The organism is Pyxidicoccus trucidator (assembly GCF_010894435.1).
Taxonomy (GTDB): Bacteria; Myxococcota; Myxococcia; order Myxococcales; family Myxococcaceae; genus Myxococcus; species Myxococcus trucidator.
In genome coordinates this window covers 173,015-286,097 of sequence record NZ_JAAIXZ010000002.1, presented here as the reverse complement: position 1 = coordinate 286,097, position 113,083 = coordinate 173,015, and the positions used below count along the sequence as shown (strand labels likewise).

The window sequence follows — 113,083 nt, the reverse complement described above, 5'->3', positions numbered from 1 at the left end:
GCGCGTCCCGGTGCCAGTGGCCCTCCCCACTTCTCCGCTCCGTCCGCCCGGTCGCTGGGCAGGCCCACCCGCGCCTACCGCTACGCGGTCCGCGCCCGCCACCAGCCCCAGGCCGCGGCGCCCACGTCGGACACCAGCACGCCCAGGAGGATGAGGCCGCCCCCCATCCACTCCCGCGCGCCCAGCACCTCGTAGCCCAGCGCCACCGAGTAGGCCGCGGCGAACACCGGCTCCATGGAGTAGATGACCGCCGCCCGCACCGCCGTCGTGCGCGCCTGCCCCCACGTCTGCACGCTGATGGCCACCGCGCTGGCGAGCACGCCACAGACGAGCACCGCTCCCAGGAGGGACGGATTCCACTCCACCCGCCGCGTCACGAAGGGCAGACACACCGCCGACATCAGCGCCACGCCCCAGAGCTGCACGGCCACCAGCCCCATCACTCCCTCCTTCGGCGCGTACCGCTCCGTGAAGGTGATGTGGAACGCATAGGCCACCGCGCAGCCCAGCGTCAGCACGTCCCCCTGCGCCAGCCCTCCGCCCTCCCCGCCCGCGTCCGGCCGAGTGAGGAAGTAGAGCCCCACCGCCGCCAGCACCACGCCCAGCAGCGACGTGGGCCTGGGCACCCGCTTGAAGAGCACCAGCGACAGCAACGGGACGAACACCACGCTCATCCCGGTGATGAACGCCGAGCGCGAGGGCGTGGTGTCCGTGAGCCCCACCGTCTGCAGTGCGAAGCCCACGAAGAGGAAGCAGGCCAGCACCCCGCCACGCCGCAGATTCACGGGGCTCAGCACCTGCCGCCCCGCCAGCACGCTCAGCACCACCGCGCCCAAGGTGAAGCGCAGCGTGAGGAACGAGAACGGGTCCGCGTGCCCCAGCGCGCCCTTCACCACCACGAAGGTGACGCCCCAGAAGAGGGTGATGAGCGCCAGCGCACCATCCGCCTGGAGCCGCTGCACGCGCTCCGCACGGGGCGGGCCACCACTGAGGATGTCGGGGGTCGAGGTGCTCACGAGGCCCGTGCTTCTGTCTCAGGTCGGCGCGCAACGCAACCGCACCCCGGGTCAGGGCTCCAGGTCGCGCTCCAGGACGACCAGCGCCTTGGTCCGGCCCGCCGCGTCCCACGCCTCGTTGGTGCGCCGGGTCAGCTCCGGAGCAGCGCGCCGGAAGCCCGCCCCGCCGAAGGTGCGCAGCGAGGCGGCGTTGTCGTCGTCGATGTCGGCGTAGACGCGCGCCTCGCCCTGGCTCCGCGCCTCGTCCACCAGGCAGCCCAGCAGCCGGGTGGCCACCTTCATCCGCCGGGCCTGCGGCGCCACCACCAGCGAGCGCACCCAGACGCCGTCCAGCGGGAGCGCCTCCTGCCGGTACGAGTCCACCCAGGCGAAGCCCTGCAGACGGCCCTGCCCGTCGAAGGCGCCCGCGGCGGCACCTCGGCGGGAGGATGCGTCCAGGCCCCACCGCTCCCGGAGCTGGCGGCGCAGGAAGCCGGGGGACACCACCAGCCGCTCCCCCGCGAAGACGAGCAGCGCGTCCAGGTCATCGGCCCGCAGCAGCCGCACCTCCAGCGGCCCCACGAGCCGCTGCCGCAAGGGTCTGGACCAGCCGGAGAAGAAGAAGTCCCGCACGCCCCGGTAGACTAACCGGCTCTCGGGCCGGGCCCACGCCGCCGCCATCGCCTGGCGCGCCACCCACAGCGCCGGCCGGAAGGGCCGGGGCAGCGGAATCACCCACGGCCCCCGCCGCACCGCCACCACCCGCCCCAGCGTCACTCCGCCCGGCGGGTCCGTGCCCCCCAGCAGCGAGGCCGTCAACCACGGCCGCGTGGACACCACCACGTGCGCCACCAGCTTGCGGCCCTGCCGCATCAGCGCCACGTCCCCCCGTCCCAGCGCTCCGGGCCCGCAGCGCAGCACCTGCACCGCGTCGCCGCGCCCCAGCAGGGGGTAGAGGCCGTGCCCCGCGCCATGGACCCACAGCCGCTGCCCGGGAGGCAGCGCGTCCAGCACGTCCAGCAGTACCTGGGTGGAGGGAGTCTTCCGCGGCGGCATGGCACCTGCCCACGACATACCAAACCCCGCCCCGCCCGCCGAAAGTCACCGGGACGCCACTCTGTCCGCCAGCCCGTCCGGGTTCTATCGCGCCCCGCTGGGTCCCGGTATGAGTGGGCCGTGCCCGCCTGCCACGGGGGCGCGGAGGAAGGACACATCCATGGACACGGTGCCCGAGGGTAACCTGGTGCCTCAGCGGGGCTGGTGGAGTCGGAACTGGAAGTGGTTCGTGCCGGTGGGAGGCTGCCTGGGCCTCGTGGCCTCGTGTGGCTGCCTGGGCGCAATCCTCGTGGGCGTGGGCTTCTCCTCCCTCAGCAAGCTGGGCGCCTATACGGAGGCGGTGGCCATCGCCACGTCGGACGCGGAGGTGCGACGTGCGCTGGGCACCCCCATCGACACCGGCCTGCCCAAGCAGTCCTCGGTGAGCTCGAACAACGGCCGCACCGACGCCCGCTTCACCATTCCGCTCGACGGGCCCGAGGCGGACGCACTCCTGCGCGTGGACGCGTCACAGCAGGAGGACGGCGCCGAGTGGAAGTACCGCACCCTCACCGTGGAGCTGGAGGACGGCTCCCTCATCGACCTGCGGGAGGACGCCCCCGAGCCGGAGCTGGAGGAGCCCGACGACGAGGACCGGGCGCCGCTACCCTCGCCCAAGCCCCCCGTCCCTCCGGAGCCGCCCTTCGGGGCCGAGCCCCCCGGCCGCGACACGGCGGAGCCCGCCGACGGGGACGAGCGCGAGGGCGAGAGCGACATCGAGCTGTAGTCCACCTCGCACCGGCCCCTGGAACGGCGAAGGGGCGGCGCGGGGAGTGTCCCCACGTCGCCCCTCGGGCCTGCAACGGAATCCCGGGTGCTACTTCAGCTTGCCCAGCTCCGCGCGCAGCTCGGGCAGCACCTTGAAGAGGTCCGCCACGATTCCGTAGTCCGCCACCTGGAAGATGGGGGCCTCGGGGTCCTTGTTGATGGCGACGATGGTCTTCGAGCTCTTCATGCCCGCCAGGTGCTGGATGGCGCCGCTGATGCCGGCCGCGATGTAGAGCGCCGGAGCCACGACCTTGCCCGTCTGGCCGACCTGCAAGTCATTGGGCACCCAGCCCGCGTCGCACACCGCGCGGGACGCGCCCACCGCGGCGCCCAGCTCGTCCGCCAGCGCCTCGATCTCCTTGAAGTCGCCCTTGGTGCCGCGGCCACCGGAGACCACCACGCGAGCCTCGGTCAGCTCGGGGCGGGCGCTCTTCACTTCCTTGAAGTCGATGAACTTCGTCTTGGAGGCCTCCACCTTCGGGGTGAAGGTCTTCACCTCGGCGGCGCCCTGGCCACCCTGGGCGGCGGGGAACTCCGTGGCGCGCAGGGTGAACGCCTTCACCGGCGTGGTGAGCTTCACCTCGGCGAAGACGTTGCCGGCCCACATGGGGCGGCTGAAGGTGACGTCGGCCCCGCTGCCGTTGAAGCCCATGACGTCCGTGGCCATGGCGGCGCGCAGACGCGCGGCCAGGCGCGGCATCAGGTCCTTGCTCTGCGCCGTGGCGGCCATGCCCACGTAGTCCGCCTTCAGCTCCTGCACGAGGGTGGCGAGCGCCGGGGCGTACGTCTCGGCGAGGTAGTGCTCCAGCTCAGGGGCGGCGCCCACGTGTACGGCCTTGGCGCCATAGCCCTTGAGCTCGTCCGCGGCCTTCGCGGGGTCCTTGCCCACCAGGGCGATGTGCAGCTCGCCGCCGGCCTTCTCGGCCAGCTGCTTGCCCGCGCCAATGGCGTTGTACGTGGCCTTGCGGAGGTTCCCGTCCGGCTGCTGCTCGGCGATGATGAGAACGATTGGCATCTGAGTGACTCCGTGTCTCTAAAAGGTTCGTTCCGAAGGGAGGGAGCGGACGGGCCGCTCAGACGACCTTGGCCTCGTTGTGGAGCTTCTCCACCAGGGCCGGCACGTCGGCGACCTTGATGCCCGCCTTGCGCGCGGGGGGCGACGACATCTTCAGCACCTGGATGGCCGGGGTGACATTCACGCCCAGCTTGTCCGGGGTCAGCTCCTCGATGGGCTTGCTCTTGGCCTTCATGATGCCGGGGAGGCTGGCGTAGCGCGGCTGGTTGAGGCGCAGGTCCGTGGTGACGATGGCGGGCAGCTGGCACTCCAGCGTGGCCAGCCCGTTGTCGACCTCGCGAATCACGCGCACCGTCTTGCCGTCGGCGCCGATGACGAGCGCGGGCACCTTGTTCTTCTCCTGCTCGCTCTCCAGCGACTCCACCTTGGAGGCGAAGGTCGCCTGGCCCCAGCCGAGGAACTCGGCGAGGTACTGGCCCACCTGGTTCTGGTCGTCGTCGATGGACTGCTTGCCGAGGATGACCATGTCCGGCTTCTCCTTCTCCGCGACCTTCTGGAGCAGGCCGGCGATGCCGAGCTGGTCCAGCGGGCCGGTGTGGTTCACCCACACCGCGCGGTGGGCGCCCATGGCCAGGGCGTGCCGGAGCTGCTCCTGCACCTCCTTGCCGCCGATGGACACCACCACGACTTCGCCCTGGTGCTTCGCGACGAGGCGCAGGCCCTCTTCGACGCCGATCTCGTCAAAGGGGTTGATCTTGTACTTGAGCCCCTCCTGAACGATGCCCGAGCCATCCGGCTTGACCTTGATCTTGGACTCGGGGTCTTCCACGCGCTTGGCGGTGACGAGGATCTTCACGGCGTTGCTTCTCCTTACGGGGAGACGACTGAGGTCTGGAAAACAGTCCGTGCGGGCCCGGTTGACGCGGCGCGCGAACGGTCTGGGTTAATAGGCATCCGGGTGTCGCGGCGGCAATGGGAAACGGCCGCCGGACACAGTTCTGCTTTTCTACTTGAACAGTTCGCGAGCGATGACGAGCCGCTGGACCTGGCTGGTGCCCTCGTAGACCTGGATGAGCTTGGCGTCGCGCATCAGCTTCTCCACGGGGTAGTCCTTGATGTAGCCGTAGCCGCCGTAGACCTGCACGGCGTCGGTGGCGACCTTCATGGCCATGTCGGCGGCGAAGCACTTGGCGTAGCTCGACTGGAGGGTGTTGCGCTTGCCCTCGTCCAGCAGCCACGCGCTCTCGTAGGTGAGCATGCGCGCCGCGTGGGTGTTCATGCCCATCTCGGCGATCATGAACTGGATGGCCTGGTGCTCGATGATGGGCTTGCCGAACGTCCGGCGCTGGCTGGCGTACTCCATGGAGTACTCGAGCGCGGCGCGGGCGATGCCCACGGAGAACATGGCGGTGAGCGGACGGCTGTTGTCCAGCGTGGCCATGGCGACGGCGAAGCCCTGGCCCTCCTCGCCGATGCGGTTGGCCACCGGGACGCGCACGTCCTCGAAGGTCAGCGACACGGTGTCGCTGGCGCGCTGGCCCATCTTGTTCTCGTGCTTGCTGACGGACAGGCCCTGGGGACGGCCCTCCACCACGAAGCAGGTGATGCCCTTGTGCTTCTTCGCCTTGTCCAGCGTGGCGAACACCGTGTACTGCTCGGCGTGGCCGCCGTTGGTGATGAAGCACTTGGCGCCGTTGAGGACGTAGAAGTCCCCGTCCCGGCGCGCGGTGGTCTGCATGTTGGCCACGTCGCTGCCGGCCTCGGGCTCCGTGAGGCAGAAGGACGCGAACTTCACCCGCTCCGCGAAGTGCGAGAGCAGGCGCTTCTTCTGGTCGTCCGTGCCGTGGAGGATGATGGGCAGGTTGGCCAGGTCGTTGGCGATGATGGACGTCGCCACGCCGGCGCAGCCCCAGCTCAGCTCCTCGCCGACGATGACCTGCTCCAGGTGGGACAGGCCCACGCCGCCGTACTCGGAGGGGATGGCCATGTTCAGCAGGCCCAGCTCCCAGGCGGTGGTCAGCAAATCCCGGGGGAAGGTGGCCGTCTCGTCGTAGTGCGCGGCCTTGGGGCGCACCACCTCGCGGGCGTACTTGCGTGCCGCTTCCTGGAGGGCGCGCTGGGCGTCGGTGAGCTGGAATTCCATGTGATTCCTCGTGACTCGGACTGCTTGTTGACTCGGGAGTCAACGCATACATGACGCGTCGCGGAATCGCCAGTCCTACGCGCTTGCCCGGGCAGGGAGGAGTCGCTCCCACAGCCCCGTCGGCCGGGGGCCCGCTCCAGCCCCCTTCCTACCGGGGGCCGGGGGCCTGGGGCCAGGGGGGAGACACGGCTCCCGGCGAGACGGCCTCCGGACGGGAAGGCCGGAGGCGGGCCGGGAGCCGGGCGGGCTACTTCGCCGCCGGGGGCCTGGCCGCCTTGGGGACCTTCTCCCAGTCGGCCAGGAACTTCTTGATGCCGGCATCGGTCAGCGGGTGGTTGGCCAACTGGGCGATGACGCTGTAGGGCAGCGTGGCCACATCCGCGCCCATGCGCGCGGCCTGGAGGACGTGCACCGGGTTGCGGACGCTGGCGACCAGCACCTGCGTGTTGAAGTCGTAGTTCTGGTAGATCTCGATGATGGTGGAGATGAGCTCCATGCCATCCTGCGAGATGTCATCCAGGCGACCGACGAAGGGCGACACGTAGGTGGCCCCCGCCTTGGCGCACAGCAGGGCCTGGTTGGCGGAGAAGCAGAGGGTGACGTTGGTGCGGATGCCCTCGGCGGTGAGCGCCTTGACGGCCTTCATGCCCTCCACGCCCATGGGAATCTTCACGACGACGTTGTCGTGAATCTTGGCCAGGGTGCGGCCCTCCTTCACCAGCTCGTCCGCCTCCAGCGAGACGCACTCGGCGCTGATGGGGCCGTCGACGATGGTGCAGATCTCCCGGATGGTCTCCTCCAGGGGCCGCCCCACCTTGGCCAGGAGCGACGGGTTGGTAGTCACGCCGTCCACGCAGCCCATCGCGTGGGCCTTGCGGATCTCCTCGACGTCAGCGGTGTCGATGAAGAACTTCATCTCGTCCCCTCTCCTGGGAAAGAACCTGCGATTGAATGAAGGTGGATGTACCCGGGGCTCGAAGAGCCCAGGCGAGCAGGCGCGTAACCGATGGCCCCCCACGCGTCAAGGGTGGCCACCGTGGGGGGGTGGAGGGTAGAAGCTCTGGCCAACACCATGGCCCGCGCCCCTCGCTCCGCCGCCAAGAAGCCCCGCCTGCGCGCCCTCCCCGGCCGCCCTGCCCAGCCCCCCGCGTCCGCTCCCGACGCCGAGGCCACGCTTGCCTACGCGCGAGGCGTGCTGGAGGCCGAGGCCCGCGCCATCCTCAACGTCACGGAGCGCCTGGGGGAGTCCTTCCTGAGCGCCGTGCGCCTGGTGCGCGAGTGCACCGGGCAGGTGGTCGTCACCGGCATGGGCAAGGCGGGCCACATCGGCCAGAAGCTGTCCGCCACGCTGGCCTCCACGGGCATCCGCTCCGTGTACCTGCACCCGGCCGAGGCCGTGCACGGGGATTTGGGCCGCGTGGCGCGCGGGGACGTCATCCTCGCGCTGTCGAACAGCGGCTCCACCGAGGAGCTGGTGCGCCTGCTGCCCGCGTTCAAGCGCATGGCCACGCCCGTCATCGCCCTCACGGGTGACACGGAGAGCCCGCTGGCGCGGGGCGCGGAGCTGGTGCTGGACATCGGCCCGATTGAAGAGGCGTGCCCCATGGGGCTGGTGCCCACCGCCTCCACCGCGGCGCTCCATGCGCTGGGGGACGCGCTGGCCATGGCGGTGCTGCGCTCGCGGCCCTTCGGCACGGAGGACTACGCGCTCCTGCACCCGGGCGGGAAGCTGGGGCGCTCCGTGCAGCGCGTCTTCGAGCTGATGCGCAGCGGCCCCGCCAACCCGCTGGTGCTGGACACCGCGCCCCTGTCCCAGGTGGTGCGGGTGATGACGAAGACGCCGGGCCGGCCGGGCGCCGCGTGCGTGGTGGACAAGGCCGGACTGCTGGTGGGCATCTTCACCGACGGCGATTTGCGCCGCCGCGTGGAGGACGGCCTCACCGACTTCACGGTGCCGGTGCGCGACGTCATGGGGAAGCACCCGCGCTGCGTGACGCCGGAGACGCTGGTGCTCACCGCCACCGCGCAGATGCGCGAGCTGCGGGTGGACCAGCTCCCCGTGGTGGACGCCGAGGGCCACGCCGTGGGCCTGCTCGACGTGCAGGACCTGCTGGCCGCGAAGTTCGTCTGACGGCAGCGCGGAGGGGCCGACGGCCAGCGCCGCCCCTCTCGCTCAGGAGCCTACTGCCCCAGCTTGGCCTGCAGGGCCGCCTTGTTGGGGTACTCCGGAGCGTCCGCGGCGAGCCTCTCCCAGAGCGCCTTGGCGCCCTTCGCGTCGCCCTTGGTCTTCAGGGTGTCGCCCAGCTTCTCCACCGCCGCCGGGTCGGACTGCACGGCCACGCTCCACACGCGCGCGGCCATGGGACGGCCCAGGCCCACCAGCGCCCACGCCATGCCCGCCTTCGCGCGGCCATTCTCCGGCTGGAAGGGCACCACGCGCGTGTAGTTGGCCAGCGCCTCCTGGTAGCGGCCCTTCGCCAGGTGCTCCTCGCCCTCGTCCACCAGCTTCGCCAGGCCCTGCTCCAGCTCCGGCGTGCGCTCGGTGTTCTGCACGGCGTCGATGGCCTCCTGCGACAGCGGGCGCGGCGCGTCGGCCGGCGCCTTGGCGGCCTGGGACAGCCGGATGCGCCGGTCCTCCGCGCGCGAGGCGAGCAGCTTCTTCCGGCCGCCCGCCTTCACCGTCTCCTCCGCCAGGGTGCTCAGCCGCTTCGCCATCTGCGCCCGCGCCGTGTCCGGATGCGCGGCCACCAGCGCGTCGAAGCCCGCGCGCGCCTGCTTCAGCGCCGCGACGTCCTCGCCCTTCGTCTCGAACAGCAGCGCCGAGCGCGAGTACAGGGCCTCCTCGTGCGTGGGCTCCACCTCCAGCACGCCGGCGTACGCGGCCAGCGCGCCCTCCGCGTCGCCCGAGAGGAAGAGCGCGTGGGCCCGCATCATCTCCACGTCCAGCACTGGCGTCAGCGCCACGCGCGCGCAGGCCGCCGCGCCCGCGGTGTCGCCCTTCTTCGCGCGCTCCTGCGCCGCCGTGGCCATGTCCTCCACCGCCATGCCCGGCTTGAAGCCACAGCCCGCGGCCTCCGGCGAGGGCACCGGCGTCTTGCCCAGCTTCTTTCGCTGCGCCAGGAACAGCTCGCGCGCCGGCTTCGCCCGCGCCTCCGCCTGCAGCAGGTAGATGACGGCGTCCGCGTTGCGGCCGTTCACGTAGTAGAGCCGCCCCAGCGACGAGGCGATTTCGAAGGTCTTCTCCTTGCCCCGCAGCCCCTCCGTGGAGTCGAGCTGCTTCAGCAGCTCATCCGCGGAAGGAGGCGCCCGGCCCGTGCCGGACATGGGCGGGTGCCCCGCGGGCAGCTCACCCGTGGGAGCGGCCCCGGTCGGCGCGGCCTCCATGGGGGGATGCCCCTCGGGCAGCTGGCCGGCCCCCTGTCCGGCGGGCGGGCGGGCGGGCGAGGCCGTGGTCCCCGGAGGAACCGTCGGGTGGCCGGGCGGGAGGTTGGAGGGCTCGGCGGCCAGCAGCGCCGCGGTGGCCAGGGCAAGGGACAGGTTCATGTGTCGGTGCTCGAGTAGCTCGCTTCGGGCCACCAGGTGGCCTCGCTCCTGCGGACATCCTGCGGGGCGAGTTTCCCGAGGAGCTCCTTCACGGTGACGCCAAGAACGGGGTGCTTCAGGTCCGGAGCCAGCTCGGCCAGCGGCTCGAGCACGAAGCGGCGCTTGTGCATCTCCAGATGCGGCACCTGGAGGTGCGGGTCGGCCACCAACTGGCCCTCCCAGAAGAGGATGTCCAGGTCGATGGTGCGCGGGCCCCAGCGCTCCTCGCGGCGGCGCCCCAGGTCCTTCTCTATCTGCTGGATGATGCACAGCAACCGCTGGGGCGGCAGGCCGCACTCCAGCGCCACCACGGCGTTGAGGAAGCGCGGCTGCGGCGGGCCCACGGGGGCGCTGTCGAAGAGGGAGGAACAGCTCAGCACCGCCACCGCATCGATGCGGGACAGCGCGGTCAGGGCCGCGACGAGATGGGCCTCGCGGTCTCCCTCATTGGAACCCAAACCCACGTAGACGGTGTCGCTCACGGCTCCATCTCAACCGGGTTGACCAGGGTCCCGATTCCCTCGAGCTCCACCTCCACCGTATCCCCGGCCTCCAGCTTCCCCACCCCGGACGGCGTCCCCGTGCTCACCATGTCGCCGGGCAGCAGCGTCATTCCCTGGGAGATGAAGGACACCAGGCGGGCGGGGCTGAACACCATGTCGGACGTCCTGCTGTCCTGGCGCACCTGCCCGTTCACCCGGCAGACAATCCGCAGGTCCGCCGCGGACAGGCCCGTCACCGCCCAGGGCCCCGCACAGGCGAAGGTGTCGTAGCCCTTGGCGCGGGTGTGCTGAATCTCGCGCTTCTGGATGTCACGCGCCGTCACGTCGTTGAAGCAGGTGAGGCCCCAGATGGCACGCGCGGCCGTCGCCTCGTCGGCGTTGCGCACGCGCTCGCCAATCACGAGCGCCAGCTCCGCCTCGTAGTGCACCTCCTGGCTCGCCTTCGGAATCCGGATGGGCGAGCCCATGCCGTTGAGGGCGGTGGAGGGCTTGATGAAGATGAGCGGCTCGGCCGGGACGGGCTTGCCCATCTCCTCCGCGTGCTTGCGGTAGTTCTGGCCGATGCAGACCACCTTGGACGCGTCCGAGGGCACCAGCAGCGTGAGGGACGACAGCGAGCGGCGCAGGCCCGTGTCCTTCCCGCCGGCCCAGGGCGCCGCGGACAGCACCACCACCTCGGTGCCCTCCACGCGGCCATGGTGCGCACGGCCCTCGTGCAGGAAGCGGCAGTAGCGCGCGGTCGTCATGTGTTCCTCTGGAAGCCGAGCACGTCGGCCATGTCGTAGAGCCCTGGCGCCCGTCCCACCACCCAGCGCGCGGCCCGCAGCGCGCCCAGGCCGAACTGATCCCGACTGGTGGCCCGGTGGGTGAGCTCGACGCGCTCGCCCTCGCCGAAGAAGTACACCGTGTGCTCGCCCACCACGTCCCCGCCCCGCAGCGTCTGCACGCCAATCTCGCCGGCCGGACGGGCGCCCACCATGCCCTCGCGGGCGAAGGTGAGGTCCTCCTTCGAGCGCCCCAGCGCCCCGGCCACCACCTCCGCCAGCCGCAGCGCGGTGCCGCTGGGCGCGTCCTTCTTCATGCGGTGGTGCGCCTCCAGCACCTCCACGTCGAAGGACGGCCCCAGCACCCGCGCCAGCTCCGCCGCCATGCGGAACACCACGTTGACGCCCACGGACATGTTGGGCGCGGCCACCACGGGGATGACCTTCGCGCACTCCGCCAGCGCCGCGGTGGACTCAGGCGTGAAGCCGGTGGAGCCCACCACCATCGCCACGCCGCGCGCCGCGCACGCCTTCGCGTGGGCCACGCTCACCTCGGCGCTGGTGAAGTCGACGACGACGTCCGCCTTCGCCGCGTCCAGCGCCCGGCCCAGGTCGTCCACCACCTGGACCTCCAGCGCGCCCAGCCGCGCGGCGAGCCCCGCGTCCAGCCCCACGGCGGCGCTGCCCGGCCGCTCCGTGGCGCCCACCACCTTCAAATCTTCCGCGTCGCGCGCCAGGCGCAGCAGCGTGCTGCCCATGCGACCTGTGACGCCGGTGATGACGGTGCGAATCATGTGTACCGCGCTCCAGTCTAACCCTTGAGCAGCCCCAGCGTGCGCAGCTCGTCGCGCAGCTTGGAAGCGCCGGGCTCGCTCATCGGCACCAGCGGCAGGCGCAGCTCCGGGCCGAACAGGCCCATGACGTGGAGCGCCCACTTCACCGGAATGGGGTTGGCCTCCACGAAGAGCAGCCGGTGCAGGTCGTTCATCCGCACCTGGACGTCACGCGCCTTCGCGAACTCCCCCGCGCGAGCCAGGGCGACGATGTCCGCCATCATCCGCGGCGCCACGTTGGAGGACACGGAGATGACGCCCTTGCCGCCGCAGGCCATGAAGGGCAGCACGGTGAAGTCGTCGCCGGACAAGAGCGTCATCCGCTCGCCGCACTTCTCCAGGATTTCGAGCGCCCGGAACATGTTCCCGGTGGCCTCCTTGATGGCCACCACCTCCGGGATGTCACACAGGCGCTGCACCGTCTCCGGCAGCATGTCCACGCCGGTGCGGCCCGGGACGTTGTAGGCGACAATCGGGAAGCCCGGGTGCGCGCGGGCAATGGCGCGGAAGTGCTCCACCAGCCCCGCCTGCGTGGGCTTGTTGTAGTACGGCGTGACGATGAGCGTGCCGTCCGCGCCCGCCTCGCGCACGCGCTTCACGTTGTCGATGGACTCCGCGGTGCTGTTGGAGCCGCCACCGCCCACCACCGCGACGCGACCTTTCGCCTCCTCCACCGCGACCTTCACCGCGCGGGCGCGCTCGTCGGACGTCATGGTCACCGACTCACCGGTGGTGCCCATGGGAATCAGGACGCTGGTGCCACCCTCAATCTGGTAGCGCACCAGGGCCCGGTAGGCCTGCTCGTCGAACGCCCCGTCGCGAAACGGGGTGGCGAGCGCCGTCATGGAGCCTTCGAAGGTCTTCATGTCGGCGCTTATATGTTCAGGCCCGCTCGCCGCGCCAGAGATCCTCAATCCGCTCCCGTTCGCGGACAACCCTCCACGCATCCCCGTCCACCATGACTTCCGCCGGGCGGGGCCGGGAGTTGTAGTTCGAGGCCATGCTCATCCCGTAGGCCCCGGCGCTCATGAAGGCGTACAGCTCGCCCGCCTGGGGGAGGACCAGGGGGCGGGCCTTCGCCAGCACGTCCGTGGACTCACACACCGGCCCCACGACATCCACCTCCACCGCCTTCCCCCGGCGCTTCACCAGGGGCTGGAGGCCGTGGTGCGCCTCGTAGAGGGCGGGGCGGAGGAGGTCGTTCATCCCCGCGTCCACCACGACGAAGTGCTTCGCGGGCGTCTTCTTCCGGTACAGCACCCGGGTGAGCAGCACGCCGGCGTTGCCCACCAGCGCCCGGCCCGGCTCCAGCAGCAGGTGCGCGCCGGTGCCCTTCGTCGCGGCCAGCACCGTGCGGGCGTACTCCTCGGGGGACGGCGGCGTCTCGTCCGTATAGGTGATGCCCAGGCCGCCGCCCACGTCCAGGTACTCCAGCGGGTGCCCCTTCGCCTTGAGCTCCGAGTACAGGCCCGCCACCTTGGTGAGGGCGGCGCGCATGGGCGAGGCCTGGGTGAGCTGCGAGCCGATGTGGCAGTCCAGCCCGGCCGCCCGCACGCCCTTCAGCTTCTTCGCGCGCGTGTAGAGGGCCACCGCCTCCTCGAAGGGCACGCCGAACTTCGACGTCTTGAGCCCGGTGGAGATGTAGCGGTGCGTGCGCGCGTCCACGTCCGGATTCACGCGCAGCGCGAAGGGCGCGCGCTTTCCGAGGCGACGGCCCACTGCGTCCAGCGCGTCCAGCTCCTCCGCGCTCTCCACGTTGAAGAGGAGGATGCCCGCGGCCAGGGCCGCCTCCATCTCCTCCTGCGTCTTGCCCACGCCGGCGAACACCGTCTTGCTCACGTCGCCGCCGGCCTGCTTCACCCGGGCCAGCTCGCCGCCGGAGACGATGTCGAAGCCGCCACCCAGCCCGGAGAAGAGCCGGAGGATGGACAGGTTCGAGTTCGCCTTCACCGAGTAGCAGATGAGGTGCGGCGTGGCGCCGAAGGCCTCCGACACCACCCGGAAGTGCCGGGTGAGTGTGGCGGAGGAGTACACGTAGGTGGGCGTCCCCGCCGCGTCGGCGATGGCCGTCAGCGGCACGCCCTCCGCGTGCAGCACGCCCTTCCGCCAGGTGAAGTGGTTCACGGTGTCTCGGTGTCTGGGGGGACGACGGTGTCCGGAACGACGGTGTCCGGGACGCCGGTCCCCGCGTCCTGGCCAGGGGAGATGATGGGCCCCGAGGGCTCGATGGGAGCGCGCTCCTCCGAGGGAGACTGCGTCTCCGTGGACGGAGTGGGCGCCGGCAAAGGCGGCTTGGGCGAGCCCTTGATGCCACACGCCGCCACCACCAGCACGAGGCCGGCGGCGACGCCCAGGGACTTGAGCACGTGGCGCATGGCTAGAAGTTGATGCCCAGCCAGCCGCGGATGGTCTGCGGCGTCTCGAACTCCGCGCGCAGCAGCGGGTCGAACTCCTGCAGGCCGCTCATGGGGAACAGGATGCCGTAGGCGGCGCCCGCCACGAACCCGTCCTCCGTCTTGTAGTCCACGCCCACGTTGGCCTCCACGCCCAGCGAGCTGCTCGTGAAGGACGGCGTCGACTCCGCGTAGAGCGTCTGCGAGTAGATGAGCCGGCCGTACAGGTCGAACCCGTCCGTGAGGGTGTACTTCACCGACGGCCGCACATAGAACGCGTCGGTGATGCCGCCGATGATCTCCCGCCACAGGATGAGGTCCACGCGGTAGTCGCGGTTGAAGCGGAAGTTGCGGATGGCGTTGTCGCCGCAGCCGCCCGCGTCACAGCGGTACTGGGGGCCCTCGGAGTCGCCCGGCAGCGTCTCGCCGCGCGTGCCGGAGCCGGGGCGCCCGGGCTGGTTGCCGAAGCCGGGCGCCTTGTCGCCCGAGGCGAAGCCCAGCTCCAGGCCGAGCGACAGCTTGTTGTTCAGCAGCTTCAGCTCGCCCTGGGCCACGCCGCCGAACTGGGCCACGCGCAGGCTCTGGTTGAGCGTGGGGTCGTTCGCGCCGCCCGCGTCCACCGCGCGGTTGCCGATGTCGCCGAACATGCCGGCCAGCTCGAACTCCAGCCGCCAGGTCTTCTCCTCGTACTTCAGCCAGAGGTCCGGGATGTAGAGCTTGGCGGAGCGGGGGATGAAGCCGGTGGCCGTGCCGTTCGTGGTGCTGGCGTCGTACTCCCAGTTCTGCGTGCGGTAGGTGAAGTGCAGGCCGTACTGGAGCACGCCCTGGTTGTTGTCCAGCTTGGAGCGGATGACCGGGTCGGTGTCCCGGCGGGCAATCACGATGACCCAGCCGTGGCTGTCGTCCGACTGGGACAGGTCCACCGGCTCGCCCGCCGAGCCGCGCCCGTCGACGACGCCCTCGCCGTTGAAGTCGAGCATCGGCGTCACGTACCAGCCCTCGAAGGGGTTGGTGACGAACTGCACGCGGTCCACGGTGTCGCCGTAGTCGCAGTCGAAGCAGGTGCCGTCGTTGCGCAGCATGCCCAGGCCCCACTGGCTGCCCATGCGGCCGAAGCGCAGGATGCCCACCGGCGTCTTCACCTCGCCGTAGGCGCGGCGCAGCTTGAGGGAGTCCTCCAGCATGTCGACGGCGGAGTCCTGGCTCTCCGAGAAGATGCCGAAGAGGTTGCGCTGGTCACCCGGGTAGAGGATGTCCGGCTGCGAGCCCAGCACCACGTTGTCCAGGCCGAGCAGCTCCAGCTTCAGGCTCACCTGCTCGGAGACGTTGAAGGTGGGCTCCATCCGCAGCCGCATGGTGGCGAAGGACTGGGTGTTCTCCGCGGCGCTGCGCGGCGAGCGCGGGAAGAGCTCCTGGCCGGGCTGCTTGCCCAGGTCGAACTTGTAGAAGAGCGTGGGGCGCAGGCGGAAGTAGCCGTCGAGCGTGAAGACCTCCAGCTTGCGCTTCTCCTCGGGGAACTCCTCGTTCCACTCGCCGGAGTCGACCGACTGCTTCGCGGCCTCGGCGCGGATCTCCTCGCGCAGCTCCTGCTTGGCGGCGTCCAGGTCCTCGCGGCTGACGGAGTCGCCCTGAGCGGAGCCAGCGGAGGAAGGAGTGGCGGGCGCGGCGGGCGCGGCCTCGGTGGCGGCGGGCGCGGGCGCGGACGTGCCACCTTCGGGCACCGGCGTCTGGGCGGTGGCCGTGGATGAAGCGACGAGCAGCGCCGCCAGCAGGGCGTGAGACATGGGCAACATTCTCCAGGGCCGCGCGGGGCGGCCGGGTCTGAAAGGCGGGCGATTCAAGCCACGGGACATGGGGGTGTCAACGCTTACCGGCCCGAGGCTTCGACGCGTGAACGCCTGAGCGGGGCTGGCATTTCGGGCAGAAGTGGGTGGTTCGGCCGCCCTGGGGGAAGGACTCCACGGGGCTCCCGCACCGGGAGCATGGGCCTCCGGCACGGCCATAGACGAGGAACGGGTTCTCCGTGAGGCCCTCCTCCAGGTACACGGGTTCCTCGCCCTCCTGCTCCTTCAGGCCGAAGTCGATGGTGGCCCGGATGGCCCCCACCAGGCGCTTCCACTCGTCCGGGGTGAGGGAGGCGGGCTCCCGGGAGGGGTGGATTCCGGCACGGAAGAGGGCCTCGGCGGCGTGGATGTTGCCCAGGCCGGTGATCCGCCCCTGGTCCATCAGCGCCACCTTGAGGGCCTGCCGGGAGGAGGCCACGGCCTTCTCCAGCTGGCCCGCGGTGAGGCCGTCCGCCAGAGGGTCTCGTCCCAGGGCCTTCACCACGTCCAGCTCGCGCAGGAGCGGGGCGGGCGCGGGCTCCAGGCGGCCGAACATCCTCGCGTCGGCGAAGTGGAGGACATGCCCGTCGTCCAGGTGGAAGCGGGCGCGGCTGTAGGGCTCCACCAGCCCCTCGGTGCGGCGGACGAACTTGCCCGTCATCCCCAGGTGGCCCAGCAGGCCCCGTCCCCCCTCGAAGGCGAAGAGGAGGTACTTGCCCCGGCGGACCAGGGACTCCAGCCGGCCGGACAGCTCGGAGAACTGATGGAGCTCCGCGCCCCGGAAGATGCGGGTGTCGTCGGCCTCGGCGCGCACGAGGCGCCTGCCGCCGAACCAGCGCACGAGGTTGCGCCGGGCGATCTCCACTTCCGGAAGCTCAGGCATCCGCCAGGGCACATAGCACCCTGTACGGGCCCCACGCATTTCTTACTTGTCGTGCCGCGCACACCGGCGTGAAGTTCTCCACGCCGTGAGGCTCCGCCTCCGTTATGAGGCGGCTTCCGACCCATCAGCAACATCCATTCTCTGGAGGCAGCATGGCGGATATGCCGCAGAAGAAGTACGCGCCGATGACGTTCCCGCAGCTCAAGGGCCTCAAGGGCCTCAGCGACGCGGTGCTGGAGACCCACTTCAAGCTGTACGAGGGCTATGTCAACCGCACCAACAAGCTGACCGAGTCCCTCTCGGGCCTGCAGCTCAAGGGCGAGGCCGCTGGCACCAACCCGGCGTACGCGGAGATGACCCGCCGGCTGGGCTTCGAGTACAACGGCATGGTCCTCCACGAGTACTACTTCGGCAACATGAAGCCGGGTGGCTCGGGCGCCACGCCGCCGGCGAAGCTGAAGAAGGCCATGGAGGAGAGCTTCGGCTCCTTCGAGAACTGGTTCGCGGACTTCAAGGCCGTGGCCACCATGCCGGGCATCGGCTGGGCCGTGACGTTCCAGGACCCGCGCACCGGGTGGCTGTCCAACCACTGGATCACCCTGCACGAGACCAACAACATCGCCGGCTTCAGGCCCATCATCATCATGGACGCGTGGGAGCACGCCTTCACGCCGGACTACAAGGCGAACGAGCGCGGCAAGTACGTGGACGCGTACTTCTCCAACATCGACTACGACGCCTGCGAAGGCCGGCTGAAGTAGTCACGCCTTGCCCGCTCCCGGCGGGAGGACTCAGGCCGAGGGCTCTCCGCCCTCGTCCTTCTTCCGCCGGGTGACCGGGGTGCTGGAACCGGAGCTCTCGCCTCCGCCGCTCCGCTCCCGGACCTCGCGCGCCGAGGCCTGCGGGCGCAGTCGCAGCGCCCCCTGAGCGGGCGGCGGTAGCGGCTGGCCGGCCCGGAGCGCGGCCACGCTCTGCTCCAGTGCCGTCAGCAGGTCGCCGGCCTCGGCGGGCCCCGCGGTGGCCCCGGCATGCGCGGGCCGCTTCTCCGCCTTCGGGCGCGTCTTCGCGGCGCGGCGCTCGATGAAGGCCAGCAGCCGCTCGCGGTGGACGTCGTGGTAGCGCCGGGGCTCGAAGCGCGTGGCGCGGGCCTCGACGAGGCTCATCGCCGCCGCCAGCTCCCGCTCCCGGGGACGCTGGCCCGCGAGCGCCAGCTCGGAGAAGCTCTCCTGGGACACCACCTCTTCCGCGTAGTGGAGCGTGGACAGGAGCAACCCCCGTCCATGGGGCCGAACCGCGCACAGGTGCCCCTTGTGGTACAGGACGAAGCGGCCGATGCCCACCCGGCCCGCCTCGCGCAGCGTGGCCACCAGCAGCGAGTACGCGTGCTCCGCTCCCTCCGCGGGGACCAGGTGGTAGGGCGAGTCGTAGTAGAGCGGGTCTATCTCCCCGGCCTCGACGAAGTCCTCCAGCTCGATGACGCGGCTGGCACCCGGGTCGAAGGCCTCCAGCTCCCCGCGCGTCACCTCCACGTAGCCGCCGTCGCCCAGCTCGTACCCCTTCACCACGTGCTCGTAGGCCACCTCCTCACCGTCCGCCGAGCACACCCGCTTGTTCTGGATGCGGGCGCCGTCGGCGTCATGCAGGAGGTGGAATTGGACCTGCCGGGGGCTGACTGCGCTGTAGAGCCTCACCGGGACACTCACCAGCCCGAAGCTCAGCGAGCCTACCCATACGGGACGTGACATCGGGGCCTCCCACGGTGCCCGGGCCCCGGGCACCGGCCATCCTGAAAGGTCCGTATCCCCTTCCCGTCTCGCAAGGCTCGCCGGGCCCCCTGGCCGGTGCGCGGGCGGGGAGCAGGAAAGGTGAAGGCCCTTTGGATTGACGCCTTCGAAGCAGCACACGGCGCTTGCCGCGAGGGCAGGGCTGACGAAGAGTCGGCCGGCTCCGTTCAACCCCTGGAAAGGAAGGCACTCCTGGTCATGCAGCGAATCCTCTCGATGTTACTGGGCCTCACCCTGGCGATGGGCCTGACGGCAGGCTGTACCAAGCAGCGCATCCAGGCGGAGAAGGCCATCGCGGCCACCCTCATCTCCGACGAGCAGGAGGAGGACCTGGGCAAGCAGGTGAAGCAGGAGCTGGAGACGAAGGAGAAGGTCAAGTACGTCCAGGACGCCGCCGTCGTCGACTACGTGCGCAGCCTCTCTTCGCCCATCCTCCGGCAGGCCACCAAGGACCGGCCTGGCGTGAAGTGGAAGATCAACGTCATCGACGACCCGAAGACGGTGAACGCGTTCGCCACGCCGGGCGGCTACCTCTACGTGTACACGGGCCTCATCCTGGCCTCGGACACGGAGGCGGAGCTGGCCGGCGTCATGGCGCACGAGGCGGGCCATGTGGTGGGCCGTCACTCGGCGCGCGCCATGGTGAACACGCTCGGCCTTCAGGCAGTCACCCAGGCGGCGCTCGGGAAGAACCCCAGCGCGGTGGGGACCATCGCCGCGCAGCTGGTGGGTGGCGGGACGATGCTGGCCCACGGCCGCGGCGAGGAAATCGAGGCGGACGAGTACGGCGCCCGCTACGCGTCCGGCGCCGGGTATGACCCGCGCGGGCTCATCACCTTCTTCCAGAAGCTCCAGGCGCAGCAGGGCGGCGAAGGGCCGGGCTTCATGAAGTGGCTGAGCACGCACCCGCCCAACAAGGACCGCATCGCGAACATCCAGAAGATCATCTCGCAGAACAACCTGCGCGGCAGCAACAACAGCCCGGGCGGGCTGCCGGCCATCAAGCAGAAGCTGGGCGCGAAGTAGGCGACTCGCCGCTCAGTGCAGGTGGGACGGGGGCTCGCGCTCCAGCTCCGCCGCGGTGGGCTCGGGGGACTGCCCCCGGGCCACGCGCCGCCTCCACCGGAAGCGCGCCAGCCGCGACTTCTTCGCGCTGCTGGCGCTCTTCGCGGCGCCGGGCGTCTTGATGGGTGGCTCCAGCGGTGCGGCCTCGTTGAAGTCGCGGGCGCCCTTCTCCTTCCCCTCCGCGGAGGCATGCTCGAGGATGGCGTTGATTTCGCCGCCGAGGATGAAGACGAGCCCGGAGATGTAGAGCCACAGCATCAGCACCACGACACCGCCGATGGAGCCGTAGGTGACGTTGTACTTGCCGAAGTGCTCCACATACTGCGTGAAGCCCCACGTGCTCAGCAGCCAGATGCCCGTGCCCAGCATGGAGCCGGGGGTGATGTACTTGAACTTCTGCTTCACGTCGGGGAGCAGGTAGTAGCAGAGCGCGAGCGCCAGCATCACCAGCCCCGCGGTGAAGGGCCAGCGCAGCCAGGACCAGAGGACGTAGAACTGGTCGACGAGTTGGAGCTTGTCCGCGAGCCACGCACCCAGCCGCCCGCCGAGCAGGAACACGGTGAAGGACAGCGGGATGAGCAGCGTGCCGATGAGCGTCACCAGCATGGCCAGCCCCTGCGTCTTCCAGATGGGGCGGGACTCCGGCACGTCGTAGGCCAGGTTGAGCGCCTTGCGCAGGGCGTCCACGCCACGCGAGGCCGTCCACAGGGCGATGACGAGACCCAACGTCAGGAGCTTCGGCCTCGGCTGGTTGACCAACGACTGCAGGTGGCCCGTCACCAGGTCCAGCGCGTCTCCGGGCACCAGCGGGCGGATGCGGTCCAGCATCGCGTCCACCGCGCCCGGAGCGAAGGGCATGTAGGCGACGAGCGTGAAGAGGGTGAAGAGGAACGGGAAGAGCGAGAAGAGGAGGTAGTAGGAGAGCTGGGCGGCGATGTCCGTGACGGTGTCTTCCTGGAACTCCTTCACGAAGCGCCGGCCGAACTCACGCCACGTCAGGTATTTGAGCCTGGGCAACCGCATGCACCCCTCCTCGCTCGAAGTCCCCCCGGGGGAAGCAAGGTGGGTACGGCGCTGGCGGATGGCAGCAGGCGGGCAGGCAGGCGCCCGCCGGGTGACTAGGCGACGTTGGGCGGAAGGTATCTGCCCAGCAGTGGACGAAGCCGGGAGCGGACCTCGTTGGGAATGCGGGCCCTATCCGTGGCGATGGCCATGGCCAGTGCGGTGTCACAGCGGCAGCCCTGGCCGTGGGCCTCCGCGATGCGAGGCACCGCACAGCGGATGAGGGCGGCGGCGCTGCTCGTGACGACCTGGACGTTGTGGGAGACCTGCGTGAGCAATTCCTCGGGCTCCTGGCCCGGGGGTGGAGTCCGCCACGAGTCGTAATCGGTGGTCAGGGCCACCATCGCGTAGTGCATCTCCGCCTCCCGCGCGAGGCGGGCCTCGGGCATGACCGTCATGCCGACGAGGTCCGCACCCCACGTCCGGTAGAGAAGACTCTCCGCACGAGTGCTGAGCGCGGGGCCCTCGACGCAGACATAGGTGGCCGCGGGGTGGACGGTGGTTCCCTGGGGGTTCGCGGCTTCGATGAGAACCTGCCGGAGCGAGGCACAGAACGGATTGCCCAGCTCCACGTGGACGGCGACGTCGTCGTAGAAGGTGCAGGGCCGGCGGTAGGTGCGGTCGATGACCTGGTCCGGCAGGACGAGCTGGAGCGGGTGGAGGTGCTCGCGAAGGCTGCCCACGATGCCGGTGGCGAGCACGTGGGTGACGCCGAGCAGCTTCAGGGCGAAGAGGTTGGCGCGGTACGGGGCGCGGGTGGCGTTGTAGAGGTGACCGGGGCCATGGCGGGACACGTAGGCCACGGGCACGCCGTCCAGCTCGGTGGTGACGATGGGGCCGGCGTGGGGGCCGAAGGGGGTCTCCAGGATGTGGGATTCTCCCCGACCCACGACTCCGAGCTGCTGCCCGAGTCCGTGGCTCCCGATGATGCCCACCCTGACGACAGCCAATGTGCCTCCTCTGGGCGTGATTGTTCCCAAGGGGCGAACCATAGCGCGGGCCCCTGGAGCCGGAAGGCGAGAAGACTGGTAGTTTTCGCATTCGTCATGCGTGCCCACCTGCTCCTCGTCCTGTTCCTCTCCGCCGGCTCCGCCGCCGCCGCGATTCCCTCCGGCTGCCAGGAGGACTACTCCACGTGCAAGGAGGACTGCTCCATCGAGTTCGGAGGCAGCGGGCGCGCCATCAAGCAGCTCACCCAGTGCCTCGCCGACTGCCAGGAGAACGTGGACCTGTGCGCCAACCGCCACTCGTCGCTGAAGGACCTGCCGCCCGGCGTGGTCGCCGACGAGGTGCGCCCGACGCGCAGCAGGTCGGAGCCGTCACGGAAGAAGGCGAAGAAGAAGGACCGCGAAGAGGACCCGTTCGGGGACGACGACGAGCCGGCACCGCGCAAGCCTCGCGGGGGCGACCCGTACGCTGACCTGCCGCCTGACGACGCGAAGGGCGGGACGAACCGGAAGGAGTCGTACCAGTCGAGCCGTGAGGAGGTGCCGCCGGCACCGTCCGAGCCGCCTGTGAACATCCCTCGACGAGGGACTTCGAGCCGGGCGAACGCGGAGGAGGCCGTGCTGGGGAGCTCGGCGGAGGGTCCGAAGCGCAGCGGGTACCGGGCCTCGGACGTGGCGCCGGAGCCGGAGGCGAAGTCCGGGGGGGACGACCTGGAGCCGATGGACGCGAAGCCCGAGCCGGCGCCCGCGCCCGTGGCGAAGTCGGGGACGAAGGCCGCGCCGGTGAAGCCGGCCGCGGCGCCCGTGAAGCCCGAGCCGGTGAAGCCCCCGCCCACCGTGGCCGCGAGCAGCGAGGAGAAGGACCCGCTGCTGGATGACGAACCGGCCGTGCTGCCGGCGCCGCCGCCCACGCGGCAGCCCGCGACGACGACCACGAAGGCCGCGCCCCGCCCGACGCCGCCCCCGGAGCCCAAGAAGGACATCTCCGAGTGGGACCCGAACGGGGACTGATTCACGGCGGAGCGCTACGTGCCCGCTCGACGTCCAGGATGTTCTGCCAGAGCGCGAAGGGAGAGGCGCCCGCGTAGCCACTCTCCTGACCGTCATTGCACTCGATGACAATCCACCGGCCGGAGACCTCCTGCGCCACGTCCACCACGAGGAAGGGCACGTCCAGCCGGCGCGCCACCTCGCGGCCCAGCCCGAGCGCCTCGCGTTGCTCGTCCGCCGTCATCGTGTATGGCGAGCCCTGCCACCAGTAGGGCCCCCACCCCACCAGCTCGCCCCGCCACCAGAAGGTGCGGAACTCGAAGGAGCTGGGGATGCGGTCCGGCGCGCCCTCCTCCACCCGGCGCAGGGGCCGCAGCTCGCGGCACACCACGCGCTGCCAGTGCAGGATGGAGTCCTTCGCATACGCGTCCATCGCCTGGCGCCACTGCTCCGGCCCTTCGATGATGGACAAGGACTTGCGATGACGGCTCGTCTGCCGCTCGCCCTTCACGAAGACGGGCCACCCGAGCAGCCGCTCCACGGTCTCCGCATCCGGCCGCTCGTCGAACCAGACACTGCGCGGCGTCAGGTCCGTGAGCCGCGGGTACCAGTGCGGTAGCTCCGTGGCCAGCAGGTGCTGCTCGGGAGAGTGCACCAGCCGCACACCCTCCCCTTCCAGCTCGCGATACCGCTCCGCGTAGTCATTCCACACGCCCACGCGGGCAAGGACCTCCATGGACTCCGGCAGGGCGTACGGACGGCGGCAGGCGAAGAACCTGTCAAAGGCGAAGTCGTAGATGCCCTTGCCCGTCGGCGCCGTCAGCACCCACAGCCGCTCTTCCACATGCAGCAGGTCTTCGCCGGAACGGAGCATCCGGCGAGTCTACGCCGCCTGCCGCTCCGTCTCCGGACGAAGCGGCGTCTCGGGCGGAGGCCGCACGTGCGCCGTCTGCGTCAACCGCACGCCCAGCAGCACCAGCACCCCGCCCACCGCAATCTCCCAGTGCAGCGCCTCGTCCAGCAGCGCCCACGCGGCCAGCGCGGTCGCCGCGGGCTGCAGGTTGGAGAAGATGGCCACCTTCGACGCCGGCACCTTCGACAGCGCGTAGTACCAGATGAGGTATGCCACCACCGAGGTGAGCAGCCCCAGGTACACGATGGAGCCCTTCGCCGCGTCGCTCGCCGCCATCACCGCGTCGGGCTTCGCCACGAAGGGCGCCAGGACCAGCATCATCAGCGTGGACGCCACCATGCTCCACGCCGTGGCCCGCACCGGACCGTGCACCGCGACGAAGGGCTTGCCCTCCGTCGTGTACACCACCCACGCCGCCACCGCGCCGAGGATGAGCACGTCCCCCAGCAGCGAGCCGCTCGCGTCCGCCAGCCCCCGCCCCAGCAGCAACACCACCACCCCCGTGAAGGCCGTGGCGATGCCGCCCACCGCGCGCAGCGACGCCCGCTCGTGGCCACGCGCCAGGCTCAACAGGTACACGCCCAGGGGCGTCAGCGCGTACAGCAGCGCCGCGTGCGCCGCCGTGGACTGCGACAGGCCATAGAAGAAGAACACCTGGTTCACCGGCCCCGCCAGCAGCCCCAGCACCAGCACCCGCTTCCACTCACTGCGCGGCGGCAGCTTCGGCCCCGGCGTCAGCGCCAGCAGCAGCACGAACACCGAGCCGCTCAGGATGAAGCGCCACAGCACCACCGTGAGCGGCGGCAGCTCCGCCATCGCCCGCTTGCCGGCGAGGTACGTCCCGGCGCTGATGAGGACCTGCACGCCCATCGCGGCGTACACCAGGCCCAGGGAAGACGCGGAGGTGGGATTCAGGAGTCGAGCTGGCTGAGCGCCCATTGCGCCGCGGTACGTACCAATTCACTCGTGTCGCCGCAGAGCTTTTCGAGCAACCGCCGCGCATCCGCCTGCTTCGCGACGCCCAGCGCGTACACGGCGTTGCGGCGCAGCCCGTCATAGCGTGCGCGTGCCAACGCTGTACCGGGTACGAGGTGCTCATACTGTTCCGGTGTCAGCCCCGCCAGCTCCAGCGTCCCCAGCTCCGCCACCGCACGCGGTGCGAAGCGCGGATTCTCCGCGAACACCGGACGGCGGTTCAGCGGACACACCTGCTGGCAGATGTCGCACCCGAAGATGAGGTTGTCGAACTTGAGCCGGAACGCCTCGGGCACCTCGCGCTCGCGGTTCTCAATCGTCTGGTAGGACAGGCACGCCCGCGCATCCACACGGCCATTCCCCACCAGCGCGCCCGTGGGGCAGGACATGAGACAGCGGCGACACGAGCCACACCGGTCCGCCGCCGGCCCCTCCCCGTACGCGTCCACCTCCGCGTCCAGGATGAGCGTGGCCAGCAGCACCCACGAGCCATAGGGCTCGGTGATGAAGCAGCCGTTCTTCCCCACGTAGCCCAGCCCCGCGCGCGCCGCCCACACCTTCTCCATCAGCGGGCCGCTGTCCACGCTCCCGTAGGTGCCCAGGCCCGGGAACCTGGCGACCACCGTCTTGCGGAAGGCCTTCATCCTGTCCCGCAGCGTGGAGTGGTAGTCGCGACCCCGCGCATAGCGGGCAATGGGCGAGCCCACCGACTCCGTGTCGTCCCGCCAGTAGTTGTTCGCGAACGAGATGACCGTCTTCGCGCCCGGGAGCAGCTTCTGCACATCCAGTCGCTCGGCGGCCCGCTCTCCCATCCAGTCCATGTCCGCCGCGTAGCCGGACTCCAGCCACTCCATCAGGAAGGCGGGCGGAATCGGCTCCGCGCGAGAGAAGCCCACCAGGTCGAAGCCGACCAGGCTGGCGAGCTCACGGAGCTGGGAGGTGGGCAGCACGCTCATGACACGTCTACGTCGACTTCGTGGGCTTCGCCGGTATCCACTTCACGTCCGGCACGCCCGCACGATGGTTGGCCAGCCGCGCCATGACGAAGAGCAAATCGGAGAGCCGGTTCAGGTAGACCACCACCGACTGCGGAATCTTCCCCTCGCGCAGCAGCGGCACGGTGCGGCGCTCCGCGCGGCGGCACACGGTGCGCGCCAAGTGCAGCGCGGCGGCGGCCTGGGTGCCTCCGGGCAGGACGAAGTGGGTCATCTTCGGCAGCTCACTCTCGAAGCTGTCGATGGCGCGCTCCATGTCCTCCGCCCACTCCGCCCTCAGCTCCGGAATGTACGAAGACGCCTTGGTGTCCGCGGGCGTGGCCAGCACCGCGCCCAGCGTGAAGAGCTGGTCCTGCAGGCGCAGCAGGAGCGCGTCCATGTCCGTGGGCATCGTGAAGCCGCGCGCGAGGCCGAGCGTCGCGTTCAGCTCGTCCACCTCGCCGTACGCGTCCACCCGCTCGTCGTCCTTCGGGACGCGTCCGCCACCGAACAGACCCGTCTCTCCAGCATCACCGCTCTTCGTGTAGATCTTCATGGTTGCCGCGCTTCTAACGGCACCCCGTGCATTGCGTCTACGGGAAGGCGAGCTAGTAGTACAGGCCTGTACGGGGATGTGCCAAGTTCACCAAAGTTGAACGTACGCACCCAGAACTTGTGTAGCCGGGTGGGGCGATCGTACATGGGCGCAATGCAGGCCTATTTGTCCCTCCTCGAGCACGTCCTCACCCACGGCACGAAGAAGGGCGACCGGACCGGCACGGGCACGCTCAGCGTCTTCGGCCACCAGCTCCGGTTCGACCTCACGCAGGGCTTCCCGCTCGTCACCACGAAGAAGCTGCACGTGAAGTCCATCCTCCACGAGTTGCTGTGGATGCTCGCGGGGGACACCAACGTGCGCTCGCTCCAGGCCAACAACGTCACCATCTGGGACGAGTGGGCCAACGCGGACGGCGGCCTGGGCCCCGTCTACGGCCACCAGTGGCGCTCATGGACGGCGCCCAACGGTGAACACATCGATCAGATGAAGGGGCTGGTGGAGGGGCTGAAGAAGAACCCCGACTCGCGCCGGCACATCGTCAGCGCGTGGAACGTGGCGGACCTGCCCTCCATGAAGCTGCCGCCCTGCCACGCGCTCTTCCAGTTCTATGTGGCCGACGGGCGCCTGTCCTGCCAGCTCTACCAGCGCAGCGCGGACCTCTTCCTCGGGCTGCCATTCAACATCGCCTCGTACTCACTGCTGACGATGATGGTGGCGCAGGTGACGGGCCTGAAAGCACACGAGTTCATCCACACCATCGGCGACGCGCACCTGTACATCAACCACGTGGAGCAGGCGAAGGAGCAGCTCACGCGCGCGCCCAGGCCCCTGCCCCGGATGCGCATCAACCCGGACGTGAAGGACCTCTTCGCCTTCAAGTACGAGGACTTCACGCTCGAGGCCTACGACCCGCACCCCGCCATCAAGGCCGCGGTGGCGGTATGAAGAGGCTATCCGCGATTGTGGCCATGGCGTCGAACCGAGTCATCGGCGCCAACAATCAGCTTCCATGGCGTTTGCCTGCGGACCTCGCCCGGTTCAAGAAGCTCACGATGGGGCACACGCTCATCATGGGGCGCAAGACGTATGAATCCATCGGCCGCCCTCTTCCAGGCCGCACCATCGTCGTGCTGACACGTCGACAGGACTACGCGCCAGAGGGCGTCAAGGTGGCTCACTCATTGGACGAAGCGCTTGCGCTCGCCAATGGCGGAGAAGTTTTCATCGCTGGTGGGACAGACATCTATACGCAACTGATGGAACGTGTAGACCGGCTCTATCTCACGCGCATCTCACGAGAGTTTCCCGGCGACGCGTACTTTCCCGAGATGGACTGCGCGCGCTGGCGACTTGTCGAGCAGGAGCACCATCCTGAGGGCGAGTTGCCATTCGCATTCTTGACCTATGAACGCGTAGGTCACCGGTAGAGGCTGAAGAAGCGGAACGCCTTCGGCCACTCGCGCCGGGGCTTGAAGGCGATGGACACCTCCTGCCCGCCCAGCGAGGACTCGGTGAGCACCACGTGGTCCTCGCACTCGCGACCCTGCTCGAACTGCGCGTCCGTCACCCGGCACACGGCCTTGTAGAACGGACCGGAGAGCCACTCGGCCACCTCGGGCGTGTCCTTGAACTTCAGGTACGCCGCGAGCGACGCGTGCGCCGCTGCCAGCACCGCGTGCCCGGTGGGCACCGACTCGCGGATGAGGATGTACATCTTCAGCGGCGCGGCGGGCTTCGGCGCGGGGACATCCCTGTCCATGGGCAACCCTCCCAGAGCCAACATGGACGCCCCGGGCCCGGAGCCACTGACACGCACACCCCCGCCCCTGGGAGCGCACATGCGAGCGGGGGCCACCCGTGTCGCCTGCTGGCGCACCGCGTGTGCGTGTCCACCTCCACGGGATGCATACCGCCATCACCACCCGTCCCGCCGACCTCCCCTGGCGCACCGCGGCCCTGGCCAGTGCCGCCGCGCTCACCGTCGCCAACACCGCGGCGCTCAGCGTCTCCCTGCGGCTGGCCTCTTCGCTCCGGCCCCGACGCCGGGCGTTCCGTCCCCGCGCCTTCGCCGCGCTCGCCACGGGGGCCACCGCCCTGGGTGCCCTCACCGTGGGGGCGCTCAGCATCGGCGCGCTCGCCATTGGCGCCCTGGCCATCGGCCGGCTCCAAGGTGGGGACTGGAGGGTGGACAGCCTGCGCATCCGTTCCCTCCAGGTGGGGCACTGGACCGGCCCGGGGACCCCTACCCTGACAGCCGTCTGACGGAATTTTGATATTGAGTCTCAAGATTGAAATACAGTCCCTCGGCTGGTAGACCGGGGGCCATGAATCGCGCTGCCCTGCCCTTGGTGTGCCTGCTGCTCGCGCTGCCCCTGTCCGCCCGCGCGGAGGGAGCATCCGAGGAGCGCACCTGGCACCGGCTCATCGGCATCCTCCAGTACCTGGAGGCGGACTACCCCCTCGCCATCGAGTCGCAGTCAGAGTTCGAGCTGGCGGAGCAGAAGAGCTTCGCGGCCGAGGCGGTGGATGCAGCGAGTGGACTGGGCCCCTCCGCCGCGGCCTTCCTTCCGCGCGTGAAGGCCATCCAGGCCCGCGTGGACCAGGCGCAGGACGCGCCGGGCGTCAGCCGGGACTGCGGCACGCTGGTGGAGGACCTGGTGGTCGCGGGCGGCCTCGCACGCAGCCCGCGTCGGCCGCCGGACCTGAAGCTCGGCGAGGCGCTCTTCCGCACCAACTGCGCGGCCTGCCACGGCGCCGACGGCCGCGCGGACGTGCCCATCGCCGCCAACATGGAGCCCGCCCCCGCCAACTTCCAGGACGCGGAGCTGATGGGCGGCCTCACCCCCTACAAGGCCTTCAACACCACCAGCTTCGGCGTGCCGGGCACGGCGATGCCGGCCTACCCCACCCTCTCCGAGGAGGAGCGCTGGTCGCTCGCCTTCTTCGTCTTCACCATGCGCCTGCCCCCGTGCGAGGGCACCCCGCCGAGCGCCTCGCTGGAGCGGCTGGCCAACACCACCGATGACGCGCTGGTGAAGGAGTACGGCCAGGAGCACCTCGCGTGTCTGCGCCGCAAGCTCCCGGACGCGGACGAGGAGCGCTCGCTGCTGGTGGCCCGCGAGGGAATCGAAGACGCCATGCGCAAGGGCGCCGCGGGCGACATCGCGGGCGCGAAGGCGGCCGTGCTGGACGCGTACCTCAACGGACTGGAGCCGGTGGAGCCCAAGCTGAGCTCCAGGGACCCGGCGCTGGTGCGCAAGCTGGAGGAGGGCTTCCTCCGGGCGCGGCTCGCGGCGGAGAGCGGCAGCCCCCACCTGCGGGACGAGGGGCGGGAGCTGGTGACGCTGCTGGACCAGGCGCGCCGGAGCACCGGCAGCGCGGCGGACCTGGTGTCCACGATGTGGCTGACGCTGCTCATCATGCTGCGCGAGGGCTTCGAGGCCACCATCATCGTCGCGGCGCTGCTGGCGGCGCTGAAGAAGATGAAGGCCACCGAGCACGTGCGCGTGGTGCACGCCGGCTGGATATCCGCGCTGGTGGTGGGCGCCATCGCCTACGTGCTGGGCCGGCACCTGCTGGCCGGGGCCCAGCGCGAGTGGATGGAGGCCGTGGCCGCGCTGCTGGCGGTGGGCATGCTGCTGTACGCGGCGCTGTGGCTCAACGCGCGCTCCAACATGAGCCAGTTCATGGGCGAGCTGCGCCAGAAGATGCAGGGCGCGCTGGGACGCGGCAGCCTCGCGGGCCTGTTCTTCATCTCCTTCACCGCCGTGCTGCGCGAGAGCTTCGAGACGGCCATCTTCCTCCAGGGGCTCGCGCTGGACTCGCCCGCGGGCGTGGCCTGGGGCGCACTGCTCGGCGTGGTGGCCATCCTGGTCCTGGTCCTCTTCATCAACCGCGTGGGCTACCGCCTGCCCATGAAGACGCTCTTCAACGCGTCCACCGTCATCCTCGTCGTCACCGCCGTCATGCTGCTGGGCAAGGGGCTGCACTCGCTCCAGGAGGTCGGCGCGCTGCCGCTGATGCCGCTGCGCTTCATCACCGTGGACCTGCTGGGCATCTACCCGGACGTGGTGTCGCTCGCACCGCAAGTCCTGCTGGCCGTGGCGCCCCTGGCCCTGCTGCTGCTGCGCCGCCGGGGCCGTGCGCAGCGCGTGTCCGAAGTGTCCGCCGGCTGACGCGACGGCGGCCGCGCCTTGCGGTAGCGTGGCGATGGTGAAGCTTCCTCGCGCGCTCTCCCCATGGCTGGCCGTCCTGGTCCTCTCGGGCCCCGGAGCCTCCTGGGGACAGCAGGCCCCCCAGGAAGAGCCCGGCCAGGCCCCGGCTTCCGAGCTGACGCCCCCGCCGCTCGTCCCCATCCCCCCTCCGGGCACGGCGGACGCGAAGCCCGCGCCGGAGGGCGCGGAGTCGGGTGGCGAGGACGCGCCCACCCCGTCCGTGAGCGAGCAGGCCCTGCCGGGCCGCGCCGCCGTGCCTCCGAAGGACCCGGTGCCCCGGGTGGCCATGGAGGTGGTGGGTGGCACCGCGGGCGGGCTCATCGCGGGCACGGTGGGGCTGGCGGCGGGCTACGTCCTCGCGCTGCCCACGGTGGGCTGCGACGAGTGCCGTGTCGTCGCCCTCGTGGGTGGCTTCACGGGGGTGCTGATGGGCATCCCCGCGGGCACGTGGCTGGGCGGTCGGCTCATGGGCGGCAAGGGCCAGTTCCTCGCCACCGCGGGCGGTAGCCTGGTGGGCTGGGGCGGCGCGCTGCTGGGCTCGCTGCTGCTGTCAGACGCGGCGGACAGTGATGCCCTCGCGCTCGCCCTGCTGGTGATGCCCATTGCCGGCGCCACGGCGGGCTATGAGCTGTCCAACCCGTCCGAACGTCCCCCTGCCGTGCCCCGGGCCTCGGAGCGCGTCCGGGTGCTGCCCGTGGCGGGGATGACCGAGCGCGGCCCCCGCCTGGGGCTGATGGGCCGCTTCTGAAGGGCCGCGACTACACGCGGAAGTACTGCAGCGACTCCTCGCGCACGCGCCCTTCCTCCATCAGCTTCTCCAGCGTGGCCAGCGCGCTGCGCTCGGCCACCGGGTGCAGCAGCGGCGGCGTGTCCGCGTAGGCCGTGGCCACCACCTGCGCCAGCGTGACGCCCTCCGGCGGCACCGCCTGGAGGATGAGCGACTCGCGCAGGGCGCGGTGGTTCAGGTACTCCTGCAGCTTCGCGGGCCCCTCCGGCAGCGGCGGGCCGTGCGCCGGGTACAACGTGGTGACGGGCCAGTCCCGCAGCCGCGCCAACTGCGCGAGGTAGTCGCGCATGTTGCCCTCGGGCGGGTCGATGACGATGGAGCCCACGCCCGCCACCATGTCGCCCACCACCGCCGCGCGGCTCTTCTCGTCCACCAGACACACGTGGCCCTGCGCATGTCCCGGCGTGTGCAACACGCGCCAGCGCTGCGGCACGTCGCCGGCCAATTCCAGCACCTCACCGTCCTCCAGCAGCCGCTCCACCGGGAAGTCCAGCCGGTCCGCGGTGCGCGCATGGCACCACAGCGGCACGCCCAGCCGCTCCTTCACCGCGCGCGCCCCGCCGACGTGGTCCCCATGGTGGTGGGTGAGCACCACCGCCACCGGCCGGAGGCCCTCCGACTTCAGCCCCGCCAGCAGCGACAGGAGCTTCGCGTACTGCTTCACGTCCGAGGAGCCCGGGTCCACCACCAGCAGCTCGCCATTGCCCAGCACGTACGCATTCGTGTGCGTGGCCGGCGGCAGCGTGGGGGTCTCCAGCGCGATGACGCGCACGCCCTGCTGGAACTCGATGCGCTGGGCCACGTAGCCCGGGCAGTACGGCGGCGTCGTCATCCGCGCCCGCGCGTCCGCCTCGTCCGTGAAGGCGCCCAGCACCTGGAAGGCATGCAGCGCGGGCGGGTGCAGCAGCGCCGTGCCGTCTCCCCACCGCGCTAGCGCGTCGGCCGGCGTCACCCAGGAGCCCTCCGCCAGCTCCCCGGGCCACCACTCGGCCCGCGCGTGCGCCGGCATCTCCACCAGGTAGAAGCGCGTGTCGAAGCGCACCGGCAAGGACGGCGGCGTCACCCAGCGGCCCGCCGCCCGGAAGTCGTCGGCCCGCAGCGCGAGCCCCTCCGCCTTCAGGAGGTCTCCCCAGCCCCGCTCCCCCGCCAGCAGCGCCTTGCGCAGCTCCGTCACCCGCCCGGGCGCGAGCGCCTCCGCGCCCTCCGCCACCAGAACTCCGGCCTCCTCGAACAGCTCGCGCGCGGCCGCCGAGCGCAGCGCCGCCTCCTCCCCCGTCGCTCCCCGCATCGGGACGTCGGCGTCCGCCGCGTCCAGCTTCCCCCCGGGGAAGGCGTAGAAGCCGCCCGCGAAGGCGAGCGCCTTGCCACGCTTCACCCAGTACACCTCCACGCCCGTGGCCGCGCGCCGGTACAGGACGGCCACCGAGGACGCTCGGGGCTCGGGGGGGATGTGACTTGAGTCCAGGCCGAGGCCCAGACCGGGGAGACGCTCACTCATGGTTGCACCGTCTGGCCAAGGAGCTGGCCCATCAGCTCGTGTGCCTTCTCTGCCTGGTCCGGCCGTACGTACAGCCGGCTGAGACGCACCGCGCCACTGTAGCGCTGGTACAGGGGGGTGTAGCGCGCCACTTCCGTCAGCCGCCCGGTGGAAGCGTCGATGATGAACAGGCTCGGCCCCTTGCCCCCCGGACCGGAGGCGTACTTGCTGAGGACGTTCATGGACTCGACGACGTAGTGCTCGAAGTTGTGAGAAACCAGTGCGCTTCTCAGCACGTCCAGGTCGTACCCCGTGTCGCGCTCGGTGAACTGGGCCAGCAGCTTGAAGCCCTGCCGCCGGCTGATGCGCTCGGCCCACCGGTTCTTCGAGCGGCGCAGCGTGTACCAGAGCGCCGCGTCGTCACAGAGGAGGAAGTCCTCCGGGTCCGACGGAATCTCGAACTCGCCGGGCGACTCCTCGTAGTAGCGCCGCAGCATGTAGTCGAAGTTCACCGACGTGTGGTGCAGGTACACCGACACGAACATGTGGTACCGGCTGAGGAGGAAGTCCTCGAAGGCGAAGGCCGCCGCCCGGCTCAGCGCGAGGTACGCCCGCCCGTCCTTCATCGCCGGGTTGAGGTTGCTGATGATCCAGTCCATGTCGTACCGGCCGTAGTTCACCCCCGTGTAGAACGAGTCCCGCAGCAGGTAGTCCATCCGGTCCGCGTCCAACTCGCCGGAGACAATCGCGCGCAACAGCGGCGCCCAGTCCACGCCCTGGTGGGTGAAGCCCGGGTCCTTGGGCGGCTTCGCGCCGGTAATCAGCGCCACGGACGCCATGGGGGTGATGCCCAGCGAGCCGAAGTGCCGCTCGATGATGGGCGTCAGCGAGCTGTCGAGGAGGATTTTCGCGGTGTAGTCCTCGTGGGTGGCCAGCTCGCCCTCCGCCGTGGAGTCCAGCCAGGAGGGCAGGCGCAGCAGCGAGCGCTTCGGGGCAATCCGCTCGGAGGCGTGGGACAGCGGCATGTGCCCCAGGTCGTGGCAGAGCACCGCCAGCCGCACCGCGGCGCAGAAGCGCTCCCGAACGTCGTCGGGCAGCGAGGAGCGGGCGGCCACCGCGCCGAAGACGCGCGAGGCGACATGCATGGCGCCCAGGGAGTGGACGTGGCGGGTGTGCGTCGCCCCCGGGAAGGCGAGGTCCCCGAAGCCCAGCTGGCGCACGTAGCGAAGCCGCTGGTAGTGGCGGCTGTCGATGACGGCCTTCTCCGGGTCGCTGACCGGAATGGTGCCGTGGATGGGGTCACGGATGCGCATGGTTCTCTTTCCATACTCCTGGATACCTCTCCGGGAGGTAGCCAACCGTACTTCATACCCTTCCGGGAGGTAGCCCAGGAGGTAGCCGACCGTCGGCTGCGGACTGGGATCAATCCGGGGGACGTGCTAACCCTTCGGGCACTTCCGAATGCACATCATCCTGTTGCACAACCGCGACCACGACCTCCTCGAGGACGACCCCGGACGGGAGGCCCGCGAGGATGTCGTGCGCGTCGCTTCGGCGCTGGCCGAGGCCCTTACCCGGGGTGACACCCTGGCCGAGCCGCTCGCCATCGAAGGCGACCGGCTGGACTTCGTGGACACGCTGCGTCGGCGCCAGCCGGACCTCGTCGTCAACCTCTGCGAGTCCCTCGCCGCCGACAGCCGCGGGGAGATGGCCGTCCCCTGCCTCCTGGACGCGCTCGGGCTGGCCTACACCGGCTCGTCCGCCCTCTCGCTCGGGCTGGCCCTGCACAAGCCGAAGGCAAAAGAGGTGATGAGCGCGCGCGGCGTGCCCACCCCCGCCTTCCGGGTGGTGCAGCGCCTGGAGGACGCGCTCGCCGTGGACCTGCCCTGGCCCCTCATCGTCAAGCCCGCGCGCGAGGACGCCAGCGTGGGCGTGACGGGCGACTCCGTCGTGCACGAGCGCTCGGCGCTGGTGCGCGCCTGTGACGCGGTGCTCCGCAACTTCCACCAGCCGGCCCTCGTGGAGCAGTTCATTCCCGGGCGGGAAATCTATGTCCCGCTGCTGGGCAACCAGCCGCGCCAGCCGCTGCCGCTGACGGAGATTCACTTCGGCCGTACCTTCGAGGAGCGGCCCAACATCGTCTCCTACACGGCGAAGTGGGAGCCGGAGTCGGCCGAGTACCAGGATACGACCAGCGGCCCGTGCCAGGTGGATGCAACACTGGAAGCCCGCTGCGTGCAGGTTGCGCTAGAAGCCTTTGCAGCACTGGACTGTCAGGACTATGGACGGGTCGATCTCCGGGTGTCCCCGGAGGGCGTGCCGTACGTCATCGACATCAACCCCAACTGTGACCTCCATCCGAGCGCAGGGTTCGCCAAGGCCGCCAAGGCCGCGGGCATGGACTACCCGACCCTGGCCGCCCGTATCGTGGAGGTCGCTCTCGAGAGAGCACATGGATATCCGGCCACTCGTCGCAAAGGACAAGGAGCCCCTCGCCGCTCTGATTCGAAAGATCGAAACCTTCTCGCCGCAGGAGGTTGAGGTCGCCATCGAGCTGGTCGGCATCGCGCTCACGCCGGGCAACACGGACTACTCCGTCATGGTCGCGGACCGGGGCGGGCAGCTCGTGGGCTACGTCTGCTACGGCCCCACGCCGATGACGGAGGACACGTACGATTTGTACTGGATTGCCTCCGCGCCGGAGGTGCGGGGCCAGGGAGTGGGCGCCGCGCTGGTGTCCGCCATGGAGGGGGACATCCGCCGCCGCAACGGGCGCCTCATCCGCGTGGAGACGAGCGCCACGGAGGCCTACGGCCCCACCCGCGGCTTCTACGCCTCCATGAAGTACGGCGAGGAAGCGCGCATCCGCGACTTCTACAAGGTGGGGGACGACCTCATCATCCTCACCAAGCGGATGTAGCCGGACGGACGCGTTGAGGGGCGGTTGAAGACAACGGCCCCTTCCCTCGTTAGAAGGGGCGTGATGACCCGTCCGCCCCGACTGATGTCCCTGGCCCTCGTGTCCCTGTGCGCCCTGCTGGCGGGCGCTGCTCCCGCGTCCAAGGCAACCCCGGCGAAGGCCGAGGTGTCGGACGCGGTGAAGGCCCCCCGTCCCAAGGGGGGCGAGTACTTCGGCCTCTACCTCATGGACAAGAAGGTGGGCTGGCTCTTCACGGACCTGGAGCTGCTCCCCGGCGAGCCCGCGCGGGTGAAGGTCACCAACCAGCTCGTCTTCAAGGCCATGGTGGCCACGCGCGTGTCCGAGCGCATGCACCGCGAGGAGCGCTTCTACGAGGCGAAGCCCGGCGGACGCCTGCTGTCCTTCACGGTGACGCAGAAGGGCGACGGTGGAGACCAGACGCTGGAGGGCACCGCCACGCCCGAGGGCGTGCGCGTGGTGCGCAAGCGCCCGGGCCGCCCGGACGAGCTGCTGAAGCAGCTTCCCCCCGCTCAGGAGCGCGTGGAGGACGCGGACTCGGTGCGCGTGGCCCTGCAGCGCAAGGCCAACGTGAAGGGCTTCTCGCTGGACGGGATGGATTTGGAGACCTACGGCATGGCCACCACCCTGGAGCCCTCGGAGCAGCGGGTGCTGAACGGGGTGAAGGTGAAGCTGAGCCGGGCGAGCACGCTGTCGGAGAAGGAGAAGGTGCCGGTGACGTCCTACGTCACCGGGCGCGGGGAGATGGTGCTGGTGGAGTTCGGCCAGACGATGCAGGCGCGCAAGGAGACGGAGGCCGTCGCGAAGCGGCTGGACCTGGTGGAGGTCTTCGGCCTCACCCGCGTGGTGCTTCCCAGGCCGCTGCCCGAGTCCGCGCGCGCGGTGCCCGGCAGCGTCACCCTGGTGGTGCAGGGGCTGCCGGAGAAGTTCCGCGAGGAGACGTACCGGCAGAAGTACAAGCCGCTCCCCGACGGGCGGGTGGAGGTGACGCTGTCAGCGGCGGCGCCCGCGCAGAAGGCCCGCAAGCCCCGGCCGCTGGCGGACCCGGACGGGGGGGAGAACCTCAAGGCCACCCTCATCGTGGAGAGCGATGCCCCGGCCATCCGCGAGCTGGCGAAGAAGATTGTCGGTGAAGAGAAGGACGCCTACGTCGCGGCGCAGAAGGTGAACACCTGGGTGGCCACGAATCTGGAGAAGGACTACGGCGCCAGCGCGGACCGGGCCACGGACGTGCTGAGCCAGCGGCGCGGGGACTGCACGGAGCACTCGCTGCTGTCGGTGGCGCTGCTGCGCGCGGCGGGCATTCCCGCGCGGCGCGTGGACGGCGTCATCTACATGGTGAACCAGGACGGAGTGCCCGCCCTCTACTGGCACGAGTGGGTGGAGGCCTTCGTGGGCGAGTGGACCCAGCTGGACCCCACCTTCAACCAGCCGGTGGCGGACGCCACGCACTTCGCCTTCGGCGAGGAGGGGAACGCGGAAATCACCCCCCTCATCGGCACCCTGAAGGTGACGGACGTGAAGTGAGCGCCGGCACGCGCTGAGCGCCTTGGTGGGTGGCAACGGCCCTGGGGTGCTCGCGCCCCGTCCGACAGCCCACTGTTCAGCCACCGCGACTTCGACTATTCAGCGGCCCGCCTCAACCAACCTGAGGGGGGTCAAATCCATGCAGAAGCTGAAGACGGCGTTCGCGGTGCTTTCGCTCGCGGCAATCACGGGATGCAGCAACAGCGGTGAGGGTCGCATTGTCGGGTTCGTGGTGGACGGCCAGAGCGGCCAGCGCCTGAACTTCTTCAAGGCCGACGACGCCAAGAACAACATCGACGACGACGACGAGTCGAAGTCCCAGGTGTACGCCGTCATCCAGGGCGAGTTCCGCCGGGCGAAGCCCTGTGGCGAGGGCGACCTGTCGCAGGAGAACAGCATCGAGGCGGACGGTTGCTACCAGATTGAAGGAATTCCCCTGGGTGAGGAGTTCCCCATCTTCGTGCAGACGCCGGGCTACGAGCGGTTCATGGGCCGGTACACCATGCAGACCTGGCACGAGGAAATCGAGCAGGAGAGCGCGCAGGAGGTGGTCAACCTCCGCGTGTTCCCCACGGGCTTCGCGGTGGACTACCGCTTCCTGGTGAACCTGAACGGCCGCGCGGTGCCGGACGTGAAGGTGAACTGCCAGTACCGGCTGGAGCAGGGCAACGCGCTGCAGACGGCGGGCAACTTCCTGCCGCCGGAGGCCACGGGCAGCACCACGGTGAGCGCGACCACGGACGCCAACGGCGTCGCGGTCATCCCGGGCGCGCAGCTCGTCAACGGCGCCTCGTACCACTGCGAGGCGGTGCTCAACGGCGCGGTCGACGGCCGCGTGCTGTCGGGCCAGTCGGACATCGTCGCGGGCATGAGCCAGTCGGAGCAGGCCATGTCCGTCACCAGCCCTGGCACGACGGACCAGAACTTCTACGCCGTGTTCTCCAACGTGGACGACCCGGACGCGCTGCTGGGGCGTGACGGCAAGCTGGTGGTCACCTTCAACCGGCCGGTGGAGCTCGCGCCGGGGACGGCGGACTGCCAGGTGGCCACGCTGCTCACCGCGGACCGTGACGCCGACGGCAACATGGGCCGCTTCGTGCCGAACCAGGCGAACAACAACGCCTCCGAGACGGCCACCGCCGAGGTGTCCGCGGACGGCCTGACGCTGACGGTGGGCTTCAAGCAGCCGGAGACGCCGTTCGACGCCGATGACCGCAACACGCTGGTGAGCTTCAGCGGCATCATCGTGCGCCCGCGCGGCGCGGCGGACACCATCCAGGCGCGCTACATCGGCGCGCTGGGGGCCTGCACCGAGGCCAACGTGTACGGCAACGCCCAGCCGCTGCGCAACGTGCGCGCGGGTGGCCAGGAAGACACCATCCGGCTGTTCTAGTCCTCACCCCTCCACGTGAGTGACACCGCGGGGCGCGGGGCCTGAACGGGCCTTCCGCGCCCCGCGTGCGTTTGCGCCCTTCCTGCCGCGCAGGGTGCGCGGCCCTTCTGGCGTGGGGGCCTGCCCCGCTCTGCCTCCTCCCCGTCACGGGCCCCCCTCGTGCCCAGCTTTGTCCTGTGGCCCCCGCGCGGGTGGCCCGTGCCTCCGGCGCGGTGGGCTGTCGTGACATCCGCCATCCAGAGGGGGGCACCATGGGAACCACAACTCTCGGCAAGGCGCTCGCGCCAGGCCAGGTCATCGTCTCGCTGAACTTCGATGACTGTCTTTCCAGTCAACTCCAGGCCGCGTCCATGCTCGAAGCACGAGGCATGCGCGGCACCTTCTTCATCAACAGCGCCAGGCTGGGCATGTCCGGCCGCCTCACGCTCGACCAGGTGCGCGCCCTCCGGGACGCCGGGCATGAGATTGGCGGCCACACGCTGACCCACCCGCGCCTCACCACGCTCTCCGCGGACGACCAGCGGAAGGAGATCTGCAATGACCGGGTGGCCCTGCTCAACGCCGGCTTCCGGGTGACGTCCTTCGCCTACCCGTTTGGCGACAAGGACTCCTTCACGCGGCAGGTCGTCATCGACTGCAACTACAACTCGGCCCGGGAGAGCGGCGGCCTGCGCTCGCCTGGTGGCAGCAGCAGCAACCCGTATGGCGAGCCCGTGCCTCCCGCGGACGCCTACGCGATTCGCACCCACGGCTCCGTGCAGAACACCACCACGCTCGACACCCTCAAGGCCTGGGTGCTCAACGCGGAGAACTCCAGCGGAGGATGGGTGCCCATCGTGTTCCACCACATCTGCGCCCCGTGCGACCCGCCCCAGCAGTACTCCATCTCCCCGGCCAACCTCACCGCGTTCCTGGACTGGCTGGCCCCCCGCGTCTCCCGAGGCACCACCGTCGCCCTGATGGACACGGTCATCGGAGGAACGCTGAAGCCTCCCGTCAGCTGGCCGCCGGTCGTGGCCCCGTCGCAGCTCTTCCAGAACCCATCGCTGGAGACGGACAGCAACGGCGACGGGACACCGGACTGCTGGCAGCGCGGCGGCTTCGGCACCAACACCTTCACGTGGACGCGGACCTCGGACGCCCACAACGGGAGCTGGGCGCAGCAGGTGCGCATCACCAGCTACTCCAGCGGCGACCGCAAGCTCATCAGCCTGCAGGACAGCGGCACGTGCTCCCCCGCGGCGACCACCGGCCACCGCTACCGCATCTCCGCCTGGTACAAGTCCACCACGCAGGTGCGGTTCAAGGCGTACTACCGCGACAGCGCGGGCGTCTGGGACTACTGGACCCAGGGCCCCCTGCTGCCGGCCGCCAGCAGCTACACCCGGGCCGAGTGGACGACGCCCGGAGCCCCCAGCGCGGCCCGCCGGCTCAGCCTGGGCATGGCGCTGGACCGGGTGGGCACCCTCACCGTGGACGAGTTCATGCTCACCGACGTCGACGCGCCGACCATGCTCCGAGAGGACTACCGGCGCACCGAGGAGGCGGAAGCCGAGGCCTCCGTCTCACCTTGAGCGCGTGGCCCCGTACTCAAGCTCCGCCCGGCGCCGCCACCAACCGCCGGGCCAGGGCCTCCGCGTCGGTGAGGGGCCGCTCGCAGACGAAGCCGCGGCACAGGTAAGCCGCGGCCCTGCCACCCACCGGCTCGCGGCCCTCGAAGACTTCCTTCAGCAGCGGCGGCACCGCTGTCCCCGGCTCCCTCCAACCAAAGGCGAAGGTGGGCGAGTACACGCGGTTCGCGGCGGCCAGCAGCGGCGCCACCGCCTCACGCGTGCCGGAGAAGGTGACGCCGGCCGCACCGTCCAGCAATGAGTCCGCCGCGAGCCCCAGGTAGCCGTAGCCCATGGCGTTCTTCACCAGCCCCTCGCGCATCCGCCCCACGTACTTCTCCGGCAGCTCCAGGTGTCGCTTCTCTCCGGTGAGAGCAGCCAGCTCCACCTGGGCCTCCGTCAGCGTGGAGGCGCCCGAGGGGAAGGCGTTGTCGAAGAGGCCATACGTCGCCACCACCAGGTCCTTCTGCCCCCGAGGCGCGGTGAGATACGCCGCCTTCTCCGCGTCCCAGAACAGCTCCACCGCGCGCCGGGCCAGGGCCTCCGCCGCCTCCAGGTATTTCACCTCGAAGGTGGCCTGGTAGAGCGCCGTCAGCCCCGAGGCCAGATTCCCATAGTCCTCCAGGAAGCCGTCGATGCGCGCCTGCCCCTCCTGGTACGAGCGCGCCAGCCGCGCCCCGTCCCACATCCTCCCGAGCACGAAGTCCGCCGCGGCGGCCGCCTGCCTCGCCCACTCCGGACGCTCGAAGACGCGCGCGGCGAGCGCCAGCCCTCGAATCATCAGCCCGTTCCACCCCGAGAGGAGCTTGTCGTCCCGCCCCGGCTTCACCCGCTGCTCGCGCACCGTGAAGAGGGCCTGCCGGGCGGCGGCCAGCTCCCGCGCCACCTCCTCCACCGGAAGCCCGCGCTCGCGCGCCAGCTCCGCCGCCGGCACCGCCACCTCCAGCACCGTCGTGCCGTGCTCGAAGTTGCCGGGCGGCGTGACGCGGAAGTGACGCAGCACCAGCTCCGCGCGCGCCGGGGGAAGCGCCGCCTGGATTTCCTCGGGGCGCCAGACGAAGAACTTCCCCTCCTCGCCCTCGCTGTCCGCGTCCTGTGCCGCGTAGAAGGCGCCGCCCGCGTCGGTCATCTCGCGCCGGACGTACTCCACCGTCTCTTCCACCACCTTGCGCCACAGCGGCCGGGGCTCCACCTGCTGCGCCTCCGCGTACAGGTGCAGGAGCTGCGCGTTGTCGTAGAGCATCTTCTCGAAGTGCGGCACCAACCACCGCTCATCCACGGAGTACCGGTGGAAGCCTCCGCCGAGCTGGTCGTAGATACCGCCCAGCGCCATGCGCTCCAGCGTGCGGAACACCCCGTCCTTCAAGGGCGCCCCGCCGCCGCGACGCCACGCGCGCAGCATCAGCGAGAGGTTCATCGGGTTGGGGAACTTGGGCGCGCCGCCGAAGCCACCGTGCACCGGGTCCACCTGCTGCGCCATGCCCCGGCCCAGGGCCACCACGTCCTCGGCGGACAGGGCTCCGGGCGCGGCATCCAGGCCGTATGCGGCCAGCTCGCCCAGGCCTTCCTCGAAGAGCCTGGACTGGTGCTGGACCTCCGACTGCTTGTTCACCCACGCGTCGTGCAGCGAGGCCAGCAGCCGGGGGAAGCCGGGCCGTCCGTACCTGTCCTCCGGCGGGAAGTAGGTGCCTCCATAGAAGGGCTTCAGGTCCGGCGTGAGGAACACCGTGAGCGGCCAGCCTCCACCCTGCCCCATGAGCTGCACCACGCCCTGGTAGAGCTGGTCCAGGTCCGGGCGCTCCTCGCGGTCCACCTTGATGTTGATGAACCCGTCGTTCATCAGCCGGGCCGTCTCGGGCGACTCGAACGACTCGTGCGCCATGACGTGACACCAGTGACACGCGGAGTAGCCCACCGACAGCAGGATGGGCTTGCCCTCGGCCTTCGCCCGCGCGAGCGCCTCCTCGCCCCAGGGGAACCAGTCCACGGGGTTGTGGGCGTGCTGCCGCAGGTACGGCGAGGGCTCCTGGCCCAGGCGGTTGGTGGGGCCGGAAGGCGGAGGGTGGGCGGCCATGGAAACTCCGGGGAAGGGGGCCTCCCTCGGAGATAGGAGGCACTCGGAGGGCGAGCAAGCTCAAAGGACGTAACACTCCGCTGGCCAACGGGCGCCCGGTGCGCTTTGTCCAAAGGCGTGAGCACGCCGTCCCCCTCCCCTGCGCCCTCCCTCGCTGCTGGCCCTGGCATGAAGGCATGCCTCGCCCTGCTTGGCGTGGCGATGGTGGCCAGGCTCGCCCTGTCCCTGGGCACGGACGTCTACTTCGACACGGCGTACTACTGGCAATGGGCCCGGCACCTCGCGTGGGGCTACTACGACCATCCCCCCATGGTGGCGTGGCTCATCGCCGCGCTGGGCCTTCGGGGCACGGCCCTGCTGTGTGGCGCGGGCACGGTGGCCGCGGTGTGGGGCCTGGCGCGCGACGTGTATGGCAACCGCGAGGTGGCCTGGCGCGCGGCGGCGCTGTGGAGCGTGGTGCCGGCCGGCGTGGTGGCCGGGGTGTGGGCCACGCCCGACTCGCCGCTGCTGCTCTTCTGGACGCTGGCGCTGTGGGCGCTGTGGCGCGAGCGCTGGGTCTGGGCGGGGCTGGCCTGCGGGCTGGCGCTGCTGTCGAAGTATCCGGCGGTGCTGCTGGGGCTGGTCTTCCTCGCTACGGCGGCGCGGGCGCGGAGGCTGCCCTGGGGGGCCTGGCTCACCGGAGCGCTGGCCCTGCTGTGCTTCGTCCCGGTGGTGCTGTGGAACGCACGGCACGAGTGGGTGGGCTTCCTCTTCCAGCTCCGCCACGGCTTCGGCGGGCGCGGCGGCTGGGCCAGCTTCGGCCAGTACCTCGCGGGGCAGCTCGCGCTCGGCGGGCCGGTGCTGTTCCCCGTCGCCCTGGTGTACGCGGTGCGAGGGCCCCGCGAGCAGTTCCTGCTGCGCATGGCGGCGGCGGTGCCGCTGCTCTTCTTCGGTTACGCGGCGGCGCGCACGCCGGGCGAGGCCAACTGGCCGGCGGCGGCCTACGTGGCCGCGTGCGTGGGCGTGGCCGGCATGCGCCCGGTGTGGCAGCGGGCCGTCGCGGTCTCGGGACTGGCGGTGGTGCTGGCGGTGGGCTCGCATGTGTTCTTCCCGGTGCTGCGCGTCGAGCAGCGCGACACGGTGCTCTGGCGCACGCATGGCTGGAGCGTGCTGCGCGAGCTGGCCACGCCTGAGCGACTGTTCCCCGGCCTGGAAGCACGCAACGTGGCCGCCATCTACGCGCCCGACTACCAGCTCGCCTCGCAGGTGGCCTACTACGCGGGCGCCGTCACGCACACGGGCCCGCCGGCGAGGTTCAGCCAGTACGACCTGTGGCCGCCGCCCGCGCTCACGCCCGGGCAGGAGGTGCTGTGGGTGATGGAGGAGGGAGGCCCGGGACCGCCCGACGAGCTGACGGACCGCTTCACCGCCATGAGCGACGCGGTGGAGCTGGTCAGCGGCTACCAGGGGCGCCCGCTGCATCGGTTCTGGGTGTGGCGGTTGTGGGGCCTGAAGCATTGACGCTGCCCCTCAGGAGGCAGAACCTTCGACGTCGGGGAGAGAGCGGACACATGCGCGTCGAGTCAATGGGCCCAGGTGAGCGGTGGTGGTACGCCCTCAAGCCCGCGAGCTGGCCGAAAGTGTTCGTCCCCGCACTCCTCGGGCAGGCCGTAGGTGCCGCCCACGCGGGTGGCATCTCCGTGGGAGCGCTCACCTTCGGCGTGCTGTGGATGCTGGCGGACGTCGCCTTCATCGTCCTGCTCAATGACTGGGGCGACCGCCCGGTGGACACGCTCAAGCGCCGCATGTTCCCCCAGGCCGGCTCGCCCAAGACGATTCCGGACGGCATCCTCCCCGCGGGCGCCCTGCTCGCCGCCGGACTTGGCGCCGGAGTCGTGGCGCTGCTGGTGGCCGCCGTGGCGGGCCCCGCGCTGGAACGGCCGTTGCTGCTGCCCCTCGCCGCGCTGGCCCTGTTCGTCTTCATCGCCTACACGCTGCCGCCGCTGCGCCTCAACTACCGGGGCGGCGGCGAGCTGCTGGAGATGGTGGGCGTCGGAGGTGTGCTCCCCGCGCTCCATGCCTATGCGCAGTGCGGGCAGTGGGCTCCCGCCGGGCTCGTGGCGCTGTGGCCGGGGCTGCTCGCGATGTCTCTGTCGAGCGCCCTGGCCAGCGGCCTGTCCGACGAGGAGAGCGACCGCGCCGGAGGCAAGCGCACCTGGGCTTCGCTCCGGGGCAACGCGGCGGCGCGTCGGGGCGCGGAGGCCCTGCTGGTGCTGGGCGCGCTCCTCTGGCTCGCGGCGCCCTGGATGGCTCGCGAGGCACCGCGCTTCGTCACCGTCGTCCCCGCTGCCGCGGTGGTGCTGTGCTTCGCCGCCCGTGCCTGGAAGCGCAGCCCGGGCGCGGTGACGAATGCCTTTGGCGCGCAGTCCGCATACAAGCTGGAGCTGCACCGGGCCATCTGGTGGGGGACGCTCGCCCTGTGCGGCCTGCTCCTGCTCGGCGGCCTGGGCCCGCTCGGAGCGTCGGCATGAGGCGGCTCGAGAACGAGCTGGTCGCCCGGCTGGAGCGACTGGAGCCGCTGCTCGGTGCCCGGGCCTCGCTCGCGCCGGACCGGGCTCGCGCGCCCACGCCTCGCGAGCTGGCCGAGCGGGTGACGGAAGGTCAGGGTGACGAGGCACGGCTGCGGGCCTTCACGGAAGGCCTCTGCGACATCGTCGAGGCGCTCGCGGCGGACTTCCCGGAGAACATCTTCTGGGACCTGGAGTACCCGGCCCGCTGCCTGTGGGATGCCGGGGAGCCCACCGACATGGAGGCCTTCACGCACCGGGTGGTGCGGCTGTGCCACGGCTTCGGCGCCCGCTCCACGCTGCGCTTCCGCTACGCGCATGACTTCCTCTTCGGCTACGACTGGGCCCGCTGGGTGACGCGCGAGCCCGCCCAACGCGCCACCATTCGCCCCTTCGATGCGTCCTTCCTCGAATACCTCGAAGGCCGTCGGGGGGAGCTGCTCGCCCTCGTCGCCAGCAACGATGAGAAGTACTCGCGGCTGCGGGGCACGGAGTTCCGCAATCCCTTCGGCTTCTCACGGGAGCCCGACGAGGAAGCGCGACTCCACGAGGCACTTGCCCGGGAGGACCTCATCCCGGTGAAGGCGTGGCGCCAGGACGGAGAACCCCGGTGGGACCGGCCCTTCGCCGACCTGCGCACGGAGGCCGCGCGTCGGCTGGGGCTGTCACGCGGGAGCCCGACATGACGGCCCTCAGGGCCTGGCTCCAGGCCTCGCGGCTGCCCTCGCAGTCCTACATCGCGCTCCCGCTGCTACTCGGACAGTTCGTCGCGAGCCGGTTGATGGGGCGCCCGCTGGACCTGGGGACGCTGCTCTGCGTCCAGCTCTTCGGGCTGCTCGACCAGCTCTTCATCGTCTACGCCAACGACTGGGCGGACCAGGAGACGGACCGCCGCAACCAGACGGCCACCCTGTTCTCCGGCGGCTCTCGCGTGCTGGTGGAAGGGCGGCTCTCGCCCCGAGCGATTGGCACCGCCGCCCTCGTCTGCGCCGGAGGACTGCTGGCGGTGTCCACGGGGCTCGCGGTGACGCGGGGAGTGCCACTGCTCGTGCCTCTGGCGATGGGAGCGCTCGCGCTGCTGTGGGCCTACAGCTATCCGCCGCTGCGGCTGTCCTACCGGGGCGGCGGTGAGTTCCTGCAGATGGTGGGCGTGAGCGGCATCCTCCCGCTCTACGGCTATCTGGCGCAGGGAGGAGACCTCGGCCGCTTCCCGTGGTGGCTCATCGCGTGCCTGCTGCCGACGCACCTGGCCTGCGCCATCGCCACCGCGCTGCCCGACGAGCCGTCCGACCGTGAGAGCCGGAAGCTCACGCTCCCCGCGCGGGTGGGCGGTGAGCGCGCCGCGTGGTGCATCGTGGCGCTGAATGCGCTCACGCTGGCGATGGCCCCGCTCGGACTGGAGGCGGTGGGCCTGCGCGTGGACCCGTGGCTGTTGCTGCCCGCGCTGGCGGCCCTGGGCGTGGTGCTGACACGGCCCGCGCCGCCCGGCTCGCGGCGCATGGTGGTCCGCGTGGCTGCCGCCATCACCGCCACCGTGGCCATGGTGTCCCTCCCACTCGTCGGACTGGCGTTCCGCTGAGGCCACCGTGCCCTACGAGTTCCTCGTCCTGTCGGTGCTGTTCCTGGTGCCGGGGAGCTGCTTCTGGTTCCTACGCCCGGACCTGCGCCCGCTGATGAAGCAGACCGTGGGCGTGTCCCTGCCCTTCGCCGCGACGGAGAGGCTCTTCTATCCGGAGTACTGGACGCCCCGCTTCCTGTTCGGGCTGGCGGACCGCATCGGCTTTGGCATCGAGGACGTGCTGTTCGTCGCGGGCCTGGGCGCCTTCTCCTCCACGGCCTACGCCGTCGCGTTCCGCCGCACGCTGGCGCCTCACGGTGCGTCCACGAAGCCGTGGCGGCGGGCCGTGGGGGCCTTCGCGCTGGCCTTGTCAGTGACAGGGGTGCTCCTCGTGGCGGGCGTGTCCATCCTCTACGCCGCGGTAGCCACCATGGTGTCCATCTCCACGGCCCTGCTGCTGACGCGCCGGGACCTGGGGGTGCCGGGCCTGCTCGGAGCGCTGGTGTCGGCCGCCATCTACCTGGGGCTGTGCCTCGTCTTCGCGGCGCTCGTGCCCGGTGTCTTCGAGCGCACCTGGAAGCCCAGCCTGCTGCTGCCGGGCCGGCTCCTGGGTGTCCCGCTCGACGAGGTGCTGTACGGGCTGGGCGCGGGCTTCGGTGCCACGGTCGTCCCGGCGTGGGCCTTCGGCTGGCGCTTCGTCCCCTCGCAAACCAGGACCACGTAGCGCCGACGCTCCGCCTACTCGTCCTTCGCCGCCTTGTCCTCGCGCCACCACTGCGTCATGCGCTCGTGGACCTCCGCCTCGTAGCCTTCCTTGCTCGGGCGGTAGAAGACGGAGCGCTCCAGCGGCGCGGGCAGGTACGTCTGCCCCGGCGCGTAGTGGTCCTTGAAGTTCCACGGAGGCTGGTAGCCCTTCCCGTGGCCCAGCTCCTTCATCAGCTCCGTGGGCGCGTTGCGGAGGTGGAGCGGAGGCGCGGCGTTGGGGTTCTGCTCCAGCGCCTCCATCGCCGCATTCATCGCCTGGTAGGCGCGGTTGCTCTTCTTCGCCGTGGCCAGCGTGACAACCGCGTGCGCGACGAAGAGTCGCCCCTCCGGCATCCCGATGGAGTGGAAGCTCTCCTCGCAGGCCCGGACGATGGTGATGGCCTCGGGCATCGCCAGGCCCACGTCCTCCACGGCAATCACCTTGAGGCGGCGCCACAGCGACACGACATCGCCCGTCTGGAGCAGCTTCGCCGCCCAGAAGATGGCGCCCTGTGCGTTGGACCCGCGACACGACTTCTGGAGCGCGCTCAGCAGGTCGAAGTGCTCGTCCCCGTCCTTGTCATGGCGGGACAGGCTGGTGCCCACCGCCTCGCGCGCCGTCTCCAGCGTGACTTCCGCGCCATCGGCGGTGAGGCTGGCCGCCAGCTCCAGCGCGCCCAGCGCCTTGCGGACATCCCCCGCGCCCCCCTTCGCCAGCAGGGTCAGCGCGTCCTCTCCCACCGTCAGCTTGCGGGCCCCGAGCCCCTTCTTCCCGTCCGCGAGCGCGCGGGTGAGCGCGCCCTGGATGTCCGCCAGGGTGAGCTCCTTGAGCTGGAAGACGCGGCACCGGCTGATGAGCGCGGGGCGCACCTCGAAGCTCACGTTCTCCGTCGTGGCCCCCAGCAGGACGAGCAGCCCGCTCTCCACGTGGGGCAGCGCCTGCTCCTGCACGTTCTTCGCCCAGCGGTGGATTTCGTCGACGAAGAGGACGGTCCGCCGCGAGTACTGGTTGCGCTGACGCTCGGCCTCCGCCACCACCTCGCGGATGCGGGGGATGCCGTCAGAGACGGCGGAGAGGATGACGAACTCCGCGTCCACGCTCGACGCCAGCATGCGCGCGAGCGTCGTCTTGCCCACGCCCGGTGGCCCCCAGAACAGGGACGACACAATCGCCTTCCGCTCCATGAGCTGCCGCAGCGGCGCACCGGGTCCGAGCAGGTGGGTCTGCCCGATGAACTCGTCAGGCGTGCGCGGGCGCATCCGCTCCGCCAGCGGCGCGAAGCGGTTCACATCGACGGAAGCGGAGAAGAGGTCGGGGCCTGCGCTCATCGGTCCGGAGGCTCTCCCCTGCGGGCCCCACGGTCAACCTTCGGGCTCCACCACCTCGATGAGCACCTGTCCCAGGGTCAGGTCGGTCAGCGCGGTCCGGAACGCGTCCACCCGCGTGACGGGGAGCTCGAAGCGGTAGCCCACCGTGGCGGCGTACTCCTCGGACACCACCTGGACCTCGTACTCGGGCAGCAGCCGGCGCACACCGTCGATGCTCGCGTACTCCAGCTCGACGGCGAGTCGGACCTTGCGCACACGCTCGGTGGTGGGCAGGTCCTCCAGCGCCTGCTGGACGGAGGCGGTGTAGGCCCGCACCAGCCCGCCCTTCCCGAGCAGCGTCCCTCCGAAGTAGCGGGTGACGACCACGGCGACGTCCCCCACCCCGCCGTGCAGCAACGCGGTGAGCATTGGCCGGCCCGCAGTGCCGTGAGGCTCACCGTCGTCGCTCATGCCCACCTGGGCCGTCGAGCCGGGCGGGCCCACGACGTAGGCCCAGCAGTTGTGGTTCGCGTCCGGGAACTCCTCGCGGATGCGGGCGATGAAGGCCTTCGCCTCCTCCACCGTGGGCGCGTGGGCGGCCGTGGTGATGAAGCGGCTCCGCTGGATGTCCTGCTCCACCCGGTGGAGCCCCGCCGGAATGGGGTAGCGCTTCTCGTCCATGGCGGCGTCAGTCGCGGCGCCCACGCGCGCGGTAGAGGTCTTCGTAGAGACGCAGGAAGAGGTGTCCTCCCAGGACGAGGCCCTGCTCGATTTCCTCCTCGGTGCGAGGGTCCTCTCCATACGGCCCGTCGAGCTGGCGGTAGAAGCCTTCCGCGTGCTCCTCGTCGAGCGTGGCGTGCGTGGGGTAGTGCGTCACCTCCTCGGCCTCCAGCCAACCGCGAGCGACGATGCCGCGTCCCAGCTCCAGCGAGATGCCGCTGAACAGGTCCTCGATGATGCCGAACACCGCGAGCCCCGTGAGCGGCGTGTCGAACGCGGCAAGGCCCGTCAGCGCGGCGTTGAAGGCGCGCACCTCCGGCCAGGGTGTGCGACTGGCCCGGCCCACCACCACGCCGAGCCGTTCGAGGAGCACCAGGAAGGTGCGCTCATGGCCGTGGCCCAGATTCCCCCGCCCGTGCTCGTCGAACATGTTCTCCACCAGCGGCAGGCGCTGGTCGGGCCGGGGCAGGCGGCTGGCGAGGATGGCCATCGGCCGCGAGAAGTGCGCCACCGCGGCGAAGAAGTGGACCTGGGTCTCGAGGAAGTCCTCGCGCTCGAACGAGCCGTCCCTCAGCGAACGCAGGTAGGGCATATCCAGCGCATTCCACTCCGCCTTGAGCCCGGCGATGTAGCGGCGCAGCTTCAGATTTCGGACGAGGGAAGGTGCACCCATGCTGGCGCTTCTACCGGGAAGGTGAGGTCGAGAGAATAGACGGTACACACCGAGTCGGGGGCCACGCCCGCGCCCCGCAGCCAGCCGACATGGTCCTCCAGCCGCTCGTCGATGCTGAAGCAGGCCAGCGCGTCCCCGCTCCGCTCCGCCAGCTCCGCGCCACATGCGCGAAGGTACGCCGCCCAGCCGTGCGGCCAGGCCTCGGGGGACGCCGCCAGGTGGACGAGCGGCCAGGCACTTCGCGTCGAGAGCCGCTGCAGGTCCTTGCTCCCCGCCGTGGTGCACCAGCCCGAACCTTGGAGCCTTCGCCCGGGGGCGGGTCCCAGGCGAAGCCCATCGCCGAGGGGACGCTCGGGCCCACCTCGCGGGTCCAGCTCCGCGAGCTTCGAGGGAGGCACGAAGTAGAGCGCAAGCCGACTCGCCGGCCTGCCCAGCCGCAGTGGATTCCACCCCCGCGCAGTGCGCATCACGTCTCCCCGTGCCCCTCGCATGGCGGCGCCATACAGGAACCGGGTACGGCGCAGCTCGGGGATGCGGAACAGGTGTGTGAGCCCCTGGAAGATGAGCCTCCGCGAGAGCCCCGTGCCGCGTGCGGCCTGCGCCACCTTGAGGTCGCAGATGTAGAGCGCGTCCAGCGAGCGCGTGCCGTGGAAGACCTGACGGGCCACCCCGGTCACCGAGCCCAGCAGCTCGTCACCGCGCAGGGCGAGCAGGAAGTACGCGTCCCCCATGGACGAGAAGAACGGGTGGTACTCCGGCCCGTGGTCGATGAAGAAGTGGTCGGCCCCATCCGCGAGCGGATAGAGGATGCCCTGCTCCAGCCGCCGGAGCCGCTCGACATAGGGCCCGAGCGTGTCGGGACGGAGAACCACGTACCGCACGCCGCTCATGTGCGCGCAGCCCGCCGGAAGCCGACCTCGATGCGCTCGTAGAAGAGGCTGCGGTCCTTCGCCAGCAGCTCCGCCCCCAGCGCGTCGTCGAACTCGAAGGCCGGCTCGAAGAAGCGCCGGAGGTTGCGCTGATTGTTGAGCTGCCGGAGCAGCACCGCGCAGCCCGGCCGGGCCTCGCGGGAGAGCAGCGCGACCCAGCTCGCCACGAGCGAGTCGTCCGACCAGTCGAAGATATTGGAGAGCGAGACGACGTCGAAGCGCCCCAGCCCAGGGACATCGGGCAGCGAGCCTTCCACCAGCGTGAGCACCACGGGCTGCTGAGCGCGCAGGTACTCCGGCGCGTCCTCGGGACGGTACGCGCCGAGCAGCACGTGCTGGAGGAACGGATTGCGCGGCGCGTCCGCCCGCTGGAGTCCCCGCTCGAACACGGCCTGGAAGTAGCCGGGGTACGAGCCGGGCGCCGCGTGCTGCGTCGCCGCCGGACCGAACATGGCGTGAAGGAATGGGGACGCGAGGGCCAGCTCGAACGCCACCGGCCAGTATGGCGAGGCGAACCAGCGGGCGCGCAGCGTGCTCCGCTCCGTGTCGGGTGTGGATGGCTCGAAGAACGTGGCCAGCTCCCGTGCCGGGGCGACGAACTCCTCGAGGAAGTGGCGGAGCGTGCGGAAGAGTCCCTCGAACTCGCCGCGCTGGTTCAGGCCCGTGGGGTCCGCGTCTCCGACGTTGAACCGGGCCAAGGGCACAGCGCCGAGGCCACCGGCCTTCTCCCGCACGTGAGCGAGCTGGCGCGGGTTGAAGTCGAAGCCGACCAGCTCCAGCTCGGGGTGACGCCGCGCGAGCGTGAGGAGGGTGCACCCGCCGGAAGCCACCGTGAGGACGGCCCGGGCCTTCGTGCGTGCGACAAGCGCCAGCTCCAGCTCCGGGTCTTCACGAACGACAGCGAACTTCAGTCGGTACGGCGTTGAGGTCACGGGCAGGCGGGGCGGCGGTGGCGTCGACGGAAGCGCCGACGGTATGGCATGGTCCCTCTATCCGAACAGCCATGCCGCTTGCGACAGAATCCCTCACCCCCGCCCGGTTGCGCACGCTGGAGCAGGTCGACGCCCGGCACGTTCCCCGGCTCTTCCTGTTCGTCGCGCTCTACGGAGTCGCGGCCGCGCTGTCAGTCAGGCTGGCGGCGGACAGCTCGCTCTCCGTGTGGCTCGCGCGCGCTGGGCTGTACCTCATCGCCGCGGCGGCGCTGCACGGCATCAGCCTGTTCACCCACGAGGCCGTGCACGGGAGCCTCTCGCGCCGGCGGTGGCTCAACCGGCTCGGGGGCATCGCGTGCGCGCTGCCCGTGCTCCAGAACTTCGCGGCCTACAAGGTGCTCCACCTGCGGCACCACGTCGACCTGGGCGGCGGGAAGGACCCGGACCACTACGGCAACTACACCGGGCGCCGCTGGCTGGAGATGCTGATGCATGTGGGGCGGCTGCTGCTCGGCTACCCCGCGTACATCACCATGATTCCCATCCTCGGCTGGCGGCATGGGACGTCGTCCGAGCGGCGGTGGATCGAGCTGGAAGTGGCCCTGCTCGCGGTGGGCGCCGCGCTCGCGGTGGTCTTCGTCCCCGGGGCGGTGCTGGTCCACGCGTGGGTGATTCCCATGCTCGTCATCAACACGCTCGTGAACATCCGGGGGATGAGCCAGCACACGTTCCTCCCGGAGAGCAACCACCCCGTCCGGGGCTCGCGCACCATCCTGTCCAACCCGGTGACGCGCTTCTTCATGTGCAACGAGAACTACCACCTGGAGCACCACCTCTACCCGCGCGTGCCCTGGTACAACCTGCCCGAGCTGCACCGCACCCTGCGCGCCGAGCTCATCGCCCAGGGCGCCCCCTTCATCCCGTCCTACTTCTCGTTCGTGCGCGGCGTCGTCTCCGGCTCGCTTCAGCGCACGGCGAGGTCCGCCACCCCGGATGCCTGAGCGGCTGTACCTGCACGAGGTGCTGCTGGCCTCCTTCGGCGCGGCACTCTCCGTGGCGCTCCTGCTTGTCGCGGGCGCCGGTGCTCCCATCACGTCGCAGGCGCTCGGCGCGACGGTCCTGTTCGTGGTCGGCGTGGCATTGCTCGCGCGTGGAGAGAGCTTCGCGCATGCGTTCCGCGTGCGGCTGCTGCTCGCCTATGCCGTGACCTTCTTCTTCTACGCGTCGGTGAAGCACACGATTCCCGCGCTCGGGCTGCCAGCGCGCGACGGGTGGCTGTTGGCGGCCGACGTGTTCGTGTTCGGCGTCACGCCTTCAGCCTGGCTCCAGCGGTGGAGCACGCCGTGGGTGAACGACGTCTTCAGCGCGAGCTACCTCGCGTTCCACGCGTACCTGCACCTGGCGATGGCGTGGGCCGTCCTCGGCCCTCGCGCGCGGGCGGAGCGCTTCTTCACCCAGGTGTTCTCCGCGTATGTGCCGGGCATCGCCGGCTACTACCTCCTGCCCGGGCTCGGACCCGCGGTGGCCTTCCCCGCGCTCTTCACCGTGCCCATCGAAGGTGGGTGGCTCACCGGACTGAATGCGGCCGTCGTAGCGGGTGGCTCGTCGGCCTACGACATCTTCCCCAGCCTGCACACGTACATCACCCTCGTGCTGCTGGAGCATGACCGGCTCGAACATCCCCGGCGCTTCAAGGTGCTGCTGCCTGTCGCCGTGGCCATCGTGCTGTCCACGCTGGTGCTGCGGTACCACTACGCCGTCGACCTCGTCGCGGGCGCGCTGTGGTTCGCCGTCTTCCGCGCCGTGTACCCACGCCTCCAGGCGCGCCGGAGCGCGTGGCGGGCTTCGCCACCCCACGCGGCCGGAGCGCAGCCACCTTCTCTTTCGTAGAGAGTCCTTTCGTTGGAAGCTGCGGGCTCCTCGCGGAGGTGCACCGAAATGAAGACACAGGATCTCCAGTACACGCTGGATTGGATTGCCATCCAGGAGCTGGTGGCCGAGTACGGGCAGGCCATCGACTTCGGCAAGGACACGGGAGACTGGAGCCGCTGGGTGAATGTCTTCACGCCGCAGGTCACCGCGGACTACAGCCGGCTCTTCGAGGGCGAGCCCATCACCATTGCGCGGGAGGAGATGGGCAAGCTGGGCGGCAACGCCCTCTCTGCCTTCACGCGGGTCCAGCACGCCACGGCCAACACCGTGAGGACCCACTTCAAGAATGGCACCGAGGCCCAGGTGATGGCCTACGCGGATGTCGCCCACTTCTTCATGGCGGGGGGCACCCAGCAGGAGTGGACCATCGTCATCCGCTACACGCACGACCTGGAGAAGACGGCCGAGGGCTGGCGAATCCGCAAGGTGATGCTGGACCCCATCCACTTCCGTGGCAACCCGCTGGGCCTCGACTTCGTCAAGGGGAAGCGCATCGTCTGAGCCGAGCGCGCCCCGGACACCTACGTCGAAGCGCTGTCGGACCGCGGAGCGTCTCGCGCAGCGAGGCTCTTCCGCAGCGCCCCCGGCAGCGTCAGTGCCACTCCCAGCGTGGCCAACGTGCCCCCGGCTCCGGCGACCAGCAGCGTCATCGGCGCCGAGGTGGCATCCAGCAACAGGCCTCCCCCCACGTAGGACAGCGCCGCCGCCACGCCAATGGCACCGTAGAGATTGCCGAAAACGCGGCCGAGCATCCCCGGCGGGACGACCCGCTGGAGCAGCGTGTTCGTGGCCACGTCCATCGCCGCGATGCCGAGCCCTCGCACGGTCTGCATCGCGAGCGCCGCGGAGACGGCCCATGCCAGCCCGGTGAGCAGATTTCCCACGCTGCTGACGGCGAACCCCAGCACCAGCAGCACCGGCATCGACGCGCGCACGCCATAGCGGGCCAGCAGCCCATAGCCGCAGACCAGCCCGACTCCGACGGCCCCCAGCAGGAGCCCCACCGCCGAGTCGCCCGCGCGGAAGGTCTCCTTCGCCAGCACCATCAGCGCCACGTCATCCACGCCGTTGAACGCGACGACAGCGCAGAAGCCCAGCGCGATGACTCGCACGGCGGGAGCCGACACGATGTAGCCCAGCCCCAGCCTCGCCTGCTGGAGGAGGGAGACGGGCACGCCCCCCTCTTCCGTGGCCACCGGTGGCAGCTTCGGCACGAAGGCCAGCAGCACGGCGGAGACGAGGAACGACGCGGCGTCGATGAGGAGCACGCCACGAATGCCCACGAAGGGGAACAGCGCCGCGGCCAGCAGCGGGCCGAGCGCCTCCGCTGCATTGGTACCGAAGCCCAGGGTGGAGTTCGCGGTCTCCAGGTCCTGCCCCCGCACCAGCGCCGGCACCGCCGTGCGGGAGGCGGGCTGGAACACCTGTCCGGCGACCGCCCGCGCGCCCACCAGGGCCAGCAATACCGGCAGGGGCGGCAGGGTCAGCGCGATGAGGAGCAGGAGCGCGCCCTGCACGAGCTCGCAGAGGACCATCACCCGCTTGAGGTCGAACCTGTCGCTGATGGCCCCGGTGATGGGGCCGAGCAACGCGGGAGCGAAGTCGCCCACCAGCAACAGCAACGACACCGCCAGCGCCTGCCCCGTGGAGCCAGCGACATGGAGCATCAGCGCGACGAGGCTGAGCGAGTCCCCCGTGAAGGAGATGACCCGCGCGGCCCACAGGGAGCGGAACGCCGTGTTGTGCCGCAAGAGCCGCAAGGCGCTCATGCGGACTGGCCCGGCTCCGTCTTCGGCTGCCTGGACCGGCATGCGCGTCTCCTCGGCTTCACGCGCGTCCAGTCCGGACTGTCACGGCGTGCGGCTGTCCCGTAGCGCACTCGGGCCTTGCGCGTCCACGACCGGGCCGTGTTCCGTTTGCGCCCAGGTGGGCTGGCCCCGGCGAAGCCTCAGCGTGAGGCCGATGGCGAGGCCCACGGTGAGAAACCGCGCGAGGTTGGCCTGGAGCCCGCCCAGCGCGGTGGAGTCCACCGCGAACAGGTGCCACCACAGGTTCATCAGCGCGTGCATTCCGATGGGCACCCACAGGTCACCCCAGCGCTCCAGCAGCCAGGCGAAGAAGAGGTGCCCTGCCCCGGTGATGGCCAGCACGCCCACGACGCCCCACAGGTCATGGCCTGCCTGGTAGAGGTGACCGAGCGCGAAGGGCACCAGCCCCACCAGGGCCGCGCCCCAGAACGACCAGCGCGCGCGCCGCCGCAGCTGGCCGAAGAGGAAGCCGCGAAAGAGCACCTCCTCGGCGAGGGGCGCCATCATCGCCACCATGATGGCGAACCCCCAGTCGAGCTTCGTGGGTGTGAAGCCCGCCGCCCGCGCATAGGTGACGAGCATGGGCAGGGTGGCGACGAGTGAGAAGCCAGCAGCCCGGAGCGGGGAGCGCCCGAGGCCGACCTCGCGGAAGGCGGCGCCGGGACGCAGCCGGTGCACGAGGGCCACCGCGACGACACAGAGCACCACCTGCGCGACCTGCCACGCCACGGTCCGCCACGGGCCCGACAGGGAGCGCCACAGCGGCAGCCGCCGGGTGATTTCGTTGATGAGGAAGAACCCGCCGACGGCGAACAACGTCATGCCCCAGCGGGGCCGCATCCACCCTTGCCTCACGCCACCCACTCCTCCCCGCTCCGCCCCTGGCAGAGACGCGTTCCATTCCCAGGCCCATCGAGCCGGTGGCCCCACCGGGTGAGCAGGGAGGGGTCGTCACGCATTCGGCGACTCTACGCCGGTGGCCCGACGGCGCAATGCGTCAGTCAAATGCGCGGGAATCTCGGGGTCCCGGGTTGCCGGGAGCGCGGAACCCGGCGGCATAATGGAACCTCGTGGGTACGCTCACCCTCAGCGCCTCACCGCTCCTCTGGGAGCAGTTCCTCGTCGGCGCGCTCGACAGGGAGGTCGCGCTCCATCCGGAGCTGCACCCCATCCTGACGCGCTGGCAGCGCTCCCGCACGCTCGGGGCGCCGAGCACGGGCATGCCACACGAGGGGCCCAGTGTCGGGCACCTGGCCCTCGCCGAGCGGCGCTCGCGGCTGGAGCCGGTGTGGCACGAGCTCGGGAGCATCATGGAGGTGCTCGCCGCGGCGCCCCTGCCCTCGGGACGCGTGGCGCTGCTCGCGGACCGGGATGGCGTCATCCTCGCCACCCGCACCTCGGGCGGCGACTTCACGGACCACGCGGACGAGGTCCGCCTCATCGAAGGCGCCTGCTGGGACGAGGCCTCGCGGGGCACCAACGCCATCGGCACCGCGCTCGCGGAGTCCTCGGCGGTGGCCGTGGTGGGCCCGGCGCACTACGCGCAGCGCCACCATGGCCTCGTCTGCTACGCGGCTCCGGTGCACGACCCTTTCGGTGAGCTGGTGTGCGTCCTGGACGTCACGGGACCCGCCGGCGCGGCGGACCCGCTCGTGCTGGTGGCCGTGGCGAGCATGGCCTACGCCGCCGAGGCCCGACTGCGCGAGGTGGCCTGGGCGCGCGTGGCGGCAGCGGCCCGTGGCGGGCTGGAGGCCCGGCTGGCGCGTGAGGACGGCCCCGTCCTCATCGTCGAGCCACCGGGCCGCGTGCGCCATGCCAACGGCGCGGCGCGCGCACTGCTGGGCGAAGAGGCCGCCACGGGGCCGGGCCGCTGGACGGCGGACGTGCTCGGGTTGTCGTGGCAGGACTTGAAGGCGGCGGCGCTGCGCGGAGAGGCGCTCGCCGTGCAGCTCTCGGAGAGTGGCACGTCCTGGCGCGTCCATGCGGAGGCGGTGGGTGTGAGCGGTGGTGGCGCGACGCTCGCGGTGCTGGTGAGGCTGGAGCCGCTCGTGTCGCGCGCGCGTCCCGCGGACGTGCCGCGGACGACCTCGCCGGGGAGTGGGCCCTGGGCCGCGCTCAAGGGCAGCGACCCGCACCTGTGCGCCACGCTCCGGGAGGCGGCGCGCTTCGCACCCACGGCGCTCCCCGTGCTCCTGCTGTCGGAGACGGGCACGGGGAAGGAGTTGCTCGCGCGGGCCCTGCACTCCGCGAGCGCCGTGGCCTCCGGTCCCTTCGTGGCCGTCAACTGCGGGGCGCTCTCGCCCTCGCTGCTGGAGAGCGAGCTGTTCGGGCACGCTCCGGGCGCCTTCACCGGCGCGCGCTCGGGTGGCGCGGACGGCAAGCTCGCGGCGGCGGACGGGGGCACCCTCTTCCTCGACGAGCTCGCCGAGATGCCCCCGGCGCTCCAGGTGCTGCTGCTCCGCGTACTGGAAGACGGGAACTACTCGCGGGTGGGCGAGTCGCGGGTGCGCAACTCGCGCTTCCGCCTCATCGGAGCCACCTGTCGGGACCTCGAGGCCGCCGTGCGCGCGGGCACGTTCCGCTCCGACCTCTATTACCGGCTCCAGGGCGCCATGCTGCGGCTTCCGCCGCTGCGGGAGCGCTCGGACCTCGTCGAGCTGGCCCAGGCGCTGCTCACGGGGCTGGCGGAGTCCTCGGGCCAGGCGCCCCCCACCCTGTCACCCGCCGCGCTCACCCGCCTCGCTGCCCACCCCTGGCCCGGCAACGTGCGCGAGCTGAAGACGGCGCTGCGGCTGGCGCTGGTGCGGGCCGCCGGGGCCTCGGTGCTGGACGTGGACGCGCTGCCTCCCGAGTTGGGAAGCGGCCCGATACCCACCTTGTCCGGGGCAATGCCCACGTCGCGACCGGCCGAGCCCACGTCCCGGCCGGCACCGCCTGCAGAGGAAGAGGCTCCGCGCGCGCTGAGGGAGCTGGAGGCACACGCCATCCAGGAAGCGCTCGCGCGCAGTGGCGGCAACGTGGCGCAGGCCGCGCGACGTCTGGGTATCGCCCGCAGCACGCTTTATCGGATGGTGGAGCGCTTCGGGCTCTCGCTGCCGCCCCGCTCCTGAGGAGCCCGCCAGGCGCTATCCGCGCCGCCGCGCCGCGTCGTGTCGCACGCCTGTCCCGTCGCTTGCAACGCAGGTGTTGCGTCCCGCGCCACCTCCTGTCCGCGACAGTGTCGCAGAGCGGGACACGACGCGCCGCGACGTCGGCGGAAAGGACGCTGGCATGCGCGCTGCTCTGGGACAGCCGCGTCCCAACCCGCAGCCCTTGAAGGAGAGCGCCATGGTCTACGCCGCCCCCAATCAGCCCGGCTCGAAGGTGAAGTTCAAGTCCCGCTATCAGAACTTCATCGGCGGTCGCTGGGTCGAGCCCGTGCGCGGGCAATACTTCCAGAACATCAGCCCCGTGACGGGCCAGCCCTTCTGTGAGGTGCCGCGCTCCACCTCCGAGGACATCGACAAGGCGTTGGATGCCGCCCACGCCGCGCGCGTGGCCTGGGGGAAGACCTCGGTCACCACCCGCGCCAACATCCTCAACAAGATTGCCGACCGGCTCGAGCAGAACCTGGAGATGCTCGCCGTCGCCGAGAGCTGGGACAACGGCAAGCCTGTACGCGAGACGCTCGCCGCCGACCTGCCGCTCGCCATCGACCACTTCCGCTACTTCGCCGGCTGCATCCGCGCGCAGGAGGGCTCGGCGGGCGAGCTGGACGCGGACACCGTCGCCTACCACTTCCACGAGCCGCTCGGCGTCGTGGCGCAGATCATCCCCTGGAACTTCCCCATCCTGATGGCGGCGTGGAAGCTCGCCCCGGCGCTCGCCGCGGGCAACTGCGTGGTGCTCAAGCCCGCGGAGCAGACGCCCGTCGGCATCCTGCTCGTCACCGAGCTCATCCAGGACCTCCTCCCGGACGGCGTGCTCAACGTCGTCAACGGCTTCGGTGTCGAGGCCGGCAAGCCCCTGGCCAGCAGCAACCGCGTGGCCAAGGTGGCCTTCACCGGCGAGACGACCACCGGCCGCCTCATCCTCCAGTACGCCAGTGAGAACCTCATCCCGGTGACGCTGGAGCTGGGCGGCAAGAGCCCGAACATCTTCTTCGATGACGTGATGGCCCAGGACGACGACTTCCTGGACAAGGCCATGGAGGGCTTCGCCATGTTCGCCCTCAACCAGGGCGAGGTGTGCACCTGCCCCTCGCGCGCCCTGGTGGGTGAGCGCATCTACGGCCAGTTCATCGAGCGCGCCCTCGAGCGCGTCAAGAAGGTGAAGCCGGGCAACCCGCTGGACCCGACGACCACGCTGGGCGCCCAGGCGTCGAACGACCAACTGGAGAAGATTCTCGGCTACATCGACATCGGCAAGAAGGAGGGCGCCAAGGTCCTCATGGGTGGCGAGCGCGTGCACCTGCCCGGCGACCTGAAGGACGGCTACTACGTGGCGCCCACCGTGTTCCAGGGCACCAACCGGATGCGCGTCTTCCAGGAGGAGATCTTCGGGCCCGTGGTGGCCGTCACGACGTTCAAGGACTTCGACGACGCCATGCGCATCGCCAACGACACCCTCTACGGCCTGGGCGCTGGCGTGTGGACGCGCGACATCAACACCGCCTACCGCGCCGGCCGCACCATCGAGGCGGGGCGCGTGTGGACCAACTGCTACCACCTCTACCCGGCGCACGCGGCGTTCGGCGGCTACAAGCAGTCCGGCATCGGCCGGGAGAACCACCGCAAGATGCTGGACCACTACCAGCAGACCAAGAACCTGCTGGTGAGCTACAGCCCCAAGGCCCTGGGCTTCTTCTGATGACGGTGGCACGCGTGGAGGTGACGCCCGAGGCCGCCGCCGTCATCCGCCAGCTGCGCGACGCGCACGGGCCGCTGATGTTCCACCAGTCGGGCGGCTGCTGCGACGGCAGCGCCCCCATGTGCTACCCGCTGCGCGAGTTCCGCGTCGGCCAGCGAGACGTCTTCCTGGGCGAGGTGGAGGGCTGTCCCGTCTACATCGGCGGCGCTCAGTTCGAGTACTGGCAGCACACCCACCTCACCCTGGACGTGGTGCCAGGGCGGGGCGCGGGCTTCAGCCTCGAAGCCCCACTGGGCGTGCGCTTCCTCACCCGGAGCCGGGTCTTCACCGATGAGGAATACGAGCGCATGAAGCACGCCCCGCCCCCGAGGCGCGGCCCACCGGAGTAACGGGCCCGCGAACACCGGGGTGCCAGCGAGTCGGACTCTCCTCCCCGATATACGCTGGCGCCCCGGACGTTCGCGTCCACGCGCGCCCGGGCCAGAAGCGCTCACGCAGCCACGGACCTCGTGAGACACCGGGCGCCCAGGAGCGTTCACTGGTCATGAGCCCGAATCCACAGACGCGCTTCCACGGGAGGGGCCGGCGCGCTCCCACCCTGAGTTGGCTGCTGCTGGCGGCCTGCATCCTCCAGACGGCCTGCTCGGACGAGAAGCCCCCCGGACCTCCGCCCGTCGAAGTCCCCGCGCCGCAGGCCATCGACTGGTGCCCGTACGTGGCGGCCGGCCCTCCAGGCACCGCGCCCGGCGCGCTGGCGATGTCCTCGGCCCACGCCCTGGTGCGCTTCTTCAGCCCGGGCAGCCACTACGTGGCGCTGGATGCCGCCCTGGTCCGCGCGCTGGAAGGGCCGACCGTGGACTGGGATGCCGCGGCGCGCGTCTATGCGGAGGCCCTCGAAAGCGTGTGCGCGCTGGAAACCGTGGCCGAGGCGCCGCTGCCCGCCGTGAGCGTGGAAGACCTGGGCGGCATCGCCGTCATCCACCCGGGCACCGGTGACGTGACACTGCCGGCGGGCGCCCGGGCCGTGGCCATCGACCTGAGAGTGCTTCCCGCCGCCCCCGGGCTGGAGGAGGCCCTGGGGCGTGCCATCTCCGCCGCGAGCACCGGGGCCGTGGCGCGGGTGAACTACCGCGTCCGCGTCCACAAGGGGCTGATGGACGAGGTCCGCGAGGAGAGCGCCTATTCGAACACCACCACGAGCCAGTCCTCCCCGCCGTACACGGCGTCGGGAGCGGCGGAGCTGCCCGTCGCGCTGCTGACCAGCCCCACCCTGGCACCGGCGGCGGCGCGCTTCGCGGTGGACCTGCGCGCGGCGGGTCGCGCCTGGCTGTTCGGCGAGCCCGTGGCCACCGCGGTGGCGGAGTCCCGCTGGGTGCCCATCGGCGCGAGGGGGCTCGCCATCCGCGTCTTGCAGCTCGAGGACTCCGCAGGCCCACTCCCGGACCTGCTGCCCGCGGACCGGGCGCTGCAAGGGGCGCTGGCCGACAGCCTGCGCGAGCTTCCGACGCTGGGAGCGCCGACCTCGCTGGACCGGAGCGTGCCCGCCGCCCGCGCGAAGATGGAGCGGCGGAGGCCCCAGGAGGAGTCCCGTCCCACGGTGGGAGAGTCGCCCGGCATCGCCCGCGCGAGCCTCGTCATCGCCCACGGCGCCATGCGGCGGTTCTTCCCGTACTTCCCCGTCGTTGGCGACGGCATCGACGCGAGGTTGGAGGAGACTCTCGCCGCCGTGGACGCAGCGCCCGTGAGCCGGGAGCGCCTCATCCAGCACATGCGGCGCTTCGGCGCAGTCCTCCAGGACGGGCACAACTTCGTCTTCGCAGCGAACCCGCCCACCATCGGCTACCTCCCCGCGCTCTTCACGGAGGTCCAGGGTGAGGCGGTGGTCCGCCGCTCAATGGAGCCGGGGATGCGACCGGGCGACACCCTCGTGCGCATCGGCCCCCGTTCCGCGGCCGACTGGTATGCCGAGGAGCTGGCCCGCACCTCCGCCGCCACCCCGGGCTACCGCTTCGACCTGGCCACGCGGCGGCTGCGCGAGATGACCGGTCCGCTCGCGCTCGGGCTCCGGGCGCTGGATGGCAGCGAGCGCACGGTGGAGGTGCAGCCCCAGCCCTCCAGTTCGCTGACAGGGCTCGGCTCCCTGGGCCCGGAGCGCCCGGCGGGGTGGCTCGACGACCTGGGGGCGCCGTCCCTCTACTACCTCAACCTGGACACCGCGGTGCTCGACCGCATGGAGGACTTCCGCCAGAGCATGACGGAGGCCACGAAGGCCCGGGGCCTGGTGGTGGACATGCGCGGCTACCCTGGCGGCATCAACCACTACCTCGTCGCCGCGCACCTCATCCAGCAGCCGTTCGTCTCTCCCCTCTTCCGCTACACGCGGTGGACGGGCCCGGACCAGCGGAGCACCGAGGACGAGAACCTCAACTTCGAGCCCGTGACGGCGTCGGCCTTCACCGGCCCCATCGTCCTGTTGGTGGGGCCTCACTCGGTGTCGGCGGCGGAGAACTTCGCCATCATGCTGGTCGCCACGAAGCGGGTCCGCGTGGTGGGCCAGCGCAGCGCTGGCACCAACGGAAACATCACCACCCTGCTCCTTCCCGGCTTCATCCAGTTCCTGTTCACCGGCATGGAGGTCCTCCATCCGGACGGCTCCACCTTCCACGGCGTGGGCATCGTCCCGGATGTGGAGGCGGCGCCCACGGCGGAGGACATCGCCACGGGCAGGGACCCGGAGCTGCTCAAGGCTATTGAATTGCTGCTGCAATAGGATGGGCTGACGGAACCGCCCGGGCGGCCGGGCCCCAGGCAGGCTCTCCCTGGACACCCCGGGGCGAGCGGGCAGGATGTGCTCCCGGCCGGCTCCCCGAGGCGGCCGGGTCCACCCCTGACGAAAGGAACCGACATGGTCTCCCGCTCCCTTCCGCTGTTCCTCCTTGGTGCCGCCGTCCTCGCCGGCTGTGGAGGCCCGGAGGCTCCCGTCACCGAGACGGGCGAGGGCGCCCTCGTCCCCGCCGTCGAGACGTCCGAGGCGTCCAACGCGGTCTCCGCCTTCGCGTACTGCGACGACGTGGCGACGTGGACCCCGGCCTGGGCCAACCTGGAGGCCCAGGTGCTCACGCTGGTCAACCAGCGCCGGGCCGCGGGAGCCACCTGTGGCGGCGTGGCGAAGCCGGCGGCGCCCGCGCTCACGCTCGACACGCGGCTGCGCTGCGCTGCGCGCAAGCACTCGCGCGACATGGGGACGAACAACTTCATGAGCCACACCGGCTCGGACGGCACCACGCCGTGGCAGCGGATGACGTCGGCTGGCTACACGTACCGCAACGCCGCGGAGAACGTCGCCGCCGGGTACTCCACCGCCGCCGCCGTGGTGAACGGGTGGATGGCCAGCACCGGACACTGCAACAACATCATGAACCCCGTCCTGGTCCACCTCGGCGTCGGCTACTTCAACGCACCTGGCAGCACCTACAAGCACTACTGGACGCAGGACTTCGGCAGGCCCTGAGAGATATAGAGGACGCGGTCATGGACCTCGTCCTCCTCCTCGTCGGCCTCATGAAGGTGCTGTTCGGCGGCCTCGTCGCCGCGCTCGGAATCTGGCTGGGGCTGCGCGGCCTCAGCCGCATCCTGGGCACCAACCCGGTGGAGGAGCTGCGCCAGGGCAACACGGCGGCGGGCATCGTCCATGCCGCCAGCCTCCTGGCGCTCGGGCTGCTGGTGCAGCACGCGGTGCAGGCCACGTCGGACGCGGTGGACCTCACCGTGCGCACCCCGCCCTTCCAGCCGCTGATGGTGGGCAAGCTGCTCGCCGTCGCGGTGCTGCACGTGGGGCTGTCGCTGGGAGTGGGCGTGGCGGTGCTGGCGCTCGGCGTCCTGCTGTTCGACCGCATGACGCCCGGCATCGACGAGCTGGCCGAGGTGCGCAAGGGCAACCTCGCCGCGGCGCTCATCCTCTCCGCAATCCTCCTGGTGCTCGCGCTGCTGACGGCGCCGGGGCTCCAGGCGGCGCTCAACGGCCTCATCCCCTTCCCGCAGCTTCCCGAGGGGATACTGCGGGAGCCCGCGTGACGTGACGGAGGGCGCGCCCATGGCCTCCGGCTCCAGTCCCTGGAAGACGCTCTTCAAGCTGCTGCTCGTGGGCATCGGCGTCGCGAGCTGCTTCTGCTGCTGCGGGCTGGGCATGGTGGGGCGGCTGGCGGAGCTGGACGTGAGCGCGCCGCTGCCGGGCTTCCCGAGCAGCGTGCGAATCGTGGACATGGGCGCCGTGCTGCTCCCGCCCGGCACGTCGCCGCAGGGCGCGCGCAACTATGAGTGGAAGGCGGAGGGCCTCAGCCCCCCGCAGCACTACATCTCCTATGGGCTGGGCGCGGAGCTGACCGAGGAGCTGGAGGAGGAGCACACCGCCTTCGGCCGGCGGCTGCGCTACCGCTCGCTGGGCAACGAGCGCTTCACCTACAACGCGCCGGCCGGGTGCACGGCGGACATGCGCTGTATCTACGAGGAGCTGATGCGCACCAACGCGGAGCCCGTCCACGAGCTGGGGGAGCGCTTCGTCGCGTCCATCCGCGAGCGCGGGCTGGACGCCTCGCAGGCCGCGCAGCTCATCGTCGGCTTCGTGCAGCGCATCCGCTACGAGCTGCCCCGGGACGCGCCCTTCGGCATCATCCCCCCGGCGCTGGTGCCCGCGCAGGACCGCGGCGACTGCGACTCCAAGGCGGTGCTGGCGGTGATGCTGCTGCGGCAGGCAGGCATCGACGCGGTGCTGCTCTACTCGGACCCGCTGGCGCACGCGGCGGTGGGCGTGGGGCTCCCGGGAGGCACCGGCACCCGCCTGCGGCACGGCGGGCGCAGCTACCAGTACGCGGAAGTCACCGCCGAGGGCTGGCCGCTGGGGATGATTCCTCCCCAGTACGACAAGCCCCGGCTGTGGAAGGTGCTGACGCTGGCCGGCCGGGTTGACACGGCCGGCTGAGGCCGGCGCCCACTACGCCGCGGGCGGCGGCTCGGACGTGGCGAGCACGCCGCGCAGGAAGTCCTCGTACGCCTCCTTCATCGGAAGCTCCGAGTCCACCTTGAGCCGCCGACGCGAGGCCTGGGTGCGCTGGCCGTTGCGCGGGTCCACGCCCTCCTTCTGGTAGTGCTCCCAGAAGATGGCGGAGCCCCGGCGCTGCCAGAGCGGCACCTCGTTGAAGTTGACGCCGCGCTGGAAGAGCAGCTCGTTCTTGAAGCCCACGTTGCGGCCGTCCAGCTCGCGCGTGGCCTGAGAGGCGCTCCGGCCCTCCTTGCGCAGCGTCCAATAGCACCAGCCATGCAGTGCGCACCGGCTGCCGTCCGACTGGCGCCACTGGAAGTAGTCCAGCACCGCGCGCTCGTTGGTGCCCAGCCACGCCCGGCCGTCGAACGTGGCCGGCACGCCCGCCGCGTGCGTGAAGGTGGCGCTCGCGAGGCCCGCGGCCAGGGACACCACCTTCTCCATGGAGCGGTCGAACAGCGACCAGTCCGGCCGGAAGAGGACGGAGATTTCGTCGCTCTGCGTGTACGCGTACACGCCCTGGAGGTCCTCCAGCAGCGCGCTGGCGGTGCGCACCATGAGCTGGTGGAAGGCGGGGTCGAAGGGCTTCTCGAAGCGCGCCTCGGTGAAGCGCGAGAAGCCCCGGCCGTCCACGCGCAGCACCGTCCACGCCCCCGGCAGCAGGCGCAAGCCGTGGAACACCTCACCCTGTCTCATGCGGGTGGCCAGCTCATCCGGTTCCATCGGACTCCTCCTTCCATTCCTCGACGCGGAAGCCGCCTTCCGCGTTCAACGTCACGTGGTACAGCGAATCGAAGCCCTCGGCGCGACCCGGCCGCCGGAGCTGCTTCACGGTGGCGAACAGCGCCACCTCCGGAACCCGGGCCCGCCCCTGCCGCTGAGCGTTGCGCTCCAGGCACTGCTTCAGGTCCGACGCGAAGTAGAAGCCGACGACACGCGCGCCGTGCTCGTGGCCCAGGGCGACGAGCGGTGCGCGCACCTCGGGCGACGGGTTGGTGTTGTCCACCACCACCGAGCGTCCCGCAGCGAGCGCCTCGGAGATGTACCGCCGCTGGCGCACGTCCTTCCGGCGCGCGTGGGGCCACAGGTCCTTGCTCACCAGCGCGTGCGTCTCCGCGAAGCGCAGCCGATAGAAGCTGCTCTTCCCGGAGCCCTGCAGGCCGATGAACAGGACCAGTTCCATGGCGGAGCTTCTCCGGACGCCAGGCCGTTCCGGCGTCTGACGCACTCCCCTTCAGTGACACCGGCCATGGAGGATGTCACCTGGGCGTGGGCCCCGGACTCCAGACGCCACGAAGAGGAGGCGGGCAACCTGGCGCGTCACCTCCCCGAAACGGCGAAGGCCACTCGACGACAGTCTCGCCGCGCGGGGCCACACCCTACGTCCCAGGCGAATTGACTCTCCGCGACTAGCTGGTTTATCAAGTTCATCTCGTTTTCCTTGTTTGTAGAGCTGTCGTGAACCCGCCTGCTGCACAGGAGATACCGAGATGAAACTTCCCTTCTCGTCGTATGCAGACCGCTGGCGCCCGCTCTCCGTCCTGGCCCTGGGCTGGGGCCTGGTCGTCCCGCTGCCGGTGCTCGCGGCGCAGCAACCGGATGCGCGTCCGGGCGTGACGCGCGCTCCGGCGGCGCTCGCGCCGGCCCGCCTCGTCGAGGGTGACGAGGCGGCGAAGGCCCGTCTCATCCCGGGCTTCGAGGGAGAGCGCGGAGGCCGCTTCGCGCTGGCCACCGGGGCCGGGCTCGTGTTCCACCGCACGGACGCGGCCGTGCGTGCGCTGCGCACGCTCGACGTGCCCGACACGGCGGTGCAGCTCCACACGTGGGAGGAGGAGGGCGCGGACGGCGTGCGCCAGGACTTCTTCGCCTACAGCCGGGGCGGCGCGGAGCTGCTGGGCCGCGTGCAGGCCACCAGCTACGTCATCCGCCTGGAGCAGTCCCAGTTCGACCCCGTCCGTGGCGCCAGGCCGCTGGTGACGGGCCTGCTCTCCGCGGACCCGGACAACACGCTGCAGCTGGTGCAGTTCCAGGGGACGCCGCTGCCGGAGTTCCGCTCGGCCATCGAGGCCGCTGGCGGCAAGGTGCTGCGCTTCCTGTCGGACCACGCGTTCCTGGTGGAGATGGACCCGAGCGTCCAGAAGCGCGTGGCGGAGCTGCCCTACGTGCGCTGGGTAGGCCCCTACCACCCGGAGTATCGCGTGGAGGCGCCGCTGCGTGAGGCGATGCTGGGCCGCACCGCGCGCCTGGTGCCGCAGCGCTACTCCATCATGGTCGGCGAGCACGGAGCCGCGCGGCAGGGCGAGGTGGCAGAGTTGGTGCGCAAGCTGGGCGGCACGGTGGACCTGGTGGAGCCGGGTGGCTGGCGCGTGGAGGCCACGCTCACCCAGCCCCAGTTGGAGCGGCTGGTGCGCTCCAACGCGGTGCAGTTCGTCGACCGCTGGGGTGGCCCCGGCGAGGTGGACATGAACAACGTGCGCGCCGTCGGCGGCGCCGCCGCGCTCGAGACGCTGCGCGGCTGGACGGGCCAGGGCGTGCGCGGCGAAATCTTCGACACCGAGCTGCGCACCACGCACCAGGAGTGGGCCAACGCGCCCATCATCCACAGCACGTCCAGCGCGGGCAGCGCCCACGGCACCTCGTGCTACAGCATCAACTTCGCACGGGGCGTGGACGCCAATGCAAGGGGCCTGCTGCCCTCCGGGCAGGGCATCTTCTTCCTCTACAGCCAGTCCACGCAGTTCGGCGGCACCAAGTCCCGCTACGACATCAACAAGGAGCTCATCGACCCGGCCGGCCCCTACCGCGCCGTGTTCCAGACGTCGAGCGTGGGCAGCACGCTGGGCACCACGTACACCACCATCTCCGCCGAGGTGGACGACTACCTGCTGAAGCACCCCATCCTCAGCACGCAGTCGCAGAGCAACAACGGCACCCGGAACTCGCGCCCGCAGGCGTGGGCGAAGAACATCGTCTCCGTGGGCGGGCTGTACCACTACGACAACACCAGCCGCACGGATGACAAGTGGGGCGGCGGCGCCAGCATCGGCCCGGCGGCGGACGGCCGCATCAAGCCGGACCTCGCGTACTTCTATGACGCGGTCCGCTCGGCGAACAACACGAGCAACACGTCGTACTACAACTTCAGCGGCACCAGCGCGGCCACGCCCCAGACGGCGGGCCACTTCGGGCTGCTGTTCCAGATGTGGCACAACGGCGTGTGGACCGGCTTCGGCGGCAAGGCGGACGTCTTCACCAGCCGCCCGCAGATGGCCACGGCGAAGGCGCTGATGATCAACATGGCGTACCGCTACAACTGGCCGGCAGGCGGCGCCAACGGCGACCTGGACCGCAACAAGCAGGGCTGGGGCACGGCGGACGTGAAGCGCCTCTATGACCGCGCCGCGGTGACGAGCATCGTCGACGAGACGGACGTCCTCCTCCCGCTGGCGAAGAAGCTCTACAACGTCAGCGTGGCCACCGGGCAGACGGAGCTGAACGTCACCATGGTCTACAACGACCCCGCCGGCACGGTGGGCGCGGCCCGCGCGCGCATCAATGACTTGTCGCTGCGCGTGACGTCGCCCACGGGCGTCATCTACTGGGGCAACAACGGCCTGACGGCGGGCAACACGTCCACGTCGGGTGGCGTCTCCAACAAGCTGGACACGGTGGAGAACGTCTTCCTCGCGAACCCGGCGGCCGGCACGTGGAAGGTGGAGGTGCTCGCCGATGAGCTCGTCCAGGACGCGCGCCTGGAGACGCCCGCCATCGACGCCGACTACGGCCTGGTGGTGAGCGGCGGTAGGTTCCTCTAACCGTCGAGCCGTATACGGCACGGGCCGGTGCTCCTCCTGGGAGCACCGGCGCGGCCATGCGCAGGGGCCTTCGGGACGCTCCGCCGCACGCTCGGCGACACGGCGCGCGGGAGACGCTGGCCGTCTTCCGGCCCCGGTGGCATGACGTGCCCATGGCCCGTGACGTCTCCTTCTTCGACCAGCTCGGCTCGCTCCTCGCCCGGGAGCGCGAGGCCGAGAAAGCCCGCCTGGCCGCCCTCGCCGAGAGCCTCTCGCTGCAGGAGCGCGAGGAGCATGGCCTCTCCGTCCTGGACCTCGAGTCCATCGAGGAGGAGGTGGGCCTCGGGGGCCGCTTCCTGCTCACCCTGGCCCGCGCCGACCGCCGGCCCCTGCCCACGCGCCTGCACAACGGGGACCTCGTCGCCGTCCTCCCCCGCCGCTCCGAGGTGAAGGAGCCCGCCCGCGCCCTCATCTCCCGCGCCACCTCCACCCGCATCCAGCTCGCGTTCGACCGCTCGCCCCCGCCCTACGTCCATGAGGGACTCCTGCGCCTGGACGTCGTCCCCAACGACGTCACCTACGACAGGCTCCGCGCCGGCCTCCAGCGCATCAAGGCGATGGACAAGGGCGTCGAGCGCCGCAAGCGCGAGGTGGTGCTGGGCAACGAGCCCCCGCGCTTCGACAAGCCCCGCGAGTTCGAGCCCACCCGCCCCCTCAACCCCGAGCAGCAGGACGCCACCGCCCGCGCGCTGGCCGCCGAGGACTTCTTCCTCGTCCACGGCCCGCCGGGCACCGGCAAGTCCACCGTGCTCGCCGAAGTGGCCGCCCAGGCCGTCGCGAGCGGACAGCGCCTGCTGTGCACCGCCGCCAGCAACGCCGCCGTGGACCACCTGCTGGACCTCTGCCTGGAGAAGGGCCTGCGCGCCATCCGCGTGGGCCACCCCGCCCGCGTCGCCGCGCGCCTCCAGGAGCACACGCTGGACATCGTCGTCGAGGACCACCCGGACCGCGTCGTCTCGAGAGACCTCTTCGAGGAGGCCTACTCCCTGCTCGGCTACGCGCGCCGCCAGCGCACGCAGGGGCGCAGCCGCGAGCGCTTCGCCAACGCCCGCGCCTCCTCCTCCGAGGCCAAGGGCATGCTGGACGAGGCCCGCGCCCTGGAGAAGAAGGCCGTGCGCGCCGTGCTGGCCCGCGCCGACGTCGTCTGCGTCACGCTCGCCAGCCTGGGCTCCAGCGTGCTCGCCAACGAGGAGTTCGACCTGGCCCTGCTGGACGAAGCCACCCAGGCCACCGAGCCGCTCGCCCTGCTCGGCTTCCTGCGCGCGCCGAAGGTCATCCTCGCGGGAGACCCGCAGCAGCTTCCCCCCACCGTCCTCTCGCAGGAGGCCGCGAAGGCCGGCCTCGGGGTGAGCCTCTTCGAGCGCCTGCTCAAGGACCATGGCGAGGGCGTCAAGCGCATGCTGCGCGAGCAGTACCGGATGAACGCGCGCATCATGGACTTCCCCTCGCGCGAGATGTACGCGGGCGAATTGCGCGCCCACCCCTCCGTGGCGGACCGCACGCTGGCGGACGTCCTCACCCCGGCCGCCGAGGTGGATGCCCCGCCCGTCCTCTACCTCGACACCGCCGGCAAGGGCTTCGACGAGGAGGTGGAGCCCACCACCCGCAGCCTCTTCAACGACGGCGAGGCCGGCCTCATCGTCGCCCGCGTGAAGGCCCTGCTCGCCCTGGGCCTGTCACCACGAGAGCTGGCTGTGATTACGCCCTACAGCGCCCAGGCCCACCGGCTCCGCGAGCGCGTGGAGGCGCTCCACCCCGACGTGGAGGTGGACACCGTGGACGCCTTCCAGGGCCGGGAGAAGGACGCCATCCTCGTCTCCCTCACCCGCTCCAACGGCGAGGGGCAGCTCGGCTTCCTCACCGACCTGCGCCGCATGAACGTGGCCCTCACCCGCGCCCGACGCCACCTCTTCGTGGTGGGCGACTCCGCCACCTTGAGCGGCCACCCCTTCTACGCGCGCTTCATCGAGGGCACCCAGGCCACCGGGGACTACCGCTCCGCCTGGGAGTGGCCCGACGCGATGGAGGAGTGAAAAGGCGTCCCCGATAAGGGTCTACTCAGACCCTCCCTGGGGTACTACGCAAGGAGTGCGAGCCCCGCGTGCCAATTTTGTCGCAAGGCTGCACAAATTTTGTCACCCCACCCGTCTGGAGTTGGGGTGCTGTCCTGGAATTCCGGGCACATGGCGAAAAAGCATTGTCCGGCACGGAACATGCTTTCTCCCTCGGGTGGGGAGGAACCGCCAAATGTCTCAAAAGCCCACGGTGACGCAGGAGAACGATGTCTGGGTTCTCCGTATCGAGAAGGACAACGGGAAGCTGCAGGAGTACCGCTGCGCGACGGAGAGCCAGGCGCGGCAGCTCGCGATGGTGCTCGCCAGGCCGGACACGGGTGCACCGCCACGCGCGCCCGCCGAGTCTCGCTGAAGACCCCGCCTCGTCTCCACCGGCCACGCCTGCCGGTGGAGGTTCTCTCGCGGGCCCGTAACGGATAAGGCACGGGGTAGGAGGCTCCCGTGCCCGCATCCTTTGAATCCCTCACCCTCGACGCCCAGGGCCTGCCCCTGCGCGTGCGCCAGCGACATGCGTCGGGCGCGCCGGCCGTCCTGTTCCTCCACGGCTGGCTGGACCACTCCCACAGCTTCGACGCCCTCACCGCGCACCTGCCGGACGACTGGCGCCTGGTGCTGATGGACTTCCGGGGCATGGGCCACAGCGGCCACGTGGGCGGCGGAGGCACCTACCACTTCAGCGACTACGTGCTGGACGTGGAGGCCGTGCGCGCCGGCCTGGGGCTGGACGCGGTGCACCTCGTCGGACACTCGCTGGGCGGCATCGTCTCGCTGGCCTACGCCGCCGCGCGCCCCGCACACGTCAAGAGCGCCTTCCTCATCGAGAGCCTGGGCCCCACCGCCGGAGCGCCCGCCGCGGCGTTGGACCGGCTGCGCGGCTTCCTGGACGACTCGCACCGTCCGCCGAATCGCAAGCCCTACCCCAGCGTGGAGGCCGCCGCCGCGCGTCTGCGGGAGAACAATCCCTCCCTGCCCGAGTCCGCCGCGCTCCACCTGGCCCGCCACGGCACCGAGCCCTTCGAGGGAGGCGTGGCCTTCACCTTCGACCCACGCCACCGCCGCCGCTTCGGCCAGTCCTATGACGAGGCGCAGTGGCTGGCCCTGCAAGGCGGCGTCACCTGCCCCGTGCGGCTGCTGCGCGCCACCGAGGGCCTGGCGCCGGACGAGGCCCTGCTGCGCCGCCGCCTGGACGCGCTGCCCACGCTCGCCGGCCCGCCGCTCATGCTTTCCGGGGGACACCACGTCCACATGGAGCAGCCCGAAGCCGTGGCCCGCGCGGTGATCGACTTCGTCCGCGGACCCTGAACTCCCTCCAAAAAGGTCGGGAAAACTCTTTCACCCTCCAGGGCAAGAGAGTTCCTTCTTGCCACCCTCCGGAGACCTGCCTCCCACAACCTGCTGATTTCACTTGGGCCTCCCCACGTCCGCGCGTTGGTACGCGAATTGATTAGGGAGGGGCGCGGTGGATCAGCGGGCTGGGTCGGGCGTGGGGAGAAGGGTGGGGAGCGGAAGATGAGGATGGGGCTGAGGGGGCGTTTGCTCGCGCTGGCGTTTCTCACCACCACCGGGGTGGCCTGCCACGAGGGGAATGAGACCCGCGCGGTGCAGGCAACGGCGGTGTTGGACGTGGACGTGCTCGACTTCGGCGAGGTGCCGGTGGGCGAGTGGCGGGAGAAGCAGGTACGCATCCGGAACGTTGGCTATGTGCCCTTCTTCGCGCTCGACGCGCTGGGCCTCGTCGGGCACCCCTCCTATGAGGTGGAGCTCGGGGAGGGTGACGGAAGGGTGCTGCCGGGCGAGTCGCACCTGGTGCACGTGCGCTTCCACCCTCTAAAGGAGGGGGTCGCCGAGGAGACGGTGCAGGTGGCGACGGACGCCAACCAGGGCGCGCAGTCGCAGGTGCGCGTCATGGGCCTGGGCACGCCCACGCCCATCAGCGTGTTCCCTCCGCTGCTGGACTACGAGACGCTGGAGGTGGAGAGCGAGCGCACGCTGGAGGTCACCGTCACCAACCCGGTGGACCTGCCGCTGACGCTGGTGGTGCAGGGTGACAGTCCGGACCCCTTCACTCCGGACACCATCACCATTCCGCCCTTCGCCTCGCAGAAGGTGAGCACCCGGTACCTGCCCCGCGCCCTGGGCGCCATGGGCGCGCGCCTCGAGGTCCGCTCGTGCGAGGACTGCACGCCCTCCGTGGTGGACCTGAAGGGCAACTCGGTGGCCAACGCCTTCGCGTTCGACCCGGCGCCGGTGCCGTTCGACCAGATTCCGGTGCACGAGCGCACCGAGTCCTTCACCCGCGCCCGCAACATCACCTGGCGCCCCGTCACCATCTCCAAGCTCGCCACCAGCGACCGCGCCTTCCAGCCGCTGTCCAAGCCGGAGGGCTCCACGGTGCAGCCGGGCGAGACGGTAGAGGTGAAGATGGAGTTCGCCGCCCGCTTCTCCGGCCCCAACGTGGGCGACCTCACCGTGCACTACGCGTCCGACAAGGAGCGGCAGTCGCAGGTGATTCTGGACGCGCGCGGCGGCCGGCCCACGCTGGCGGTGACGCCGGTGTCGCTGGACTTCGGCGAGCTGCCGGTGGGCGGCAAGGTGGAGAAGGTCATCCGCATCACCAACGCGGGCAGCAACGGCGACCTGCGCTTCACGGGCGTGCGCTCCGACGGCGCCAGCGCCCAGTTCAGCGTGGACGTGCCCACGCGCGGCACCCAGCGCTACGCGTGGACTGGCGGCACCTGGCCCACGCTGGACTCGGCCGCCCTGACGATTTCTCCCGGCAACGACGCGCTGGAGCTGAAGGTCTACTTCGAGCCCAAGGCAGAGGGCGTCTGGCAGGCCACGCTCTACGTCCGCTCGGACGACATGTTCAACCCGGAGCGAGCGATTGTCCTCACCGGCCGGGCGCGCGCGAGCGGCCCGTGCGTGTACGAGCTGCTCCCGCAGCCGGCCATGGACTTCGGCAACGTGGTGCCCGGCCGCGGCGCGGTGCTGGGCTTCTACTTCCGCAACCCGGGCCGCGCGGAGTGCGCGGTGAAGGACATCCACATCTCCAATGACGGGGGCGGCGCCTTCTTCATGCCGGGCGGCCGGCTCACCGGCGGCGTCGTGGTCTACGACACGGCCTTCAGCGCCATGGTGGCCTTCCGGCCTCCGGCCGAGGGCACCTTCACGGGCGAGCTGAAGATGACGGTCAACAACCCGGCCTACCCCACGGTGACGCTGCCCCTGAGGGGCGTGTCGCGGGCGAGCTGCCTGGTGGCCACGCCGGCCTACGTGGACTTCGGCCCCATCCGCTATGACTGTGCCGCGGCGCCCCGCAAGACGTACGTGGCCAACCGGTGCAGCGAGCCGATTACCGTGTCCGGCGCGGAGATTGGCAACGGCACCAGCCGCCAGTTCAGCCTGCTGACGCCCATGAATGCGCCGCGCGAGCTGGGGCCGGGCGAGGGCTTCGAGCTGGAGGTGGGCTACGCCCGCAACGTGCACGGCCAGCACTTCAGCCCGCTGTACCTGCGCACCGACACGGAGGCGGACCCCTTCCTCGTCCCGCTGATTGCGGAGACGAACCACGAGGGCATCCAGGTGGACCGCTACACGCAGGGCACCGACAGCCAGCTGGACGTGCTCTTCGTCATCTCCAACACCACCACCATGGCGCAGTACCAGAGCCGCCTGAAGGCGGCGATTCCGGGCTGGCTCCAGACGGCGAAGCAGGCGGGCGTGGACGTGCGCGTGGGCGTCACCAGCACGGGCCTGGTGGCTCGGGGCCCGCAGTGCGGCGGCGGGGCCAACGGCGGTGAGGCCGGTCGCCTCTTCCCGGTGAATGGCGGCAACCCGCGCGTGGTGTCCGGCAACAGCCCCAACGCGGCCCTCGACATCCAGGAGAACCTGGACGTGGGGCTGTGCCACAACCTGGTGCAGGGCCTGGAGACGATGCGCGCGGCGCTGTCCGCCCCGCTGTCCGAGCAGACGGACGACCCGCGCACCGCGCAGACGAACGACGGCAACGCGGGCTTCACCCGCGCGGCGGCCCGCATGGCGGTGGTGGTGCTGGCGGACGAGGACGACAACTCCGGCTTCAGCCCGGACAGCTACATCCAGTTCCTCCAGACGCTGAAGGGCACGGGCATGTCCCACCGCAGCCAGCTCTACGCGCTGGTGCCCTCGGACAACAGCTGCTCCACCGCCGGCAACGAGGCGGACCGCTTCGTCAGCGTGGCGCGCGGCACGGGCGGGCAGGTGGACTCCATCTGCCGCTCGGACTACCGCCCACTGCTGGACTCGGTCATCCAGCGCGCCGGGGCCCTGCAGGCGGACTTCCCGCTCACCGCGGACCCCACCGGCACGGCGGAGATGACGGTGCGGGTCCAGGGCCAGGTCCTGCCCGCCACCCAGTGGACCTATGACGAGGACCGCAACGCCGTCATCTTCAACACGGGCGCGGTGCCCACCCCGGGACAGGCCGTGGAGGTCCGCTACCGCAGCGTGTGCCGGGCCCCGCCGTCCACCCCATGAGGATTGACGGGCTCGGGGGGTTGACAGGGGAGTCCGCGCGTTCCGGGAAATGACGCGCCGCGGGCTTCCTCCCCCGGGCCCGGCGCGGCTATCGTGGCGGCCGTCGTGGAAACCTTCGGCCGCTACGAGCTGCTCCGGAAAATCGCTGTCGGCGGCATGGGCGCCGTCTATCTCGCCCGGCAGAAGGGCCCGGTGGGCTTCCAGAAGTTGCTGGTGCTCAAGCGGCTCCTGCCCCACCTGTCCGAGGACGACGAGTTCATCCAGATGTTCCTCGACGAGGGGCGCATCGCCGCGCACCTCAACCACCCCAACATCGCGCAGATCTACGATTTGGGAGACGTGGACGGGCAGTACTTCATCGCCATGGAGTACGTGCACGGCGAGGCGGTGGGCCCCCTGGGTCAGCGGGCCCATGCGCGCAAGGTGGTCATCCCCCTGGGGCTGAAGTGCCGCATCATCGCGGACGCGGCCGCCGGGCTGGACGGGGCGCACAACGCGCGCAGCCCGTCCGGGCGGAAGCTGGCGCTGATCCACCGGGACGTGTCGCCGCAGAACGTGCTGGTGGGCTTCAACGGCGGCGTCAAGATCATCGACTTCGGGGTGGCCAAGGCGTCCGGGAAGGTGTCCCAGACGATGGTGGGCACCATCAAGGGCAAGCACGCGTACATGTCCCCGGAGCAGGCGCGGGGCGAGCCGTTGGACCACCGCTCGGACGTGTTCGGCCTGGGGACGGTGTTCTACGAATTGCTGACGCTGACGCGCCTGTTCAAGCGGGACTCGGAGTTCGCCACGCTCAAGGCGGTGGTGGGGGCGAAGATTGTCCCGCCGTCCGAGGTGGTGCCGGACGTCCCGAAGGCGCTGGACGCGATTGTGCTCAAGGCGCTGGCGCGCAAGCGCGAGGAGCGCTTCTCCACGGCGGGTGAGCTGCAGCTCGCGCTGGAGGAGTTCCTCATGCAGCAGAAGCTGCACGCCACTCCCGCGCACCTCGCCGCGTTCATGCAGGGCATGTACTCGGAGGAGCTGGAGGAGGAGCGCTTCGCCGCCGAGCCCACCGTCATCCACTACGACCCGAAGCTCGCGGCGCGGCTGGCGGCCAGTGCGCCCGCTGCCGAGCCGAAGCCGGCGCGGCCGGGTGGCGGCTCGACGCCCTCGGCGTCGCCGGTGAAGGGTGGCAGCTCCTCCGCGTCGGCGTCTCCCGTACCTTCCGCGCAGGGCCGGAGTGTTTCCTCCGCGTCGGCGTCACCGGTGCCTTCCGCGCAGGGGCGGACTGTCTCCTCCGCGTCGGCGTCACCGGTGCCCTCCAGGACCGCGTCGGCTTCGCCCGTGCCGGCCTCGCAGGGACGAGGCCCAGGCAGTGGTTCCTCCGCCTCGGCGGCGCCCGCACCGGCCTCGCAGGGCCGGAGCGCAGGGGGCGGTTCCCCTGCATCCGCGTCGCCGGTGCCGGCCTCGCACGCCAAGGCCGCGGGTGCGAGCAAGGCGCCCGCGGCGGCACCCGCGGCAAGGCCCGCGCCGGCAAAGCCCGCCCGGACAGCGGCGGCGGAGGATGCTCCCCCGCCCCGTCGCGTGCCCCCCCGGGGTGGTGGCCACGGCGAGGGCGAGCGGTAGCGCGCTAGCTGGCCCGACCGTTGTACTTCATCACGTTCAGCTGCTCCAGATCGACGTTGTCCAGGCAGCGCACGTTGATGGCGCGCATCTCCTTGCCGTCAGGCCCCGTGCCGCGACCGAACGAGCGCACGCCACACGTGGAGCAGAACAGGTGGTGGATGACCTTCTTGTTGAACTGGTAGTCGGTGAGGCTCTCCTCGCCGGACTTCAGGGCGAACTGGTCCACGGGTACGAACCCCAGGAGGGTCCCCGACTTCTGGCAGATGGAGCAGTTACACGACAGCATGGGCTGGGTGAGGTCCAGCTTCACGGAGTAGCGAACCTTCCCGCAGTGACAGCCGCCTTCGTAGCTCTTGAGCTCGGTCATGCGCGCATCCTGCCGAGGTCATCCGAGGTCTGCATTGGAGAAATGCGTCAGGCGCGGTGCGGCTGACAGGCAGCGGGCACTCGCGACACCGGCTCCGGAGCCTCGAAGTAGCATGAGGAGCGCCATGGCCGCTCCCCGCTCCATCCGCTGTGTCGGACTCCTGCTCGTGTTGGCCCTGGGCGCCTGCACACCGAGTTACGTGCGGCATACCGCCCGGGTGCGAGCGCTCGCCGAGGCGGAGCAATACCCGGAGGCGCTGCGGGAGCTGGACGCCGAGGCCGGTCGCGAGTCCCTGGACAGGCTGCTGGTGGTGGCGGACCAGGGCGCGCTGCTGCACCGGGCCGGAGAGTGGGAGCAGAGCAGCCGGGCCCTGCGCGAAGCGGCGGCGCTGGCGGACGAGCGCGAGACGGTGCGGCTGTCCCAGGAGCTCTTCGGGAGCGCGCCCTGGCGGATGGGGACGCTGGAGCGCCAGGCGCTGCACACGCTGAACGCGCTCAACTTCCTTCAGCTGGGCCGACCGGAGGAAGCTGCGGTGGAGGCGCGGCTCACGGACGCACTGCACCTGCGGCAGCACCTGGAGGCGCAGCACCGGACGGAGCTGGAGCGGAACCTCGCGCTGGTGCCGTTCGACGAGGACTTCCGCGCGTACCTGGAGCGGCTCGCGTTCGGGCTTTACGTGAGCGCGCTGGCGCATGAGCTGGCGGGGAATGAGGCCTCGGCGTTCATCGACTACCTGGAGGCCTGGCGCGTCACCCGCCTGGCGCCACCGGGAGCGCCCTCTCACCTGACGCACCTGCTGCCGAAGCTCGTGGCCGAGGCGCGGCGACTGGAGCGTCCAGAGCTGCCCGAGTTGGAGCGGCTCCACGCCGGGCCGTTGGCGCCCGCCACGCAGGACGAGGGAGAGCTGGTGGTCTTCGTGGAAGCCGGCCGCATCCCCGAGCGCTGTGTGCTGACTCGGGGCGGCACCCAGGTCTGGTCCGTCTGCGCGCGGAGCTGGTCGCATGCGAAGGCCCGTGTCGCGGTGGCCGGACAGGAACAGGTGGCGGAGACCGTCACCTCGCTGGAGAACCTGCTGCTCCGCCGTGGCGCGCTGGGAGCGCTCGCCGACACCGAGCGGGCCCCGTCCGTCGCGGTGAACCTGGGCACGTTGGTGAGCTACCTGCTGATTCCTCCGGTGGGCGCGGCGCTCGTCATCCGCCGGGTGGGTGAGGTGAACAACCGCATGGAGCAGGGCTGGCTCAGCCTCCCGGCCGAGTTCCAGGTGGCGCGGCTGTCGCTACCCAAGGGTCGGCAGGCGGTGCGAATCCGTGCGGGAGCGCGGGAACAGGTGCGCGAGGTGGACATCGCCCCCGGCAGGCCCGCGGTGGTCGTCGTGCAGTTGGACTGAGCGGGCAGAGCTACCGGGCGCGTTGCCCGGCCCGGTGCGCTCCCTCCTGGAACTTCCGCGCGTCCTCGGGGTGGAACCGCTCTAGCAGCTTCATCTCCAGGTCCACCGCTCGCGCCGAAAGGTCGGCGGGATGGGGAGCCGGGTCTCCGTACCGCACGCGGAAGATGTGCAGGTAACCGCGGCCCTCCACCTCCCAACCCCGCATGTGGAGCCCGGAGGACCCCGGTTCATGGGCATCACCCATCCGGGCGGAGACGGAGAAGGTACGCACACCGCCCTCCGTCCCCTCCTCGCCTCCGAGGGCCCCTGTCACCGCCTTCGCCTCCGTCCAGAGGGAGTCCAGGGGAACGTCGTACGAGTAGTCATACAGTTGCTGCTGCAGAAACCCCTCCTCCGCGAGTCCCTGGCGGAGGCCACCGCAGCTGGCGAGGAGGATGACACCCGCGAGGGGCAGGCAACGGACGAAGAGGCGCATGCTCGGGCAGTCAACCTCGTGGCTCCCGACACGACAAGCCCCAGGGAGTGGTGGGCAGGGACAAGCAGCTCCACCATGCCCTCGGCGCGCTGTCCAAGGCGCTTCATGGCTACCGATACTCCGCGGCCGATGTGAACCGCATTTCATGCCCTCGCTACATCGGTGGCCTGGGAAGGCTCTCACCGCATGTATCCCATCATCAACCAGACATAGGTGCCCGCCTTCACCTGTCCGCCGAGCATGACGTCTGCCATTCGCTCAATTGAATACTCATCCGGTCGAAGCAGGCGTGCTCAGGCAGCCAATTTGAGTTTGCAATAAACCTGGGCTTTCATTCCCTGCGCCTCCCAATCACTTGTCACGAGCCCGCTCGAAGTGGAGTACCGACAGTCGCCATGTGCAGGCAGGCATGACGTCCGGCCGGTTGAGCTAGCGGGACAGGTCCACCCAGCCACTCATGCGCCGGGAGGGAAAGCCATGAGTGGCACTCAGGAGCAGACGACTTGAAGATGCAGTACACGAAGGAAGCGCTTTCCCGCCTGACCAGATTCGCGACGACCCTGGCCATGATTGCAGCGGGCTGCGGTTCGCCGACCCTGGAAGCAGACAACCCTCCGGACATGAAGACCCCGGCGAAGCAGGCGCTCGCCTCGGTGCAAGTGCCGGAGACCGTGGCGGCGGGGGCCTATCACTCCCTGGCCCTGCGCAAGAGTGGGGAGGTCTGGGCTTGGGGCAACAACCTGTCTGGCCAGCTCGGGACGGCAAGCACCCAGTCCACGGCCAGCCCCGCGCGGGTCCCGGGGCTCCCTGGAGTGAAGGCCCTCGCGGCCGGTATCAGCCACTCGCTCGCGCTGGACCTCACCGGCCAGGTCTGGGCATGGGGTCAGAACGCCTCCGGCCAGGTGGGGCTCGGTAGCGTTGGCGGCACGGTGCTGACTCCCACGAAGGTGGCGGGACTCCCCCTCATCCAGCGCATCGCGGCTGGTGGAAGCTACTCGCTGGCGCTGGATGCGGACGGCAAGGTGTGGGCCTGGGGGCAGAACACCTCTGGCCAGGTGGGCACCGGTGCCATCAGCCTCACGGTGGCGACCCCCGTGCAGGTGACAGGGCTTCCGCCCATTCAGGCCATCGCCGGTGGAGTGAACCACGCGCTGGCACTGGATGTTGACGGCAACGTGTGGGCATGGGGACAGAACACCTCCGGCCAGGTGGGCACAGGCGCTGCCAGCACCTCGGTGCTGGTCCCCGTCAAGGTCGCGGGGCTACCGGGTGCCAAGGCCATCGCAGCGGGCGCCGGTCACTCACTGGTCATCGATACGCAGTTTGGAAACGTCTGGGCCTGGGGCCAGAACAACTTCGGGCAGGTTGGCACCGGCAGCAGCACCACCACGCCCGTCCTGGCTCCCACTCCGGTGGGAGGCGTGTTCGCCGGTACTTCCATCGTCGCTGGCCACTACTTCTCTCTGGTCATCATGGGGAACGGCTTCGTGAAGGCCTGGGGCCAGAACAACTTCGGGCAGATCGGCAACGGCACCACGACGAACAGTCCCGGGTCCGTGGACGTGACAGAACTGGGAGACGCGAAGGCGATCTCGGCCGGCGCGCAGCATGCACTGGCCGTGCGCCCGGGGTGCCCGGTATGGGCATGGGGCAGCAACGGTCAGGGACGGCTCGGAAATGGCTCCATGTCCGAGGTCCCCGCGACGGTCCCGACGCAGAGCCAGCTCACCAATACGTTCTACTTCGATGGCGATGGTGACGGATTTGGCGATGAGTTCGCCAACGAGCAGGCGTGTACGCCCTCCCCAGGCTTCGTGGAAGAGATCGACTGTGACGACTTCACGTCGGCCACGCACCCTGGGGCGGCGGAGGCGTGCAACGGCGTGGACGACAACTGCGACACGGTCGTGGACGACGGCAATCCGGGGAGCAACCTGGCCTGCCCGACGACGAATCTGGGCGTCTGCGCCGCCGGGACCACTGCATGTACCGATGGCACAGTGGTCTGTGTGCAGAACGTGCAGCCCTCGAACGAGCAGTGTGATGGGCTCGACAATGACTGTGATGGGGAAGCGGATGAAGGCAACCCGGGTGGCTCGAAGTCCTGCTCGACTGGATTGCAGGGCGTGTGCGCCAGCGGAGTGACCTACTGCACGACTGGCACCCTCCACTGCGTACAGCAGACGGCTGCCTCGAGCGAGGTATGCGACGCGAAGGACAACGACTGCAATGGCTCGGTGGATGACGGTCTGGCCACAAAGACGTGGTATCGCGATGCGGACGGTGACGGCTACGGCAGCGCGAGCACCACGACGCAGAACTGCCTGCAGCCCGCCGGTTACGTCGCGAACGCACTGGATTGCAACGACGCGAACGCGAGCACCAGGCCCGGTGCCGCGGAGGCGTGCGACGGAGTGGATAACAACTGCAATGGCCAGGTGGACGAAAACGTGCAGCCGACGTGGTACTGGGATGGGGATAGGGATGGCTACGGCAACCCGAGCGTGAAGATCCTGGCTTGCTCGCAGCCGGGCGGGTACGTGTCCAACGCTGTCGACTGCAATGACGCAAGCGCCATCAGCCATCCGTGGGCCGGGGAGGTATGTGACGCCCTGGACAACAACTGCAACGGTCAGGTGGACGAAGGCGTGCAGCCGACGTGGTACCGGGATGCGGATAAGGATGCCTACGGCAACCCGAACGTGAAGACCCTGGCGTGCTCGCAGCCGTCCGGGTACGTGTCGAACTCCAGGGACTGCAATGACTCGAAGTCGACCATCAAACCCGGGGCCAAGGAGGTATGCGACGGCGTCGACAACGACTGTGATGGCCGTGAAGATGAGGGCGTGACGACGACCTACTTCCGGGACGCGGACGGAGACCGCTTCGGCAAGGCGAGCGCACCGAAACAGGCCTGCTCGTCAGCACCCTCTGGCTATGTGAGCAATGGCACGGATTGCAACGATGCCAACGCGACCACCTATCCGGGAGCCCTTGAGTATTGCTGGGACGCTGTGGACAGCAACTGCAACGGCACCATCTACGACTGCGGGTGAGTGACAGGCACCAGGACCAGCACGAGCGGCTGGGTGCAGTCCTGGTCATGGCACACGGGTGACCTTCGGCCGTGAGGTCATCCTTCCCAGTACATGGCGGAGCGGCGCATGAGTCCAACGCCGCTCCGCTGCTCCCTGGCGGCGGCTCGGACGTCGGACACGAACCCGTGAAATCGACGGCTACAGACTCGCCAGCGCCACGCGGTACAGCGCCCGGTAGCCCATGCGCGGCGCGGGCTCGAAGCGGTCCGCGTTGAAGATGTCCTTCAGCAGCGACAAGCCCTCCGGCGACGACTGGAGCGCCAGCAGCGAGGACTCCAGCGTGCTCACCAGCTCCGGCGGCAGCCCCATGGCCACGGGCACCCCGTCATTGGGCGCCTCGTCCGTGTAGGCAATCAGCTCGAACCGGCGCCCGGCTCCGGCGCCCAGCACGTCCTCCACACCCGTGGCGAACGTCAGCCCCGTGGAGGCCGGCGGGCAGAAGACGCTCGTCACGTCCGCCTTGCCGTCCAGCACCGCCTCCAGCGCGCCCCGGTACGAGCCCGTGAAGTGCTGCGCGAAGAAGGCCCGCGTCGGCTCCAGCCCCTGCGCCTTGAGGTACGCGGTCGGCAGCAGGTACCCCGCCACCGAGTCCCGGTCGACCCACGACGCCGTGGTGCCCTTCAGCCGCTCCAGGTTCAGCCCCGCCCCCGCCCGGCACACCAGCGCGGAGCGGTACGAGGACATGCCCCGGCGCACCCCGCGCACCACCACCCGCACGCCCATCGCCTCCATCCGCGCGCAGACGAAGGGCGGCGCCCAGGCAGCGTCCGCCCGCCCGGACAGCAAGTCCTTGGCGAGCGTCTCGTAGCTGGGCGCGACGTTCACCTCCACCAGCTTGCCCAGGGCCCGCTGGAGGAACGCCGCGAGCCGCTCCGCGCGCTCTCGCGCCGTCTCGTTCCCCAGCGAGGGAGGAAGACCGAAGCGGAACGAGTGTCGGGGCCCGGAGGGGACTTGCAGGGTCATTCAGCCCCCTAACTACCCCTCCCTGCCCAGTCGCGCCACTTCGTCGTCAGCCAGACCGAAAGTGGCCTGGAGCATGTCCAGGATGCGCTGCTCCGCCAGGCTCGGCTCGCCGCCCGCGTGGGCAATCTTCGTCGCCAGCCGGTAGGCCTTCACCCGCTGGGCGTGGGTGTTGAGCCCGTGCGCCAGCACCTGGAGCCGCTGGGGCAGCCCCTCCGCGGCCAGGGCGACCACCGCCTCGCTGACGAAGTTCTGCGCGCGCTCCGGGCTGACGTTCTCGAAGAGGGGGTCCGCCGCGAAGCTCTCCACCAGCGCCCGCGCCTCGGCCTCCTTCAGCTTCCCGTCCGCGGCGCTCACCAGCACCATGACCTCCGCGAACAGGCGCTCCAGGGGCTCGCCCAGCGCCTCCGCCAGGCTGCCGCCGTTCTCGATGACGTCGATGATTTGAGCCACCTCGTCCTCGGAGATGCCCAGCGCGGCCTGGAACGTCTTCAGCAGGCCCAATTCGTTGCGCGTGGCGCGCTGGTCCGCCAGCGCCACCGCCGCCGCCAGCCCGAAGGCCAGCATCCGGTTCTTGTGGTCCGGCAGCCGGCGCCGCAGCGAGGCCAGCACCTCCTCCAGGTCCTTCGCCTCGGACAGCCGCTCCGCGCTGGTCTCCACCAGGGCGTTCAGCTCTTCGGGCTTCGTGCCCTCGAATTCCGGCCGCTCCAGCACGCGGCTGAGCAGCGTCTGCATCTCCCGCTGCGAGACGCGGCCGTCGGCCATCGCGGCCAGCAGCATCGCCTCCACCAGTGCGCCGTTGCGCTCCTTGCGCGCTGTTACTGCCTGCTCTCGAGCCATGGGCTGGCGCTCCCTTGAGTGTCGTTCGAGTCCGTCGTCGGTGCCCCGGCCTCCCCCGCGTTCAGCGGGTCGGGGTTGAGCGTCTTGTCCAGCAGGTGTGACGGCCGCACGTTCATCATCGCGTTGAGCACGCTCTGACGGACGTTCGGAATCTCCTTGCCCAGCTCCTCCACCAGCCGCTGCATGCGCTTGCGCTGGAGGTTCTCCTGCGTGCCGCACAAATCACAGGGGATGATGGGGAACTGCATCATCTCCGCGAACTTCGCGATGTCCTTCTCCGGCGCGTAGCACAGCGGGCGGATGACCACGTTGCGCCCGTCGTCGCTGCGAAGCAACGGGGGCATCGCCTTGATGGAGCCGGCGAAGAAGAGGTTCAGCAGCAGCGTGTGGATGAGGTCGTCCCGGTGGTGCCCCAGGGCAATCTTCGTGCAGCCCAGCTCCACCGCCGCCGTATAGAGGATGCCGCGGCGCATCCGCGAGCACACCGAACACTGCGTCTTCCCGGGAGGCGTCTTCTCCAGGACGATGGTGTAGGTGTCCTCCTTCAGCATCTTGTAGGCGTAGCCCTCGCGCTGGAAGTATGACTCCAGCTTGTCGGCGGGGAAGCCGGGGTGGCCCTGGTCCAGGTTCACTGCCAGCAGCTCGAACTTCACGGGCGCCCGCCGCTGCAGCTCCCGCAGCAGATGGAGCATCGTGTAGGAGTCCTTGCCTCCCGACACGCCCACCATGATGCGGTCCCCCGCCTCGATGAGGCGGTGGTCCGCGATAGCCCGGCCCATGTGGCCAAGCAGACTCTTCTCCAGGCGCTGGACGTCGTTCATCGGCGTGGCCATCCTAGCGGCGGCCCGGGAAAAAACACCTCAAAGGGAAGCCCCGGTCCGCTAGCCTGCCCAGCCCGATGCCGACCTACCCGCAGGGTGCCGTGGACGTGGTGGATGCCGCAGGGGCGCAGAGCGCCACCCGCAGGCTGGAGGAGGTGCGCGAGCTGGCCGTGGACCTGGAGGCGGACTCCATGCACGCCTTCCGTGCCCGCCTGTGCTTCCTCCAGCTGGGCACCGACGATGAAGTCTTCCTCTTCGACACCCTCCAGCCCGGGGTGGAGGCCCGCCTGCTCGCCCCGCTGATGGCCGACCCGGCACGTACCAAGTTCTTCCACGCCGCGCAGGGCGACCTGCAGTTCCTCGCCGAAGTGGGCGTGCGGGTGCAGGGCCTCTTCGATACCCACCGGGCGGCCACCCTGCTGGGCTGGCCCAAGGTGGGGCTCGCGGACGTGGCCCGCGAGCGGCTGGGCGTGGAGCTGCCGAAGGAGCACCAGCAGTCCGACTTCTCCATCCGCCCGCTGCCGCCCGCCATGCGCGAGTACATCGCCAACGACGTGCGCTACCTCTGCGAGCTGGGCCGCAACGTCCGCGAGGCGTGCCGCGAGGCCGGCATCCTGGAGGAGGTGCTGCTGGACTGCGTGCGCCTGTGCGACGAGGCCGTGGCGCGCCCCGACGTGGGCACGGACTACAAGCCCAAGCTGCCGCGCGCCGGGCTGTCCCCCGCGCAGGTGACGCTGGCCAACGCCATTGCCCACGCGCTGCACCGCAAGCGGCTGGAGTGGGCGGAGAAGGAGAACGTCCCCATGGGGCGGATGCTCTCCAACATGGCGCTGGCCGACATCGCCGTGAAGCTGCCCGCCAACCCCCGCGAGCTGGCGCGCGCCGCCGGCGTGCGCGGCTCCTTCGTCCGGACGCACGGTGACGACGTGCTCGCGGTGGTGCGCGAGCTGGTGGAGAAGGGACGCAAGGGCGAGCTGGAGCCGGAGCGCGAGGCCAAGGGCCCCCGGGACTCGAACCGCCGCAAGCGCGAGGACGCCCTCAAGCAGTTCCGCGTGGAGAAGGCCACCGAGCGCAAGGTGACACCCAGCGTGGTGCTGCCCAACCCCATCCTGGACATGGTGGCCGGCCAGCCCCCGAAGAGCCTGGAGGAGCTGGCCCAGGTGCCCTACTTCGGCGAGAAGCGGCTCCAGCTCTACGGGACGGCGCTCCTCGAGCTGCTCGCCCAGTTCCCCGTGGTCAACGGCTGACACCGGGAGTGCCACCCCACCGCACGGTGCTCGCGGTGGGCGTGGGAGGCCTTGCCCTCCCGCGTCATGGGTGACACCCGCGTGGAGCGCTATCCCCGCGCCGACGCGGGTGGTGGAATGCGCGGATGCGTGGGCCATCCTGTGTCCCGCGCGCGGAGACCTTCCCGATGCGGCTTGGACACCTCGGCGCGGCCATGGGGCCCCTGCTGGCGCTCACCCTCGTGGGCTGCCTGGGCACCCGGCGGGAGCCGCCTCCGGCAAGGGCCTCGACAGCGCCCCTGACTCGGGAGGCAGCGCCCTCCGACGACGGGCCTCGCGTCCTCGTGCCGCCGGGCCTGAGGCTGGACGGGCGCGTGCGGCCCACGCGGCAGGCGGTGACGCTGGAGCTGGACCCCCGGAAGCAGGGGTTCCGCGGCACGGCGGACCTGGAGCTCTCGTTGTCGGAGTCGACGCCGGAGCTGTGGCTCCACGGCGAGGAGCTGTCCGTCGAGTCCGCCACCCTCGTCGTGAATGGCCGGCGCGTGCCGGTGGCCGCGCTTCCCATGGGCGCCGTCCTCGCCTTCATCCCCGAGGAGCCGGTGGGCCCCGGCACCGCCACGCTGCACGTGGAGTACACCGGCCGCGCGCTGGCGCAGGAGGACTCCGGCATCTTCCGCGAGCAGGAGGACGGGCGCTGGTACGCGATGACGCAGTTCGAGGCGCTGTATGCGCGGCGCGCCTTCCCCTGCTTCGACGAGCCCTCCTACAAGCTTCCCTGGCAGCTCACCCTGCGCGTGCGCGCGGAGGACGGCGCCTTCTCCAACTCGCCCGTGCAGGCGGAGGAGCGCGGCGCGGACGGCTGGAAGACGGTGCGCTTCCAGCCCACGCCGCCGCTGCCCTCGTACCTCGTGGCCTTCGCGGTGGGCCCCTTCGAGGTGGTGGACGCGGGCACCGCGGGCAGGAACGCCGTGCCGGTGCGCATGCTGGTGCCCCACGGCCGCGGCGCCGAGGCCGCCTGGGCCGCGCGCATCACCCCGCCGCTGCTGGAGCGGCTGGAGGCGTGGTTCGGCACGCCCTACCCCTTCGCCAAGCTGGACGTGGTGGCCCTGCCCGGCGTGCAGGGCGGTGCCATGGAACACCCGGGCCTCATCACCTTCGGCACGCAGGGCATGCTGGGACCGGTGGAGGGGGACTCCGTGTGGCGCCAGCGCTACTTCGCGGAGACGCAGGCGCACGAGCTGGCGCACCAGTGGTTCGGCAACCTCGTCACCATGGCGTGGTGGGATGACCTGTGGCTCAACGAGTCCTTCGCGGACTGGCTCGCCATCAAGGTGGTGACGCAGTGGCAGCCCGGGTGGCGCTGGGACGTGCGCCGCGTGGAGGCACGCGGCCACGCCATGGAGGAGGACCAGCTCGTCAGCGCGCGCAGCATCCGCCAGCCCATCCAATCCACGGGCGACATCCACGGCGCCTTCGACGGCATCACCTACGGCAAGGGCGCCGCGGTGCTGGCCATGTTCGAGTCGTGGGTGGGGCCGGACGCCTTCCAGTTGGGCGTGCAGCGCTACCTGAGGACGCACGCGCGCGGCACCGCCACCACGGCGGACTTCTTCCAGGCCCTCTCCGCCACCGTGGACCGGGACGTGGGGCCCGCCTTCTCCACGTTCCTGGACCAGCCTGGCGTGCCGCTCGTGTCCATGGCGCTGACGTGCCCGAAGGACGGTCCGCCCCGGCTCGCGCTGGAGCAGCGGCGCTACCTGCCGCTGGGCTCTCCCGGCGGGGCGCACTCGAAGCGGCCGTGGCACGTCCCCCTCTGTGTGCGCTACGTCGCGGGCGGCACGGAGGGGCGCGCCTGCACGGTGCTCACCGAGCCCACGGGCACGCTGGTGCTGGACGGGGCGAAGGGCTGTCCGGACGCGGTCCACCCCAACGCGGACGGGCGCGGCTACTACCACGCGCTGCTCCTCGGAGACGGCCTGGAGCGCCTGGCGCGCGGGGGCGGCCGGGGGCTCACCGTCCCCGAGCGCCGCGTGCTGATGGACGACGCGCGAGCCCTGGTGTCCAGCGGCGACCTGAACGTGGCCCAGGCGCTCACGCTGACCACCCGACTGCTGCGCCCGGAGGACCCGGACCTGGTCGAGGGCGCGGTGGCCGTGGTGGGCGGCGTGCGGGACGAGTTCGTCCCCACCTCACACCTGCCGCACCGCGCGCGCTTCGTGCGCGGCCTCTTCGGTCCGCTGGCGCGCCGGCTGGGCTTCGAGCAGCGCCCGGGAGAGAGCGAGGACGAGCGCATGCTGCGCCCGCTGCTGGTGTGGATGGTGGCCAACGTGGGCGAGGACCCCGCCCTGCGCGCCGAGGCCCGCCGCCTCACCCTGCGCTGGCTGGAGGACCGGAGCGTGCTGTCGCAGGACGCGGCCTACGCAGTGCTCGGCACCGCCGCTGCCAGTGGTGACGCCGCCCTGCACCAGCGCCTGCGCGAGGCCCTGCGCACCACACCGAGTGGCCGCGAGCGCGACCTCCTCTTCAACGCGCTGGGCACCTTCAAGGACCCGGCCCTTTCGCGCGCCAGCCTGGACCTGCTGCTGGCCCCGGAGGTGGACGCCCGCGAGGCGCTGCCCATCCTCTTCGGGCAGCTCGCCGAGCCGCCCACCCGCGCGGGGGCCTTCGCCTTCCTGCGCGAGCACTTCGAGTCGATGCTCCAGCGGCTGCCGCGCGACAGCGCCGCGTGGCTGCTGGCCACCGGCGGCTACTTCTGCGACGCCGGGCAGCGCCAGCAGGTGGCCGACTTCCTCGGCCCGCATGCCCTGCGAATCGACGGTGGAGCGCGCGCCCTCGCGCAGTCCCTGGAGCGCGTGGACCTGTGCATCGCCCAGCGCGAGGCACTGCGCCCCGGGCTGGAGCGCTTCCTCGGCGGCTACTGACTCAGTGCATGCCGGGTGAGGACATCTGCGCGTAGGTGAGGTCCTTGAGCTCCTCGAAGAGCGGCGCGGGTGCCGTGGTGTGCGCCTGCGCGTACTCCTCGACCTCCGATGGTACGAGGGTGAGCTGTGCCATGGCCCACCGCTTAACACGTACCTCCGGGCCCCCCACTTCGGGTTGCCGCGGGACGCAGCGTGCATAACTTTGTCGCCCTCGGAGGTGCGCGCAATGCTGGGAGCCAGAGTGGACGGTGCACGCGCGGATGTGGCCCGATGCATCGCCGCGAGCCTCCAGTGCCAGGCGTCCTGTGAAGAGGGCATGGCGCGAATGGTGGCTCGTGGACAGCCGGTGAGCGGGGAGATGGTCCGCCTGCTGCGGCAGTGTGCGGAGCTGTGCGAGCTGAACGTGCGCGCGTTGCAGAAGGAGAGCCGGCTGGGCCGCCGTACCACCAGCCTGTGCTTCGAGCTGGGCAACCGCGTGGCCCGTACCGCGTGGCTGGACGCGGAGGACCCGGACTCGTACGCGCTCGCGCGCGATGCGCTGCAGCTGGCCCGCGCGTGCCGGCCCCTGCTGTTCGCCCACTGACACTTGCTCAGAGGGAGATGCCGTAGAGCGCGCCGTACTTCTCCCGCAGGTAGGCCAGGAAGTCCGTGTCGGTGAGGCCCCGACCCGTCACCCCGCGCACCAGCTCCTCGGCGGGAAGGCGGAAGCCCTGGGTGTGGACGTTGGCGCGCAGCCAGTCCCGCAGGGGCAGCAGCTCGCCCCGGCGCAGGTGGCCCGTGAGGTCCGGAATCGCCCGCTCCGCCGCGCGGTAGAGGGACGCCGCGTAGAGGTTGCCCAGCGAGTACGTGGGGAAGTAGCCCAGCTCGCCCCAGGCCCAGTGGATGTCCTGGAGCACCCCGCGCGTGTCGTCGGGCGGAGTGATTCCCAGGTACTTCTCCATGCGCGCATTCCACGCGGCGGGCAGCTCCGCCAGCGGCAGCTCGTCGCGCACCAGCAGCAGCTCCAGCTCGTAGCGCAGGGCGATGTGCAGGTTGTACGTCACCTCGTCCGACTCAATCCGGATGAGCGAGGGACTCACCTCGTTGACGGCCGCGTGGAAGCCGTCCACGTCCACGCCGGACAGGGCGTCCGGGAAGGCGGCGCGCAGCGCGGGGAAGTAGTGCTCCCAGAAGGGCCGGCTCCGGCCGACGATGTTCTCCCAGAGCCGGGACTGGGACTCGTGCAGGCCCATGGAGGGCGCGGCGGCCAGCGGGGTGCGGTAGTGCTCGGGCGAGAAGCCCTGCTCGTACAGGCCGTGGCCCGCCTCGTGGATGGTGCTGAAGATGGCGGGCAGCGGGCTGGACTCGTCCAGGTGCGTGGTGAGGCGCACGTCCTGCGGGTGCGTGCCTCCGGTGAAGGGGTGGATGCTGACGTCCTGCCGGCCCGCCTCCAGGTCGAAGCCGATGTCCTTGAGCAGCCGCAGCGTGAAGGCCCACTGCGCGTCCTTGTCGTACCGGCGCCCGTCGAAGAGGCGGGGCACCGAGCGGCGCGCGGCGGCGAGCCTGCCCGCCATGGGGATGAGCTGCTCGCGCAGCGCGGCCAGCACGGGGGTGAGCCGCTCCACGCGCATGCCGGGCTCATGGCCCTCCAGCAGCGCGTCATAGCGCTCACCGCCATGGCCGTAGGCGTCCGCCTGCTCGCGGCGCAGCTGCAAGAGGCGCCCCAGCGCGGGCTGGAAGACGGCGAAGCTCTTCTCCTTGCGCGCCTCCCGCCAGGCGTGGAGGGCGCGGCTCTGCGCCTCCGCCAGGGCCTTCACCAGGGCGGAGGGCACGCGCACCTCGCGCTCCCGCTCCCGGGTGAGCACGCGCACCATGGCGCGCGCATCCTCGGAGAGGTCCTGGGAGGAGGCCTTCGCCAGGGCCTCGCCCAGCCGGGGGTCCACCAGGCGCTCGTGGTACAGCCCCTGGAGGGTGGACAGCTGATGGGCACGCGCGGGGGCCGCCTTGGCGGGCAGGTACGTCTCCTGGTCCCAGGTGGCCAGGCCGACGAGGCCTTGGAGGTCGCGAAGCTCCTGCATTCGGGAGAGCAGCCAGGTTTCCATGCCGGAGATTCTAACCGCGCTTCGCGGCGGACTTTCGCGGGAGACGTACTCAGGGGTATGAGGGCTGCGCGATGGCCAACGTCCTTCAGTTCTTCATGTCCCCCGACGACGAAGTCGCCTTCTTCCGCTTCCTGGAGCGCTTCACGCTGGAGGTCTACCCGCGGCGCGTCCCCGAGGACTGGAAGACCTTCCGCGCGAGCATGGAGAACCTCCCCAGAATCCCGCCCGAGGACCTGTACATGGTGGCCTCGGAGCTGGGGCCCGCCATCGTCGACAAGGTGAAGCGGGGGCCCGACAAGGGGTACTGGCGCATCGACGAGGTGCGCTCGCCCGTCATCTTCATGGAGCGCTCGCGCCCCAACGAGGAGGGGGAGCTGCTCAGCGGCCAGTTCTGGGCGGAGCTGGACATCACCGCGCAGACGGGCCGCAAGAACGCGGCTCCGGACCAGTTCCGGCGCCTGTTCCTGGAGATTGAGGAGTTCGTGAAGAAGACCTACCGCAAGGGCGACCCCAAGGGCTTCCTCGTCGGCCCCAAGGCCGCGCGCCTCTACAAGGAAGGCCTGGTGCTGCGCGACTCCGCGTTCCGCGGCGGCACGGTGGCGCCGTACAAGTAGGCGCCACCGCGCGGGTGGCTAGGAGCCGGTGGCCGCCTCGGCCACCTTGCGGAGCATGGGCGCCTCGGAGACGAACTTCAGCTCCGGGTGCTTGTCCTCGGCGTGCTGGAGCGCCCAGTCGTCGCGGAAGAGCACCAGCGGCAGCCCGTCGCGGTCCTGCACCGTCTGGCGGTTGCCCTCCCAGTCGAACGACTTGGGGTCGAAGTTGGGGCCCACCACCCAGCGCGCGTGGCTGAAGGGCAGCCGGTCCAGGGCAATCTTCGCCCCGTACTCGTGCTCCAGCCGGTACTGCAGCACCTCGAACTGGAGGGCGCCCACCACGCCGACGATGGGGTCCTTCATGCCCATCTGCAGCTGCTGGAAGATCTGCACCGTGCCCTCCTCGGAGAGCTGCTCCAGGCCCTTCTCCATCTGCTTGCGGCGGAGCGGGTCCTTCGAGCGCACCACGGCGAAGAACTCGGGGCTGAAGCGCGGCACGCCCTCGAACTCCACGTCGGTGCTGCCCTCGGCCAGCGTGTCGCCGATGCGGTACTGCCCCGGGTCGAACAGGCCGATGACGTCTCCGGGCCACGCGTCTTCAATCGCCGTGCGCTCGGCGGCCATGAACTGGCTCGGCTTGGCCAGGCGCACTTCCTTGCCCAGGCGCGAGTGGTAGGCGCTCATGCCCTTCGTGTAGCGCCCGCTCACCACGCGCATGAAGGCGATGCGGTCTCGGTGCGCCGGGTCCATGTTCGCCTGAATCTTGAAGACGAAGCCCGCGAACTTCGGGTTCGTCGGGTCGCGCGGGCCCGTCTTCGTGGGGCGAGGGGTGGGCGCGGGCGCCAGGTCCAGGAACTCGTCCAGGAAGGGGCGCACGCCGAAGTTCGTCATCGCGCTGCCGAAGAACATCGGCGACAGCTGCCCCGAGTCGTGCTTCTCGCGGGTGAACTCGTCACCGCCGATGTCCAGCAGCTCGATGTCGCCGTGGAGCTTCTCCAGCTCGGACTCGGAGAGGACGCTCTTGATTTCGTCCGAGTCGATGGACACCGAGCGCTCGGCCACCTCGGACTCGCCGTGGGAGCCCTCGGCGGAGAAGAGGTGGACGACGCGGGCCTTCCGGTCATAGACGCCGCGGAAGTCCGGCCCCATGCCGATGGGCCAGTTCATCGGGTAGGAGCGGATGCCGAGCACCTGCTCCAGCTCGTCCATGAGGTCCAGCGGCTCGCGGCCGTACCGGTCCAGCTTGTTGACGAAGGTGAAGATGGGGATGCCGCGCAGGCGGCAGACCTTGAAGAGCTTCTTCGTCTGGGGCTCGACGCCCTTCGCGGCGTCGATGAGCATCACCGCCGAGTCGGCCGCCGCCAGCGTGCGGTAGGTGTCCTCGGAGAAGTCCTGGTGGCCCGGGGTGTCCAGCAGGTTCACCGCGTGGTCGCGGTAGACGAACTGGAGCACGGACGACGTCACGGAGATTCCGCGCTCTTTCTCCAGCTCCATCCAGTCGCTGGTGGCGTGCCGCCGCGCGCGCTTGGCCTTGACGCTGCCGGCCAGGTGGATGGCGCCGCCGTAGAGCAGCAGCTTCTCCGTGAGCGTGGTCTTTCCCGCGTCGGGGTGGGAGATGATCGCGAAGGTGCGCCGCCGGGCGACCTCCCTGTCGAGCTCGTTCGTCATGACCCGAGGCCAACTATCACGCGCGGTCTTTCCTTGCAGCCCGCAACGAGCGCCGGGCGGTCAGGCCGGACCCCATGCGGCGGAACGGGCCTTCTCCTCCGAGCGGCGGGGCTCCCAGGGCCCCGGGTGGGAGCCGCCTCTCCCGCCAGCGCTCCCCAGCCAGGCAGCCGACGCCAGGCGGTGGAGCACGCCCCGGCGGTAAGGACTCCCGCGCAGGCAGGTTGGCGCCGCGAGGCCCGCCTGCCTGCCAGGACAGGCGTGGGAGGGGCCGGGGGTGGACGTCGGTCTCCGGGCCACCCACCTTCGAGGTAGTCATGGGCACGAAATGGAAGGACAACATCGACGTCGCCGACATGCTGGAGCGTGTGGCGGACCTGCTGGAAGAGCAGGACTCCATGCCGTTCCGGGTGAATGCCTACCGGAAGGCCGCGACCTCCATCGCGACGTGGCCGACGGCGGTGGCGGAGGTGCTCGCCTCGGAGGGTGAGGCGGGGCTGCGAAAGCTGCCGGGAGTGGGCAGGAGCATCGCGGCGGCGGTGGCGGAGTTCGTGCGGACGGGGCAGCTCGGCATGCTCGATCGGCTGGAGTCCGAGGCCACACCCGAGCGGCTCCTCGCCAGCGTGCCGGGCATCGGTCCGGAGCTGGCGCGGCGCATCCATGAGGAGCTCGGGGTGCAGACGCTGGAGGAGCTGGAGCAGGCGGCGCACGACGGGAGGCTGGAGAAGGTGGAGGGCTTCGGGCCCCGGCGCGGACAGCAGGTGCGCGAGCTGCTGGAGACGCGGCTGGGGCAGAGCCGGCGGAGGGCGGCGCGCCTGCATGCGACACCGGCACGGGGCGCGCAGCCGGAATTGGGGCTGCTGCTCCAGGTGGACGAGGAGTACCGCCGACGCTCGGCGGAGGGAGCGCTGCGGACGATTGCACCGCGCCGCTTCAACCCCTCGGGCGAGGCGTGGCTGCCGGTGCTGCGCCGCAAGGTGGAGGGGTGGAACATCCGGGCCCTGTTCTCGAACACGGCGCTGGCACACCAGCAGGGCACCACGAAGGACTGGGTGGTCCTCTACTTCGACAAGGACGAGGAGGAGGGCCAGTGCACCGTCGTCACCGCGCACGGAGGCCCGCTCGACGGCAAGCGCGTGGTGCGCGGGCGCGAGGTGGAGTGCCTCGCGTTCTACGGCGTGGAGTCCGAGGAGGCCGAGGTGCCTCAACCCGGCGCGTGAAGCCAGGAAGCAGGGCCCGGACACGCCGGGCCCCGCGGGTGTCACGGCTCAGTCGTACGTCGCGATGTACTGGAAGATGGCGGCGTAGAACTCGGGCTCGTCGAAGGTGTCCGGACCCACGCCCACCACGTCCAGGTGGTCCTGGGAGATGACGCTGGAGGTGGACGTCATCTGCGCGCTGGTCGGCGCGTTGAGGTTCGTCACCTGCGCGATGGCGTCATTCGCCACCGAGTCGAAGCCGAGCGCCGACTCGGAGTAGCGCAGCCGGTAGCCCATCTGCTGCGAGTTGATGCCCACGAGGCCGTCGTCGTCCGCCTCGTTGCGGACGCCGTCGCCGCAGCCGCCCGCGCCGTCGTTGTCGCCGTCGTTGGCGCAGTACCCGTCCCCGTCGATGTCGAAGAAGAACTCGGACAGCAGGTACAGCGCCGGGTTCACATTTGCCCCGTTCTGCGCGGTGATGAGCGACACGTAGCGGCCCGCGTAGCTGGTGCTCACCGGGTACTTGTCGTTGAACGCCTTCATGCCCGTGGTGACGCCGTCCGTGGCCGAGTAGTCGTTGTAGACGAGCTGCTTGGCGCCCGCGAACGCGTCATTGCCCGCCCGGTACACGACGTCGCCGTAGTACTCCGCCAGCGCGGCGACGACACTGCTGACGCCCGGCTTCAGGTCCAGGATGTACTTCGCCACCGGAGAGCCCCGGTGCGGCGAGGACACGCTCACCAGCACCGCCACCGTCGTGACACCGCGCCGCTCGCGCAGCACCCGCGCCGCCTTGCGCGCGTCGATGCCACCCTGCGAGTGACCGATGAGGTTCACCTTCGACGCGCCGGAGCTCGCCATGAAGCCCTCGATGTCGTTCGCCAGGTCCAGCCCCCGTACTTCCGAGGACTGGAACGGCGCCACCTGGGCCACGAAGGACTTCTGCCCCGCGTCGATGTCCTCGTTGCAGTCCGTCTCGAGGAACGCGTCACACGCGTCCCCCACGAACATGCCGAAGTCGTTACCCCAGTAGTCGTAGCCGAGCAGGTCGTCGAACCCGCCCATGCCATGCGCGAACACCACCGGGTACGTCGTCTTCGCAGCGCCCGCACGGGCCTCGGGCGCAAGCCCGAGCACTCCCGCGCACACCACTGTCACGAGGACTGCCTGAAGCCTCTTCATCACCGGCTCCTTCATTCTTCTTTGGGGGGAAAGGCACACGCCCCTCCCAGGACTACCTGGGAGAGCGGGCAAAGCCTTGCACGGTTGACATTTGAGTCAACGGGTCGCTTCTCACCCCCAGTGTGAGCCGTCCGCCCCAATACAAAGGACTTGAGGCGGAGCCCCGGCGCTCAGAGGGCCGGGGTGTACAGCTCCGTGGAGGCCAGGGCGCCGCTGGTCCCCATGCCGCCGCAGATGAGCACCTGTCCGGACGCGGACAGCAGCTTCGCCACGCCGGCGCTCGTCACGGGCGTGGACAGCGAGCCCGAGGGGGCCCACAGGCCGGTAATCGGGTCATACACCTCCGAGGTGTCCAGCAGGCCGACAGTGCCTCCGCCGTCGCCGCCCAGCACCAGCACGCGGCCGGAGGGCTCCAGCAGCGAGGCCAGGGGGCCGTAGCGCGGGGTGGACATGGAGGCCACCGCGGTCCACAGGCCGGTGTTCGGGTCATACAGCTCCGCGGTGGCCACGGCGCCTTGCGCGCCCCAGCCGCCCACCACCAGCACCTTGCCGTTGCGCAGCGCCACCGCCGCGTGCCCGTAGCGGGTGGCCGCGAGCGAGCCGGTGGAAGTCCAGACCCCGGTGGTCGGGTCATACACCTCCGCGGTGGCGGCATCCCCGTCCGGAGAGGTGCCACCGACCACCAGCACCCTGCCGGACTGCAGCAGCGTCGCGGTGTGGCTGAGCCGCCGCCGGCTCATGGACGGCGCGGAGCGCCAGGTGGCGGTGGCCGGGTCATACAGCTCGGCGGTGGCAAGAATGGTGCTGAAGGTGGAGCCCGAGCGGCCCCCCGTCACCAGCACCTGCCCCGTGGGCAGCAGCGTCGCGGTGTGCCGCGAGCGCGGCGAGGTCAGCGCGCCCGTGGGCGTCCAGACGTGGGTGGCCGCGTCGTACAGCTCGGCGGAGGACAGGAAGGCCGACGAGCTCCCCTGCCCTCCCGCCACCAGCACCTTTCCGGAGGGCAGCTTCGTGGCGCTGTGCAGGAAGCGCGCGGTGTTGAGCGTGCCCGCCGCCACCCAGGTCTTCGTGTGCTCGTCGTAGCGCTCGGCCCCCATCAGCGCGCTGCCGCCGGTGGCCGTGCCTCCCGCCACCAGCACCGTGCCGGAGTCCAGCACCGTGGCCGAGTGGTGGTAGCGGGCCGCCGCCATGGAGCCCGTGAGGAGCCACGGAGGCGACGGAGGCGAATAGCGCTCCGCGGTGGCGGAGCCCGGCCCGCCATCCGGGCGGCCTCCCGCGACGAACACGTGGCCCGTGTTCAGCAGCGTGGCGGTGTGGCCCAGCCGGCTCGTCGCCATGGAGTACGTGCTGAACCACCGGCCGCTGGTCGGGTCATACAACGTGGTGCTCTGGAGATAGGGGTCCCCGCCATCCGTGCCGCCGGTGACGAGCACCTCGCCCGAGTGCAGCAGCGTGGCGGTGTGCCCCCCGCGCTCGGAGAGCAGCGGGCCGGTGGTGTCCGTCCAGAGGCCCGTGGCCGGGTCATACAGCTCGGAGCCCCGCGTGGCGGTGAAGTCGTCAATCATCCCGCCCGCCACCAGCACGTTGCCGGACAGCAGCAGCGTGGCGGAGTGGCCGGAGCGCACACCGCGCATGGAGCCGGTGGCGGTCCACGTGCCCGTGGCCGGGTCATACAGCTCGGCGCTCCGGAGGAAGGTGCTGCTGCTCGGGCCCCTGCGCCCGCCCGTCACCAGCACCTGGCCGGATGGCAGCGTCGTGGCGACATGCCCGACGCGAGCCCCGGAGAGGCTGCCCGTCACCGCCCACGTGCCCGTGGCCGGGTCATAGAGCCTCGCGCTCGCCAGCCCGCCGCCCGCGTTGTTGTCGCCGCCCACCACCAGCACCTTCCCGGAGGACAGCAGCGTCGCGGTGTGGCCGGAGCGCAGGGTGTCCAGGCTGCCCGTGGCCGTCCAGAGGCCCGTGGCCGGGTCATACAGCTCCGCGGTGCCGGTGGCGGCGGCGGCGGAGTCACCGCCCACGACGAGCACCTTTCCGGAGGGCAGCAGCGTCGCGGTGTGCCGGCGCCGCACGGACACCAGGGTGCCTGCGGAAGACCAGCGGGCCAGCTTCACGTCATACATCTCCGCGGTGGCGGACTGCCCGCCGGCCACCAGCACCGCGCCCGAGGGCAGCAGCGTGGCGGTGTGGTCCACCCGCTGCGTGGACATGCTGGCGGTCGCCGACCAGGCGGGGACAGAGCCTTCTTCCAGGCGCGAGGGAGACGCCGCCTCATGCAGCGCCTCTGCAAAATCCTCGTGTGAACAGCCCGCTACGGCGAGCGTCAACACGAGCGCGGCCAACCGGCCGAACCCAACAGGTCCATTCATGGGGAGGGAGTCCTCTTGCGACTTGGGGGGGTAGTACGCGGACGGGGGTCCACGCCTGGCGGCCTTTACCGCATACAGCGTACTTGAGGCCATTCCACAGGTCGCCAGTGGACACTTGTCCCCGACTGGGTCCGGGAAAACCCGGCCTCAGAGGGCAGGCAAGCGTTCACCGGGAGACGGAGCCCACCCAGCCCCCTACCCTCCAAACGCCGCGAAGCGCTTCACGCCCTGCTTCCACACGAAGACAGTCAACACGCCCAGCAGCGCCACCCAGGTCCACTGCGCGCCCAGGAGCGCCAGCGCCTCGCGCCAGTCGTGCGCGCCCGTCATCAGCTCCACCGGGAAGCCAATCTGGTAGCGGAACGGCAGCCAGTCGATGAGGGTGCGCAGGCCCGCCGGCAGCAGCTCCACCGGGTACATGTAGCCGGAGCAGACGAAGAAGAGGACCATCCACACCTCCATCACCTTCTGGCTGCTGCCCAGGAAGAAGCTCAGCGCGCCGATGGTGACGTTGGCCAGGAAGGAGATGGCCCACCCGCCCAGCACCGCCAGCACGAAGAACCCCCACTGCCACGCGTGCCGCGGCACCGCACTGCTTCCCACCAGCACCACGCTGAGCACCATCACCGGCACGGCCACCAGCAGGCGCATGGGGAAGCCGGCGACATTCTCCGCCGCGTACGCCCACAGCGGGGAGATGGGACGCAACAGGCGCATGGCCAGCGTCCCCTGCCGCACCTCCCAGTTGATGAGCCACGCGGCCCAGGAGCTGGTGAGCTGGCGCACCGCGAAGGTGGCCAGGAAGTAGCCCACGAAGTCCGCCTGCCCGAAGCGGCCCACCGGCGCGGTGCGCGCCACCGCCATCCAGAGCACCATGTTGACCAGCGGCATGGTCGTGGACAGCACCCAGATGAGCATCTCCGCGCGGTAGGCCACCGCCTCGGCGAAGCCCACCCGCAGCAGCGTGGGCATGGCACGCAGCGTGGTGCGCAGGCTCATGCCGGCACCGGCGCTCCCGCGGTGGCCCCGGCGGCCGCCACCCGGCGCGCCTTGTTCTCCGCGAACAGCTCGCTCATGACCTCCTCCAGCGGCGCGTTCTCCACCGTGAGGTCCGTCACCGGCAGCCCCGCCAGCGCGCGGGAGATGGTGGCATTCACGGCCTCCTGCGGCACCTGGAGCACCGCGGTGCCCGCCTCGTGCGTCACCACCCGGCCCTTGAGCGTCGTCGTCTTCCCGGCGCCGTTGGGGCCCAGGAAGCCCACGCGCTCGCCGGGACGGATGTCGAACGAAATACCGTCCACGGCCTTCGCAGTGGTGTAGGTCCGGTGGACGAGCGAGCGAAGGGCCGCCTTCAGGCCCGGCGGGCGCTTGTGGACTTTGTAGTGCTTGCGCAGGCCGCGGACGGAAATCATGTAGGCCAGGGTTTAACGCGGTCGCTCCCGGGTGGCGACCTCGCAGTCGAAGCCTTGGCGGGATGACAACGGGTTGACGTGGCCGCCCCCGGGAGGCGGCCCCACAGTCGAAGGTTTGGCCGGATGAGCAACGCGTACAGCAAGGACCTGGAGCGGTGGATGCCGAGGCTCATCGCCGTGTGGCGAGCCTCGCGCGGCAAGGGCGACGGGCCCGAGACACGCCTCACCCCCCAGGAGGTGAAGGAGGTGGGCGCGGGCGTCCGGCAGCTCTCCCTCGGCCTCACGCGGGAGCGGCAGCTCGCCGGCGCGCGGTACATGGACGACCCGCGCCTGCTGGGCGCCTACCTGCTCTTCTACTGGCCCGTGTCCTATGCGCAGGCGCGGCAGGTGCTGGGCGAGCTGCCCAACCGCCCCCGGCAGGTGCTCGACCTGGGCAGCGGCCCGGGCCCGGTGGCATTCGCCGCCATGGACGCGGGCGCGGGCGAGGTGACGGCCGCGGACCGCAGCAAGGCCGCCCTCAACCTGGCGCGCAGCCTGGCCACCGAGGCCGGCGAGGCGCTGGCCACGCGCGACTGGGACCCGACGAAGAAGGGCGCCGCCCTGCCGGAGGGCAACTTCGACCTGATTACGATGGGCCACGTCATCAACGAGCTGTACGGCACCGGCGAGTCCGCCACGGCCCCGCGCGCGGCGCTGCTGGAGGCCGCGCTGGCGAAGGTGAAGCGCGGCGGCAGCCTGCTCGTCATGGAGCCCGCGCTGCGCGAGACGAGCCGGGGGCTGCTGCACGTGCGCGACGCCATGGTGGAGCGCGGCTACGCGGTGCGCGCGCCGTGCATGTACCGGGGCGCGTGCCCGGCGCTGGTGAAGGAGACCGACTGGTGCCACGCGGAGCGGCCCTGGCCCATGCCCAAGGTGGTGGAGGAATTGGCGCGCGCGGCGAGCCTGCACAAGGAGGCGCTCAAGATGAGCTACCTCGTGCTGGCACCGAAGGGCGAAGCCTGGCCGGAGCTGACGCCGGGGCGGCTGTTCCGCATCGTCTCCGAGCCGCTGGAGGGCAAGGGACGCAAGCGCTACATCGGCTGCGGCCCGGAAGGGCGCGTGGGCCTGGCGATGCAGGAGCGGCATCGCAACGAGCGCAACGAGCGCTTCATGCAGCTCAACCGCGGCGACGTCATCTCGGTGACGGAGACGGAGCCCAAGGGCGACGGGCTCGCGCTGGACGACAGGACCGAGGTACGGGTGGTGGCGCCCGCCGGGAAGGGCGTGCCGCCTCCGCCGCCGAAAGAGGATGCGCAGTCAGGCCCGGGAAGTGGCCCGAGCCCGGGCGCGCCCTCTTGAGTTGAAGCCGGCCCCTGACGACACGGGGCCGGGGGCTCCCGGTGCCACGAGCCCTCCCCGCAGCTCCTCCAGCCGGACGCCAGGCGGCCTACCACGAGATAGGCCAGTGCCTGGCTTCATGTTAGACAGACGCCGACAACTAACGGAGGCGTCGACAGGGACATGTTGCGTTCGGTGAGTACTTGGGTCGTTGGGGCACTGGCATTGTCCACAGGCGCTCTGGCGGCGGAAGAGGGAGCCGAGTCCCCGCAGGAAATCCAGTCGGTTCGCGTCTCCACTGCACCGAAGTTGGATGGGCGCCTGGATGAAGAGGTGTGGGCCAGCGCGACTCCCTTCCGGGACTTCGTCCAGCACTATCCCCAGCAGGGCGGCGCGCCCACCGAAGCCACCGAAGCCCGGATCCTCTTCGACGACGATTTCCTCTACGTCGGCATTCGTTGCCAGGACTCGCAGCCAGCGCTGGTCAACCGCCAGCTCGGACGCCGCGACAGCCAGCCCGTCTCGGACTACGTCGCCATCAACATCGACCCCTCGCACAATCACCGCTCGGGTTACAGGTTCATCGTCAATGCCTCGGGCGTGCTCAGCGACCTGCTCCTGTTTGGTGACTACCAGGAGACGTCGGACTGGGATGCCGTGTGGGACGCTCGCACCGTCGAGCTCCCGGATGGCTGGTCCGCCGAGTTGGCCATTCCGCTGCGCGCGCTGCGCCTGCAGAGCGCCCCCGTCCAGACCTGGGGGTTCATGGTCCAGCGCTTCATCGCGCGCAGGAACGAGGAGATTCACTCGGTACGCATCCCACGGGATGCCAATGTCTTCGTTTCGAAGTTCGGCCATCTGACCGGGCTGCGGAACCTGGAGGACCGTCGGCAGATCGAGCTGGTGCCCTACCTGGCGACGCGCGCGGCCATGCGGCCTCAGTACTCGGATGCCTCGCGGCCCCAGCCCCGCCTGACAGAGCCCACGTTCGACCTGGGCCTGGACCTGCGCGCCATGCTGACCCAGTCGATCAACCTCACGGCGACCCTCAATCCGGACTTCGGGCAGGTGGAGGCGGACAACATCGTCCTCAACCTCACCAACTTCGAGCTCTTCTTCCAGGAGAGGCGCCCCTTCTTCACCCAGGGCCTGGATATCTTCGAGCCGGTGGGAGAGGACGCGCCCCACCAGCTCTTCTATTCGCGCCGTATCGGCTCCCAGGCGCCCATCCTGGGAGCGGTGAAGATGGTGGGCCGCGTCTCGGACAAGCTGGAAATTGGCATCCTGAACACCCTCGTCAGCAACGCCTACGATCCCACCGCCTCCGAGGACGCGCCGGGCTCGCGGCTGCGCTACAACCTCGAGCGGCCCCTGCACCTGGGGCCCGGGAGCGAGCTGCCGACGCGCCCGGTGGCCACCACCAACTACTTCGCCGCGGTGCTGCGCGGTGACGTGGCGACCAACTCCACAGTGGGCGGAATGGTCACCTCGGCCGTGCCGCTCACCTCGCCGTGCACGGAGGAGGACCTCGAGCAGCCCACCCGGCCGGCCGGGTGTGGCACGCGCGGCGGCAACGCGGCGGCGCTGGACTGGAACCTGCGCACGGCGGATGGCGCGTGGGGCGTGCTCGGGCAGGTGGATGGCTCACAGATTGTGGGCGGCGTCCCGTCGAGCACGCTCCAGGACGGCACGGTGCTGAATCGCGGCGACTTCGGCTATGGCATGTACGTGAAGGCGGGCAAGCAGGGCGGTGGGCCCTGGCGCTTCAACACCGCGTACCGCTACGCCTCGCCGAAGCTGGAGCTCAATGCCACCGGCTTCCTGCGAACCCAGAACGAGCAGCGCGCGGACGTGGGCGTTTCCTACGTGCGCCCCAACGGGATGGGGTCCCTGCTGTCGGCCCGTATGGACCTGAATGGCTTCACGAGCTGGACGACGGACGGCCGGGGGCTGATACGCACCGCGGGAACGACCGTCGGTGGCTCGATGACGCTGCCCAACTTCCAGTTCGTCGGCGTCAACGCGGGCTTCGAGCAGGACGTCAACGACGTGCGGGAAATCGCCCGGTCGGGGGTGGCGTTCGAGCGCCCCCCGCGCGTCTACGGCGTCATCTCCACGCGGACCAACCGCAGCCGCATGCTGTCGGGCGGCGTCTACACGGCCGCGGGCTACCGGTTCTCGCGCGGCGCCAGCACGGGCGGGCTCGGGTGGACGCTGGGCGGCAACCTGCTGTTCCAGCCGTCGCCCAGCTTCACCACCACCCTGGCGGTGGAGAATGACCGCACCGAGAACGGCCCCCGCTGGGTGGATGAGCTGACCGACGGCGCGTACCTTTTCGGCGATCTCCAGTCCAACTACATCAGCATGACGCTACGGCAGACGGTCGTCTTCACCCCACAAATCACGCTGCAGGCCTTCGCCCAGCTCTTCACCTCCTACGAGCGGTACTCGAACTTCACCCAGGCCGCGCCCGACGGCGGGCGCATCCGGCTCGGCAGCCTGGCGCCGCTCGACTACACCGGGTCGCTGCCGGACGTGCAGGACACCCAGCTCAACCTCAACGCCGTGCTGCGGTGGGAGTACCGCCTGGGCTCGATGTTCTACCTCGTCTACACGCACGCCCGGACCAGCGCGCCCTTCCTGGAGGACCGCTCCCCCCCCAGGACCCTGCTGCCCGAGCGGCTCGGGCCTGGTCCCGCGACCGATGTGGTGCTGCTCAAGTGGTCCTACTGGTGGAGCGCCTGATGCCCGCCGCCCGCGCCAAGTCCTCCCGCTGCTGAGCACCTCCGACCATGGCGACCGTGGACCCCAGGGTTGAAGTACGCGAGACGTTGGTCATCATTGGCGGCGGGCCCGCGGCGATGTACCTGCTCAAGGCCTTGGCCAGGCTGTGTGCCGACAGCATCCCGTTCCTGCCGGCCTCCATCCTCGTGGTGGAGGCGGGCGCGGAGCTCGGGGTCGGGATGCCATACCACGCGGACCTCAACCTGCCCATCCACAACCTGGCGGCCAACCAGGGCGTGAGCCGGCTCGACAAGGGGCAGCAGCTCCGGGCCGAGCTCCACCAGCACGTGGCGGAGCTGCGCGGCGCTGGCGTGGATGTCCAGCTCCGGCCGGGCACGCGCGTGACGGACATGGAGCGGCACCCGGATGGGACCTTCACCCTGTCGCTGTCGGACGGAACGCACGTACCCGCCGACTTCGCCATCCTGGCCAGCGGCCACTGGGAGACGCGCTCCGAGCGGTTGCACCCGTCGCGCTACCTTCCCAGTTGCTGGCCCGCCGCGGCGCTGCAGCAGGCGGTGTCCCCCGGCGAGCACATCGCGCTGCTAGGAGCCAGCCTGACGGCCACCGACGCAGTCGTCTCCGTCGCCGTGGCGCATGGCGCCTTCGAGCGACATGGGGGCGTGCTCCATTACGTGCCCGGGCACGCGCGCCCGCCGACCTTCACGATGATGGCGCGCGGCGGCTGGCTGCCGAAGGTGGCCGGCCATGGCATCAGCCTCGGCTTTGGAGACCCGCTGGGCAGCCAGCATTATGACCACCACTTCACCTGGGAGACGCTGGAGCAGCTCGCCACGGAGCAGGACGGCTTCATCCGGCTCGACCAGGTGCATGCCCTGCTGGTGATGGACCTGCGCGAGTCGGGCGCGCTGTCCCAGGCGGACGCCCGGGGGTGGGCGGGTGAGCCGGATGCCGCCAGCGCCCTGGATGCGCTCGCGTGCACGCTGGGAGACGGGCGTGGGCTGAGCCGCTTCGAGCGAGACTTCCGGGAGGCCTCCGCCAGCTTCGCGCAGCAGCGGTTCATCCCCTGGCAGGCACTGCTGTGGCAGAAGACCGAGATGTTCCGGGACTGTTACGCGTTGTACCCGGGAGAGGACCGCGAGCTGCTGGACCGGCACGGAACGCTGGCGCTGGCCTATCTGCGGCCCATGAACCTGGCCAACGCCGAGCGGCTCATCGCGCTGCGACGTGCCGGGCTCCTGTCGCTGCTGCGGCTGGGGGAGGACTACCGCATCGACGACGACGGCGGGCGCCCCCGCGTCCAATTCTCGAGCGTCACGGGGGACAGGCGCACCGTGAGCGCCGACCTGCTGGTCCAGGCGACCGGCCAGCGCCCCAACGCGGAAGAGGCCGAGGACCCGCTGCTGCGCAACCTCTTCAAGCGGGGGCTGCTCCACCCGCGGCTCGTGCCGTTCCTGGAGCCGGACCTGGCCAGGGCCGCCCTGGAGGACCCGAGGCGCGCGCCCCGCATCGTCGAGCGCGGGGGGAGCTACTTCTACAATGCCGGGGGCGTTCACATCGACCTGGCGACGTGTGAAATCCCCGTGGGCGGCCCCTTCGGCGAGCCGGCCGAGCCGCCCCCCGGGCCTTGCGGATTCTTCACCCTGGGCCCGCCGACGCTCGGCGCCTATCCCCTGTCGGACGGCCTGCACACGCTCGCGAGAATCACCCCACGCATCGTGGGAGAGATTTCCAGTCGAATCGGCCGACAGCGCATGGCGCAGCTCACCCGGCTCCTCGAGGAGGACGGCCGCGCCACGGCCGCTCAGCGCAAGCCCGCGTAGGACTCCAGACAGCGGACGGGGGCCTCCGCGTCCTCCAAGAACCGGCTCCGCATCGTCGCCAGCCGCTGGGGAATGTGCGGGTCGGCCAGCAGCCGCTCGACGTTGGCGCGGATGGTCGCGCTGTCGTCGTCCTTCACGGAGCCGCGCAGGCCCAGGCCGTGGTAGACGACGCGCGCCGAGTGGCCGGGCTGATCCGCACGCAGCGGGTACACGAGCATCGGCACGCCGGACAGGATGCACTCCTTGACGGAGCTCGAACCGCCGTGGGTGATCATCGCGGTACAGCGCTGCAACACCTGGAGCTGGGGGACGGAGCGAACCACCCGCACGTGCCGGACTCCGGGAGGCTGAAGCTGCTCCGCGAGCTGGGCGTCACCCGCGGAGACGATGAGCGAGAAGTCCGGCGCATCCTTGAACGTTTCGATGACCCGGCGGAGGAAGGCGATGCCGACCGCGTCGCGTCCCTGCCGCACCGTGCCCAGCGAGCACAGCAGCAGCCGCGGGCGCAGCTCGAGGGTGGACCAGTCGAAGTCGCTCTCCTTCCGTGTCTGGTCCACGCAGGGCCCCACATAGTGCACGTTGGAGCGCAGCGGACGCTCGCGGGGAAAGTCGTAGGCGCGTGAGTGCAGCACGACTTCCGGAACGCTCCGCAGGGCGAAGTCGAACGCCAGCGGGCGCGTGGCCCACTCCTGCTCCAACGGGAAGCCGGCCTGACGGGCCAGCTGCTCCACTTCCTTCATCGTCCCATGTCCCGTGACGAGTCGCGACAGGCGCGCCGACAGCCGGTAGCGGCGGTACTCCGCTCGCGTGCGCCACCACGCGAGCCTCACCGCGAGCCTGCGCGCGGTGGAGGGGCCCGGGATGACATCGGAGGTGTAGGGAGGAACGAGCGGGTCTTCGTCCAGCAGCGGCTTGGTGCTCAGCACCACCGCCGGGATTCGGTGCCGCCAGAACGGAATGTAGTGCCATAGGATGAATGGGTCGAAGACGAGCAGGTCAGGCCGGAACTGCCCCAGCAGCGTCTCCACCTGGCCGGGAATATCTTCGAGCGAGCGCATGCGCTCACGGCCCGCCTGACGCACGTGACGCAACCTCGCGATGGGTCCGAGCCCCTTGGGGGGCGGCTGACGAGGCGCGTCACGTAGGAACGGGGCTGCGACGGATGAGAACCCCTGGCGTCGGACAAATTCCCCCACCCCGTCGCTGCTTTCGAGGTAGCAGACCCGGTGCCCTCGGGCGGTCAGCATCCGCGCCAGCGAGAGTGTGGAGTTGAGGTGGCCCTCATGCTCCGTGATGACGAAACCAAAGGACTTCACGAAGACCCTCCCGGGTTGTCAGAGCGGTTTGAGGGGGCCCGCTGATGGCATCCCGCCGCGAACTTCACAGCGCGACCCTCTGTGAATACCCCAATGGCGCAGGAGGCGCGTGGCGATCTGAGTTGACCCAGCGTACCGCTTGCAAAGAGGTCTCTCACTGGCATTATGGATCTGATTCCATCTGCCTCACAACAAGGAGCGTGGTCAATGAGAAGTGATGTCTCGATCGTTGAGTCCGGGCAGTCCCTTGGCGCCGTCATGAACCTGATGCCGAAGAAGCAGAGCAACGGCGCTGCCATGAACCTGCTGCCGAAGAAGCAGAGCAACGGCGCCGTCATGAACCTGATGCCGAAGAAGCAGAGCAATGGCGCTGCCATGAACCTGCTGCCGAAGAAGCAGAGCAACGGCGCCGCCATGAACCTGCTGCCGAAGAAGCAGAGCAACGGCGCCGCCATGAACCTGCTGCCGAAGAAGCAGAGCAACGGCGCCGCCATGAACCTGCTGCCGAAGAAGCAGAGCAATGGCGCTGCCATGAACCTGATGCCGAAGAAGCAGAGCAATGGCGCTGCCATGAACCTGCTGCCGAAGAAGCAGAGCAACGGCGCTGCCATGAACCTGCTGCCGAAGAAGCAGAGCAATGGCGCCGCCATGAACCTGCTGCCGAAGAAGCAGAGCAACGGCGCTGCCATGAACCTGCTGCCGAAGAAGCAGAGCAACGGCGCCGCCATGAACCTGCTGCCGAAGAAGCAGAGCAACGGCGCCGCCATGAACCTGCTGCCGAAGAAGCAGAGCAATGGCGCCGCCATGAACCTGCTGCCGAAGAAGCAGAGCAACGGCGCTGCCATGAACCTGCTGCCGAAGAAGCAGAGCAACGGCGCTGCCATGAACCTGCTGCCGAAGAAGCAGAGCAACGGCGCTGCCATGAACCTGCTGCCGAAGAAGCAGAGCAATGGCGCCGCCATGAACCTGCTGCCGAAGAAGCAGAGCAACGGCGCTGCCATGAACCTGCTGCCGAAGAAGCAGAGCAACGGCGCTGCCATGAACCTGCTGCCGAAGAAGCAGAGCAATGGCGCCGCCATGAACCTGCTGGAGATGCGGGACCAGTTCTTTGCGCTTCAGTACAAGCTTCAGACGATGACGCAGCGCCAGTCCATGCTGAACTAGTGCCTCAGGTGGTAAGGCCACGCGCCTGGCTCATACCGGGTGCGTGGTCCCCCGGCGTCAGCTCTCGAGCGGAGTTGTGGTGCGCCAGTGGGCGGCTTCACCTCCCAGGTGCGACGGATGATTCCCGAGCATGCAAACAGCAGCACAACTCCAGGGCGAGTCGCCGGACGGCGTCACTCCACCGTGGATGGGCAATTGAGGAAACGTGAATCTCGTCTGTGATTGGAATGCCTGGGAACGTTACCTCGTCCAGGTGCTGACTGAAGGAAGCGAACCGCTGCTCCTGAATGCCTCCGAGGACGCCGATACCCTCCTCGCGCGTGTCCAGCGGCACGCGGCACCGGCAGACATGGTTCTCTTCAATGTGAACCTGAGCTTTCCGGAGCGGCTCCCACGCGACCGCGCTTCGGTTGTGACCGCGCTGGAGGCACGGGGCTTCACCGTGTGGAACGGACGCATCCAGGACATCACCAAGCGCGCCGTCCATGAGATGAACCGCCGGCTCGGTCTCCCCTGCACGCTGGCCCCACGGGAGGGAGCGCGCGAGGAGCGCGTCATGGTGAAGAACAACTTCAACGCCCACGGCCGCCCAGAGAAGTTGCTGCGCCCCGAGGAGCGGGAGCTGCTCGGCTACCCACCCTACGCACCGTCGCCCATCGTCAACTTCCCCGAGTATCCGGTGCTGCCGCGAGAGCTCGTGCCCGCGGATTGGTGGACCAGCCCGGACCTCGTCATCGAGCGCTTCGTCGACAACCGGCTGGGGCTCTTCTTCCGCGTGTACTTCGTGGGCTACCGCGTCTCCGTCAGCCACGGCCGGGCCACGAACACCGTGCGGCGTATCAACGAGTGCGAGGACCGCGTCGACTACCTGGTCTCGCGCCCCTTCCTGGACGACCCGCAGCTGGCGCCACTCCTGCCGGAGCCCTCGGCCTCGGTGCTGCGCGCCGCGCGCACCATGGCGGACGCCTTCTGCCTGGACTACGGGGCCGTCGACCTCGTGCTCGACGAGCAGGGGCTGCCCTATGTCGTCGACGTGAACCCGACGCCTTATTGGGGGCCGGTGAGCGAAGGCGAGGAGGAGTTCCTGCAGCACCTGCGCGAGGGGCTCACGGAGGACCGGCCCCTCTACTCGCCCGTGAGCCCGTAGGCCTGGAGGATGAAGGCCCAGGCGGTCGCGATGTCGTCGAGCTTGTCGAGGCGGCCTCCAGCTCCCAGGTGCCCCGCGTCCATCCGCGTCAGCAAGAGCATGGGCTGCTCCGCCTGCTGGGCCTCGCGCAGCCGCGCAATCCAGCGGGCCGGCTCCCAGTAGCCCACGTACGGGTCCGTGAGCCCGGCGGTGGCCAGCACCGCCGGGTAGGCGCGCGGCGCGACGTTGTCCACCGGGGACCAGGCCGCCATGGCAGCGTACTCCTCCGGGCTGGCCAGCGGGTTGCCCCACTCGGGCCACTCCCGCGGGGTCAGCGGAAGTGAGGCGTCACACATGGTGGCCAGGGCGTCGACGAAGCCGACCTCCGCCACCGCGGCGCGGAAGAGAGCCGGCCGCCGGTTGAGGGCCACCCCAACGAGCAAGCCCCCTGCGCTGGCTCCGTGGCAGGTGAGGAGGCCCGGGCGGGAGTAGCCAGCCGAGATGAGGTGCTCCGCGGCCGCGATGAAGTCGTGGAAGCTGTTCTCCTTCCGCCCGGCGCGACCGTCCCGGTACCAGGCCTGCCCGCGTTCCCGCCCTCCCCGCACGTGAGCGATTGCGTAGACGAAGCCGCGGTCCACCAGGCTCAACACCTCCGGACGCCACCGCGCCTGGGTGAGCACACCGTAGGCCCCATAGCCATACAGCAGCAGCGGCGCCCCGCCGTCACGGTTCAGGTCTCGGCGGTGGAGCAGGGTGATGGGCACGCGTTCGCCGTCCGCAGACGTGGCCACCAGCCGGTGACAGACATAGCGGGCCGGGTCATGGCCGGAAGGGACGGCTTCCTCCTTGCGCAGCCGCCGCACGCGGGGCTCCAGCTCATAGTCATAGGTGCGCGGCGGCAGGGACAATGAGCTGCAGACGAAGCGCACCTGGCCGGAGCGGTAGCCGGGCCCGGGAATGAGCCGCACGTCGAAGCGCTCATCGGCGTCCAGCTCCACCACATGCTCGTCGCCATCCGACCACCGGCGCACGATGAGCCGCAGCATGCCGTCCTCGAGCCCGAGCCGGACCAGGTGGTGCTCCCTCACGGCCCAGTCCAGCAGCAGGTTGCCGGGCCGGTGCGGTACGAGCGGCCGCCAATGCTCGGGGCCCGGCGCCTCCAGCGGGGCCTGGGCAATCTCGAAGTCCTCGGCCGCGCCCCGGTTGTGGAGCACCAGCAGCGAGTCGCCATGGTCCTGGACGAGGTAGTGGACCCCGGGCTGACGGGGCGCCACCAGCCGCGGGCCGGACTCGGGGGCGGCCGCGTCGATGAGCCGGACCTCCGAGGTGGTGTGGTCTCTCGAGGTGAGCAGGATGAAGCGGCCGCTGCCGCTGCGCGACACGCCCGCGAAGAAGGCCGGGTCCGGCTCCTCGTAGAGCAGGCGGTCGTCGCCCTGGGCCGTGCCGAGCCGGTGCAGGCGCACCTGGTGCGGCCGCTGCTCCGCGTCAAGCGTCACGTACACCAGGCCGCGGCCGTCGGCGCACCAGACCGGCTGGCCGTCGGTGCCTTCCAGCCGCTCCGGCAGCGCCTGTCCGGTGCGCAGGTCCAGGATGCGCACCGTGCAGCGGCCCGAGCCGTCATCGGTGCCCAGGGCCAGCAACGTATGCTCGGGGCCATGCGGGGCACTGACGAGCCGGAAGCCGGGCCGCCCGTCAGCCACGTCCGTCACGTCGCAGAGGAGCGCTTCTCCCTCGGGACCGCGCCGGCAGAGGAGCGGGTACTGCCGGCCGGGCGCGAAGCGCTGGTAGTACTCGAAGGGGCCATCGGGAATGGGGACGGACGCGTCCTCCTGCGCCACGCGGGCCCGAAGCTCCGCGCGCAGGCGCGCTCGCAGGGCGCGCACCGGCTCCAGCATGGACTCCGCATAGGCATTCTCCGCCTCGAGGTGGGCGCGGATCTCCGCGGACAGGCGCGAGGGCTCCCGCAGCACCTCGGTCCAGTTCGCGTCGCGCAGCCAGTCGTACGGGTCGATGCGGGCTTGCCCCTGCACGTGATGGGTGACGGGGCGCTGAGCGGCGACAGGGACAGGCATACTGCTCATGATGGATTCTTCCAAGCAGGCAAGGGTCGCCAATGGACTGCGACAGTGAGGCGAAATTGATTCCACCAAAGCATCCGCAGAGGTGGCAATTAGTTTGAAGGCGGGCTGGACCGATGATTTACGGGCCAGCTAAGTTGCCCGCCGAACTTCAGTCGGTTGCCTTTCCCAAACATGTCATCGCGCACGCCCAACCCGCTCAGCAGCCTCGTCGTTGGTACAGGGGACTTGTCAATCAAATGCGCGGAGCTGCTGCTGGGCTCGGGGCACGTCCTGAAGGGAGTCATTTCCGAGAGTGCGGCGGTCCGGGACTGGGCGGCTTCGCGCGGGGTGCCCGCGCTCGAGCATCCGCACCAGCTCGAGCTGTCGTCGCCGATGGCGGACATTGACTACCTGTTCAGCATCATCAATGGCCGAATCCTCCAGCGGCCCTTGCTGGAGCTGCCGCGCCGCCTGGCCATCAACTATCACAACGCCGCGCTGCCGGCCTACGCGGGCGTGCATGCGACGTCCTGGGCCCTGCTCAACGGCGAGCGCGAGCACGGCGTCACGTGGCATGTGATGACGGAAGAGGTCGACGGGGGTGACATCCTCAAGCAGGCGACGTTCCCCGTGGGCGAGCGGGACACGGCGCTGGACCTGGACGTCACCTGCCACGAGCTGGCCCTGCGGCTGTTCGGCGAGCTCGTCGGGGAGCTGTCGGCAGGCACCGAGCGGCGCGTGGCGCAGCAGTCGTCGCGCCGGAGCTACTTCGGGGCGGCGAGCAAGCCGCCGGGCGCCGGGCTGCTGCGCTTCACCGGGTCCGCCGAGGAGCTGGACCGCACCTTCCGCGCGCACACGCTGGGCACCACGGTCCGCAACACCTTCGGGGTGCCGCGGCTGCTGCTGGGGGACGAGCTGCTGGTGGTGCGCGCCCTGGACGTCCTCGAGGAGCCGTCCGCGTCCGCTGGGGGAACGGTGGTGGCGGTCGGGCCCGAGGGCCTCACGCTCACCACGGCGACCCGGCAGGTGCGCCTGCGAGAGCTGCTGTCGTTGGATGGGCAGCCCGCCACCGCCGAGGCGGTGGCCGCGCGGCATGGGCTGAAGCCGGGCGCGAGGCTGCCGCTGCCCCCACCGGAGCTGTATGCGGCGGTGGACCGCTTCCACGGGGAGCCCACCGGAGAGTCCTTCTGGTTGCGTCGGCTCGGCTCGGCCATGAAGACGCAGCCCCCGGTGGTGCCTCCTCCGAAGGGGCCGCGGGCGGAGGCTCCGCGAGAGCCCGCGCGGGTCGAGGTGCAGGTGCCCCGGCAGGAGCACCGGGCCCACTCCACGCGCGTGGTGGTGCTCACGGCACTGCTGGCGCACCTGCGGCGTCAATCCGACACGGAGAGCGTGTCGGTGCGCCTGTCCACGAGGGAGCTGCGGCGCTCGGCCCTTGGGCTGGAGCCGCTACTGGTCTCGCATGTCCCCCTCACCGTCGCCCTGAACGCGGGGGCGGGCTTCGAGCCGGCGCTCGCGGAGGTGGCGGCCCGGCTGGCCGAGGTGGAGTCGCGGCGTCCGTACGCGCGGGACATGCCCTGGCGTGAGCCGGCGCTCCGCGAGCACGCCACGTCGTGCCCCGTCGTGGTGTCGCTGGAGGTCGAGCAGGGGCCCGCGCCCCTCCCCCCGGACGCGGCCCTGTCCCTGTCGCTGAGCGCGGACGGCTCCCGGCTGTGGCTGGAGTCCGGGCGCGAGCGCCCCTATCCGCGCGAGCACCTGGCACGCATCGCGGGCC

At 70.5% G+C, this 113,083-nt stretch carries 97 protein-coding genes and 1 pseudogene (1 of these 98 only partly in view); 49 read left to right on the top strand and 49 right to left on the bottom strand.

What is annotated here, in order from left to right; all coding sequences use genetic code 11:
• Positions 1–80: 80 nt before the first annotated feature.
• Both G4D85_RS07800 and G4D85_RS07795 read right to left on the bottom strand, forming a co-directional pair.
• Entirely contained in the window at positions 81–1,016 is a 936-nt protein-coding gene (locus tag G4D85_RS07800) for a DMT family transporter (protein WP_164009603.1), read from the bottom strand.
• 51 nt (positions 1,017–1,067) lie between these two features.
• A complete protein-coding gene (locus tag G4D85_RS07795) occupies positions 1,068–2,051 on the bottom strand; it encodes a GNAT family N-acetyltransferase (RefSeq protein WP_164009601.1) in 984 nt (327 codons plus the stop codon).
• A 160-nt stretch (positions 2,052–2,211) separates the two neighbouring features.
• Here G4D85_RS07795 and G4D85_RS07790 point away from each other — a divergent pair, with 160 nt between their 5' ends.
• Entirely contained in the window at positions 2,212–2,817 is a 606-nt protein-coding gene (locus G4D85_RS07790; RefSeq protein WP_164009599.1) for a cytochrome c oxidase assembly factor Coa1 family protein, read from the top strand.
• 90 nt (positions 2,818–2,907) lie between these two features.
• On the opposite strand, the gene G4D85_RS07785 is transcribed toward G4D85_RS07790, so the two are convergent.
• The 4 genes from G4D85_RS07785 to fsa form a co-directional block, all read right to left on the bottom strand.
• On the bottom strand, positions 2,908–3,873 hold the full coding sequence (locus tag G4D85_RS07785; RefSeq protein WP_164009597.1) for an electron transfer flavoprotein subunit alpha/FixB family protein: 966 nt from the start codon (positions 3,871–3,873) through the stop codon (positions 2,908–2,910).
• A 58-nt stretch (positions 3,874–3,931) separates the two neighbouring features.
• On the bottom strand, positions 3,932–4,729 hold the full coding sequence (locus G4D85_RS07780; protein ID WP_164009595.1) for an electron transfer flavoprotein subunit beta/FixA family protein: 798 nt from the start codon (positions 4,727–4,729) through the stop codon (positions 3,932–3,934).
• Positions 4,730–4,879: 150 nt separating this feature from the next.
• A complete protein-coding gene (locus tag G4D85_RS07775) occupies positions 4,880–6,016 on the bottom strand; it encodes an acyl-CoA dehydrogenase family protein (RefSeq protein ID WP_164009593.1) in 1,137 nt (378 codons plus the stop codon).
• 247 nt (positions 6,017–6,263) lie between these two features.
• On the bottom strand, positions 6,264–6,932 hold the full coding sequence (gene fsa, locus G4D85_RS07770; protein WP_164009591.1) for a fructose-6-phosphate aldolase: 669 nt from the start codon (positions 6,930–6,932) through the stop codon (positions 6,264–6,266).
• Positions 6,933–7,088: 156 nt separating this feature from the next.
• Between fsa and G4D85_RS07765 the strand changes: the two genes are divergently transcribed.
• A complete protein-coding gene (locus G4D85_RS07765) occupies positions 7,089–8,147 on the top strand; it encodes a KpsF/GutQ family sugar-phosphate isomerase (protein WP_164009590.1) in 1,059 nt (352 codons plus the stop codon).
• 50 nt (positions 8,148–8,197) lie between these two features.
• On the opposite strand, the gene G4D85_RS07760 is transcribed toward G4D85_RS07765, so the two are convergent.
• From G4D85_RS07760 to mutM, 9 genes are all read right to left on the bottom strand, one after another.
• Entirely contained in the window at positions 8,198–9,559 is a 1,362-nt protein-coding gene (locus G4D85_RS07760; protein ID WP_164009588.1) for a tetratricopeptide repeat protein, read from the bottom strand.
• A complete protein-coding gene (folK, locus tag G4D85_RS07755) occupies positions 9,556–10,080 on the bottom strand; it encodes a 2-amino-4-hydroxy-6-hydroxymethyldihydropteridine diphosphokinase (protein WP_164009586.1) in 525 nt (174 codons plus the stop codon). Before folK ends, G4D85_RS07760 begins: the two co-directional genes overlap by 4 nt.
• Entirely contained in the window at positions 10,077–10,847 is a 771-nt protein-coding gene (locus G4D85_RS07750) for a fumarylacetoacetate hydrolase family protein (RefSeq protein ID WP_164009584.1), read from the bottom strand. Before G4D85_RS07750 ends, folK begins: the two co-directional genes overlap by 4 nt.
• Complete coding sequence (dapB, locus tag G4D85_RS07745) at positions 10,844–11,659, bottom strand: 4-hydroxy-tetrahydrodipicolinate reductase (protein ID WP_164009582.1); 816 nt, start codon at positions 11,657–11,659, stop codon at positions 10,844–10,846. The genes G4D85_RS07750 and dapB overlap by 4 nt, the downstream gene beginning before the upstream one ends.
• A gap of 17 nt (positions 11,660–11,676) precedes the next feature.
• Complete coding sequence (gene dapA / locus G4D85_RS07740; RefSeq protein WP_164009580.1) at positions 11,677–12,564, bottom strand: 4-hydroxy-tetrahydrodipicolinate synthase; 888 nt, start codon at positions 12,562–12,564, stop codon at positions 11,677–11,679.
• Between the two features lie 16 nt (positions 12,565–12,580).
• On the bottom strand, positions 12,581–13,822 hold the full coding sequence (gene lysA / locus G4D85_RS07735) for a diaminopimelate decarboxylase (protein WP_164009578.1): 1,242 nt from the start codon (positions 13,820–13,822) through the stop codon (positions 12,581–12,583).
• Positions 13,819–14,073, bottom strand: a complete 255-nt coding sequence (locus G4D85_RS07730; protein WP_164009576.1) for a hypothetical protein — start codon at positions 14,071–14,073, stop codon at positions 13,819–13,821. The genes lysA and G4D85_RS07730 overlap by 4 nt, the downstream gene beginning before the upstream one ends.
• Before the next feature lie 2 nt (positions 14,074–14,075).
• A complete protein-coding gene (locus tag G4D85_RS07725; RefSeq protein WP_164009574.1) occupies positions 14,076–15,875 on the bottom strand; it encodes a TIGR04551 family protein in 1,800 nt (599 codons plus the stop codon).
• Between the two features lie 76 nt (positions 15,876–15,951).
• Positions 15,952–16,797: a bifunctional DNA-formamidopyrimidine glycosylase/DNA-(apurinic or apyrimidinic site) lyase gene (gene mutM / locus G4D85_RS07720; RefSeq protein WP_164009572.1), complete on the bottom strand. Its 846-nt coding sequence runs from the start codon at positions 16,795–16,797 to the stop codon at positions 15,952–15,954.
• 152 nt (positions 16,798–16,949) lie between these two features.
• Between mutM and G4D85_RS07715 the strand changes: the two genes are divergently transcribed.
• Positions 16,950–17,558: a superoxide dismutase gene (locus G4D85_RS07715; protein ID WP_240359139.1), complete on the top strand. Its 609-nt coding sequence runs from the start codon at positions 16,950–16,952 to the stop codon at positions 17,556–17,558.
• Positions 17,559–17,588: 30 nt separating this feature from the next.
• Here G4D85_RS07715 and ku read toward each other — a convergent pair whose 3' ends face one another.
• A complete protein-coding gene (gene ku / locus G4D85_RS07710) occupies positions 17,589–18,542 on the bottom strand; it encodes a non-homologous end joining protein Ku (RefSeq protein ID WP_164009570.1) in 954 nt (317 codons plus the stop codon).
• Between the two features lie 237 nt (positions 18,543–18,779).
• Here ku and G4D85_RS07705 point away from each other — a divergent pair, with 237 nt between their 5' ends.
• On the top strand, positions 18,780–19,607 hold the full coding sequence (locus G4D85_RS07705; protein WP_164009568.1) for a M48 family metallopeptidase: 828 nt from the start codon (positions 18,780–18,782) through the stop codon (positions 19,605–19,607).
• Between the two features lie 12 nt (positions 19,608–19,619).
• On the opposite strand, the gene G4D85_RS07700 is transcribed toward G4D85_RS07705, so the two are convergent.
• Entirely contained in the window at positions 19,620–20,669 is a 1,050-nt protein-coding gene (locus G4D85_RS07700; protein ID WP_164009566.1) for a YihY/virulence factor BrkB family protein, read from the bottom strand.
• A 95-nt stretch (positions 20,670–20,764) separates the two neighbouring features.
• On the bottom strand, positions 20,765–21,658 hold the full coding sequence (locus G4D85_RS07695; protein WP_240359138.1) for an MTAP family purine nucleoside phosphorylase: 894 nt from the start codon (positions 21,656–21,658) through the stop codon (positions 20,765–20,767).
• Positions 21,659–21,754: 96 nt separating this feature from the next.
• Between G4D85_RS07695 and G4D85_RS07690 the strand changes: the two genes are divergently transcribed.
• On the top strand, positions 21,755–22,666 hold the full coding sequence (locus G4D85_RS07690) for a hypothetical protein (RefSeq protein WP_164009563.1): 912 nt from the start codon (positions 21,755–21,757) through the stop codon (positions 22,664–22,666).
• A gap of 1 nt (position 22,667) precedes the next feature.
• Here the strand turns inward: G4D85_RS07690 and G4D85_RS07685 are convergent, their stop codons facing one another.
• The 4 genes from G4D85_RS07685 to G4D85_RS07670 are packed head-to-tail and all read right to left on the bottom strand — an operon-like array spanning position 22,668 to position 26,063.
• On the bottom strand, positions 22,668–23,519 hold the full coding sequence (locus G4D85_RS07685; RefSeq protein WP_164009561.1) for an ATP-grasp domain-containing protein: 852 nt from the start codon (positions 23,517–23,519) through the stop codon (positions 22,668–22,670).
• 9 nt (positions 23,520–23,528) lie between these two features.
• The gene (locus G4D85_RS07680) at positions 23,529–24,497 is read right to left on the bottom strand and encodes a DMT family transporter (protein ID WP_164009559.1); all 969 of its coding nucleotides are present in this window, start codon (positions 24,495–24,497) and stop codon (positions 23,529–23,531) included.
• Positions 24,470–25,489, bottom strand: coding sequence for a tRNA epoxyqueuosine(34) reductase QueG (gene queG, locus G4D85_RS07675; RefSeq protein ID WP_164009557.1), 1,020 nt, complete (start codon positions 25,487–25,489; stop codon positions 24,470–24,472). The genes G4D85_RS07680 and queG overlap by 28 nt, the downstream gene beginning before the upstream one ends.
• Before the next feature lie 7 nt (positions 25,490–25,496).
• Positions 25,497–26,063: a cob(I)yrinic acid a,c-diamide adenosyltransferase gene (locus tag G4D85_RS07670; protein ID WP_164009555.1), complete on the bottom strand. Its 567-nt coding sequence runs from the start codon at positions 26,061–26,063 to the stop codon at positions 25,497–25,499.
• A gap of 153 nt (positions 26,064–26,216) precedes the next feature.
• Here G4D85_RS07670 and G4D85_RS07665 point away from each other — a divergent pair, with 153 nt between their 5' ends.
• The gene (locus G4D85_RS07665) at positions 26,217–27,011 is read left to right on the top strand and encodes a thymidylate synthase (protein ID WP_164009553.1); all 795 of its coding nucleotides are present in this window, start codon (positions 26,217–26,219) and stop codon (positions 27,009–27,011) included.
• Positions 27,008–27,493: a dihydrofolate reductase gene (locus G4D85_RS07660; protein ID WP_164009551.1), complete on the top strand. Its 486-nt coding sequence runs from the start codon at positions 27,008–27,010 to the stop codon at positions 27,491–27,493. The genes G4D85_RS07665 and G4D85_RS07660 overlap by 4 nt, the downstream gene beginning before the upstream one ends.
• Here the strand turns inward: G4D85_RS07660 and G4D85_RS07655 are convergent.
• Positions 27,484–27,825 carry a hypothetical protein gene (locus G4D85_RS07655; protein ID WP_164009549.1) on the bottom strand — a complete coding sequence of 114 codons (342 nt, stop codon included), beginning with the start codon at positions 27,823–27,825 and terminating at the stop codon, positions 27,484–27,486. The genes G4D85_RS07660 and G4D85_RS07655 overlap by 10 nt on opposite strands.
• 122 nt (positions 27,826–27,947) lie before the next feature.
• On the opposite strand from G4D85_RS07655, the gene G4D85_RS07650 reads away from it, so the two are divergent.
• From G4D85_RS07650 to G4D85_RS07640, 3 genes are all read left to right on the top strand, one after another.
• Positions 27,948–28,328, top strand: a complete 381-nt coding sequence (locus G4D85_RS07650) for a hypothetical protein (protein WP_240359137.1) — start codon at positions 27,948–27,950, stop codon at positions 28,326–28,328.
• Positions 28,329–28,390: 62 nt separating this feature from the next.
• Positions 28,391–30,241 carry an FTR1 family protein gene (locus tag G4D85_RS07645; RefSeq protein ID WP_164009546.1) on the top strand — a complete coding sequence of 617 codons (1,851 nt, stop codon included), beginning with the start codon at positions 28,391–28,393 and terminating at the stop codon, positions 30,239–30,241.
• 34 nt (positions 30,242–30,275) lie between these two features.
• Complete coding sequence (locus G4D85_RS07640) at positions 30,276–31,028, top strand: GlsB/YeaQ/YmgE family stress response membrane protein (protein ID WP_240359136.1); 753 nt, start codon at positions 30,276–30,278, stop codon at positions 31,026–31,028.
• Positions 31,029–31,038: 10 nt separating this feature from the next.
• Here G4D85_RS07640 and G4D85_RS07635 read toward each other — a convergent pair whose 3' ends face one another.
• Together G4D85_RS07635 and G4D85_RS07630 are read right to left on the bottom strand one after the other, a co-directional pair.
• On the bottom strand, positions 31,039–32,565 hold the full coding sequence (locus G4D85_RS07635) for an MBL fold metallo-hydrolase (RefSeq protein WP_164009542.1): 1,527 nt from the start codon (positions 32,563–32,565) through the stop codon (positions 31,039–31,041).
• Positions 32,562–33,857: an HD domain-containing protein gene (locus G4D85_RS07630; RefSeq protein ID WP_164009540.1), complete on the bottom strand. Its 1,296-nt coding sequence runs from the start codon at positions 33,855–33,857 to the stop codon at positions 32,562–32,564. The genes G4D85_RS07635 and G4D85_RS07630 overlap by 4 nt, the downstream gene beginning before the upstream one ends.
• A 148-nt stretch (positions 33,858–34,005) precedes the next feature.
• Here G4D85_RS07630 and G4D85_RS07625 point away from each other — a divergent pair, with 148 nt between their 5' ends.
• From G4D85_RS07625 to G4D85_RS07605, 5 genes are all read left to right on the top strand, one after another.
• Entirely contained in the window at positions 34,006–35,085 is a 1,080-nt protein-coding gene (locus tag G4D85_RS07625) for a D-alanine--D-alanine ligase family protein (RefSeq protein ID WP_164009538.1), read from the top strand.
• Complete coding sequence (locus G4D85_RS07620; protein WP_164009536.1) at positions 34,997–35,464, top strand: GNAT family N-acetyltransferase; 468 nt, start codon at positions 34,997–34,999, stop codon at positions 35,462–35,464. Before G4D85_RS07625 ends, G4D85_RS07620 begins: the two co-directional genes overlap by 89 nt.
• A gap of 63 nt (positions 35,465–35,527) precedes the next feature.
• A complete protein-coding gene (locus G4D85_RS07615; protein WP_205525461.1) occupies positions 35,528–37,009 on the top strand; it encodes a transglutaminase family protein in 1,482 nt (493 codons plus the stop codon).
• 139 nt (positions 37,010–37,148) lie between these two features.
• The gene (locus G4D85_RS07610) at positions 37,149–38,402 is read left to right on the top strand and encodes a hypothetical protein (RefSeq protein ID WP_164009531.1); all 1,254 of its coding nucleotides are present in this window, start codon (positions 37,149–37,151) and stop codon (positions 38,400–38,402) included.
• A 251-nt stretch (positions 38,403–38,653) separates the two neighbouring features.
• Positions 38,654–39,976, top strand: a complete 1,323-nt coding sequence (locus G4D85_RS07605) for a polysaccharide deacetylase family protein (RefSeq protein WP_164009529.1) — start codon at positions 38,654–38,656, stop codon at positions 39,974–39,976.
• Between the two features lie 16 nt (positions 39,977–39,992).
• Here the strand turns inward: G4D85_RS07605 and G4D85_RS07600 are convergent, their stop codons facing one another.
• Positions 39,993–42,086 (bottom strand): thioredoxin domain-containing protein, encoded by a 2,094-nt coding sequence (locus G4D85_RS07600; protein WP_164009527.1) that lies wholly within the window; start codon positions 42,084–42,086, stop codon positions 39,993–39,995.
• A gap of 168 nt (positions 42,087–42,254) precedes the next feature.
• Here G4D85_RS07600 and G4D85_RS07595 point away from each other — a divergent pair, with 168 nt between their 5' ends.
• The 5 genes from G4D85_RS07595 to G4D85_RS07575 are packed head-to-tail and all read left to right on the top strand — an operon-like array spanning position 42,255 to position 46,914.
• Positions 42,255–43,586: an ArnT family glycosyltransferase gene (locus G4D85_RS07595; protein ID WP_164009525.1), complete on the top strand. Its 1,332-nt coding sequence runs from the start codon at positions 42,255–42,257 to the stop codon at positions 43,584–43,586.
• A gap of 50 nt (positions 43,587–43,636) precedes the next feature.
• On the top strand, positions 43,637–44,596 hold the full coding sequence (locus G4D85_RS07590; RefSeq protein WP_164009523.1) for a prenyltransferase: 960 nt from the start codon (positions 43,637–43,639) through the stop codon (positions 44,594–44,596).
• Entirely contained in the window at positions 44,593–45,318 is a 726-nt protein-coding gene (locus G4D85_RS07585; protein WP_164009521.1) for a ferrochelatase, read from the top strand. Before G4D85_RS07590 ends, G4D85_RS07585 begins: the two co-directional genes overlap by 4 nt.
• On the top strand, positions 45,315–46,211 hold the full coding sequence (locus tag G4D85_RS07580) for a prenyltransferase (protein WP_164009519.1): 897 nt from the start codon (positions 45,315–45,317) through the stop codon (positions 46,209–46,211). Before G4D85_RS07585 ends, G4D85_RS07580 begins: the two co-directional genes overlap by 4 nt.
• Before the next feature lie 7 nt (positions 46,212–46,218).
• On the top strand, positions 46,219–46,914 hold the full coding sequence (locus tag G4D85_RS07575) for a lycopene cyclase domain-containing protein (RefSeq protein ID WP_164009517.1): 696 nt from the start codon (positions 46,219–46,221) through the stop codon (positions 46,912–46,914).
• Between the two features lie 14 nt (positions 46,915–46,928).
• On the opposite strand, the gene G4D85_RS07570 is transcribed toward G4D85_RS07575, so the two are convergent.
• Genes G4D85_RS07570 through G4D85_RS07550 form a run of 5 tightly spaced genes read right to left on the bottom strand, consistent with a single transcriptional unit; the run spans position 46,929 to position 51,496 of the window.
• Positions 46,929–48,263: a replication-associated recombination protein A gene (locus G4D85_RS07570; RefSeq protein ID WP_164009515.1), complete on the bottom strand. Its 1,335-nt coding sequence runs from the start codon at positions 48,261–48,263 to the stop codon at positions 46,929–46,931.
• 33 nt (positions 48,264–48,296) lie between these two features.
• A complete protein-coding gene (locus G4D85_RS07565; RefSeq protein ID WP_240359135.1) occupies positions 48,297–48,947 on the bottom strand; it encodes a YigZ family protein in 651 nt (216 codons plus the stop codon).
• Positions 48,931–49,635, bottom strand: coding sequence for an iron-containing redox enzyme family protein (locus G4D85_RS07560; protein ID WP_164009513.1), 705 nt, complete (start codon positions 49,633–49,635; stop codon positions 48,931–48,933). The genes G4D85_RS07565 and G4D85_RS07560 overlap by 17 nt, the downstream gene beginning before the upstream one ends.
• Positions 49,605–50,507: a GNAT family N-acetyltransferase gene (locus G4D85_RS07555; RefSeq protein ID WP_240359134.1), complete on the bottom strand. Its 903-nt coding sequence runs from the start codon at positions 50,505–50,507 to the stop codon at positions 49,605–49,607. The genes G4D85_RS07560 and G4D85_RS07555 overlap by 31 nt, the downstream gene beginning before the upstream one ends.
• A 14-nt stretch (positions 50,508–50,521) precedes the next feature.
• Complete coding sequence (locus tag G4D85_RS07550; protein ID WP_164009507.1) at positions 50,522–51,496, bottom strand: DUF3419 family protein; 975 nt, start codon at positions 51,494–51,496, stop codon at positions 50,522–50,524.
• Between the two features lie 71 nt (positions 51,497–51,567).
• Between G4D85_RS07550 and G4D85_RS07545 the strand changes: the two genes are divergently transcribed.
• The 3 genes from G4D85_RS07545 to G4D85_RS07535 are packed head-to-tail and all read left to right on the top strand — an operon-like array spanning position 51,568 to position 53,929.
• Positions 51,568–52,497: a fatty acid desaturase family protein gene (locus G4D85_RS07545; protein WP_164009505.1), complete on the top strand. Its 930-nt coding sequence runs from the start codon at positions 51,568–51,570 to the stop codon at positions 52,495–52,497.
• Positions 52,490–53,386 carry a phosphatase PAP2 family protein gene (locus tag G4D85_RS07540; RefSeq protein WP_164009503.1) on the top strand — a complete coding sequence of 299 codons (897 nt, stop codon included), beginning with the start codon at positions 52,490–52,492 and terminating at the stop codon, positions 53,384–53,386. The genes G4D85_RS07545 and G4D85_RS07540 overlap by 8 nt, the downstream gene beginning before the upstream one ends.
• Positions 53,387–53,434: 48 nt before the next feature.
• Positions 53,435–53,929, top strand: coding sequence for a nuclear transport factor 2 family protein (locus G4D85_RS07535; RefSeq protein ID WP_164009501.1), 495 nt, complete (start codon positions 53,435–53,437; stop codon positions 53,927–53,929).
• A 20-nt stretch (positions 53,930–53,949) separates the two neighbouring features.
• Here G4D85_RS07535 and G4D85_RS07530 read toward each other — a convergent pair whose 3' ends face one another.
• Together G4D85_RS07530 and G4D85_RS07525 are read right to left on the bottom strand one after the other, a co-directional pair.
• Complete coding sequence (locus G4D85_RS07530) at positions 53,950–55,197, bottom strand: MFS transporter (RefSeq protein WP_164009499.1); 1,248 nt, start codon at positions 55,195–55,197, stop codon at positions 53,950–53,952.
• A gap of 81 nt (positions 55,198–55,278) precedes the next feature.
• A complete protein-coding gene (locus G4D85_RS07525; protein WP_164009497.1) occupies positions 55,279–56,076 on the bottom strand; it encodes a CPBP family intramembrane glutamic endopeptidase in 798 nt (265 codons plus the stop codon).
• Positions 56,077–56,306: 230 nt separating this feature from the next.
• On the opposite strand from G4D85_RS07525, the gene G4D85_RS07520 reads away from it, so the two are divergent.
• The 7 genes from G4D85_RS07520 to G4D85_RS07490 all read left to right on the top strand — a co-directional run bounded on the left by G4D85_RS07520 (position 56,307) and on the right by G4D85_RS07490 (position 65,062).
• On the top strand, positions 56,307–58,346 hold the full coding sequence (locus G4D85_RS07520; protein WP_164009496.1) for a sigma-54-dependent Fis family transcriptional regulator: 2,040 nt from the start codon (positions 56,307–56,309) through the stop codon (positions 58,344–58,346).
• Positions 58,347–58,563: 217 nt separating this feature from the next.
• Complete coding sequence (gene exaC, locus G4D85_RS07515; protein ID WP_164010517.1) at positions 58,564–60,084, top strand: acetaldehyde dehydrogenase ExaC; 1,521 nt, start codon at positions 58,564–58,566, stop codon at positions 60,082–60,084.
• Positions 60,084–60,473 (top strand): DUF779 domain-containing protein, encoded by a 390-nt coding sequence (locus tag G4D85_RS07510; protein WP_164009494.1) that lies wholly within the window; start codon positions 60,084–60,086, stop codon positions 60,471–60,473. Before exaC ends, G4D85_RS07510 begins: the two co-directional genes overlap by 1 nt.
• Before the next feature lie 155 nt (positions 60,474–60,628).
• Complete coding sequence (locus G4D85_RS50205) at positions 60,629–62,854, top strand: S41 family peptidase (RefSeq protein ID WP_275900272.1); 2,226 nt, start codon at positions 60,629–60,631, stop codon at positions 62,852–62,854.
• Between the two features lie 135 nt (positions 62,855–62,989).
• Complete coding sequence (locus tag G4D85_RS07500; RefSeq protein ID WP_164009492.1) at positions 62,990–63,595, top strand: CAP domain-containing protein; 606 nt, start codon at positions 62,990–62,992, stop codon at positions 63,593–63,595.
• A 20-nt stretch (positions 63,596–63,615) separates the two neighbouring features.
• Complete coding sequence (locus G4D85_RS07495; RefSeq protein WP_164009490.1) at positions 63,616–64,158, top strand: DUF350 domain-containing protein; 543 nt, start codon at positions 63,616–63,618, stop codon at positions 64,156–64,158.
• Between the two features lie 19 nt (positions 64,159–64,177).
• A complete protein-coding gene (locus G4D85_RS07490; protein WP_164009488.1) occupies positions 64,178–65,062 on the top strand; it encodes a transglutaminase-like domain-containing protein in 885 nt (294 codons plus the stop codon).
• A gap of 12 nt (positions 65,063–65,074) precedes the next feature.
• On the opposite strand, the gene G4D85_RS07485 is transcribed toward G4D85_RS07490, so the two are convergent.
• Complete coding sequence (locus G4D85_RS07485) at positions 65,075–65,845, bottom strand: tRNA(His) guanylyltransferase Thg1 family protein (RefSeq protein WP_164009486.1); 771 nt, start codon at positions 65,843–65,845, stop codon at positions 65,075–65,077.
• A complete protein-coding gene (locus tag G4D85_RS07480) occupies positions 65,832–66,305 on the bottom strand; it encodes an ATP-binding protein (protein WP_164009484.1) in 474 nt (157 codons plus the stop codon). The genes G4D85_RS07485 and G4D85_RS07480 overlap by 14 nt, the downstream gene beginning before the upstream one ends.
• A 307-nt stretch (positions 66,306–66,612) precedes the next feature.
• Here G4D85_RS07480 and G4D85_RS07475 point away from each other — a divergent pair, with 307 nt between their 5' ends.
• The 6 genes from G4D85_RS07475 (at position 66,613) to G4D85_RS07450 (ending at position 77,171) form a co-directional block, all read left to right on the top strand.
• Positions 66,613–68,937, top strand: a complete 2,325-nt coding sequence (locus G4D85_RS07475; protein ID WP_164009482.1) for a S8 family serine peptidase — start codon at positions 66,613–66,615, stop codon at positions 68,935–68,937.
• 152 nt (positions 68,938–69,089) lie between these two features.
• Positions 69,090–71,009 (top strand): AAA domain-containing protein, encoded by a 1,920-nt coding sequence (locus tag G4D85_RS07470; RefSeq protein WP_164010511.1) that lies wholly within the window; start codon positions 69,090–69,092, stop codon positions 71,007–71,009.
• A gap of 214 nt (positions 71,010–71,223) precedes the next feature.
• Positions 71,224–71,403, top strand: a complete 180-nt coding sequence (locus G4D85_RS07465; RefSeq protein WP_164009480.1) for a hypothetical protein — start codon at positions 71,224–71,226, stop codon at positions 71,401–71,403.
• A gap of 89 nt (positions 71,404–71,492) precedes the next feature.
• The gene (locus tag G4D85_RS07460; RefSeq protein WP_164009478.1) at positions 71,493–72,353 is read left to right on the top strand and encodes an alpha/beta fold hydrolase; all 861 of its coding nucleotides are present in this window, start codon (positions 71,493–71,495) and stop codon (positions 72,351–72,353) included.
• 207 nt (positions 72,354–72,560) lie between these two features.
• Positions 72,561–75,566 (top strand): choice-of-anchor D domain-containing protein, encoded by a 3,006-nt coding sequence (locus G4D85_RS07455; RefSeq protein WP_164009476.1) that lies wholly within the window; start codon positions 72,561–72,563, stop codon positions 75,564–75,566.
• 105 nt (positions 75,567–75,671) lie between these two features.
• Positions 75,672–77,171 carry a serine/threonine protein kinase gene (locus G4D85_RS07450; RefSeq protein WP_240359133.1) on the top strand — a complete coding sequence of 500 codons (1,500 nt, stop codon included), beginning with the start codon at positions 75,672–75,674 and terminating at the stop codon, positions 77,169–77,171.
• 4 nt (positions 77,172–77,175) lie between these two features.
• On the opposite strand, the gene G4D85_RS07445 is transcribed toward G4D85_RS07450, so the two are convergent.
• Positions 77,176–77,538: a GFA family protein gene (locus tag G4D85_RS07445; RefSeq protein WP_164009474.1), complete on the bottom strand. Its 363-nt coding sequence runs from the start codon at positions 77,536–77,538 to the stop codon at positions 77,176–77,178.
• A gap of 124 nt (positions 77,539–77,662) precedes the next feature.
• Here G4D85_RS07445 and G4D85_RS07440 point away from each other — a divergent pair, with 124 nt between their 5' ends.
• On the top strand, positions 77,663–78,925 hold the full coding sequence (locus G4D85_RS07440; protein ID WP_164009472.1) for a COG3014 family protein: 1,263 nt from the start codon (positions 77,663–77,665) through the stop codon (positions 78,923–78,925).
• 10 nt (positions 78,926–78,935) lie between these two features.
• Here G4D85_RS07440 and G4D85_RS07435 read toward each other — a convergent pair whose 3' ends face one another.
• Positions 78,936–79,400, bottom strand: a complete 465-nt coding sequence (locus G4D85_RS07435; protein WP_164009470.1) for a hypothetical protein — start codon at positions 79,398–79,400, stop codon at positions 78,936–78,938.
• A 620-nt stretch (positions 79,401–80,020) separates the two neighbouring features.
• Here G4D85_RS07435 and G4D85_RS07430 point away from each other — a divergent pair.
• A complete protein-coding gene (locus tag G4D85_RS07430; RefSeq protein WP_164009468.1) occupies positions 80,021–82,456 on the top strand; it encodes an RCC1 domain-containing protein in 2,436 nt (811 codons plus the stop codon).
• Between the two features lie 180 nt (positions 82,457–82,636).
• Here the strand turns inward: G4D85_RS07430 and G4D85_RS07425 are convergent, their stop codons facing one another.
• Genes G4D85_RS07425 through ttcA form a run of 3 tightly spaced genes read right to left on the bottom strand, consistent with a single transcriptional unit; the run spans position 82,637 to position 85,131 of the window.
• A complete protein-coding gene (locus tag G4D85_RS07425; RefSeq protein WP_164009466.1) occupies positions 82,637–83,461 on the bottom strand; it encodes a phosphate/phosphite/phosphonate ABC transporter substrate-binding protein in 825 nt (274 codons plus the stop codon).
• Between the two features lie 12 nt (positions 83,462–83,473).
• Positions 83,474–84,298 carry a tellurite resistance TerB family protein gene (locus G4D85_RS07420; RefSeq protein ID WP_164009464.1) on the bottom strand — a complete coding sequence of 275 codons (825 nt, stop codon included), beginning with the start codon at positions 84,296–84,298 and terminating at the stop codon, positions 83,474–83,476.
• Entirely contained in the window at positions 84,277–85,131 is an 855-nt protein-coding gene (gene ttcA, locus G4D85_RS07415; RefSeq protein WP_164009462.1) for a tRNA 2-thiocytidine(32) synthetase TtcA, read from the bottom strand. Before ttcA ends, G4D85_RS07420 begins: the two co-directional genes overlap by 22 nt.
• Positions 85,132–85,196: 65 nt before the next feature.
• On the opposite strand from ttcA, the gene G4D85_RS07410 reads away from it, so the two are divergent.
• Together G4D85_RS07410 and G4D85_RS07405 are read left to right on the top strand one after the other, a co-directional pair.
• Positions 85,197–86,366, top strand: coding sequence for a ribonuclease D (locus G4D85_RS07410; RefSeq protein ID WP_164009460.1), 1,170 nt, complete (start codon positions 85,197–85,199; stop codon positions 86,364–86,366).
• 167 nt (positions 86,367–86,533) lie between these two features.
• Positions 86,534–89,266: a M1 family metallopeptidase gene (locus tag G4D85_RS07405; protein WP_164009458.1), complete on the top strand. Its 2,733-nt coding sequence runs from the start codon at positions 86,534–86,536 to the stop codon at positions 89,264–89,266.
• Position 89,267: 1 nt separating this feature from the next.
• Here G4D85_RS07405 and G4D85_RS50200 read toward each other — a convergent pair whose 3' ends face one another.
• Complete coding sequence (locus G4D85_RS50200) at positions 89,268–89,399, bottom strand: hypothetical protein (protein ID WP_275900271.1); 132 nt, start codon at positions 89,397–89,399, stop codon at positions 89,268–89,270.
• A 93-nt stretch (positions 89,400–89,492) separates the two neighbouring features.
• Between G4D85_RS50200 and G4D85_RS07395 the strand changes: the two genes are divergently transcribed.
• Positions 89,493–89,849, top strand: coding sequence for a four-helix bundle copper-binding protein (locus G4D85_RS07395; RefSeq protein WP_240359132.1), 357 nt, complete (start codon positions 89,493–89,495; stop codon positions 89,847–89,849).
• A gap of 7 nt (positions 89,850–89,856) precedes the next feature.
• Here the strand turns inward: G4D85_RS07395 and G4D85_RS07390 are convergent, their stop codons facing one another.
• Positions 89,857–91,347: a carboxypeptidase M32 gene (locus tag G4D85_RS07390; RefSeq protein WP_164009454.1), complete on the bottom strand. Its 1,491-nt coding sequence runs from the start codon at positions 91,345–91,347 to the stop codon at positions 89,857–89,859.
• 71 nt (positions 91,348–91,418) lie between these two features.
• On the opposite strand from G4D85_RS07390, the gene G4D85_RS07385 reads away from it, so the two are divergent.
• Positions 91,419–91,961 (top strand): hypothetical protein, encoded by a 543-nt coding sequence (locus G4D85_RS07385; RefSeq protein WP_164009452.1) that lies wholly within the window; start codon positions 91,419–91,421, stop codon positions 91,959–91,961.
• A gap of 18 nt (positions 91,962–91,979) precedes the next feature.
• Here G4D85_RS07385 and G4D85_RS07380 read toward each other — a convergent pair whose 3' ends face one another.
• A complete protein-coding gene (locus tag G4D85_RS07380; protein ID WP_164009450.1) occupies positions 91,980–93,608 on the bottom strand; it encodes a peptide chain release factor 3 in 1,629 nt (542 codons plus the stop codon).
• 314 nt (positions 93,609–93,922) lie between these two features.
• Here G4D85_RS07380 and G4D85_RS07375 point away from each other — a divergent pair, with 314 nt between their 5' ends.
• Positions 93,923–94,825 (top strand): helix-hairpin-helix domain-containing protein, encoded by a 903-nt coding sequence (locus tag G4D85_RS07375; protein ID WP_164009448.1) that lies wholly within the window; start codon positions 93,923–93,925, stop codon positions 94,823–94,825.
• 48 nt (positions 94,826–94,873) lie between these two features.
• On the opposite strand, the gene G4D85_RS07370 is transcribed toward G4D85_RS07375, so the two are convergent.
• The 4 genes and pseudogenes from G4D85_RS07370 to G4D85_RS50980 all read right to left on the bottom strand — a co-directional run.
• Positions 94,874–95,986 (bottom strand): esterase/lipase family protein, encoded by a 1,113-nt coding sequence (locus G4D85_RS07370; protein ID WP_164009446.1) that lies wholly within the window; start codon positions 95,984–95,986, stop codon positions 94,874–94,876.
• Between the two features lie 170 nt (positions 95,987–96,156).
• Positions 96,157–98,190 (bottom strand): Kelch repeat-containing protein, encoded by a 2,034-nt coding sequence (locus tag G4D85_RS07365; RefSeq protein ID WP_240359131.1) that lies wholly within the window; start codon positions 98,188–98,190, stop codon positions 96,157–96,159.
• 354 nt (positions 98,191–98,544) lie between these two features.
• The gene (locus G4D85_RS07360) at positions 98,545–99,348 is read right to left on the bottom strand and encodes an ABC transporter permease (RefSeq protein ID WP_164009442.1); all 804 of its coding nucleotides are present in this window, start codon (positions 99,346–99,348) and stop codon (positions 98,545–98,547) included.
• A 215-nt stretch (positions 99,349–99,563) separates the two neighbouring features.
• Positions 99,564–99,761 (bottom strand): annotated as a pseudogene (locus G4D85_RS50980) (ATP-binding cassette domain-containing protein); the annotation flags it as partial.
• A gap of 123 nt (positions 99,762–99,884) precedes the next feature.
• Here G4D85_RS50980 and G4D85_RS07350 point away from each other — a divergent pair.
• The 3 genes from G4D85_RS07350 to G4D85_RS07340 all read left to right on the top strand — a co-directional run bounded on the left by G4D85_RS07350 (position 99,885) and on the right by G4D85_RS07340 (position 105,646).
• Positions 99,885–101,099, top strand: coding sequence for a small ribosomal subunit Rsm22 family protein (locus tag G4D85_RS07350; protein WP_164009437.1), 1,215 nt, complete (start codon positions 99,885–99,887; stop codon positions 101,097–101,099).
• Positions 101,100–101,303: 204 nt separating this feature from the next.
• On the top strand, positions 101,304–103,823 hold the full coding sequence (locus G4D85_RS07345; RefSeq protein WP_164009436.1) for a DUF5916 domain-containing protein: 2,520 nt from the start codon (positions 101,304–101,306) through the stop codon (positions 103,821–103,823).
• Positions 103,824–103,870: 47 nt separating this feature from the next.
• A complete protein-coding gene (locus G4D85_RS07340; protein WP_164009434.1) occupies positions 103,871–105,646 on the top strand; it encodes an FAD/NAD(P)-binding protein in 1,776 nt (591 codons plus the stop codon).
• Here the strand turns inward: G4D85_RS07340 and G4D85_RS07335 are convergent.
• On the bottom strand, positions 105,628–106,704 hold the full coding sequence (locus G4D85_RS07335) for a glycosyltransferase (protein ID WP_338052876.1): 1,077 nt from the start codon (positions 106,702–106,704) through the stop codon (positions 105,628–105,630). The two genes, G4D85_RS07340 and G4D85_RS07335, sit on opposite strands and share 19 nt — an antisense overlap.
• Before the next feature lie 465 nt (positions 106,705–107,169).
• Between G4D85_RS07335 and G4D85_RS07330 the strand changes: the two genes are divergently transcribed.
• Positions 107,170–108,126, top strand: a complete 957-nt coding sequence (locus tag G4D85_RS07330) for a hypothetical protein (protein ID WP_164009430.1) — start codon at positions 107,170–107,172, stop codon at positions 108,124–108,126.
• Positions 108,127–108,475: 349 nt separating this feature from the next.
• Complete coding sequence (locus G4D85_RS07325; RefSeq protein ID WP_205525460.1) at positions 108,476–109,273, top strand: ATP-grasp domain-containing protein; 798 nt, start codon at positions 108,476–108,478, stop codon at positions 109,271–109,273.
• Here the strand turns inward: G4D85_RS07325 and G4D85_RS07320 are convergent.
• Positions 109,252–111,333: a S9 family peptidase gene (locus G4D85_RS07320; RefSeq protein ID WP_205525459.1), complete on the bottom strand. Its 2,082-nt coding sequence runs from the start codon at positions 111,331–111,333 to the stop codon at positions 109,252–109,254. The two genes, G4D85_RS07325 and G4D85_RS07320, sit on opposite strands and share 22 nt — an antisense overlap.
• 225 nt (positions 111,334–111,558) lie before the next feature.
• Between G4D85_RS07320 and G4D85_RS07315 the strand changes: the two genes are divergently transcribed.
• Positions 111,559–113,083 carry the 5' portion of an amino acid adenylation domain-containing protein gene (locus tag G4D85_RS07315; RefSeq protein ID WP_205525458.1) on the top strand. 1,367 nt of this gene lie beyond the right edge of the window, so only the first 1,525 of its 2,892 coding nucleotides appear in the window; its start codon is at positions 111,559–111,561; its stop codon lies beyond the right edge, outside the window.

What these genes read in the sequence shown, in the direction of transcription:
- G4D85_RS07795 (WP_164009601.1), bottom strand. Translation starts at nt 2,051, where the DNA reads ATGCCGCCGCGGAAGACTCCCTCCACCCAGGTACTGCTGGACGTGCTG.
- G4D85_RS07790 (WP_164009599.1), top strand. Translation starts at nt 2,212, where the DNA reads ATGGACACGGTGCCCGAGGGTAACCTGGTGCCTCAGCGGGGCTGGTGG.
- G4D85_RS07785 (WP_164009597.1), bottom strand. Translation starts at nt 3,873, where the DNA reads ATGCCAATCGTTCTCATCATCGCCGAGCAGCAGCCGGACGGGAACCTC.
- G4D85_RS07775 (WP_164009593.1), bottom strand. Translation starts at nt 6,016, where the DNA reads ATGGAATTCCAGCTCACCGACGCCCAGCGCGCCCTCCAGGAAGCGGCA.
- fsa (WP_164009591.1), bottom strand. Translation starts at nt 6,932, where the DNA reads ATGAAGTTCTTCATCGACACCGCTGACGTCGAGGAGATCCGCAAGGCC.
- G4D85_RS07765 (WP_164009590.1), top strand. Translation starts at nt 7,089, where the DNA reads ATGGCCCGCGCCCCTCGCTCCGCCGCCAAGAAGCCCCGCCTGCGCGCC.
- G4D85_RS07760 (WP_164009588.1), bottom strand. Translation starts at nt 9,559, where the DNA reads ATGAACCTGTCCCTTGCCCTGGCCACCGCGGCGCTGCTGGCCGCCGAG.
- G4D85_RS07750 (WP_164009584.1), bottom strand. Translation starts at nt 10,847, where the DNA reads ATGACGACCGCGCGCTACTGCCGCTTCCTGCACGAGGGCCGTGCGCAC.
- dapB (WP_164009582.1), bottom strand. Translation starts at nt 11,659, where the DNA reads ATGATTCGCACCGTCATCACCGGCGTCACAGGTCGCATGGGCAGCACG.
- dapA (WP_164009580.1), bottom strand. Translation starts at nt 12,564, where the DNA reads ATGAAGACCTTCGAAGGCTCCATGACGGCGCTCGCCACCCCGTTTCGC.
- G4D85_RS07730 (WP_164009576.1), bottom strand. Translation starts at nt 14,073, where the DNA reads ATGCGCCACGTGCTCAAGTCCCTGGGCGTCGCCGCCGGCCTCGTGCTG.
- G4D85_RS07725 (WP_164009574.1), bottom strand. Translation starts at nt 15,875, where the DNA reads ATGTCTCACGCCCTGCTGGCGGCGCTGCTCGTCGCTTCATCCACGGCC.
- mutM (WP_164009572.1), bottom strand. Translation starts at nt 16,797, where the DNA reads ATGCCTGAGCTTCCGGAAGTGGAGATCGCCCGGCGCAACCTCGTGCGC.
- G4D85_RS07715 (WP_240359139.1), top strand. Translation starts at nt 16,950, where the DNA reads ATGGCGGATATGCCGCAGAAGAAGTACGCGCCGATGACGTTCCCGCAG.
- ku (WP_164009570.1), bottom strand. Translation starts at nt 18,542, where the DNA reads ATGTCACGTCCCGTATGGGTAGGCTCGCTGAGCTTCGGGCTGGTGAGT.
- G4D85_RS07705 (WP_164009568.1), top strand. Translation starts at nt 18,780, where the DNA reads ATGCAGCGAATCCTCTCGATGTTACTGGGCCTCACCCTGGCGATGGGC.
- G4D85_RS07700 (WP_164009566.1), bottom strand. Translation starts at nt 20,669, where the DNA reads ATGCGGTTGCCCAGGCTCAAATACCTGACGTGGCGTGAGTTCGGCCGG.
- G4D85_RS07690 (WP_164009563.1), top strand. Translation starts at nt 21,755, where the DNA reads ATGCGTGCCCACCTGCTCCTCGTCCTGTTCCTCTCCGCCGGCTCCGCC.
- G4D85_RS07685 (WP_164009561.1), bottom strand. Translation starts at nt 23,519, where the DNA reads ATGCTCCGTTCCGGCGAAGACCTGCTGCATGTGGAAGAGCGGCTGTGG.
- G4D85_RS07680 (WP_164009559.1), bottom strand. Translation starts at nt 24,497, where the DNA reads ATGGGCGCTCAGCCAGCTCGACTCCTGAATCCCACCTCCGCGTCTTCC.
- queG (WP_164009557.1), bottom strand. Translation starts at nt 25,489, where the DNA reads ATGAGCGTGCTGCCCACCTCCCAGCTCCGTGAGCTCGCCAGCCTGGTC.
- G4D85_RS07670 (WP_164009555.1), bottom strand. Translation starts at nt 26,063, where the DNA reads ATGAAGATCTACACGAAGAGCGGTGATGCTGGAGAGACGGGTCTGTTC.
- G4D85_RS07665 (WP_164009553.1), top strand. Translation starts at nt 26,217, where the DNA reads ATGCAGGCCTATTTGTCCCTCCTCGAGCACGTCCTCACCCACGGCACG.
- G4D85_RS07660 (WP_164009551.1), top strand. Translation starts at nt 27,008, where the DNA reads ATGAAGAGGCTATCCGCGATTGTGGCCATGGCGTCGAACCGAGTCATC.
- G4D85_RS07655 (WP_164009549.1), bottom strand. Translation starts at nt 27,825, where the DNA reads ATGGACAGGGATGTCCCCGCGCCGAAGCCCGCCGCGCCGCTGAAGATG.
- G4D85_RS07645 (WP_164009546.1), top strand. Translation starts at nt 28,391, where the DNA reads ATGAATCGCGCTGCCCTGCCCTTGGTGTGCCTGCTGCTCGCGCTGCCC.
- G4D85_RS07640 (WP_240359136.1), top strand. Translation starts at nt 30,276, where the DNA reads ATGGTGAAGCTTCCTCGCGCGCTCTCCCCATGGCTGGCCGTCCTGGTC.
- G4D85_RS07635 (WP_164009542.1), bottom strand. Translation starts at nt 32,565, where the DNA reads ATGAGTGAGCGTCTCCCCGGTCTGGGCCTCGGCCTGGACTCAAGTCAC.
- G4D85_RS07630 (WP_164009540.1), bottom strand. Translation starts at nt 33,857, where the DNA reads ATGCGCATCCGTGACCCCATCCACGGCACCATTCCGGTCAGCGACCCG.
- G4D85_RS07625 (WP_164009538.1), top strand. Translation starts at nt 34,006, where the DNA reads ATGCACATCATCCTGTTGCACAACCGCGACCACGACCTCCTCGAGGAC.
- G4D85_RS07620 (WP_164009536.1), top strand. Translation starts at nt 34,997, where the DNA reads ATGGATATCCGGCCACTCGTCGCAAAGGACAAGGAGCCCCTCGCCGCT.
- G4D85_RS07615 (WP_205525461.1), top strand. Translation starts at nt 35,528, where the DNA reads ATGACCCGTCCGCCCCGACTGATGTCCCTGGCCCTCGTGTCCCTGTGC.
- G4D85_RS07610 (WP_164009531.1), top strand. Translation starts at nt 37,149, where the DNA reads ATGCAGAAGCTGAAGACGGCGTTCGCGGTGCTTTCGCTCGCGGCAATC.
- G4D85_RS07605 (WP_164009529.1), top strand. Translation starts at nt 38,654, where the DNA reads ATGGGAACCACAACTCTCGGCAAGGCGCTCGCGCCAGGCCAGGTCATC.
- G4D85_RS07600 (WP_164009527.1), bottom strand. Translation starts at nt 42,086, where the DNA reads ATGGCCGCCCACCCTCCGCCTTCCGGCCCCACCAACCGCCTGGGCCAG.
- G4D85_RS07595 (WP_164009525.1), top strand. Translation starts at nt 42,255, where the DNA reads ATGAAGGCATGCCTCGCCCTGCTTGGCGTGGCGATGGTGGCCAGGCTC.
- G4D85_RS07590 (WP_164009523.1), top strand. Translation starts at nt 43,637, where the DNA reads ATGCGCGTCGAGTCAATGGGCCCAGGTGAGCGGTGGTGGTACGCCCTC.
- G4D85_RS07585 (WP_164009521.1), top strand. Translation starts at nt 44,593, where the DNA reads ATGAGGCGGCTCGAGAACGAGCTGGTCGCCCGGCTGGAGCGACTGGAG.
- G4D85_RS07580 (WP_164009519.1), top strand. Translation starts at nt 45,315, where the DNA reads ATGACGGCCCTCAGGGCCTGGCTCCAGGCCTCGCGGCTGCCCTCGCAG.
- G4D85_RS07570 (WP_164009515.1), bottom strand. Translation starts at nt 48,263, where the DNA reads ATGAGCGCAGGCCCCGACCTCTTCTCCGCTTCCGTCGATGTGAACCGC.
- G4D85_RS07560 (WP_164009513.1), bottom strand. Translation starts at nt 49,635, where the DNA reads ATGGGTGCACCTTCCCTCGTCCGAAATCTGAAGCTGCGCCGCTACATC.
- G4D85_RS07545 (WP_164009505.1), top strand. Translation starts at nt 51,568, where the DNA reads ATGCCGCTTGCGACAGAATCCCTCACCCCCGCCCGGTTGCGCACGCTG.
- G4D85_RS07540 (WP_164009503.1), top strand. Translation starts at nt 52,490, where the DNA reads ATGCCTGAGCGGCTGTACCTGCACGAGGTGCTGCTGGCCTCCTTCGGC.
- G4D85_RS07535 (WP_164009501.1), top strand. Translation starts at nt 53,435, where the DNA reads ATGAAGACACAGGATCTCCAGTACACGCTGGATTGGATTGCCATCCAG.
- G4D85_RS07530 (WP_164009499.1), bottom strand. Translation starts at nt 55,197, where the DNA reads ATGAGCGCCTTGCGGCTCTTGCGGCACAACACGGCGTTCCGCTCCCTG.
- G4D85_RS07525 (WP_164009497.1), bottom strand. Translation starts at nt 56,076, where the DNA reads ATGCGGCCCCGCTGGGGCATGACGTTGTTCGCCGTCGGCGGGTTCTTC.
- exaC (WP_164010517.1), top strand. Translation starts at nt 58,564, where the DNA reads ATGGTCTACGCCGCCCCCAATCAGCCCGGCTCGAAGGTGAAGTTCAAG.
- G4D85_RS07510 (WP_164009494.1), top strand. Translation starts at nt 60,084, where the DNA reads ATGACGGTGGCACGCGTGGAGGTGACGCCCGAGGCCGCCGCCGTCATC.
- G4D85_RS50205 (WP_275900272.1), top strand. Translation starts at nt 60,629, where the DNA reads ATGAGCCCGAATCCACAGACGCGCTTCCACGGGAGGGGCCGGCGCGCT.
- G4D85_RS07500 (WP_164009492.1), top strand. Translation starts at nt 62,990, where the DNA reads ATGGTCTCCCGCTCCCTTCCGCTGTTCCTCCTTGGTGCCGCCGTCCTC.
- G4D85_RS07495 (WP_164009490.1), top strand. Translation starts at nt 63,616, where the DNA reads ATGGACCTCGTCCTCCTCCTCGTCGGCCTCATGAAGGTGCTGTTCGGC.
- G4D85_RS07490 (WP_164009488.1), top strand. Translation starts at nt 64,178, where the DNA reads ATGGCCTCCGGCTCCAGTCCCTGGAAGACGCTCTTCAAGCTGCTGCTC.
- G4D85_RS07485 (WP_164009486.1), bottom strand. Translation starts at nt 65,845, where the DNA reads ATGGAACCGGATGAGCTGGCCACCCGCATGAGACAGGGTGAGGTGTTC.
- G4D85_RS07480 (WP_164009484.1), bottom strand. Translation starts at nt 66,305, where the DNA reads ATGGAACTGGTCCTGTTCATCGGCCTGCAGGGCTCCGGGAAGAGCAGC.
- G4D85_RS07475 (WP_164009482.1), top strand. Translation starts at nt 66,613, where the DNA reads ATGAAACTTCCCTTCTCGTCGTATGCAGACCGCTGGCGCCCGCTCTCC.
- G4D85_RS07470 (WP_164010511.1), top strand. Translation starts at nt 69,090, where the DNA reads ATGGCCCGTGACGTCTCCTTCTTCGACCAGCTCGGCTCGCTCCTCGCC.
- G4D85_RS07465 (WP_164009480.1), top strand. Translation starts at nt 71,224, where the DNA reads ATGTCTCAAAAGCCCACGGTGACGCAGGAGAACGATGTCTGGGTTCTC.
- G4D85_RS07455 (WP_164009476.1), top strand. Translation starts at nt 72,561, where the DNA reads ATGAGGATGGGGCTGAGGGGGCGTTTGCTCGCGCTGGCGTTTCTCACC.
- G4D85_RS07445 (WP_164009474.1), bottom strand. Translation starts at nt 77,538, where the DNA reads ATGACCGAGCTCAAGAGCTACGAAGGCGGCTGTCACTGCGGGAAGGTT.
- G4D85_RS07440 (WP_164009472.1), top strand. Translation starts at nt 77,663, where the DNA reads ATGGCCGCTCCCCGCTCCATCCGCTGTGTCGGACTCCTGCTCGTGTTG.
- G4D85_RS07435 (WP_164009470.1), bottom strand. Translation starts at nt 79,400, where the DNA reads ATGCGCCTCTTCGTCCGTTGCCTGCCCCTCGCGGGTGTCATCCTCCTC.
- G4D85_RS07430 (WP_164009468.1), top strand. Translation starts at nt 80,021, where the DNA reads ATGAAGACCCCGGCGAAGCAGGCGCTCGCCTCGGTGCAAGTGCCGGAG.
- G4D85_RS07425 (WP_164009466.1), bottom strand. Translation starts at nt 83,461, where the DNA reads ATGACCCTGCAAGTCCCCTCCGGGCCCCGACACTCGTTCCGCTTCGGT.
- G4D85_RS07420 (WP_164009464.1), bottom strand. Translation starts at nt 84,298, where the DNA reads ATGGCTCGAGAGCAGGCAGTAACAGCGCGCAAGGAGCGCAACGGCGCA.
- ttcA (WP_164009462.1), bottom strand. Translation starts at nt 85,131, where the DNA reads ATGGCCACGCCGATGAACGACGTCCAGCGCCTGGAGAAGAGTCTGCTT.
- G4D85_RS07410 (WP_164009460.1), top strand. Translation starts at nt 85,197, where the DNA reads ATGCCGACCTACCCGCAGGGTGCCGTGGACGTGGTGGATGCCGCAGGG.
- G4D85_RS07405 (WP_164009458.1), top strand. Translation starts at nt 86,534, where the DNA reads ATGCGGCTTGGACACCTCGGCGCGGCCATGGGGCCCCTGCTGGCGCTC.
- G4D85_RS50200 (WP_275900271.1), bottom strand. Translation starts at nt 89,399, where the DNA reads ATGGCACAGCTCACCCTCGTACCATCGGAGGTCGAGGAGTACGCGCAG.
- G4D85_RS07395 (WP_240359132.1), top strand. Translation starts at nt 89,493, where the DNA reads ATGCTGGGAGCCAGAGTGGACGGTGCACGCGCGGATGTGGCCCGATGC.
- G4D85_RS07390 (WP_164009454.1), bottom strand. Translation starts at nt 91,347, where the DNA reads ATGGAAACCTGGCTGCTCTCCCGAATGCAGGAGCTTCGCGACCTCCAA.
- G4D85_RS07385 (WP_164009452.1), top strand. Translation starts at nt 91,419, where the DNA reads ATGGCCAACGTCCTTCAGTTCTTCATGTCCCCCGACGACGAAGTCGCC.
- G4D85_RS07380 (WP_164009450.1), bottom strand. Translation starts at nt 93,608, where the DNA reads ATGACGAACGAGCTCGACAGGGAGGTCGCCCGGCGGCGCACCTTCGCG.
- G4D85_RS07375 (WP_164009448.1), top strand. Translation starts at nt 93,923, where the DNA reads ATGGGCACGAAATGGAAGGACAACATCGACGTCGCCGACATGCTGGAG.
- G4D85_RS07370 (WP_164009446.1), bottom strand. Translation starts at nt 95,986, where the DNA reads ATGAAGAGGCTTCAGGCAGTCCTCGTGACAGTGGTGTGCGCGGGAGTG.
- G4D85_RS07365 (WP_240359131.1), bottom strand. Translation starts at nt 98,190, where the DNA reads ATGTCCACGCAGCGGGTGGACCACACCGCCACGCTGCTGCCCTCGGGC.
- G4D85_RS07360 (WP_164009442.1), bottom strand. Translation starts at nt 99,348, where the DNA reads ATGAGCCTGCGCACCACGCTGCGTGCCATGCCCACGCTGCTGCGGGTG.
- G4D85_RS07350 (WP_164009437.1), top strand. Translation starts at nt 99,885, where the DNA reads ATGAGCAACGCGTACAGCAAGGACCTGGAGCGGTGGATGCCGAGGCTC.
- G4D85_RS07340 (WP_164009434.1), top strand. Translation starts at nt 103,871, where the DNA reads ATGGCGACCGTGGACCCCAGGGTTGAAGTACGCGAGACGTTGGTCATC.
- G4D85_RS07335 (WP_338052876.1), bottom strand. Translation starts at nt 106,704, where the DNA reads ATGCGCTCGCTCGAAGATATTCCCGGCCAGGTGGAGACGCTGCTGGGG.
- G4D85_RS07330 (WP_164009430.1), top strand. Translation starts at nt 107,170, where the DNA reads ATGAGAAGTGATGTCTCGATCGTTGAGTCCGGGCAGTCCCTTGGCGCC.
- G4D85_RS07325 (WP_205525460.1), top strand. Translation starts at nt 108,476, where the DNA reads ATGGTTCTCTTCAATGTGAACCTGAGCTTTCCGGAGCGGCTCCCACGC.
- G4D85_RS07320 (WP_205525459.1), bottom strand. Translation starts at nt 111,333, where the DNA reads ATGAGCAGTATGCCTGTCCCTGTCGCCGCTCAGCGCCCCGTCACCCAT.